Annotated in this window: 93 protein-coding genes, 2 tRNA genes, 2 rRNA genes and 1 riboswitch (2 of these 98 running past the window's edge); of the genes, 18 read left to right on the top strand and 79 right to left on the bottom strand. The window is 29.7% G+C overall.

Translation table 11 applies throughout. The features are described 5' to 3' along the window. From ACULEV_RS01460 to ACULEV_RS01440, 5 genes are all read right to left on the bottom strand, one after another. Positions 1-1210 (bottom strand): 23S ribosomal RNA (locus ACULEV_RS01460) (it extends 1662 nt beyond the left edge of the window). Between the two features lie 115 nt (positions 1211-1325). Then, positions 1326-1399, bottom strand: a tRNA-Ala gene (locus tag ACULEV_RS01455). Between the two features lie 81 nt (positions 1400-1480). Next, positions 1481-1554 (bottom strand) — tRNA-Ile (locus ACULEV_RS01450). 82 nt (positions 1555-1636) lie between these two features. Beyond that, a 16S ribosomal RNA gene (locus tag ACULEV_RS01445) occupies positions 1637-3154 on the bottom strand. The 16S and 23S rRNA genes sit together here with 2 tRNA genes alongside, the layout of an rRNA operon. A gap of 827 nt (positions 3155-3981) precedes the next feature. After that, positions 3982-5214 (bottom strand): ABC transporter permease, encoded by a 1233-nt coding sequence (locus tag ACULEV_RS01440; RefSeq protein ID WP_445458505.1) that lies wholly within the window; start codon positions 5212-5214, stop codon positions 3982-3984. A gap of 7 nt (positions 5215-5221) precedes the next feature. Between ACULEV_RS01440 and ACULEV_RS01435 the strand changes: the two genes are divergently transcribed. Continuing rightward, entirely contained in the window at positions 5222-6448 is a 1227-nt protein-coding gene (locus ACULEV_RS01435; protein ID WP_445456916.1) for an exo-beta-N-acetylmuramidase NamZ family protein, read from the top strand. Positions 6449-6487: 39 nt separating this feature from the next. Here ACULEV_RS01435 and ACULEV_RS01430 read toward each other — a convergent pair whose 3' ends face one another. Continuing rightward, positions 6488-6982 carry a YkgJ family cysteine cluster protein gene (locus ACULEV_RS01430; protein ID WP_445456915.1) on the bottom strand — a complete coding sequence of 165 codons (495 nt, stop codon included), beginning with the start codon at positions 6980-6982 and terminating at the stop codon, positions 6488-6490. A 70-nt stretch (positions 6983-7052) separates the two neighbouring features. Here ACULEV_RS01430 and ACULEV_RS01425 point away from each other — a divergent pair, with 70 nt between their 5' ends. Further along, on the top strand, positions 7053-7757 hold the full coding sequence (locus ACULEV_RS01425; protein ID WP_445456914.1) for a class I SAM-dependent methyltransferase: 705 nt from the start codon (positions 7053-7055) through the stop codon (positions 7755-7757). A gap of 77 nt (positions 7758-7834) precedes the next feature. Here the strand turns inward: ACULEV_RS01425 and ACULEV_RS01420 are convergent, their stop codons facing one another. Then, on the bottom strand, positions 7835-8236 hold the full coding sequence (locus ACULEV_RS01420) for a DUF2059 domain-containing protein (protein WP_445456913.1): 402 nt from the start codon (positions 8234-8236) through the stop codon (positions 7835-7837). A gap of 22 nt (positions 8237-8258) precedes the next feature. Further along, positions 8259-8891 (bottom strand): 7-carboxy-7-deazaguanine synthase QueE, encoded by a 633-nt coding sequence (locus ACULEV_RS01415; protein WP_445456912.1) that lies wholly within the window; start codon positions 8889-8891, stop codon positions 8259-8261. A gap of 148 nt (positions 8892-9039) precedes the next feature. Between ACULEV_RS01415 and ACULEV_RS01410 the strand changes: the two genes are divergently transcribed. From ACULEV_RS01410 to ACULEV_RS01395, 4 genes are all read left to right on the top strand, one after another. Continuing rightward, positions 9040-9717: a hypothetical protein gene (locus ACULEV_RS01410; protein ID WP_445456911.1), complete on the top strand. Its 678-nt coding sequence runs from the start codon at positions 9040-9042 to the stop codon at positions 9715-9717. Between the two features lie 16 nt (positions 9718-9733). Beyond that, entirely contained in the window at positions 9734-10435 is a 702-nt protein-coding gene (locus tag ACULEV_RS01405) for a hypothetical protein (RefSeq protein WP_445456910.1), read from the top strand. A gap of 62 nt (positions 10436-10497) precedes the next feature. Then, positions 10498-12039: a helicase HerA-like domain-containing protein gene (locus tag ACULEV_RS01400; protein ID WP_445456909.1), complete on the top strand. Its 1542-nt coding sequence runs from the start codon at positions 10498-10500 to the stop codon at positions 12037-12039. A 57-nt stretch (positions 12040-12096) separates the two neighbouring features. Next, positions 12097-12465, top strand: coding sequence for a cupin domain-containing protein (locus ACULEV_RS01395; protein ID WP_445456908.1), 369 nt, complete (start codon positions 12097-12099; stop codon positions 12463-12465). 38 nt (positions 12466-12503) lie between these two features. Here the strand turns inward: ACULEV_RS01395 and ACULEV_RS01390 are convergent, their stop codons facing one another. The 19 genes from ACULEV_RS01390 to ACULEV_RS01300 form a co-directional block, all read right to left on the bottom strand. After that, on the bottom strand, positions 12504-13715 hold the full coding sequence (locus ACULEV_RS01390) for a hypothetical protein (RefSeq protein ID WP_445456907.1): 1212 nt from the start codon (positions 13713-13715) through the stop codon (positions 12504-12506). Next, positions 13702-16206, bottom strand: a complete 2505-nt coding sequence (locus ACULEV_RS01385) for a DUF2339 domain-containing protein (protein ID WP_445456906.1) — start codon at positions 16204-16206, stop codon at positions 13702-13704. The genes ACULEV_RS01390 and ACULEV_RS01385 overlap by 14 nt, the downstream gene beginning before the upstream one ends. 54 nt (positions 16207-16260) lie before the next feature. Continuing rightward, complete coding sequence (locus tag ACULEV_RS01380) at positions 16261-17607, bottom strand: FAD-dependent oxidoreductase (RefSeq protein WP_445456905.1); 1347 nt, start codon at positions 17605-17607, stop codon at positions 16261-16263. Positions 17608-17831: 224 nt separating this feature from the next. Then, positions 17832-18914, bottom strand: a complete 1083-nt coding sequence (locus tag ACULEV_RS01375; protein ID WP_445456904.1) for an agmatinase family protein — start codon at positions 18912-18914, stop codon at positions 17832-17834. A gap of 55 nt (positions 18915-18969) precedes the next feature. Further along, positions 18970-19323: a four helix bundle protein gene (locus ACULEV_RS01370; RefSeq protein WP_445456903.1), complete on the bottom strand. Its 354-nt coding sequence runs from the start codon at positions 19321-19323 to the stop codon at positions 18970-18972. Positions 19324-19371: 48 nt separating this feature from the next. Continuing rightward, complete coding sequence (gene kynU, locus ACULEV_RS01365) at positions 19372-20673, bottom strand: kynureninase (protein WP_445456902.1); 1302 nt, start codon at positions 20671-20673, stop codon at positions 19372-19374. A 424-nt stretch (positions 20674-21097) separates the two neighbouring features. Continuing rightward, entirely contained in the window at positions 21098-22147 is a 1050-nt protein-coding gene (gene queA / locus ACULEV_RS01360) for a tRNA preQ1(34) S-adenosylmethionine ribosyltransferase-isomerase QueA (RefSeq protein WP_445456901.1), read from the bottom strand. A 123-nt stretch (positions 22148-22270) separates the two neighbouring features. Next, a complete protein-coding gene (gene aroA / locus ACULEV_RS01355) occupies positions 22271-23503 on the bottom strand; it encodes a 3-phosphoshikimate 1-carboxyvinyltransferase (protein ID WP_445456900.1) in 1233 nt (410 codons plus the stop codon). A gap of 66 nt (positions 23504-23569) precedes the next feature. Beyond that, positions 23570-23896, bottom strand: coding sequence for a nucleotide pyrophosphohydrolase (locus ACULEV_RS01350; protein ID WP_445456899.1), 327 nt, complete (start codon positions 23894-23896; stop codon positions 23570-23572). Continuing rightward, positions 23897-25912, bottom strand: a complete 2016-nt coding sequence (locus tag ACULEV_RS01345; RefSeq protein ID WP_445456898.1) for a DUF3857 domain-containing protein — start codon at positions 25910-25912, stop codon at positions 23897-23899. After that, complete coding sequence (locus ACULEV_RS01340) at positions 25913-27859, bottom strand: DUF3857 domain-containing protein (RefSeq protein WP_445456897.1); 1947 nt, start codon at positions 27857-27859, stop codon at positions 25913-25915. Beyond that, positions 27859-29763, bottom strand: a complete 1905-nt coding sequence (locus ACULEV_RS01335; protein ID WP_445456896.1) for a DUF3857 domain-containing protein — start codon at positions 29761-29763, stop codon at positions 27859-27861. The genes ACULEV_RS01340 and ACULEV_RS01335 overlap by 1 nt, the downstream gene beginning before the upstream one ends. Positions 29764-29768: 5 nt before the next feature. After that, positions 29769-30221, bottom strand: a complete 453-nt coding sequence (dtd, locus tag ACULEV_RS01330) for a D-aminoacyl-tRNA deacylase (RefSeq protein ID WP_445456895.1) — start codon at positions 30219-30221, stop codon at positions 29769-29771. An 8-nt stretch (positions 30222-30229) separates the two neighbouring features. Then, entirely contained in the window at positions 30230-31210 is a 981-nt protein-coding gene (gene rsgA, locus ACULEV_RS01325; RefSeq protein ID WP_445456894.1) for a ribosome small subunit-dependent GTPase A, read from the bottom strand. Between the two features lie 152 nt (positions 31211-31362). Continuing rightward, entirely contained in the window at positions 31363-31884 is a 522-nt protein-coding gene (locus ACULEV_RS01320) for a hypothetical protein (RefSeq protein WP_445456893.1), read from the bottom strand. Positions 31885-31957: 73 nt separating this feature from the next. Then, the gene (locus tag ACULEV_RS01315) at positions 31958-33040 is read right to left on the bottom strand and encodes a chorismate mutase (RefSeq protein ID WP_445456892.1); all 1083 of its coding nucleotides are present in this window, start codon (positions 33038-33040) and stop codon (positions 31958-31960) included. 67 nt (positions 33041-33107) lie between these two features. Then, entirely contained in the window at positions 33108-33962 is an 855-nt protein-coding gene (locus tag ACULEV_RS01310; protein ID WP_445456891.1) for a prephenate dehydrogenase, read from the bottom strand. Further along, complete coding sequence (locus ACULEV_RS01305; RefSeq protein WP_445456890.1) at positions 33962-35104, bottom strand: pyridoxal phosphate-dependent aminotransferase; 1143 nt, start codon at positions 35102-35104, stop codon at positions 33962-33964. The genes ACULEV_RS01310 and ACULEV_RS01305 overlap by 1 nt, the downstream gene beginning before the upstream one ends. After that, positions 35101-35928, bottom strand: a complete 828-nt coding sequence (locus ACULEV_RS01300) for a prephenate dehydratase (protein ID WP_445456889.1) — start codon at positions 35926-35928, stop codon at positions 35101-35103. Before ACULEV_RS01300 ends, ACULEV_RS01305 begins: the two co-directional genes overlap by 4 nt. A gap of 266 nt (positions 35929-36194) precedes the next feature. Between ACULEV_RS01300 and gldA the strand changes: the two genes are divergently transcribed. Then, positions 36195-37097, top strand: a complete 903-nt coding sequence (gldA, locus tag ACULEV_RS01295) for a gliding motility-associated ABC transporter ATP-binding subunit GldA (protein ID WP_445456888.1) — start codon at positions 36195-36197, stop codon at positions 37095-37097. Positions 37098-37281: 184 nt separating this feature from the next. Here gldA and ACULEV_RS01290 read toward each other — a convergent pair whose 3' ends face one another. The 16 genes from ACULEV_RS01290 to cysD form a co-directional block, all read right to left on the bottom strand. Continuing rightward, on the bottom strand, positions 37282-37671 hold the full coding sequence (locus ACULEV_RS01290; RefSeq protein WP_445456887.1) for a hypothetical protein: 390 nt from the start codon (positions 37669-37671) through the stop codon (positions 37282-37284). Positions 37672-37956: 285 nt separating this feature from the next. Beyond that, positions 37957-38913 (bottom strand): methylenetetrahydrofolate reductase [NAD(P)H], encoded by a 957-nt coding sequence (metF, locus tag ACULEV_RS01285; RefSeq protein WP_445456886.1) that lies wholly within the window; start codon positions 38911-38913, stop codon positions 37957-37959. 76 nt (positions 38914-38989) lie between these two features. Further along, complete coding sequence (metH, locus tag ACULEV_RS01280) at positions 38990-41668, bottom strand: methionine synthase (protein ID WP_445456885.1); 2679 nt, start codon at positions 41666-41668, stop codon at positions 38990-38992. Then, a complete protein-coding gene (locus tag ACULEV_RS01275) occupies positions 41668-42657 on the bottom strand; it encodes a homocysteine S-methyltransferase family protein (protein WP_445456884.1) in 990 nt (329 codons plus the stop codon). Before ACULEV_RS01275 ends, metH begins: the two co-directional genes overlap by 1 nt. A gap of 68 nt (positions 42658-42725) precedes the next feature. Further along, positions 42726-42851: riboswitch (SAM riboswitch) on the bottom strand. A gap of 172 nt (positions 42852-43023) precedes the next feature. After that, entirely contained in the window at positions 43024-44121 is a 1098-nt protein-coding gene (locus tag ACULEV_RS01270; protein WP_445456883.1) for an aspartate kinase, read from the bottom strand. Between the two features lie 10 nt (positions 44122-44131). Then, entirely contained in the window at positions 44132-45079 is a 948-nt protein-coding gene (locus ACULEV_RS01265; RefSeq protein ID WP_445456882.1) for an alpha/beta fold hydrolase, read from the bottom strand. A 106-nt stretch (positions 45080-45185) separates the two neighbouring features. Continuing rightward, positions 45186-45644 (bottom strand): OsmC family protein, encoded by a 459-nt coding sequence (locus ACULEV_RS01260; RefSeq protein WP_445456881.1) that lies wholly within the window; start codon positions 45642-45644, stop codon positions 45186-45188. Between the two features lie 2 nt (positions 45645-45646). Continuing rightward, on the bottom strand, positions 45647-46939 hold the full coding sequence (locus ACULEV_RS01255; protein ID WP_445456880.1) for an O-acetylhomoserine aminocarboxypropyltransferase/cysteine synthase family protein: 1293 nt from the start codon (positions 46937-46939) through the stop codon (positions 45647-45649). A gap of 498 nt (positions 46940-47437) precedes the next feature. Continuing rightward, positions 47438-48055 (bottom strand): precorrin-2 dehydrogenase/sirohydrochlorin ferrochelatase family protein, encoded by a 618-nt coding sequence (locus ACULEV_RS01250; protein ID WP_445456879.1) that lies wholly within the window; start codon positions 48053-48055, stop codon positions 47438-47440. Between the two features lie 7 nt (positions 48056-48062). Further along, complete coding sequence (locus ACULEV_RS01245) at positions 48063-49706, bottom strand: NADPH-dependent assimilatory sulfite reductase hemoprotein subunit (RefSeq protein ID WP_445456878.1); 1644 nt, start codon at positions 49704-49706, stop codon at positions 48063-48065. A 94-nt stretch (positions 49707-49800) separates the two neighbouring features. Further along, positions 49801-51495 carry a diflavin oxidoreductase gene (locus ACULEV_RS01240; protein WP_445456877.1) on the bottom strand — a complete coding sequence of 565 codons (1695 nt, stop codon included), beginning with the start codon at positions 51493-51495 and terminating at the stop codon, positions 49801-49803. Further along, the gene (cobA, locus tag ACULEV_RS01235) at positions 51485-52303 is read right to left on the bottom strand and encodes a uroporphyrinogen-III C-methyltransferase (RefSeq protein ID WP_445456876.1); all 819 of its coding nucleotides are present in this window, start codon (positions 52301-52303) and stop codon (positions 51485-51487) included. The genes ACULEV_RS01240 and cobA overlap by 11 nt, the downstream gene beginning before the upstream one ends. 80 nt (positions 52304-52383) lie before the next feature. After that, positions 52384-53295, bottom strand: a complete 912-nt coding sequence (gene cysK, locus ACULEV_RS01230; RefSeq protein ID WP_445456875.1) for a cysteine synthase A — start codon at positions 53293-53295, stop codon at positions 52384-52386. 7 nt (positions 53296-53302) lie between these two features. Continuing rightward, the gene (epsC, locus tag ACULEV_RS01225) at positions 53303-54130 is read right to left on the bottom strand and encodes a serine O-acetyltransferase EpsC (RefSeq protein ID WP_445456874.1); all 828 of its coding nucleotides are present in this window, start codon (positions 54128-54130) and stop codon (positions 53303-53305) included. 11 nt (positions 54131-54141) lie between these two features. Then, complete coding sequence (locus ACULEV_RS01220; protein WP_445456873.1) at positions 54142-55374, bottom strand: sulfate adenylyltransferase subunit 1; 1233 nt, start codon at positions 55372-55374, stop codon at positions 54142-54144. 18 nt (positions 55375-55392) lie between these two features. Further along, a complete protein-coding gene (gene cysD, locus ACULEV_RS01215; protein ID WP_445456872.1) occupies positions 55393-56301 on the bottom strand; it encodes a sulfate adenylyltransferase subunit CysD in 909 nt (302 codons plus the stop codon). A 598-nt stretch (positions 56302-56899) separates the two neighbouring features. On the opposite strand from cysD, the gene metK reads away from it, so the two are divergent. Continuing rightward, positions 56900-58150: a methionine adenosyltransferase gene (gene metK, locus ACULEV_RS01210; RefSeq protein ID WP_445456871.1), complete on the top strand. Its 1251-nt coding sequence runs from the start codon at positions 56900-56902 to the stop codon at positions 58148-58150. Between the two features lie 349 nt (positions 58151-58499). On the opposite strand, the gene ACULEV_RS01205 is transcribed toward metK, so the two are convergent. Both ACULEV_RS01205 and ACULEV_RS01200 read right to left on the bottom strand, forming a co-directional pair. Next, complete coding sequence (locus ACULEV_RS01205; RefSeq protein ID WP_445456870.1) at positions 58500-61217, bottom strand: carboxypeptidase regulatory-like domain-containing protein; 2718 nt, start codon at positions 61215-61217, stop codon at positions 58500-58502. A 198-nt stretch (positions 61218-61415) separates the two neighbouring features. Further along, positions 61416-62321, bottom strand: coding sequence for a GLPGLI family protein (locus tag ACULEV_RS01200; RefSeq protein WP_445456869.1), 906 nt, complete (start codon positions 62319-62321; stop codon positions 61416-61418). A gap of 126 nt (positions 62322-62447) precedes the next feature. Here ACULEV_RS01200 and ACULEV_RS01195 point away from each other — a divergent pair, with 126 nt between their 5' ends. Beyond that, positions 62448-63233: a hypothetical protein gene (locus ACULEV_RS01195; protein WP_445456868.1), complete on the top strand. Its 786-nt coding sequence runs from the start codon at positions 62448-62450 to the stop codon at positions 63231-63233. Beyond that, complete coding sequence (locus tag ACULEV_RS01190) at positions 63233-63847, top strand: deoxynucleoside kinase (protein WP_445456867.1); 615 nt, start codon at positions 63233-63235, stop codon at positions 63845-63847. Before ACULEV_RS01195 ends, ACULEV_RS01190 begins: the two co-directional genes overlap by 1 nt. Before the next feature lie 96 nt (positions 63848-63943). Here the strand turns inward: ACULEV_RS01190 and ACULEV_RS01185 are convergent, their stop codons facing one another. From ACULEV_RS01185 to ACULEV_RS01140, 10 genes are all read right to left on the bottom strand, one after another. Further along, positions 63944-66409, bottom strand: coding sequence for a beta-mannosidase (locus tag ACULEV_RS01185; protein WP_445456866.1), 2466 nt, complete (start codon positions 66407-66409; stop codon positions 63944-63946). Beyond that, positions 66402-67073, bottom strand: coding sequence for a copper homeostasis protein CutC (locus ACULEV_RS01180; RefSeq protein ID WP_445456865.1), 672 nt, complete (start codon positions 67071-67073; stop codon positions 66402-66404). Before ACULEV_RS01180 ends, ACULEV_RS01185 begins: the two co-directional genes overlap by 8 nt. Continuing rightward, positions 67073-68065: an isoaspartyl peptidase/L-asparaginase gene (locus tag ACULEV_RS01175; RefSeq protein WP_445456864.1), complete on the bottom strand. Its 993-nt coding sequence runs from the start codon at positions 68063-68065 to the stop codon at positions 67073-67075. The genes ACULEV_RS01180 and ACULEV_RS01175 overlap by 1 nt, the downstream gene beginning before the upstream one ends. A 1-nt stretch (position 68066) precedes the next feature. After that, a complete protein-coding gene (locus tag ACULEV_RS01170) occupies positions 68067-70325 on the bottom strand; it encodes a beta-N-acetylhexosaminidase (protein ID WP_445456863.1) in 2259 nt (752 codons plus the stop codon). Positions 70326-70480: 155 nt separating this feature from the next. Continuing rightward, entirely contained in the window at positions 70481-73003 is a 2523-nt protein-coding gene (locus tag ACULEV_RS01165) for a sodium-translocating pyrophosphatase (protein ID WP_445456862.1), read from the bottom strand. A 111-nt stretch (positions 73004-73114) separates the two neighbouring features. Next, the gene (locus ACULEV_RS01160) at positions 73115-73645 is read right to left on the bottom strand and encodes an inorganic diphosphatase (RefSeq protein ID WP_445456861.1); all 531 of its coding nucleotides are present in this window, start codon (positions 73643-73645) and stop codon (positions 73115-73117) included. Positions 73646-73754: 109 nt separating this feature from the next. Further along, positions 73755-74360, bottom strand: coding sequence for a DNA-3-methyladenine glycosylase family protein (locus ACULEV_RS01155; protein WP_445456860.1), 606 nt, complete (start codon positions 74358-74360; stop codon positions 73755-73757). Positions 74361-74414: 54 nt separating this feature from the next. Next, positions 74415-76901, bottom strand: a complete 2487-nt coding sequence (locus ACULEV_RS01150; RefSeq protein WP_445458569.1) for a DUF5686 family protein — start codon at positions 76899-76901, stop codon at positions 74415-74417. Between the two features lie 72 nt (positions 76902-76973). Then, complete coding sequence (locus ACULEV_RS01145) at positions 76974-77951, bottom strand: pyruvate dehydrogenase complex E1 component subunit beta (protein ID WP_445456859.1); 978 nt, start codon at positions 77949-77951, stop codon at positions 76974-76976. A gap of 170 nt (positions 77952-78121) precedes the next feature. Further along, on the bottom strand, positions 78122-79117 hold the full coding sequence (locus ACULEV_RS01140) for a PKD domain-containing protein (RefSeq protein WP_445456858.1): 996 nt from the start codon (positions 79115-79117) through the stop codon (positions 78122-78124). Between the two features lie 255 nt (positions 79118-79372). Between ACULEV_RS01140 and ACULEV_RS01135 the strand changes: the two genes are divergently transcribed. Genes ACULEV_RS01135 through ACULEV_RS01100 form a run of 8 tightly spaced genes read left to right on the top strand, consistent with a single transcriptional unit; the run spans position 79373 to position 88209 of the window. Further along, positions 79373-79954 carry a C40 family peptidase gene (locus ACULEV_RS01135; protein WP_445456857.1) on the top strand — a complete coding sequence of 194 codons (582 nt, stop codon included), beginning with the start codon at positions 79373-79375 and terminating at the stop codon, positions 79952-79954. Beyond that, positions 79947-80873 (top strand): hypothetical protein, encoded by a 927-nt coding sequence (locus ACULEV_RS01130; RefSeq protein ID WP_445456856.1) that lies wholly within the window; start codon positions 79947-79949, stop codon positions 80871-80873. Before ACULEV_RS01135 ends, ACULEV_RS01130 begins: the two co-directional genes overlap by 8 nt. Beyond that, positions 80874-81737 (top strand): TssN family type VI secretion system protein, encoded by an 864-nt coding sequence (locus ACULEV_RS01125; RefSeq protein ID WP_445456855.1) that lies wholly within the window; start codon positions 80874-80876, stop codon positions 81735-81737. Between the two features lie 8 nt (positions 81738-81745). Further along, complete coding sequence (locus ACULEV_RS01120) at positions 81746-82927, top strand: hypothetical protein (RefSeq protein WP_445456854.1); 1182 nt, start codon at positions 81746-81748, stop codon at positions 82925-82927. An 11-nt stretch (positions 82928-82938) separates the two neighbouring features. Then, complete coding sequence (gene tssO, locus ACULEV_RS01115) at positions 82939-83451, top strand: type VI secretion system TssO (protein WP_445456853.1); 513 nt, start codon at positions 82939-82941, stop codon at positions 83449-83451. Positions 83452-83475: 24 nt separating this feature from the next. Beyond that, positions 83476-85935 carry an AAA family ATPase gene (locus tag ACULEV_RS01110; RefSeq protein ID WP_445456852.1) on the top strand — a complete coding sequence of 820 codons (2460 nt, stop codon included), beginning with the start codon at positions 83476-83478 and terminating at the stop codon, positions 85933-85935. Beyond that, on the top strand, positions 85916-86347 hold the full coding sequence (locus tag ACULEV_RS01105) for a GPW/gp25 family protein (protein WP_445456851.1): 432 nt from the start codon (positions 85916-85918) through the stop codon (positions 86345-86347). Before ACULEV_RS01110 ends, ACULEV_RS01105 begins: the two co-directional genes overlap by 20 nt. 11 nt (positions 86348-86358) lie before the next feature. Then, positions 86359-88209 carry a hypothetical protein gene (locus tag ACULEV_RS01100; protein ID WP_445456850.1) on the top strand — a complete coding sequence of 617 codons (1851 nt, stop codon included), beginning with the start codon at positions 86359-86361 and terminating at the stop codon, positions 88207-88209. A gap of 73 nt (positions 88210-88282) precedes the next feature. On the opposite strand, the gene ACULEV_RS01095 is transcribed toward ACULEV_RS01100, so the two are convergent. From ACULEV_RS01095 to ACULEV_RS00980, 24 genes are all read right to left on the bottom strand, one after another. Then, positions 88283-89179 (bottom strand): right-handed parallel beta-helix repeat-containing protein, encoded by an 897-nt coding sequence (locus tag ACULEV_RS01095; RefSeq protein WP_445456849.1) that lies wholly within the window; start codon positions 89177-89179, stop codon positions 88283-88285. Between the two features lie 293 nt (positions 89180-89472). After that, a complete protein-coding gene (locus ACULEV_RS01090; protein ID WP_445456848.1) occupies positions 89473-90255 on the bottom strand; it encodes a hypothetical protein in 783 nt (260 codons plus the stop codon). Positions 90256-90578: 323 nt separating this feature from the next. Next, the gene (locus ACULEV_RS01085; RefSeq protein WP_445456847.1) at positions 90579-91325 is read right to left on the bottom strand and encodes a hypothetical protein; all 747 of its coding nucleotides are present in this window, start codon (positions 91323-91325) and stop codon (positions 90579-90581) included. Between the two features lie 219 nt (positions 91326-91544). Beyond that, positions 91545-92588: a hypothetical protein gene (locus tag ACULEV_RS01080; protein ID WP_445456846.1), complete on the bottom strand. Its 1044-nt coding sequence runs from the start codon at positions 92586-92588 to the stop codon at positions 91545-91547. A 4-nt stretch (positions 92589-92592) separates the two neighbouring features. Further along, positions 92593-95199: a hypothetical protein gene (locus ACULEV_RS01075; RefSeq protein WP_445456845.1), complete on the bottom strand. Its 2607-nt coding sequence runs from the start codon at positions 95197-95199 to the stop codon at positions 92593-92595. A 4-nt stretch (positions 95200-95203) separates the two neighbouring features. Then, on the bottom strand, positions 95204-95698 hold the full coding sequence (locus ACULEV_RS01070) for a DUF4280 domain-containing protein (protein ID WP_445456844.1): 495 nt from the start codon (positions 95696-95698) through the stop codon (positions 95204-95206). A gap of 78 nt (positions 95699-95776) precedes the next feature. After that, on the bottom strand, positions 95777-96832 hold the full coding sequence (locus ACULEV_RS01065; protein WP_445456843.1) for a hypothetical protein: 1056 nt from the start codon (positions 96830-96832) through the stop codon (positions 95777-95779). An 18-nt stretch (positions 96833-96850) separates the two neighbouring features. Beyond that, complete coding sequence (locus ACULEV_RS01060) at positions 96851-98200, bottom strand: T6SS phospholipase effector Tle1-like catalytic domain-containing protein (protein ID WP_445456842.1); 1350 nt, start codon at positions 98198-98200, stop codon at positions 96851-96853. A 32-nt stretch (positions 98201-98232) separates the two neighbouring features. Next, positions 98233-99180 carry a DUF2931 family protein gene (locus tag ACULEV_RS01055; protein ID WP_445456841.1) on the bottom strand — a complete coding sequence of 316 codons (948 nt, stop codon included), beginning with the start codon at positions 99178-99180 and terminating at the stop codon, positions 98233-98235. A gap of 64 nt (positions 99181-99244) precedes the next feature. Further along, the gene (locus ACULEV_RS01050; RefSeq protein ID WP_445456840.1) at positions 99245-99418 is read right to left on the bottom strand and encodes a hypothetical protein; all 174 of its coding nucleotides are present in this window, start codon (positions 99416-99418) and stop codon (positions 99245-99247) included. A gap of 2 nt (positions 99419-99420) precedes the next feature. Then, on the bottom strand, positions 99421-101259 hold the full coding sequence (locus ACULEV_RS01045; protein WP_445456839.1) for a type VI secretion system Vgr family protein: 1839 nt from the start codon (positions 101257-101259) through the stop codon (positions 99421-99423). 153 nt (positions 101260-101412) lie between these two features. Beyond that, positions 101413-101742 carry a hypothetical protein gene (locus ACULEV_RS01040; RefSeq protein ID WP_445456838.1) on the bottom strand — a complete coding sequence of 110 codons (330 nt, stop codon included), beginning with the start codon at positions 101740-101742 and terminating at the stop codon, positions 101413-101415. A 5-nt stretch (positions 101743-101747) separates the two neighbouring features. Beyond that, positions 101748-102122: a hypothetical protein gene (locus ACULEV_RS01035; RefSeq protein ID WP_445456837.1), complete on the bottom strand. Its 375-nt coding sequence runs from the start codon at positions 102120-102122 to the stop codon at positions 101748-101750. Beyond that, positions 102122-103264 carry a hypothetical protein gene (locus tag ACULEV_RS01030; protein WP_445456836.1) on the bottom strand — a complete coding sequence of 381 codons (1143 nt, stop codon included), beginning with the start codon at positions 103262-103264 and terminating at the stop codon, positions 102122-102124. Before ACULEV_RS01030 ends, ACULEV_RS01035 begins: the two co-directional genes overlap by 1 nt. Before the next feature lie 125 nt (positions 103265-103389). Further along, a complete protein-coding gene (locus tag ACULEV_RS01025; protein ID WP_445456835.1) occupies positions 103390-104055 on the bottom strand; it encodes a hypothetical protein in 666 nt (221 codons plus the stop codon). A 2-nt stretch (positions 104056-104057) separates the two neighbouring features. Beyond that, entirely contained in the window at positions 104058-107480 is a 3423-nt protein-coding gene (locus tag ACULEV_RS01020) for a peptidoglycan DD-metalloendopeptidase family protein (protein WP_445456834.1), read from the bottom strand. Between the two features lie 10 nt (positions 107481-107490). Beyond that, positions 107491-107985 carry a DUF4280 domain-containing protein gene (locus ACULEV_RS01015; RefSeq protein WP_445456833.1) on the bottom strand — a complete coding sequence of 165 codons (495 nt, stop codon included), beginning with the start codon at positions 107983-107985 and terminating at the stop codon, positions 107491-107493. Between the two features lie 27 nt (positions 107986-108012). Further along, positions 108013-109089 carry a hypothetical protein gene (locus ACULEV_RS01010; protein ID WP_445456832.1) on the bottom strand — a complete coding sequence of 359 codons (1077 nt, stop codon included), beginning with the start codon at positions 109087-109089 and terminating at the stop codon, positions 108013-108015. A gap of 54 nt (positions 109090-109143) precedes the next feature. Then, positions 109144-109746 carry a CHAP domain-containing protein gene (locus ACULEV_RS01005; protein WP_445456831.1) on the bottom strand — a complete coding sequence of 201 codons (603 nt, stop codon included), beginning with the start codon at positions 109744-109746 and terminating at the stop codon, positions 109144-109146. Between the two features lie 421 nt (positions 109747-110167). Beyond that, positions 110168-111502, bottom strand: a complete 1335-nt coding sequence (locus ACULEV_RS01000; protein WP_445456830.1) for a hypothetical protein — start codon at positions 111500-111502, stop codon at positions 110168-110170. Between the two features lie 2 nt (positions 111503-111504). After that, the gene (locus ACULEV_RS00995; protein WP_445456829.1) at positions 111505-113349 is read right to left on the bottom strand and encodes a type VI secretion system Vgr family protein; all 1845 of its coding nucleotides are present in this window, start codon (positions 113347-113349) and stop codon (positions 111505-111507) included. Positions 113350-113370: 21 nt separating this feature from the next. Then, on the bottom strand, positions 113371-114096 hold the full coding sequence (locus ACULEV_RS00990; protein ID WP_445456828.1) for a tetratricopeptide repeat protein: 726 nt from the start codon (positions 114094-114096) through the stop codon (positions 113371-113373). Between the two features lie 28 nt (positions 114097-114124). Then, positions 114125-114703, bottom strand: a complete 579-nt coding sequence (locus ACULEV_RS00985; RefSeq protein ID WP_445456827.1) for a hypothetical protein — start codon at positions 114701-114703, stop codon at positions 114125-114127. Further along, on the bottom strand, positions 114703-115343 hold the 3' portion of the coding sequence (locus ACULEV_RS00980; RefSeq protein ID WP_445456826.1) for a polymorphic toxin type 23 domain-containing protein. 295 nt of this gene lie beyond the right edge of the window; 641 of the gene's 936 nt are visible here — the last part of the coding sequence; the start codon falls outside the window, past its right edge; its stop codon occupies positions 114703-114705. Before ACULEV_RS00980 ends, ACULEV_RS00985 begins: the two co-directional genes overlap by 1 nt.

Below are 115343 nucleotides of genomic sequence, written 5' to 3'. Positions count from 1 at the left end.
CCCCTACCACTCCTTAGAGTCCATAGCTTCGGTAGTATACTTATGCCCGATTATTATCCATGCTCGTCCGCTCGACTAGTGAGCTGTTACGCACTCTTTAAATGAATGGCTGCTTCCAAGCCAACATCCTAGCTGTCTATGCAGACAAACCGCGTTTTTTCAACTTAGTATACATTTGGGGACCTTAGCTGATGGTCTGGGTTCTTTCCCTCTCGGACATGGACCTTAGCACCCATGCCCTCACTGCTGAGCATCATTATATAGCATTCGGAGTTTGTCAGGAATTGGTAGGTGGTGAAACCCCCGCATCCAATCAGTAGCTCTACCTCTATATAACTAATTCAGCGCTGCACCTAAATGCATTTCGGGGAGTACGAGCTATTTCCGAGTTTGATTGGCCTTTCACCCCTACCCACAGGTCATCCCAAGACTTTTCAACGTCAACGGGTTCGGACCTCCACTTTGGGTTAACAAAGCTTCATCCTGCCCATGGGTAGATCACACGGTTTCGCGTCTACCATTACTGACTATAGCGCCCTATTCAGACTCGCTTTCGCTACGGATCCATACCTGAAGTACTTATCCTTGCCAGCAACGGTAACTCGTAGGCTCATTATGCAAAAGGCACGCCGTCACCCCACGAAAGGGCTCCGACCGCTTGTAAGCGTATGGTTTCAGGATCTATTTCACTCCGTTATTCACGGTTCTTTTCACCTTTCCCTCACGGTACTGGTTCACTATCGGTCTCTCAGGAGTATTTAGCCTTAGCGGATGGTCCCGCCAGATTCACACAGGGTTTCACGTGCCCCGCGCTACTCAGGATACTGCTATCTATATCTTCTATTACCTATACGGGACTATCACCCTCTTTGGTTAACCTTTCCAGGTTATTCTAATTCTATCCGCATAGAATATCGCAGTCCTACAACCCCAAAATTGCCGTAACAACTTTGGTTTGGGCTAATCCGCGTTCGCTCGCCACTACTTACGGAATCACTTTTGTTTTCTTCTCCTCCGCCTACTTAGATGTTTCAGTTCAGCGGGTTTGCCCCCTATCGGGTACTATGTCTTCAACATAGTGGGTTGCCCCATTCGGATATCTACGGATCAATTCGTGTGTGCCAATCCCCGTAGCTTTTCGCAGCTTATCACGTCCTTCATCGCCTCTGAGAGCCTAGGCATTCCCCATACGCCCTTATTTTGCTTATTGTACTTTTTTATAAACAATCCACTTGCGTAGACTGCCCAAAATTTGTGCTTTCTATTATATTTTTAATTTTCTTTTCTCAATATGTCAATGAACTTCTTTCGCTTCTAGCGAATCGTGGAGAATATCGGAGTCGAACCGATGACCTCCTGCGTGCAAGGCAGGCGCTCTAGCCAGCTGAGCTAATCCCCCAATTTAAATTCAGAATTATGAATTCAGAATGATGAATTGTGAATCCCAACTTCTAGAATTTCCTTTAAAACTTAAAATAAGTAGTCCCGGGCAGACTCGAACTGCCGACCCCTACATTATCAGTGTAGTACTCTAACCAGCTGAGCTACGAGACTCTGTATTTTTAGCTTCTTTAAATCTTGAACTAACAGCGAGAGTAAAATCAAATATCTTAAAATTATCCTTATCTTTCTCTAGAAAGGAGGTGTTCCAGCCGCACCTTCCGGTACGGCTACCTTGTTACGACTTAGCCCTAGTTACTAGTTTTACCCTAGGCAGCTCCTTACGGTCACCGACTTCAGGCACCCCCAGCTTCCATGGCTTGACGGGCGGTGTGTACAAGGCCCGGGAACGTATTCACCGGATCATGGCTGATATCCGATTACTAGCGATTCCAGCTTCACGGAGTCGAGTTGCAGACTCCGATCCGAACTGAGACCGGTTTTAAAGATTCGCATCCTATCACTAGGTAGCTGCCCTCTGTACCGGCCATTGTAGCACGTGTGTGGCCCAGGACGTAAGGGCCGTGATGATTTGACGTCATCCCCACCTTCCTCGCGGTTTGCACCGGCAGTCTCGTTAGAGTTCCCGACATCACTCGCTGGCAACTAACGACAGGGGTTGCGCTCGTTATAGGACTTAACCTGACACCTCACGGCACGAGCTGACGACAACCATGCAGCACCTTGAAAGACGTCCGAAGAAAAATCTGTTTCCAAATCTGTCGTCTCCCATTTAAGCCCTGGTAAGGTTCCTCGCGTATCATCGAATTAAACCACATGCTCCACCGCTTGTGCGGGCCCCCGTCAATTCCTTTGAGTTTCACACTTGCGTGCGTACTCCCCAGGTGGGATACTTATCACTTTCGCTTAGCCACTCAATCCGAAAATCGAACAGCTAGTATCCATCGTTTACGGCGTGGACTACCAGGGTATCTAATCCTGTTCGCTACCCACGCTTTCGTCCATCAGCGTCAATCGTTTGTTAGTAACCTGCCTTCGCAATTGGTATTCCATGTAATATCTAAGCATTTCACCGCTACACTACATATTCTAGTTACTTCACAAAAATTCAAGCCCTACAGTATCAATGGCAGTTTCCTAGTTGAGCTAGGAGATTTCACCACTGACTTATAAGGCCGCCTACGGACCCTTTAAACCCAATGATTCCGGATAACGCTTGGATCCTCCGTATTACCGCGGCTGCTGGCACGGAGTTAGCCGATCCTTATTCCTACAGTACCGTCAAGTCTCTACACGTAGAGATGTTTCTTCCTGTATAAAAGCAGTTTACAACCCATAGGGCCGTCTTCCTGCACGCGGCATGGCTGGATCAGGCTTGCGCCCATTGTCCAATATTCCTCACTGCTGCCTCCCGTAGGAGTCTGGTCCGTGTCTCAGTACCAGTGTGGGGGATCTCCCTCTCAGGACCCCTACCCATCATTGTCTTGGTAAGCCGTTACCTTACCAACTAACTAATGGGACGCATGCTCATCTTGTACCGTTGGAACTTTAATTATAAAATGATGCCATTTCATAATACCATGAGGTATTAATCCAAATTTCTCTGGGCTATCCCTCTGTACAAGGTAGATTGCATACGCGTTACGCACCCGTGCGCCGGTCTCAAAGTTGCAAGCAACTCCTACCCCTCGACTTGCATGTGTTAGGCCTGCCGCTAGCGTTCATCCTGAGCCAGGATCAAACTCTTCATCGTATATTTTTAATTTTGTACGATAAGCTAACTTTAATTCTATTTGCTTTACTCTCTTAAATTTTACAATCTAAATCCGAAGATTTAAATCGTGCTGTCAATCCAATATGTCTATGAACGTGTCTTCTTATGTTTCGCTTGTTTCTCAAAGCGGGTGCAAAAGTACAACTTCTTTTTTATCTGGCAAGCTTTTTTGAAAAAATTTTTAATCTTTTTTCGCAATCACTAAACCTCAATATATTTTATGAACGTTGCCCTATTTGCGGGTCGCAAAGGTAAATCCTTTATTTGATTCTGACAAACTTTTTTTGAGAAATTTTTTCCCTTTTTTTTATCAGTCGATAACTCTCATTATCGTAATCAATATTTGTATGAACTTCCCTGTTAATGCGGGTGCAAAAGTAATCCTTTTTTTGAATCTGACAAACTTTTTTGAAAAAAAATTTTCTTTTTTTTGTCTTCTCAATAACTCGCGTTATTTATTCAAAATGTAATAAGAACTTTGCTTCATTGCGGGTGCAAAACTAATACCTTTTTGTTACAATCCTAACCTTTTTATAACTATTTTTTAATCTTTTTTTCTTTCAATTGATTTTGAAGAACTTACATTCTTAAAAAAAAGAACATAGAGGAAAAATGAAAGAAAATAGAGAAATCAAACATATACTACATATGAAGGAGTAATCGGTTTACGTCTTCTGAAATAGCTCTCTCCTAATATAGCCCTGATTGGAGTGGCATCCTTTTTATTTTATCCAAAATAAAAAGATAGAACGAAAAGCAGGAATAATAGTCTCTTAAATTATAAATTAAGTGCTGCTTAATATTAACTAATCGAATCGAATCGCTTTAACTGGTGATATCTTTGTAATTATATAAGAAGGAATAAGTAATACAAGTAAACAAATTAATATGGTTCCAATGTTAAGTAACAATATATAACCTATATTTATATCAACTGGTGCTTCGCTAACATAATAGTTTTCTGGATCGAGTTTTATAATTCCAAAATATTTTTGCAACAAGAGAAACGAAATAGCTATTCCATTTCCCCATAACAGTCCTCTTATTATCAAATGAGCTGCATTATATAAAAATATTTTTCTGATATTCCAATTACTTGCACCAACAGCTTTTAGAATACCAATCATTTGTGTACGTTCTAAAATAAGAACTAACAATGCTACAATCATATTAATAGTAGAAACAATAATCATAACTATAAGTATTACTACTATATTAAAATCGAAAAGTTTGAGCCATTCGAAAATACTGTAGTATTTATCTAAAATGGTTATACTATTATATGTAGGAGGAATTTCTTTATATATTTCTTTACCCTTTTGCTCTATTTGAGAAAAATCATTTAAAAAAACCTCAAAAGAACCAACTTCATCGTTATTCCATTTATTAATTTTTTGAATATGCCTTAAATCTCCTAGTATAAAATTAGAATCGAATTCTTGAAATCCTGAATTAAAAATTCCAACTATTTTAAAACTTCTTAAATTATAGCCTTGGTTATCTGCTTTTATAAAATAGGTTCTACAAATATCATTCAGTTTTAAATTTAGTCTTTCTGCAAGATATTTAGAGATTATAACATCATCTGTTAATTTAGAATTCAAATTAGGAATAACACCTTCTATTATATATTCCTTTATATTATCCCAATTATAATCTTCACCTACTCCTTTAAAGATAATCCCTTCTACTGTTTCTTCGGTACGAATCATAGCTCCTTTTGTAGCTACAGCTTGAATATGTTCAATTCCAGAAACTAATGTGAAATTTGGATAAAAACTTTGTTTGGTAGAAATAGGAACTGTGCTAACCTGCGATTGATTATCGTCGTGATTAGAAATAATAACATGACCATTAAAAGCAGAAACTTTTTCTCGAATTTTTTTTTGTAAACCAATACCCGTAGCTATAGAAATAATCATCATTATTACTCCTATTGCAATTGCTATTATTGCAATTTTAATAATTGGCGAAGAAACACTACTTTTATCGTTTTTAGTAGTAACTAGTCTTTTAGCTATAAAATATTCTAAATTCAAATTGTTTATGCTTAGTAAATTGGTGTTCAAAAATACATTTTTATTCTTGGTTTTATTGATTTTTTCTTGCGGAAATTCTGTAAAGAACAGAGAAAAAAAAGAAGAGAACCTAGAAACTACGATTTCATTAAAAAAACCTGCTCCAAAAGAAATTAAAACTGGAGCTGATAATTACGAAACCTACTTGCCTTTATTGATTAATAAAAAAATTGGAATTGTAACAAATCAATCTGGAATATTAAAAGATGGAATGCATGTAGTTGATTTTTTGATTTCAAAACAAATAACTCTTCAAAAAATATTTGCCCCAGAACATGGTTTTAGAGGAACTGCTGATGCAGGTGAAGTAGTTAAAGATGGAAAAGATTTAAAAACTGATTTACCTATAATTTCTTTATATGGTAATAATAAAAAACCAAAATCTGAACAATTAACCGATATTGATGTTTTGGTTTTTGATTTACAAGATGTAGGTTCTCGATTTTACACTTATATATCTTCTTTACATTATATTATGGAAGCTTGTGCTGAAAACAATATTCAACTTATTATTTTAGACAGACCAAATCCAAATGGAAATATTATTGATGGACCGATTTTAGAAGAAGAACACCATAGCTTCGTAGGCATGCACACTATTCCTGTCTTACATGGTATGACTATAGGAGAATATGCAAAAATGATTAATGGGCAGAAATGGTTAAAGAATGGCATTCAATGTAGATTAACTATAATTCCTTGTCAAAATTACAATAGAACACTATTTTATGATTTACCTGTAAAACCTTCTCCTAATTTACCTAATGCACAATCCATTAACTTATATGCGAGTTTATGTTTTTTTGAAGGCACTAATATAAGCGTAGGTCGAGGAACTGAATTGCAATTTCAAATATATGGCTCTCCTTATTTACCAAAAAGCAACTTTAGTTTTACACCTAAACCAAATAACGGAGCAAAAGAACCTTTGTATAATGGAAAACTTTGCTATGGAGAAGATTTAACCCAAATTAAAAAAGTAACACAACTTGAGTTAAAGTGGTTGATAAAAGCTTACAACCAAACCACAGACAAATCGAAGTTCTTTAATTCTTTTTTTACCAAATTAGCTGGAACCAAAAAATTACAAGAACAAATTGAAAAAGGAGTTTCTGAAAACGAAATTAGATCATCTTGGGTAAAAGGATTAAACGAATTTAAGGAAATGAGGAAGAAATATTTAATTTATGAGTAAAAGAAATAGATAAAATATTTTAGTAATCTAAAATTAAGTCTATAAAGGCAATTTCTCTTTCATTTTCTCTACAATGTTATAAGCAGCTGGACAAATAACTACATTCTTTAAAGTTAAATCCGAAATTTGTTGAAACTTTTTCCTATCTGTATGAGGAAATTCTCGACACGCTTTTGGCCTTACATCATAAATGAAACACTTGTTATCATTTTCTAGAAAAGTACATGGTAGACTTTGCAACACATAATCATTATCTTCATCAATCCGCAAATATTGATCTATAAACTGTTGAGGCTTTTGTCTAAAATGTTTTGAAATTCGTTCAATATCAGCCGAAGTAAACAAAGGCCCAGTAGTTTTACAACAATTAGCACATTCTAAGCAATCTGTCTTTTTAAATTCTGCTTCATGCAAATCTTGCATTATATAATCTAAATTTTTAGGCGCCTTCTTTTTTAGCTTATCGAAATACTTTTTGTTTTCGTTATGCTTATCTTTGGCTAGTTTTTCTAGTTCGTTTAATTGAGGTTTCAAGTTTAAAATTTAAAGTTGAATCACAAAGGTAAGCAACTTGAAACTTCGAATCAGAAATTTTAATTAAAAAATGAAAGACCTTTTCGGAAAAGCAATATTGGATTACCTAACAAATAATTCTCCTGAAGACCTTATTACAGAAACTTCAATTAGTGAAGCTGACGAAATGAGTGTTTCCTATTTGTTTCGTGATTTTAAAGATATGCCAAAATTGGAACAAAAAGCATTACAAATTATCAAAGGGAAGGTTTTAGATATTGGTTGTGGTGCTGGAAGTCATGCCTTGTATTTACAAAAAAAGGGATTTGACGTTACTGGAATTGATATTTCAGCTAATGCGATTGAAGCCTGTAGATTGAGAGGCTTGCAACATGCAATGGTTCAGAATATTTTAGATTTTAAGACTTCTGAAAAATATGATACGATTCTTTTATTAATGAATGGAACTGGAATTTTTGGAACTTTAGCAAATATTTCAACTCATTTAAAAAAACTAAAATCACTCTTAACAGAAAAAGGGCAAATCTTAATTGATTCTTCTGACATTATTTATATGTTTGACCAAGATGAAGATGGTGCATATGAAATACCTGCGACAGGTTATTATGGAGAATTAACATTTACTATTCAATATAAAGGTGAAACAGAAGATTTTTTTCCTTGGTTGTATTTAGATTATAATACTTTGCAAAATGCTTGCTTTGCTAATGAACTGAAATGTGAATTGATAAAAGAAGGCAACCATTTTGATTATTTAGCCAAGTTAACATTATAAATTTGAATGAAAAAATTCCAAAACTCAATTACAGTTCAATTGAATTTTGGAATTTAATTAAAAATAACAATAAATAATTATTGCATATATTTCATCATTAAGCCTTGTAGTTCTGTACCCCATTCTTGAGCAGCAGTCATATTTTTCTTAGTCAACTCACTTGCTTTTTCAGTTATTTTTTTTCCTACTGGAGACTCATAGAATTTAAGCATTTGTTTAACTTCGTCATGAGTATAAGTTTCCATGTAAACTTTTGCCATTTTATCATATAATGACGGTAATGATGCATCAAACTCTTTAGAAAAATCAGCTCTTTTTTCTTCAGAAATACTTCCCATTACTTGCTCTTTGGCTAATTCCATTTGTGCTCCAGAACCAGAAGCTTTAAGAACTTTTAAAACATCAGCCTTAAAAGCGTCTTGAGCCATTCCAAATTGTGATACTAAGATTATAACTACAGTTAAAATTAATTTTTTCATTTTTTGTTTTTTAAGTTATTATTTAAGGAATATTCAAATATTTATGTGTCTGCAAGGAAATCCTCCATTTAGGGTTATTCATTACATAATCTACAATAAGTGGAGTCATTTCTTCTTTTTTACTCCATTCTGGTTGTAAAAACAAAACCGCTCTTGAGTTTACTTTTGATGCTTGTTCTTCTGCAAATTGGAAATCATGCTTATTATAAATGATTACTTTTAATTCATTTGCTATATCATAAGCTCCTTGGACTGGCAATTTCATTTTTTTTGGTGATAAACAAAACCAATCCCAATCACCTGTTACAGGATATGCTCCAGAAGTTTCAATATGTACATTTAATCCTTCCGCTTTTAAACGAGAGGTTATTAAAGACATGTCCCATGTTAAAGGTTCTCCTCCTGTTATTACAACTGTTTCAGAGTATTTTTTTGCATTAGCAACAATAATATCTGTACTTGTTGGAGGATGCAAATCTGCATTCCAACTTTCTTTGACATCACACCAATGACAACCAACATCGCAACCACCTATTCTTATAAAATAAGCAGCTTTTCCAGTATGGTATCCTTCACCTTGAATTGTATAAAATTCTTCCATTAAAGGCAACATTTCACCTTTATCAACTGCTAATTGGATTTCTTTTTCTAACATTATAATTAAAATAGTCTGCAAAGGTAAGGAAAAACAATTCAAATCTTTCTTTTTTTAAACACTTCACAATCAACTCATTTTAACATTTTTATTAATTGCCATATCAATGAAAATATTTACATTTGCACCGCTATTTAACCATATTATTATGAGATCTCTTTATGTGCTTTTGCTAATAAGCTATGCTTGTTTTGGCCAAGTAGGTATTGGTACCAATACTCCCAATTCTTCATCATTATTAGAAATATCAAGTACTGACAAAACTTTTGTCCCTCCAAGAATGACAAATGCACAAATGTTAGCCATTCCAAATCCATTAATTTCATCAATCGTTTATAACACCACTTTTAACTCCTTATATATTTATAATTCATTCGGGTGGAAAAACATGTTAGAAACTGATAACTCAAATCTAATTTGTAAAAAAAGTGGAGGTTCACTTACCGTTTCCAATAATACCTATTACAATTTTCCATTGGATAACTCACATGTGCAAGCACAAAATATTTCCACCTATGAAATTATATCAAATGGAAAAATCAGAATAAAAGAAAATGGCATTTATATGGTAGGTGCTCAATTATCTGTCAACAATATGCCTAGCGGCACAAAGTCTTATTCTATTGCCGTTTTTAAAAATGGTACTTTAATTGGTTTACTAAATAAAAACGAAACTGCACAATCTTCAACTGATTATTGGGGTACAAGTGGAATAATGACTTTTAGTTTTTCAATTAATGATGAAATTGACATAAAATATCTAATTAACAATAATACTTCCTTAAGTCTAGTTTTTGTGGCTTTTAGCTTTGTTAAAATAAATTAAAAAAAAAATAAAAAAAATGTTGAAAAAAACTGCTATTTTACTACTAACCATTCATTCTTTTTTAACAAGTGCCCAAGTAGGTATAGGAACAACTGCTCCTAGTCCTTCTTCGATATTAGAATTAAACAGCACAAAGCAAACATTTGTGCCTCCTAGAATGACAAATGTTCAAATGTTAGCTATACCAAATCCACTTGTTGGATCTGTAGTTTATAACCTTTCAGATGATGCATTGTACATGAGAACTAATTTAGGATGGGAAAACATTTCAAGAACTTCTAATCCTACCATCTCAATAAACAAAAACTTTCCTGGAGTGGATACAGTTATTTCTACTGCAGACAACTCATATACTAATTTTCCATTAAATAATAGTGATGTAATTTCAATAACTAGTTCTGTTTTTACCATTATTGGAAATGGACAAATACAGATTAATGAAGCAGGTACTTTCATGATAAATGCTGCCTTTTCAGTTGAAAATATTCCTAGTGGTAATCGGAAATTTGTAGTAGGTATTTATAAAAATGGCACTTTAATTGGCTACCCAACTAGAGGAACTATAGTTTTAAGCACAACTGATACTTGGGGTTCGTCAGGAACATTAGTAGAAAATTTTACTGCTGGTGATGTAGTTACTTTTCGATATGTTTTAAACAATGGTGGAACACCTTTAGACGCATTAAATTTCAATATTGGTATGACTAAATTGAAATAACAAATTAAAGTCGCTTCCTAAAACTTATTTTTATTATTTTTGAGATTGAAAATTAAATAAAAATGAGCAAAACAGAAGAATTCAATAAACATATAACAGAAGGCTATGCTTGTAAAGGAGATTTTATAACACTTGGTGGTGCTATCTTAGATGGTGTACCTGTTGCAAATACACATGTAAACATTCCTTTAAAAACTTTAAACCGTCATGGATTAATTGCTGGTGCGACTGGAACTGGAAAAACCAAAACCATTCAAATTTTATCAGAGCAACTATCTAACAAAGGTATTCCTGTTTTAATGATGGATATAAAAGGAGATTTTTCTGGAATTGCAGTTCCTGGAGAAGAAAAACCTTTTATTTCTGAGCGTCATGCAAAAATCACTTTACCTTATGAAACAAAAGGATTTCCGGTTGAATTAATGACTATTTCAGAACAAAATGGAGTTCGTTTAAGAGCAACTGTATCTGAATTTGGTCCTGTTTTATTTTCTCGAATTTTAGATTTAAACGATACCCAATCTGGAATTGTTGCAGTAATTTTTAAATATTGTGATGATCATAAAATTCCTCTTTTAGATTTAAAAGACTTTAAAAAAGCACTTCAATACTCTACTGAAGAAGGCAAAGAAGAATTTGAAAAAGAATATGGGCGAATTTCTACTTCTTCTACGGGTTCTATTTTAAGAAAAATAATCGAACTTGAACAACAAGGAGCAGAATTGTTTTTTGGTGAAAAATCATTTGAAGTAGAAGATTTAATGCGAATTGATGAAAATGGAAATGGTTATATAAATATCATGCGTCTAACAGATATTCAAGATAGACCCAAACTTTTTTCTACTTTTATGTTGAGTTTACTTGCTGAAATTTACAATACTATGCCTGAACAAGGTGATGTAGGACGACCAGAATTAATTATATTTATTGATGAAGCTCATTTAATTTTTGACCAAGCTAGTAAAACATTACAAGATCAAATTGAAACAATAGTAAAATTAATTCGCTCCAAAGGAATTGGTGTTTATTTTATTACTCAAAACCCAATGGATGTTCCTAGTAGTGTTTTAGCACAATTAGGTTTAAAAATCCAGCATGCTTTACGAGCTTTTACTGCTAATGACAGAAAAGCAATTAAAGAAACATCACAAAATTATCCTATTTCTGAATATTATAAAACAGATGAAGTTTTAACTTCTTTAGGAATTGGAGAAGCTTTTGTTACTGCTTTAAATGAAAAAGGGATTCCAACTCCATTAGCAGCAACTATGTTACGTGCTCCAATGAGTAGAATGGATGTTTTAACCGAAGTTGAAATTGATAACTCTATTTCAAAATCGAAATTAGCAAAAAAATACAATGAAATTATTGACCGAGAAAGCGCTTACGAAATTTTAAGTAAAAAAATGGAAGAAGCTCAGGAATTAGCTGCAAAAGAAGAAGCTGAAAAACAGGTTGAAAAAGAAGCTAAGAAAACTACTTCTTCAAGAAGTAGAGGTTCGTCAACTTCAGATACTGTAACCAAAGGAGTTGTTAAAGTTTTAACTAGTGCTACTTTCATTAGAGGAGCTATGGGTGTTTTGATGAAAATGTTTAAGAAATAAAAAGGCAAAAATCAAATTCAATCTAAAAAAGATTACTTCATTACTCCATATATAATTATGAAAAAATACTTCGTACAAAAAGCACCGTTTGTAGTTCCAACTACAGATGGAAAATTAATTGAAGAACATCATGGTCTGGTTGCTACCAATAACAAAGACATTTCTATTGCACATATGACTGCACCTTCTGGTTGGAGTGAGCCTTTTCAAACTCCCGAATTTGAAGAATACACTTATATTATTTCTGGCAAAAAGCAATTTATTATTGAAGGAGAAACAGTTATTTTAGAAGCTGGTCAATCCATAAAAATTGAAGCCAATACTAGAGTACAATATTCTAATCCTTTTGAATTTCCTTGTGACTATATTTCTATTTGCAAACCTGCTTTTGATTTTGAGAAAGTACATCGTGAGGAGGAAAAATAATCAGTTGAAAGTATTCTATTTTGAAATTAATTTTTGAATTACTCATTCTTCATATCCTTCAACAATCCAAAAGCAAAGTAAGCGACAATTCCTCCTCCAAGAATAATACAAATCCACATAAATAAAGAGGTTTGCCAAAATGACTTTGCAGTAGAATTTTTCTCTTTATTTTCTACTTTATGGAAATTTACGATATTAACTTTTGGTAAATTATCTATTGAACTTGAGATAAAATTAGCCAAATCATAAGAAGGTTTTGAATAAGTAGAATCGATTACTACTTCATAATTTTCATTGGCTTTCAATTTTGAAATAATTGTAAGTGGTTTTTGAAACAATTGAATGTTTGAAATATCTAAAGGTTGGTTATCTTGATTGTCTATTTCAATTGTAAATTCTTTTTCTTGCAAAGAATTGAAATAAATAGTTTTTTCGTTTTTCGAATTCAAATCAAAATAAGCCACAACTTCGTCATAAGATTCTACTCTTTTCTTAACTTTTCTTTCCCTTTTTGTAATTATTCTTGCTTCACGAGCATAAAATTCAGTTGAAATAGTAAATGTAATTGCATCAATTTGATGTTTATTATCAGCAGATAAAACAATTTTAGTTTGCTTCTTTTCTTTATTTTGAATTATTTTATATTGGAAATTCGAAATTTCTACCAATTTTTCTGGCAGAAACTGATTTTCATAGATACCAATTGCTTGCACATTTATAGGTAATGATTTCTTATCATTAAAATCGATTCGTAAATACTTGTAATTATTAGCAGGAAAATAGATGGTCTTTTCTAAAGCTGTTCCGTTTTGGGCAATCAAATCAGATAAAGTTTCATTAGCAATTAATCCAAACCATTCAATAGTGTCATTACTTCCGCTTATTGAATAACTTTTTGTTAAAGCTGTATTGCCAATATTTAAATTGACTTGATTAATTTTCTTTCCTGTTTCATTCTGAATTACAATAGAAGTAATTGAATCTTTAATACTGTTCTTCGAAATAATCTTAAACGAATTATATCGTGTTGATTCTTCTTTAAAAGCGTTAATTACATAAGGTACTTCCGTTTTATTCGCATCAAAAATTCTTAAAAAATCTAGATTTTCATTTGCTGCAGCTCGTACTTCTGGTGAAAGTTGCACTTGGTGTAAACCACCATGTTGCACATTAGCAATCTTACCTTTGTAATTTTGGGCAAACCCAAAAAAAGAAATTAATACTATAAATAAACTACTAAGCTTCTTCATCTGAATTTGGTTTTGAGGAATCATCAACTACTAATTTTTTAATTTTTTGATACACAAATGATATAATTAGAACCAAAACACCTAATAAAATAAAAGCTATTATTTTTCCAGTTTCGGAAACGTTTTTAATATCATATATAAATAATTTCAAGATTGTTAATCCTAATAAAGAAAGCGCTATAATTCGTAAATTTTTCCATTGTTTTTTTATTCCAATGATTAGGAATACAAAAGAAAATAATCCCCAAAGAATAGGATAACCAATTTTTATAATTTGTCTTTTGATTGCGTCTACTTTTTCTCTTACATAATATTCTTTTTCATAAACCAAACTATATTCTGATAAGTCTTTTTTAGACAATTCTGCATTTATTTTCTTCATATTAATAGCATCAGTTGAGAAATTCAAACTATGCACCATAATTTCATTGCTTAAAATATAAACTGTAGCAAAAACAAATAACCAAGGCATTATTTTACTATTCAAAACTGCAATTTTAGGCTCTGATTTTGCCAATTTAAATAATTGAAATCCAAAATAAATCAAGCAACCTAAAATGATATAATGAAAATAAAATGCATATTTAGTACTAGTATTTAAAGCAAAATTTTGAATGATTTCGTCATTTGGTAAACTATAGAAGTTAACTATATATGAGAAAATAGAAATTACACATACAATTAATAAAACCTTTCTAAAAAATATATTTTTAAATTGGTTAGCCAAAAACAGTAAAATCGCAACAAAAGCAAAATGATAAGTGACTGGAAATGAAAATGAAGATGCAGGATTAAGTAAAAATTGTTGAGATTGATAATTTACTTCCAAAAAACCTGTCAAATAAGTTATCATAATGGCAATTACTAGAAGTGTATTTTTGTAAAAAGAAATGGTAAACAAAACAATTTTTGTCTCTTCTTTTTCTTTTTTAAGCAGCCAATGTGTTACAAACAAAGACAAACTTACTACAAAACCAGAAATAAATAACGAATTTAAAACAACAGACAAAGGTTCAACTGGATAATCGTATTTCAACCAATCCATAGCTAAACTGATGATTGTTAACACCTGAACTATAAAAGCACCTGATTTGAAATGTCTAATTTTAGATTTTTGGGATAACCAAAATAACAATACTGCTTCTACAGCCCAGAAAATAGTAATTTGATTGCCTTCAAACTGAATTGGTATCGTCAGCGTAACAAATGTTAGTGCCAAACCGATTAATAGATAAATTGCGTTTTTATCCAATCCGAATTTTCTATATAAAATTATCGCATAAACCACATTGTAAATTGCTAATAATAGAGTAAACAATCCTTTGAAATCAATTCCCCAATTGTGAATAATTCCCATTCCTATTCCAAAGAAGAAAAAAGTATTGGTTACCAAAATAAAATATTCAATTAAAGAAAAAACTCCTTTGTTTTTAATATTATTTAGTACCACAGTAATACTAAAAATAAAATAGTAAAGAGTGGCAAAAGCTAATGCTCCAGCATGTGGTAATTTATTATCAAATAATTCTCTGATATACCATGACAAGAATAACAAACTAGTGAATACAAAAGCCAAAATAGTGACAACTTTCCACTTCTTAAAATAGGCTATAGCTAAAATTCCAATATTTAAAATAGCAATATAAGTAAACAATACTACATAATTGCCTGAACCAGTACTTACCATAAAAGGAACAGCAAAACCACCTATGAGCGATAAAACTGCCAATTCTTGTCGGTTATAAGATACCGAAACCAATGTACTGAATGCAGTAATTACGACCATTATGATAAAAGCAACCGTTTGACTAAACAAATGGTATTCATGAAAAGCAATAGAAATAGTAAAATAGAAAATACTAATTGCTCCAGCTACTAAAACGGAACTAAATGCAGCATAATTTTTCTTGAGTTTATGAGCAATTCCCATAACTAATGCACCACAAAGAATTCCAATTCCTACACGAGCTGGTTCATTAATCCATTCTTTGTCGATGGCAAATTTTACAAAGAAACTAATTCCTAAAACAAGAATTAGAATACCTATTTTATTAATCAGGTTTTCACCAATGAATTTTTCTAAATCAGGATTATTTTCTTTAAAGGTTTCAAACCAAGATTTTTTAGGAACATAAACTGTTTTTGGAGAAATTGGTTTTCCTTCAATTTTTGCAACTACTTCTATTGGTTTCTCAGAAATAGGTTTATCGGCAATTGATTTTATAATTTCGGGTTCAATTTTTTCAGGAACAATTGGTATTGGTTTTTCCTCAACGATTGGTTGAATAGGTTTTTGTTCAATTATAGGTTTTTCAACTTTTTCAATAGGTTGTTCTTTCTCTATAGTTTTGGATGCCAATTCTTTTCTTAAAATATTTATCTTTTCATGTAAACTATTGAGTGAATCTTGGGTTAGTTTGTTACGAGACTTTATACTTAAAAAGTTAACAAATAAGACAATCAAAACAAGTATCAATAAAGCTTCAGCCATAATAATTGGATTAGTATTATACCAAATGTAATCTTTATTATGATAGTGAAAAAATTATTTTTCTTCTAGCAATTTTAAAATACGATGCTCAACAGGTTCTGTTTCCCAAATTTGTTCGATATTTTCAATAGCTAATATTTCTTTCATAATAGCATCTTGTTTATCTCCAACTGCTAATGCTTCTGCATAAGGTTGGTGACTAAAAGTAACTCTACTATATAAAGGAATCCATTTTTCAGGATATTTTTCAGAAAACCATTTTTCAATTTTCTTTTGAAGCAAAAAATCAGCATCAGCCGTTTTCGTACTCATTTCCATAAAATTTCTGTATGATAATTCGGCAATAGCATCTGCATTTGGTTTGCGTGAATTTTCATATTCTGTAAATATGGTTTGCCAGTCGTCTCCATATTTTGTCATTAACTCATTCAAAATAGAAATATCTTCAAAACCAGCATTCATGCCATGACCATAAAAAGGAACAATTGCATGACAAGCATCACCGATTAATGCAACGGTATCATTATATGTCCAAGGAAAACATTTCATGGTAACCAAATAACTTTTTGGATTTTTAAAGAAGTCTTCTACTAAATTAGGAATTACTTCTGTAGTTGAAGAAAAATGTTTAGCAAAAAAAGCAACTAACTTCTCTTTAGAATCTAATTGTTCAAAAGAATTTTCACCTTTAAAAGGCATAAATAATGTACAAGTAAAACTTCCGTCTAAATTAGGCAAAGCTATTAACATAAAATTACCTCTTGGCCAAATATGTAATGAACTATTATCTAACTTATGAGTTCCATCTGGATTTGCAGGAATATTTAATTCTTTGTAGCCAATTTCTAAAAATTCTTGAGAATAATTAAACATACTTTGTCTTTGCATCCTATGTCTAACACGAGAAAAAGCACCATCAGAACCAAAAATAATGTCATATTTACGTTCTTCCCACACACCATGTTCCTCTTCTCCTATCTTTAAAATAGCTTCACTTAATGAAACATCCCAAACTTTATGCTCAAAGAAAAATTGAACACCTTCATTTTCGGCTAAATCAATCATTTTTCTATTTAAAACACCTCTTGAAAGTGAATAAATAGATTCTCCATCTTTACCATATTTTTGATAATTGAGTGATTGATCCATCATATGAATAGCACGCTTGTCCATTGGCAACCCAATTTTTCGTATTTCTTCATCAATACCAATGTCTTTTAAGGCTTTCCAACCTCTATTTGACATTGCTAAATTAATACTCCTACCTGAAAATTGGATTTTTCTAATATCTGGACTTCTATCGTAAACATGAACATTATGTCCTGCTCTTTTTAAATATATGGCTAAAAGTGAACCGACTAAACCAGCACCTACTACAGCAATTTCTTTGGGATTCTGCATTATTAATTTTTCTTCCTACAAAAATAAGTAATAAATATATGGTAGCTTACTCAAAATGATATTTTTTACAAAAACGAGTAATTTAGTTTCTTTAGTTCTTTTAATGCAAAAAATAAATCGTTAATAACTAAAGGATGTAATATTTTAGGTACTCTAAATATTTAATACAAATAAGGCTATCCAATATTTTTTGGACAGCCTCTTTATTCTAAAAATGTATTCTTTTATTTCTTAAACTCAATCTTCTTTCCTACTTCCATTTTTTGTGATTTGGCAAAAACTCCGCACATTTGAAATAACATTCTTGCTCCTACATTTCCATCCCAATCATTTTCTCCTGGTGCCACTTCTACTAAATCGAAACCAATTATTTCTTTGCCTGATTCTACTAATCTATTTAACAAATAAACTGCTTGCTCATAAGAAAACCCTCCTGGAACTGGTGTTCCTGTATTTGGACAATATAGGGCATTCATTCCATCTATATCAAAAGAAATACAAACTTTTCTTGGTAATGAATTGATAATAGTATCACATAAATGTTGCCAAGTATTTCCTTCGAACAATTGTTTTTTCAAATCTAAATCGGTGTGAACCAACACTCTTCCATTTTCTTTGTTTATAACATCAACTTCTTGTTCGCAAAAATCACGAATACCAACTTGAACAATTTTTGAAATTTGTGGCAACTGCAACGCATTATACATTATAGAAGCATGCGAATAGGTAAAACCTTCATAAGCAATACGTAAATCCATATGAGCATCTAAATGTAAAATACCAAAGCTCTCATATTGCGAAGCTAATGCTTCATAATATCCTAAAGGTGTAGAATGATCTCCTCCTAAAAGAACCACTTTTTTCCCTTTTGCCATCCAATATTGAACACGTTCTTTTACCTCTGTATGTAATTCACGACAAACTTTATTTATTTTATCTAAATCTGTTTGCAAAGCTGGGAAAGTAGCTATTTCTTCTCCATTTTCTAAAGCTTCAATGATAGGTTGTGCTAGTCCTTTATATTTTTCAGAATTCTTAGCCCAATGCACTGGAGCTTCATCTAAATAGATACCTAATTTCCATAACTCTGGAAAATCTTGATGTAATAAATCTATTTGAAAAGAAGCATCTAAAATAGCTGCTGGTCCTTCTGAAGCTCCTGCTCCATAACTAACAGTAACTTCCCAAGGCACAGGAATTACAATAATTTCACTTTGCTCTGCAGTAAATGGTAACCCAAAAATGGTCGCATCTGCTAATCCTGGTTGACTAGGATCAAATTTTTCTATGATTTGTTGTTTGGTCATTTATTGATTTTTCGATTATTTGATTATTGGAACCCAACTAGAGTTCGAAAGAAGGTTATTCTTTTAATGTTGATTTAAATTTTGAAGTCATTTGTATAATTTTATTCAATTCAGTTAATATTACAATTGAAATTTCTTTATTAATAAAATCTAAATCAGTAGCAATTAAAATTTGCGTTTCGATTTCATAACGTGAACCGATGGCAATTTCAAGAAATCTAGAAAAATCTTTATTAGATTTTCTAGAGCAACCCTCTGAAATATTTGAAGGCACAGAAACTGAAGCACGTCTTAACTGGCTTACCAAACCAAATTTTTCAGATTCTGGAAAATTGAACGTTTGTGCATAGATTGAAACACAAAACTTTCTACTTAATTTCCAAATCTCTAAATCTTTGTATCTGTGCATATTTCAATTATGTAAATGTTTGAAACTTCTAATTATCTATTAATATAACTATCTAATTATCCCTCTTTTTAATATTTGTCCAAATTCATACATATCTTCGAAAGAAGAATATAATGGAACTGGTGCTAAACGAATTACATTTGGCTCTCTCCAATCGGTTATAACGCCATTTTTCATGAGATAATCAAATAATGCTTTTCCTTGTCCATGTAAGTACACTGATAATTGACAAGCTCTTTCTTCCAAAACTCCAGAATTGTTTGAAGGAGTAATAATTTCAAATTCTGTTCCTTCAATTTCAGCATCAATTTCATGAAGAATATATTCTAAATAACTAGTAATTAAATTACGCTTTTTAATTAGCTTTTGCATTCCAATTTCTGCAAACATGTGAACTGATGCTAAATATGGAGCTAGAGCTAAAATAGGTAAATTACTTATTTGCCAGCCATCTGCACTTCTTGTTGGGTCAAAATTAGGCTCCATTAAAAAACGTCTTTCCTTATTGTGTCCCCACCAACCTGCAAAACGGGATAATGTTTCATCATTGTGATGTTTTTCATGCACAAAATAACCAGAAATATTTCCTGGACCAGAATTCATGTATTTATAACTACACCAAGCTGCAAAATCAACATTCCATTCGTTTAATTTCAGTTCAATATTTCCAGCAGCATGTGCTAAATCCCAACCTACATAAGCTCCTACTTTCTGACCAGCTGATGTTATAGTCTTTATGTCAAAAACTTGTCCTGTGTAATAATTTACGCCTCCTATAAGTACTAAAGCTAATTCATTACCAACTTCTTCAATTTTTGAAAGTACATCTTCTAATCTTATATTATGCTCTCCTTCTCTACGTTTAATTTCTACAATAGCTTCTTTTGGGTTAAACCCAATGTTTTTTGAATGAAAATCTACTTGAGACTGAAACATGTATTGATCAGAAGGAAATGCTTTTTCCTCACAAATGATTTTGAATTTCTTTGCAGAAGGTCGATAGAAAGAAACCATTAGTAAGTGAAGATTTACTGTTAATGTATTCATTACACCAACTTCTATAGGCTTTGCACCTACAATTTCACTTAAAGGTTGACAAAAACGTTCGTGATAATCCCACCAAGGTTTATCGGCATAAAAATGACCTTCCACTGCTAAATTAGCCCAATCTTGCATTACTTCATCTACATATTTTCTTGAAGCTTTTGATTGAAGTCCTAAGGAATTTCCTGTAAAATAAATTACATCTTTTCCATTTACTTTAGGAAAAATAAATTCATCTCTATATTTAGCTAATTCGTCTTGACGGTCTAATTCTTGAGCAAATTCTCTTGTATTTTGAAAATTCATTGTTTTTTATTTGACTGTAAAAGTATTGAAAAGTTTAAAGGTTTAAAAGTATAAAGGTTTAAAAGTTTATATGCTTGTCACCCAAATTCATTCGTAGTAAATAAAACTTGACTAATGGTAAAGATAATTTAATTATAAATAAGCTTAATTAAAGTAACTGTCCAGAAAACTTTGTAAAGGTTAGATGATCTTAAGTTTAATAGGTTTGACGACTTTTAAAGGAGTTGTCATATCTTAGAATTTTATGGCAACCTAAATAACCCTGATCGCAGTGGCATCTTTTTTAAACCTCAAAAGGTTTAAAAAATATAACGGAGAGCAGGTACATGGAGAGCAAGATAAAACCAAACCATTCGTTCCAAAAAAAAATCTCAATTCGATTAAAACGGAATTGAGATTTTTAATTTCTTACTATAATAAAACTTTAGATGATTAACATCGCATCACCATAAGAATAGAATTTATATTTTTGTTCGATTGCTTCAGCATAAGCTTTTTTCATTAAATCATGACCACAAAAAGCTGAAACCATCATTAGTAATGTTGATTTTGGGGTATGAAAGTTTGTAATCATACAATTTGCAATACTAAAATCATAAGGAGGATAAATAAATTTATTAGTCCAACCCACAAAAGGATTTAATGTTCTTTGAGAAGAAACTGAACTTTCCATAGCTCTCATTGAAGTTGTTCCAACGCAGCAAACTCTTTTCTTTTTAATTTTTGCTGTGTTAACAATATCACAAGCTTCTTGGCTAATAATCATTTCTTCAGAATCCATTTTGTGTTTTGATAAATCTTCAACTTCAACTGGATTAAAAGTACCTAAACCTACATGTAATGTTACTTCAGCAAAATCAATACCTTTAATCTCTAAACGTTTTAATAAATGCTTAGAAAAGTGAAGCCCAGCAGTAGGTGCAGCTACAGCTCCTTCTTCTTTTGCATATATAGTTTGGTAACGTTCCGCATCTTCAGGTGTTACTTCTCTGTTAATATATTTAGGTATTGGTGTTTCACCTAATTCCACTAATTTTTCTCTAAATTCTTCGTAAGAACCATCATATAAGAAACGTAATGTTCTTCCACGTGAAGTAGTATTATCGATAACTTCTGCCACTAATGAATCGTCATCTCCAAAATACAATTTGTTTCCAATACGAATTTTACGAGCTGGATCTACTAAAACATCCCATAAACGTTGTTCTGCATTTAATTCTCTTAATAAGAAAACTTCGATACGTGCTCCTGTTTTTTCTTTATTACCATATAAACGAGCTGGAAATACTTTTGTATTGTTTAATACCATTACATCACCATCATCGAAATAATCGATAACATCTTTAAACATTTTATGCTCGATAGTTCCTGTTTTTCTATTTACAACCATTAAACGAGATTCGTCTCTGTTTTCTGCTGGAAATTCGGCTAGTAATTCTTCTGGTAGATTAAAACTAAAATGAGATAATTTCATATATAAGTATTAAGTATTAAGATTTTAGCAGTAAGACATAGCTTCCACTAAAAACGGTTGCAAATATACGATTGTGAAATAGGCGTTGTCAAGTAAAAAGCAGTTTATTTTTAAAAAACTTTTTTACTTAATTTCTTCAATTTCAAAACCAATTGCTTTTAAATCTTTCCAAAACGTGGGAAAAGATTTTGAAACTACTTCAGCTTCATTAATAGTTATTGAAACTTTCAAAGCTAACGGTGCAAATGCCATTGCCATTCTATGATCTTGATAAGTTGCAATGCTTATATTTTCTTTAATTTGATTAGATTTTTCTAAAATAAGGCTATCATTTGTAACTGAAATTGAAGCTCCTAATTTTATAAGTTCTGTTTTTAATGCTTCAAGTCTGTCTGTTTCCTTGATTTTCAACGTATGCAAACCTGTTAAATTGCACCCAATTCCCAAACCAAAACAAGCAACTGCAATAGTTTGAGCAATATCTGGACAATTATTAAGTTCGAAGTTTAATGTTTCGAGCTTAAAATCATTTTTTTTAGAAAGAGTGATTGAATTATTATCATTAAAAGTGGTTTCAACTCCAAAGTCTTTAAAAATAGTAACTAAAGCAGAATCTCCTTGTAAACTATTTTGTTTATAACTGGAGAGTGTGATTTGTGTACCTGTTTCTGACAAAGCAATTATAGAATAAAAATAAGAAGCTGACGACCAATCTGATTCAATTGTTAATTGAGTTTCTTGAACAAATTCTGTATGGCAAACAATAATTTTATTATTCTCAAAAGAAGTCTCAATACCAAGGTCATTTAGCAAAGCTAAGGTCATTTTTATATATGGAATTGATGTGATTTCTCCTTCTAAAGTGAGTTCTAAACCATTTTCGAGTTTTGGAGCGATTAAAAGTAATGCTGATATATATTGACTACTTACATTTGCTTTTAAAGTTATCTTGTTTTTAGAGATTTTTTTTCCTATAATCTTAATAGGTGGAAAACCTTCATTTTCTTCATAAGAAATTTCGATTCCTAATTGTTGTAATGCTTCAACTAAAATTTTAATTGGACGTTCTTTCATACGAGAAGAACCCGTCAAAACTGTTTCTTTGTTTTCTTGAACCGAAAAATAAGCTGTTAAAAATCGCATTGCAGTTCCTGCATGATGTATATCAATCAAACTAGATTTTGAATCTAAAGCCATTTGCATAGCATCTGAATCATCTGATTTTGAAGTATTTTCTAATCTAATATTTGGATATAAAGCTTGTAATAACAACAAACGATTGGTTTCAGATTTAGAACCTGTAACTGGAATACTTAATCTATTTTCAATTTTTGACTTATGAAGAGCTAAATTCATTATTTTGTAATACTTTTAAATCCTTATTAATAAAAAAACAAGTGCAGATAATTAAATTGGTTCAATCTATTTTAATTTTTCGTTGTTATGATGACGATCATGATCTCTTTTTGTTTTTAAATCCATTTTTTTATCAAAAGCTGCTTGTAAATCTACACCTGTTTGATTAGCTAAGCATAGTACTACAAAAACTACATCTGCTAATTCCTCTCCTAAGTCTTTATTTTTATCACTTTCTTTTTCTGATTGTTCTCCATAACGACGAGCAATAATACGAGCGACTTCACCTACTTCTTCAGTAAGTTGAGCCATGTTTGTTAACTCATTAAAATAACGAACTCCATGCTCTTTTATCCAATTATCAACTTCTTGTTGGGCGTTTTTAATGTTCATTTATTCTTTCTTTTTAAGTATTATTTTCTCTCCTTGTTTTTCAATCATCATTTTAAAGAAATTTTTTAATGCTCCATAATCTTTAGACGGAATGATAGAAGAATTTATTTCAAATGATACAGCTAATTGCAATGTGTTATCTTTATGAGAAATTTTATAATTGAAGTTTCCATAATTATTCTCCATCATTAAATTTGCTGCTTCTGGCACAAATTCAACTTCATATTCACTTGGGATTTTTATAGTAAAAATATAAGAATCTTTAAATGGAAAATTAAAATCAATTGGATATTTCCTATCTTCTGTATCAAATGGAGTCTCTTTTAATTGATAAAACAAAATGGGTGAAAAATAAATTTTGTTTCCAATGAATTCAACACACTTTTTATCTGTAAAACTGAATGTTTCAATGATTTTTTTATATAAATCGTTAGAATTTTCAATTTTATAATCCGTTATATTAGGTCCTGATAAAGTGTTTTCCAATATTTCTAAATAATTTTCTTTATCAATATTAAGATATTCTTCTCTAAATTCTAGTGCATAATAGTCTGAAATTTGTTTTCTAACTTTACCAGTAATTTCTCCTTGTTTATCTATTTCGCATAACATAACAATATTTGAAATAGACTTTGCTTTAGGCATTAAATTAACAATGGTAGACGATCCATTTTTTCTAATAATTCTGCCAAACCAATTTAAATCTCTCACTGGTAAAATGTCTGGTAAAGATAATTTACTGGTTCCGTCTAATAAAACCAAGTTATCTTTTAGCTCTACACCACAAATCACATAATTAAAAGCAGTTCTATTAGGAAAAACAGGAATTCCATTTGATCTTGTGCTTAATAAAATTGGATTCGCTTCAATACCTGCATATCTTAACATTGAAGTTAACATCAAATTAATTTCTGCTACGTTACCTACCTTATCTTTAAATGCCTTTTTAACTCCAATATCACATGAATAACCGTATATTTTATTCCAATTCATTATTGATTTCACATATTCAAAAATTAAAACAATCTTTTCATTTTGATCAACAACTCCTTTTAATAAAATATCTATTTCACTTTTAAAATAATCTGTTTTCAAAAGTTCATTTCCAAAATCTTCATCTTTCATAATCGCATTCACTACAGATTCCCAATCAGTGGAATAGTTTTCTATAGCTTGATTTGGCATGCTAACAGATGAAAGTTCATGATGTAAAGCTGAAATATAATTTTCTATATTATTTATATATTTTTCTTCTTTCATTGCCACAACATTTGTTAAAGAATAAGAGGTGACAAACTCTTTATATTCTACTTCATAACTCTCTCTATCAAAAGAAAAACCGCCTGGTGAATTTTTTTGGTTAGTATATCTTCCAGAAAAGACTTTAGTTTTAGTATCAGTCTCTACTAAAGGATTTAAATTTCCTTTAAATTGATTATTATAAGTAAAATATTCAGGAATAAAAGTTTGAAAAAAAGAATATTTAACTGGAATTTTGTACTGAAAGTTCCAAGTAGGAAAAATTGAATAATTTGGTGATTTAATAGTATATTTAAATTCAATTATTGAGCCTTCTTTTATATTTGGCATTGTAATTTTCTTTAATGACCAAAACTTATTATAATTCTCATCAAATTCTCCATCACTTTTTAATTTAGTCTTAATAATTTTACCATTCTCTAAATTATAAGTAACAGCTTTAGAAAAAGATACTCTTTGTTCATCTTTCCCAACAATATAATAAGGTATAGACTTAGTTGCCCATTCAAATCCTTCTTTTGAATATATCTTTATTTTTGTTTCCACCTCAGTCATGATATAAAATCCAGAATTTGTATCAAATTGAAAATATGTTTTCCCTTTTTCAAATAATACAGCGGCTTCTGCATTTGGATCATTTGGATACTTTTCTTCTTTCAACTCATCCATAGTAACTTCACCTAACTCATGTTTCTGTGCAAATGTTGAATTTGTAAAAAAAACTATTAGAAATATTTTATAAACTATAGATTTCATTTATTCTTTCTTTTTAAGTATTATTCTATCTGTTTGTTTCTCAACTATCAGTTTAAAAAAACCTTTTAAAGCAGGATAGGCTTCAGAAGAAATATAAAAACTATTTATATCAAAATTAACAATCAATTGTATATTATTATTAGCTGCAGAAACCATATACTTAAAAGTAGCATAATTATTTTCCATAGCTATATTAGCAATCTCAGGTAAATATTCTACTTCATAACCTTCTGGAATTTTTATAGAAATATTATATGCGTCTTTAAATGGAAATGAAAAATCTACAGGATATTTTCTTTGTTCTAATTTAAATGGATTTTCTTCTAATGTAAAAAACAGTAATGGTTTTACATATATTTTATTACCAATTACTTCCACATCATTTTCATGAACAAAAGAATAAGATTCAATTACAGGTTTACTTAAATCTTTTATATTCTCTACTTTATACTCTTCTACACTTAGTCCTTGGTGTTTATTTTCTAGTTTTTCTAAATAATTATCCTCAGAAATTCCTAAATAATTTTCTCTATGCACGAAAGAATTATAATCTGTCAAGACTCTTCTAAGTTTTCCTTCTACTTTTCCATCTTCTTTTATTTCACCTAAAATAATTACATTATCTTTTGAAGTTGGAACTTTCAAAAGATCAATCTCATTAGAGCTTCCTCTTTCTCTTATAATTCTTCCTGTCCAGTTTACTGCTCTTAAAGGCATTAAACCTACAACAGCATTTTTACTAGTTGCATCTAACAAAATCACATTATCTTTAACTTCTATACCAGCAACTACATAGTTATATGCAGTTCTATTTGGGAACATTGCTATACCATTTCTTCTAGTACTAAGCAAAACAGGATTTGCTTCTACTCCAGCATATCTCAACATAGCAGTAAGCATTAAATTGATCTCTGCAACATTACCAGTTTTTTCTTTGTATGCCTTTTTTACTCCAATATCTGTAATAACACCATAAGAATCATTCCATGTCATTCTGTTCTTCACAAAATTAAAAATTGCATTAATTTTTTCATTACTAGAAGTTAATCCTTCTAAAATAGCCTTCAAATCATCTTCAAAGTAAGATTTGCTATTTAATTCATTTCCAAAACCTTCATGATCATAAATGTTTTTCACTACATCATCCCAAGTTACTGCAAAGCTTTTAGGAGATTGATTTGGATAACTAATTGAAGCTAATTCATATTTTAAAATAGAAGTATAATTATCTATATTTGTAATATAACCTTCTTCTTTAAGAGACGGTACATTCTCAATTGAATAATTGTATTTTAACTCCTTAAAATTTCTAGTAGATATAGTTGATTCTTTTAAATTTATCTTTTCATAGCCAAAAATAACACTCCTATACTTGAAATATTCTGGTATATAAACATTATATTCCACATAGTTCATAGGAATATCGTCTTGGAAATACCAATCATTTAAACTTGTTATATAAGGAGAGTTTAAAGTATAAGAATATTCAATAATTGAACCTTCTTTGACTTGAGGCATTGTTATTTTTTTTACTTTAAGGTCTTTATTTATTTCTTCTTTAAATTCCCCATCTGATTTTAATTTAGTTTTTTCTACTTTACCATCAACGAGATTATAAGTTACTGCATTTTTAAAATTTAGAGTTTCATTTCTAAACCCACCGACATAATAAGGCATTGACTTATTAGCATAATTAAAACCTTCTTTTTTATAGATTTTAATTTTATACTTAACTTCCGTTATTACAGTCCAATTACCATCATTATTTAAATTAAATTCTGTTTTTCCTGTTTTAAAAAGAATTGCAGCTGATGCCGAAGAATCAATTGGGTGACGTGCTTCTTTAAGTTCGTCAATTGTTACTTCACCTAACTCGTATTTTTGTGCAAATAAATTTTGACTGAACAAAATTATTAAAGCAATTACGCACACACCTTTTAAATTCATTATATCTTCTTTGTTGTTAATACTATTTTTAAATTGTCATTTTTAGCTATCAGCTCTCTAAACTTTCTATATTGTTCGTATTGTTCTTTAGAATAGTTCCCACTTTTTATTGTCAACATTCTACTGTAAATCAGTTTTCCATTCTCTAATTTTTGAACATTTATTTTATAATTTCCAAACTTAGTATCTAATTCAACTCTTTCAGGTAAGAATTCAATCTCGTAATTATCTGGCAATTCAATTTCAATTTCATCTTCATCATAATATCCTCTTTTAATTTCAAAATCGTTTTTTCGATTCCTATATTTATCTGGGATATTCTCATTTTTATTAAAAAGATTGATTGGAAAATAAATTGAATTTCCTGCTTTATTACTATAATTAGTAGCTGTAAAGGCAAAATCTTCTGCAAATTCAATTGTATCTCTATTGTCTTTAATTACTAAATTTTTAATTTGCAAATTACTTATCCAACTAAATCTGTTTTTATAATGTTTATGTAAGTCTTTCTTATCACTTATCCTCAATAAAAAAGCTTTATTATCATACTGAATTCCTCCTGATTTAATTTGTGCCTTAGCACTTAAATTACCTTCTTCATCAATTGAATAATGACCAGAAGTTTTTTGATAACTATCAGTAGCTTTGAATCCATTTGTCTTAACAATAACACCTCCTTCAGGTTTTATCATTAATGCATATCTATCATCTGTAAAATCTCCTCCAAAAGCAAAAGGGTTCGTTTGGCTTGTACATTCTAAAAAATAATTCTTATCATTATACGGTAATGTTAGTATTACATGATTACCTTGGTAAGAAACAAAATCTTTATCTAAGTCTTTTTTATTTGAATCACCATAAATAATAGTATAATATGATTTCACACCTACATTGTCCAGTAAAACTCTTGTGTAATTTGACAATGCTTTACAATCTCCATAACCCAGTCGATCTACATCTTTTGCTAACATAGGTTTCCAACCTCCAATTCCTAATTGAATACTTACATATCTTGTTTTATCTTGAACGTATTTATATATAATTTTTGCTTTTTCAATTGGATTTTTTGCATTCTTTGTCAGTTCAGTAATCTTTTTAATAGTCTCTTGATTTAAAGTTGTATCAGTATTAATTAACTCATCATAGTAAACTTTACCAAACTCTTCCCATGAATTACCAACACCTTCCACTCCTTCTAATGAAAATTTCTCAAGACCAAAGATTACGTTAGGCACAGTTTTTTTAAAAGTTGGAGCATAATCTTCTGGTTTTTGAGCCATTAGATTTTCAACTGAAAAAATAAGTAAATTATTTTCTTCTTTTTTAATTATATTAAAGTTTTCAAAATTTTGTTCTTTATATTTGAAACCTAAACCTGAAGGATATTTAATAGTAAATTCTGATTTTTCAATGCTTTCATAATAATCATCTATAGGATACCAAGATGGCAAAAAAGCAGTATTTATACTTTCCGTTTCACTTTCATATACAATAGTAAATGGATATTGTGTAGGTGTATAATCTAAATATAAGACTCTATTGTCAGATAAAATGGAAAATCCATCAGCAACACTATGGTCTATGAAATCTTTTCTTCGTATCTTTTTTAATTCTTTACCAAATGAATCATAAATAGTGGCTTCAATTGAATTTATTTTATCCGATTTACTATAATATTCTCTTGCTTCAATATTTTTTAATCCGTATTCGTTTAATACAGTAATTGCTTTCTTGGTAGTAACTTTATATGATTTTTGAGATTGAATTATAACCTCTATTTTTTGAAATCTAACTACACTATTTGCTTTTTCTTTTAATTCTTCAGAAATCAAAAGAGAACTTAAATCTTTTTGCGAAAACACATTTAAAGTTATAAGTAATAAAAACAATATTTTTATTTTCATATTTTCTACTCTTTATTCTTTGTATCAATAATTATTGTAACTGGTCCATCGTTAACCAAAGATACTTTCATATTGGCTCCAAATTGACCTGTCTGTATTTTTTTTCCTAATTCTAATTCCATTTGTTGTACAAAACTTTCATACAAAGGAATTGCTATATCTGGCTTTGCGGCTTTAATATAACTTGGTCTATTCCCTTTTTTGGTTGCTGCATGTAGGGTAAACTGACTTACCACTATAATTTCTCCATTACTTTCTTTAACAGAAAAATTCATAATTTTATTCTCGTCGGGAAAAATTCTAAGATTTATAATTTTTGAAGCAAGCCAATGAATGTCTTCTTGATTATCATCGGGTTCGATTCCAACTAATACTAAAAGTCCGTTTAGAATGTTAGCAACATTTTCATTTTCTATTATAACAGAAGCCTCAGAAACTCTTTGAATAACTACTCTCATTAAATTAATTATGATTTTCTTGTTTCATCACTTGCTTTTCTATCTTCTGCATAATCATCTGCTCTATAGTGCTCGTCATCACCTTCTAAGATTTGCAAATAGCTTTTGTATCTTGACCAGGAAATCTCATCATTTTCTAGCGCATTTTTAACTGCACAGTGTGGTTCTTCTTTATGCAAACAATTATTAAATTTACATTGCTCTTTTAATGCAAAAAATTCTGGAAAGTAGTCTCCTATTTCTTGTCTTTCCATGTCTACAACTCCAAAACCTCTTATTCCAGGAGTATCAATAATTTGAGCACCAAATGACAAATCAAACATTTCTGCAAATGTAGTGGTGTGCTGTCCTTGTGAATGTGACTCTGATATTTGCTTCGTTTTTAAATTAAGTGAAGGCTCAATTGCATTAACTAATGTAGATTTCCCTACTCCTGAATGACCAGAAAACATTGAAACTTTATTTAACATTATTTCTTTTAATTCTTCAACTCCTTTATTCTCTTTTGCAGATACACGCAAACATTTATATCCAATATTTTCATAAGTATATTGTAGAAACAATTGTTCATCTAAAGCAACCTCATCAAAAGTATCAATCTTATTAAAAACCAAAATTGCTTCAATTCCATAAGCTTCTGCGGTAACTAAAAAACGATCGATAAAACTAGTTGTAGTTGGTGGATTATTTATTGTTACTAATAAAAAGACAATATCTATATTAGAAGCAATGATGTGGGTTTGTTTAGAAAGATTTACTGATTTTCTTACAATGTAATTTTTCCTATCATGAATTGCTGTAATTACTCCAGTAGTCTCGTCAGTAGTGTTTTCAATATCATAATCTACAATATCACCCACAGCAATTGGATTAGTGCTTTTAATTCCTTTTATGCGAAATTTACCCTTTATACGGCAATCTAGAAAGCCACCTTCATTTGTCTTAATGGTGTACCAACTACCTGTGGATTTATAAACGATTCCTGTCATTTTAAAGTTAGAAATTAGAAGTTAAAAGTCAGAAATTATTTCACGCTATTACTTCCAAAGTTGATTGTTACAAATATAGTGTTTATTAGTAAAAAATTAGCATAAAAAAAGCTACTTAAAAGCAGCTTTTTATAGAGTATTAATACAATTTCTTAATATTTATATGCTACCCCTTTTTTGATAGCTTGAGAACCACCTAAACTATTTGAACTAGCACCAACTGTAGTTTTATCAGCAGTTAACAAGATAAAAGCACAACCTTGAGCTGCAGCATCCATTTTTAATTTTTTTTCAGCTTTTTTATCACCTGTATTTCCTGTTTGGAAGTTAATTAATCCTGTTTTACCTCTTACTTCACCAGCTTTCTTTAATCCTGCTATATAACCTTTATCTTCAAGTATAACTACTTTTTCCCAATCTTTCTCACTATTAATAACAATCTTTTCAGTTACTTCTTCTTCACGTCCACTTGAACCATAAACAATTCTTTCTATTGCGTATTTTCCAATTGTGTTTTCTGCTTCTTCTCCTTCATAAACAAAAACGATTGTATATTCCTCCACTTTTTTTACTTTCCCTTCCACAACTTCTCCACTGTGTTTGTAAATCTTGTCAGACTGAGCATTTGACATAAAGCTAACTAAAAGTACAGCTAATAAAATAATTTTCTTCATTTTTTTTAAATTTAAATTAATATTTATTTTTTTGCAATAATACAATTATTATGCCAAAAAATATTCTTTAACTTTAATTATTCACCACTTTCTCTTGATGACTTATACTCTCTTGATGAATCGCTTTGAACATGTGCATTACAAAGTCATTGCTCAAACCTTTTTCTTCTCCTTCTAGAATCATTTTGCCTAGGATTTCATTCCAGCGTTTATTCTGAAGAATAGCTACGTTTTTTTCTTTTTTAAGTTCTCCAATTTTATCAGCTACTTTCATTCTATTGCCTAAAATTTCAAGCAATTTTCCATCAAATTCATCGATTTGCGCTCTCAGTTTAGCCATTTTTTGATTAAATTCACTTTCATCATCTGTAACTTTTCTGACTCTTAAATCTGTAAAAATTTGTTTTAAAGTTGTTGGTGTTACTTGCTGTGCAGCATCACTCCATGCGTTATCAGGATCAATATGCGTTTCAATAATTAACCCGTCATAATTTAAATCTAATGCTTGTTGAGACACTTCTTGAATCATGTCTCTTCTTCCTGTAATATGAGATGGATCACAAATTAATGGCAAATCTGGAAATTTATTTTGCAAGTCAATAGCTATTTGCCATTCTGGATTATTTCTATATTTTGTTTTATCATAAGTCGAAAAACCTCTGTGAATAACACCTAATTTTCTAATATTAGCATTATACAAACGCTCTAATCCACCAATCCATAAAGATAAATCTGGATTTACTGGATTTTTCAACAATACTATTTTATCGGTTCCTTCTAATGCATCTGCAACTTCTTGAACTGCAAACGGGTTTACAGTAGTTCTAGCTCCAATCCATAAAATATCTATATCATGTTCCAAAGCCAATTTCACGTGAGCTGCAGTAGCTACTTCCGTCGCCATTAAAAGGCCTGTTTCTGCTTTTGCTTTTTGTAACCATTTCAATCCAATTGCTCCCACCCCTTCAAAACCTCCTGGTCTTGTTCTTGGTTTCCAAATTCCTGCTCTAAAAATTGATACATCAGAATTTTTTAATTCGTGAGCAATTTGCAATACTTGATCTTCCGTTTCTGCGCTACATGGACCTGCTATAACTAAAGGGTGTTCTAATTTAAAGTCATCTAACCATGTTCTTAGTTCTTTCTTATTTTCCATCTTTTCTAATTGTAAATTGTATTAAAGTACATTGCATTTTGTCAATTTTACAATGTTCATTATACAGTTATTTTAATATTTGTTTTATTCTATTTGTTTCATCTAATGTTTTAAATACTTCATCAAATTTATCTTGCTCTAATAGTTCTTTAAAAGCATTCAAATTATTTATATATTCAGACAGTGATTTTACTACTTGTTCTTTGTTTTGCCTAAAAATTGGTGTCCACATTGCAGGTGAACTTTTTGCTAATCTAACTGTACTCTCAAATCCGCTACCAGCCATATCAAAAATATCTCTTTCATTTTTTTCTTCTTCAATAACTGTCTTTCCTAACATAAAAGAACTGATATGGGACAAATGCGACATATATGCTATGTGTTTATCATGTGATATTGGATCCATATATCGAATACGCATTCCTATTTCTTTAAATAACTGCAAGGCTTTCTCTTGAAATATAAACGCAGTTTTCTCTACTTCACAAATAATATTAGTACGTTCTAAAAATAAATCTCTCAATGCTGCTTCTGGACCAGAGAACTCAGTTCCTGCAATTGGATGAGCTGCAATAAAATTTCTTCTATTAGTATGATTTTTGATAGCTTCACAAATATGATTTTTAGTAGATCCAACATCAAAAACTATAGTGTTACTATTAATTTTATCTAAAACATCAACCAAAATACCTACTGTCTTATCAACTGGAACAGCAATTATTACCCAATCTGCATTATTTAATTCATCAATTGAACCTTTTACGTCTATTACTCCAAGTTCTAGTGCCTTCTCAACATGTTTTTCTTCTTTATCAATTCCATAAACAATTGCATTTGCTCTTTTAACTTTTATATCTAATGCTAATGAACCACCTATTAAACCTAGTCCAATTACTACAAATTTCTCTTTTATTCCCTCCATCAGAATCGGCTTAAAGCTTCTTTAATTTTCTCTTCTTTTACACATAATGAAAATCGCACATAACCTTCACCTTGAGAACCAAAAATTGTTCCAGGTGTTATAAAAATACTTTTTTCATATAACAGATTATTAATAAATGTTTCCGACAGAATTCCATTTGATAACTTAGCCCAAACAAACATTCCTACTTGATTTTTATTTACTTGCACTTGTAATTTGTCACATAATAAAAAAATTAACTCTCTTCGTTTTTCATAAACCTCATTCAAACCTATAAACCAATCATCTCCTAGTTTTAAAGCTTCAATAGCTCCTTTTTGAATACCAAAAAACATTCCGCTATCCATATTACTTTTTACCTTAAGTACTGACTCTATGTTTTTTGTACTTCCTATTACCATTCCTACTCTCCAACCTGCCATATTATAGGTTTTACTTAACGAATTCAATTCAATTGCAATATCTTTTGCTCCTTCTATTTGAAGTATAGACAAAGGATTTGAGTTTAAAATCGAGCTATATGGATTATCATTTACAATAAGGATATGATGTTTCTTGCCAAAAGCTATTAACTTTTCAAACAATTCTAAACTCGCTTGAGCTCCAGTTGGCATATGAGGATAACAAACCCACATTAGTTTTACATTAGATAAATCTTGTTTCTCAAGTGATTCAAAATCTGGATACCAATTATCAGATTCTTCCAAATCATATAAAATTGTCTTTGCTCCAACTAAATTTGAAACGGATTGATACGTGGGATAGCCTGGATTTGGAACTAAAACTGAATCACCTTCGTTCAAAAAAGCCATAGCTATATGCATTATTCCTTCTTTTGAACCCATTAGTGGCAAAATTTCTGTAGCAAAATCAACTGTAACATTAAAATTAGATTTGTAATACTCACAAAACCCTTTTCTTAAATCTGGCAAACCTTGATAACTTTGATACATATGGGCTGTTGGTTCAATAAGTGATTCTTGAATTGCTTCAATAACTGATTTATGTGGTGCTAAATCTGGGCTACCTATTCCCATATTAATTACAGGTTTACCATCAAAAATTAATTGATTAACCTCTTTTAATTTTTTTGAAAAGTAGTACTCTTCAACTGTATTTAATCTATTGGCTGTTGCTATCATTGTTTTCCTTGTTTGTATTCCCCTAATACTTTAAAATGAGTTGTCATAATTTCTAATAGTTTTTTTGCTTTTTCATAATGTTTATACTTTTCAAAAACTACATCAATAAAAAAGGCATATTGAAAAGGAGTTTCTATAACTGGTAATGATTGAATTTTAGTTAGATTTAACTTACAATTATTCATTACATTTAATACAGTTGCTAGACTTCCCGGAGTATCATCTAACTCAAATTTTAAAGAGGCTTTATTTATTTCATCTTTTGGAATTTCTTTATTTTTTGTTTTTACAATTACAAATCGTGTCTTATTACTTTTTATGGTATGAATTCCTACAGCCAAAATATCTAAATTATACAATTGAGCTGCAATTGGAGCCGCAACAGCCGCAATACCTTTTAATCTATTCATTTGTATTCGTTGAGCAGTTTCAGCAGTATCAATACTTTCAACTAATTTGATATGTGGGTATTTACTAAAAAAAACTTCACATTGCAATAAAGCAATAGGATGTGAATGCACTTCTTTAATATCTTCAATTTTTTGACCTTTTAAAGCCATTAAATTCATGTGAATATCTAAGTAATGTTCTCCTATTATATGCAAATTATTCTTGTCTATTAGAGCATAATTAGGCAGGATTGAACCTGCAATAGAATTTTCAATTGCCATAACAGCTTTATCTGATTTTGTCTGTAGCAGACTCTTAACAACATTATTAAATGAATCGCATTCATTCAGAATAATTGTATCTCCAAAATACTGATTAGCAACTTGGTGATGAAATGATCCTTTAATTCCCTGTATTGCAATTTTTAAATTCATAACTGTTTTAAACAAAAAAAATCCCGATTTTCATCGGGATTGTGTTGTATATTTTTAATTTATTTTAAATTAACTAATAGCATAACAATCCCTTATCTCTCTCCAGAAATAATAAAAAGAATTGTTAAAATAAAATGTAGTTACTGCTAACATTATTTGCTATGTTTTGAAGTGGCTAATATATAAAAAAAAACTTTCCAAAATACTTTTTCAAAAAAAATAATTTTAATCTAAAAAACTTTACTTTTGCTAAAACTTACATTCTTATGTCTATTGAGGTTCTAAATATCTCCAAGAATTATGGAGAACAAAAAGCACTTGACCAAATTTCTTTTTCTATAAAAAAAGGAGAAATTGTAGGTTTTCTAGGTCCAAATGGTGCAGGAAAATCAACTTTAATGAAAATTTTAACCACTTATATTTCATCTGATGAAGGAGAAGCAAAAGTGAATAATTTTGATATTAATTTAGAATCTAAATCTGTCCAAAAATCTATAGGTTATTTACCCGAACACAATCCATTATATCTTGATTTATATGTAAGAGAATATTTATCTTTTAATGCAGATGTATATAAAGTAGCCAAAACAAGAATAGAAGAAGTTATACAATTAACTGGATTAACTCCTGAAAGCAATAAAAAAATAGGTCAACTATCTAAAGGTTACAGACAACGTGTAGGTTTGGCTTGTGCATTATTACATAACCCAGAAGTATTAATTTTAGATGAACCCACAACTGGTTTGGATCCTAACCAATTAGTTGAAATAAGAGAGTTAATTAAAAACATTGGCAAAGATAAAACCGTGTTTTTATCTACTCATATCATGCAAGAAGTAGAAGCGATTTGTGACAGGGTAATCATAATTAATAAGGGAAAAATTGTTGAGGACAAAAATCTAAAAACATTAGTTAAAGAACAGACAAATCAAATTATTACTATTGAATTTGACAAAATTATTTCAAAAGAAGACTTTAATCAATTTAATAATTTAATTTCAATAGATCATATAAATGATACAGTCCTAGAATTAACATTTGAATCTAAAACTGATATGAGACCCATTCTTTTTGATTTTGCTCAAGAAAAAGGTTTGAAAATTTTACAATTAAATTTAAAGAATAGAAATTTAGAACAAATTTTTAGAGAGAAGACTTCAAAAAAATAATTTTATTTGAATTATAATCGATTTATACAATAGTTCTGACAATTTGAAAAAACGACTAATTAGTGCTTTTTCATTCTATCAAAACAAAACTCATTAAAAAAGTAAAAAACTGATTTTAAATAAAATAAAAAATTGGTTGCAACCACTAATTCAAAGTTACAACCAATTTTAAAATTTTTACGATTTAATTTAAAGAGGCAATATACTTATCTTGAAGAGCATCTAAATCGTCATAAACAATTGCTAAAGCATATTTTGACAACTCACTGTCTAAAGTTTCATTATAAATGAAATCTTCATCAGAAAAACCGTAATTAGTAATTGCTATCTTTATATAGTTAACGGCAGCAATTCTATCGTTTAATTTAAAATAGCAATTCGCTACTTCTACATATACATTTTTCAAATTTTTATTTTCAGTTTTACTTAAATACTCTTTGTAAACCTTAATTGCTTCAGAATAGTTTTCATTAGAACTTAATTCTTTAGCTTTATTTAAAAGTGGATCATTTGAATTAGCAAAATTAAATTGAAATGCTAATGAGAGAAATAAGATTAGTAAAACTTTTTTCATAATATCTTGTCCTTTATTATATTATAAAAGTATAACATAGATTTATATCTACCAAATACTTATTATGAAAATTTCGTAAAAAACAATCAAAAAATTGTATTTTGAAATAATTTTTTAACAATTTTACAGGTTTTTATTTATAATAAATGTATTTTTTTAAATAATAATTTAATACCATAAAGAGAAATAATGAAAAAATGTAAGGAATTCGCAAAAATGAAAAAAAAGTGTATTTTATCTAACAAAACTTACTTTTAATCGATAAAATACGCTTTTTATATAGTTTTAAAAAATTTCAGAAGCAATAGCTTTTATATTTTCTGCTTTTCCCATTGAATAATAATGTAATACAGGAATTCCTGAAGCAATAAGTTCTTTACTTTGCTGTAAACACCATTCTATTCCAACCTGTTTTACTGCATCATTATCTTTAGCCTTTACCACAGACATAATTAAATCATCTGGTAAATCAACCTTAAATCGATGTGGAATTAAATTTAGTTGTTTCTTAGTTGCAATTGGTTTTAAACCCGGAATTATAGGAATAGTAATTCCTGCTTTTCTACATTTTTCTACAAAATCGAAAAATTTTTTATTGTCAAAAAACATTTGTGTTATGATATAATCTGCACCATTTTTAATTTTTTGTTTTAAAAAATGCATATCACTATCAATGCTTGGCGCTTCCATGTGCTTTTCAGGATATCCAGCAACTCCAATACAAAAATTGGTGCAAGAAGAATTCTGTAAATCTTCATCAAGGTAAATTCCATTATTTAAATTTGAAATTTGTTTTACTAAATCGGAAGCATATTCATTTCCTTCTTTTTCAGGTTTAAAATAAGTCTCATTTTTCAATGCATCACCACGAAGTGCTACCACATTATCTATACCAAGAAAATCTAAGTCAATAAGTAAATTTTCGGTATCTTCTTTTGTAAAACCACCACATAAAATATGAGGAATCGCATCTACCTCATACTTATTTTGAATTCCAGCACAAATCCCAACCGTTCCAGGTCGTTTCTTTACAATTTTCTTTTGCAATAAACCACTTGGTAATTCTTTAAATTCATATTCCTCACGATGATAAGTTACATCTATAAATGGAGGATTAAATTCCATTAAAGGATCGATGCTATCAAAAATAGATTGAATATTTTGTCCTTTTAAAGGTGGCAATATTTCGAAAGAAAACAAAGGCTTTCCGTTTGCGTTTTTAATATGTTGGGTTACTTTCATAATTTATGTCTTAAAATCTTAAAGTCGAAAGTCGAAAGTCCATTATGACTTTATGACATTTGACTTTATGACTAATTTAATCTGCTATATTTGGTGCGAGCCATTTTGTGGCAACTTCTGTTGAAATTCCTCTTCTTTTGGCATAATCAATCACTTGATCTTCTTTTATTTTTCCTAATCCGAAATATTTACTAGCTGGATTAGCAAAATAATATCCTGAAACTGAAGAAGCTGGCCACATTGCCATACTTTCAGTTAAGATAACGCCTATTTCTTCTTCGACATTTAATACTTTCCAAATGGTTGGTTTTTCCAAATGATCTGGGCAAGCTGGATAACCTGGTGCAGGACGAATACCTTTATATTCTTCTTTTATCAGTTCTTGATTATTTAAATTTTCATCAGAAGCATATCCCCAAATTTCTTTTCGAACTTTTAAATGTAAATATTCAGCAAAAGCTTCTGCTAATCTATCAGCTAATGCTTTTACCATAATAGCATTATAATCATCTAACAATTTTTCATATTCAACTGCCTTTTCATCTACTCCAAATCCTGTTGTTACACAAAAACAACCTATATAATCTTGAATTCCTAAATCTTTTGGTGCGATAAAATCTGATAAAGCAATATTAGGAGCACCAGTAGTTTTTTGGGATTGTTGTCTTAAAGTTAGAAAAGTTGTTGGTTGGTGGTTGTTAATTGTTAATTCTATATCATCATCGTTTATAGAATTTGCAGGAAAAATTCCAATAATTCCTTTTGCTGTAAACCATTTTTCAGAAACAATTTGCTTTAGCATTTTTTGAGCATCACTAAACAAATTAGTTGCTTGTTCACCAACTACATCATCTGATAAAATGACTGGATATTTTCCAAACAATTGCCAAGACTGAAAAAAAGGTGTCCAATCTATAAAAGGAGTTAATTCAGCTAATTCAACTTTAATTTTCTTGGCACCAATAAAATTAGGTTTTGAAGGTTTAAAATTTTCCCAATCTAATTGTAATTTATTTTTACGTGCTTGTTCAATTGTTAGATAATTTTTATCACGACTTCTACTCAAATATCCTTCACGAAGATTATCATACTCTTCGCGAATTGCTCTTACATAATTATCTTTGGTTTCTTTTTGCAATAAGTTGCTTGCTACAGTGACTGCTCTTGAAGCATCATTAACATGAACTACAGTTTCCTTATATTCTGGAGCAATTTTCACAGCAGTATGTGCGCGAGAAGTTGTAGCACCACCAATCATAATTGGAATCTTGATGTTTAGTTTATCCATTTCTTTGGCTAAATACACCATTTCGTCTAATGATGGTGTGATTAACCCACTTAAACCTATTATATCTACATTTTCTCGAATAGCTGCTTCTATAATTTTTTCAGGTGGAACCATAACTCCTAAATCTATAATTTCGAAATTATTACATCCTAAAACAACGGCTACAATATTTTTTCCGATATCATGCACATCTCCTTTTACTGTTGCCATCAACACTTTTCCTGCACTTGATGAATTCCCTGTCTTTTCTGCTTCTATATAAGGTAAAAGGTATGCAACTGCTTTTTTCATCACACGTGCAGATTTTACCACTTGAGGTAAAAACATTTTTCCGCTTCCAAATAAATCTCCTACAACATTCATTCCTGCCATTAAATTGACTTCGATAACTTCTATAGCTCTTGTTGCATTCGCTCTAGCTTCTTCAACATCAATTTCAATGAATTCATCAATTCCTTTTACTAACGAATGCGTTAATCGTTCTTGAACTAAACCATTTCTCCATTCTGCAATTGCTTTTTCATTGGTTTTAAAATCACCTTTGAAAGTTTCTGCTAAATCTAAAAGTCGTTCTGTGGCATCTTCTCTTCTATTTAAAAGAACATCTTCAACATGTTCTAATAAAACGGGATCAATTTCATCATAAATCTCTAACATTTCTGGATTTACGATTCCCATAGTCATTCCATTTTGAATAGCATGATATAAAAATGCAGAATGCATTGCTTCACGTACTTTATCGTTTCCTCTAAATGAAAAAGAAACATTACTTACACCTCCGGAAACACCCGCATAAGGCAAATTTTCACGAATCCATTTTGTGGCTCTAAAAAAATCTAATGCGTTTAATTTATGTTCTTCCATTCCAGTGGCTACTGGAAAAATATTGGGGTCAAAAATGATATCTTCAGCTGGAAATCCAACTTTATCAACTAAAATATCATAACTTCTTTTACAAATTTCAATACGTCTTTCATAAGTATCTGCCTGACCTTCTTCATCAAATGCCATTACAATGACTGCTGCACCATATTTTTTAATCAATTTAGCATGATGAACAAAAGCATTCTCTCCTTCTTTTAAAGAAATAGAATTAACAATACCTTTACCTTGAACTACTTTTAATCCAGCTTCAATAATTTCCCATTTTGAACTATCTATCATTACAGGAACACGGGCAATATCTGGTTCGGCAGCAATTAGATTTAGAAATTTTGTCATCGCATACACTCCGTCCAACATTCCTTCATCCATATTAATATCGATGATTTGCGCACCTCCTTCTACTTGATTACGAGCAATATCCAAGGCTTCTTCATACTTTTCTTCTTTAATTAAACGAAGAAATTTACGAGAACCAGTTACATTAGTACGTTCTCCAACGTTTACAAAATTGGATTCTGGAGTTATAATTAATGGTTCTAGACCTGATAATTTTAAGTATTTTTTACACTCACCTTCTTTCATTATACTTCAACTTCTGTTTTTCTAGGTTTAAATTCTTGGGCAATATCAGCTATTAATTTTATATGTTCTGGGGTTGTTCCACAACAACCTCCTATTATATTTACTAAATTATCTTGCAAATATTCTCTAATTAATGCTTGCATTTCTTCTGGTGTTTGATCATACTGCCCAAAAGCATTTGGCAAACCCGCATTTGGATGTGCTGATATATTTAATTGAGTATTATGTGCTAATCGCTTTAAATAAGGTTTAAGTTGATCTGCACCTAAAGCGCAATTAAAACCTATACTCAACAAAGGAATATGCGAAATAGAAATTAGGAAAGCTTCAACCGTTTGACCAGATAATGTTCTACCCGATGCATCTGTAATTGTTCCAGAAACCATTATTGGAATATCTATATTTCGCTCTTCTTTGACTTCTTCTATCGCAAAAAGTGCTGCTTTTGCATTTAATGTATCAAAAATGGTTTCAACTAAAAGTACATCACAACCGCCATCAATTAAAGCTTCTACTTGTTGTTTATAAGCAATTCTTAAATCATCAAATGTAACTGCACGATAACCAGGATCATTTACATCTGGTGACATACTTGCAGTTCTGTTTGTTGGTCCTATTGAACCAGCTACAAATCTTGGCTTATCAGTAAATTCATCGGCAACTTCACGAGCAATTTTTGCAGATTCATAATTTAATTCGTAAACCAAATCTTCTAAATGATAATCAGCCATACCAATAGTTGTTCCCGAAAATGTATTTGTCTCAACAATATCAGCTCCAGCTTGAAAATACAATCGATGTACTTCTTTAACAGCTTCTGGCTGCGTTATAGAAAGCAAATCATTATTTCCTTTTAAAGGATGTGGAAAATCTTTAAAACGTTCACCACGAAAATCTTCTTCTGAAAAATTATTACGTTGCAACATAGTTCCCATTGCACCATCGAGAACTAATATTCTTTTTTGAATTTCTTCTTGAATTTTTGACATATCTCTTTTAACCTGTTATTGGTTTTAAAATATTTTCTGTTATGTTATCTAGAAAGAAGGAGTTTCTTGAGTTATCTTTTTCAAAATATTGAATAATTTCAATAAAATGAATAGAATGTAGCACCTTTCTTGGCAAGAACAAGAGGTTGCTAAGCTTTCATAGAGTCTAATCTCTCCAGCTTTCGTGATAACAAACAGTATTTTTATGAACCCTGCAAATGTATGAATGTTTTTATGAAACAGAAATATTTTCCGAATTATATTTATTACTAATTATATTTTAGATTTTAAAACCATATTCTTCTTTATTTTTAGTTTATTACAAATAAAAATAACTATTTTTCTTATTTTTTTTCCAAGATTTCTCTAAATGACCAAACGTTGTTTTTTTGACTTTATGTGTTTAGCTATTTTAATAATATCCGATAAAACGCCTCTTGCAGTAACTTTTTTTCCAGCACCAGCGCCTTGAATAACAATAGGAATATCACCATACGATTCGGTAAAAATTTCTATCAAATTATCAGCTCCTTTTAATTGACCTAAAGCAGAATTCTCTGAAACAGAAACCAATTTTACTTCTAATTTATTATTTACAGCGTCTAATTCTCCAATGTATCGTAAAACGCTATTTGCTGGTTGGGTTATTTTAGCAATTTCATATTCTTTATCAAATAATTCTTTGCTTATGGAATAATTTCGTTTCGACAAAGCATCGATTTTTTCAGTAGTTAAAGAAGTTATTTTCACATCTTTAAATTCATTTTTCAAATCTAGTTCTCTAGACAAAATCAACAATTTTCTAGCCACATCACTTCCTGATAAATCTTCTCTAGAATCAGGCTCGGTTAAACCTAATTTTTCAGCATCGACAAGAATTTTTGAAAAAGTAGTATTTTCATTACCAAATCGATTAAAAATATAGCTTATTGTTCCAGAAAAGACACCTCTAATTTTGGTGATTTTTTCACCAGCATGATTCAAATCTTGAATTGTATTTATCACTGGCAAACCAGCACCAACATTAGTTTCATATAAAAATTGTTTGTCATTTTGTTCCAATACTCTTCTTAATTCTTTATAAAAATCGAGATGTAATGTATTTGCTTTTTTGTTTGCTGCAACTATGTCGAAATTATTTTGAATAAATGATATATAGTTTTTAACAATCTCATCATTTGCAGTAACATCAATGGCTATAACATTTTCCAATTGATATTGGTAAACATAATTAAAAATATCTTCTACTGTATAACTTTGGCTTAAAGCCTGAAATTCATCTAGCCAATTTAACAACAAAGGTTTATTTGTAAAAAGAGCTTTTTTAGAATTCGTTATAACTGGAATTCTTAAATCCACTTGAAATTTTTCTTTAAAAAAAGCCTGTTTTTCTATGATTTGATTAATCAATGTGCTTCCTACATTTCCAATTCCGAAAACGATGATATTTATTGTAGTACTCATTTAATTCAATTTAAAAAATTTGTTTTAATATTTCATTTAACTGTTGGTATTCCATTAAAAAAGCATCGTGACCGTGAATGGAATTAATAATGTAATGTTTGAAGTTTTTGTTGTTTTTCTGCATAGATTCATATTCTACCAAATCGTTTTGGAACAACAAATCAGAATTAATATTGATGGCATGAATTTCTAATTTTGCATTGTCCAAGAACTGATTGAGATTAAAGCCATTTTTAACAATATTTATAGTTCCCAGTAAATAGTTCATTTGTTTATAAGCATTTAAAGAAAATCTATCGGTAAGCAAAATTCCATGATAGGATAACCAATCGTTTACTGTATAAATATTTCCTTCTTTGGCATTTTTAAAGCGTTGATTAATAGATTCAGGAGTTCTATACAAGAGCATTGCATGTTTACGAGCTACTGAAACTGGATTTTGACTTTGATTTAAAATATCATCTTGAATGCCTACATTTGCAATTACCCAATCACTAGCAAAATAATGTGTTGCAATAGGTACTAGCTTTTGAATTCTACTAGGGTACAAAACTGCCATTTCCCAAGAAATTCCACCTCCTAAACTACCTCCTATTATTGCATAAAGTGATTTAATCTTGATTTTTTCTAATCCTAACCAAAACAGTTTAGCAATATCTAATGTTGAAACTTCTTTATAATCTAATGACAATTCATTTCTGATTTCAAAATCATTTCCTGGAATATTAAAGGCAACTACAGTATATTTATTTAAATCTATTATATGACCATAGTCAATTACATTTTTCCACCAACCTTTTTCTCCAGACACGTTTGAATTTCCTGTTAATGCATGATTTACTAAAACAATTGGTGCATCACCAACAGGCTGTCCAAAAACCTGATAAAACAATTGAATATGATTTTTTCGCTTTTCATTTTCTAGAACAAAATCTACAATATCTATTTTTTTTAACATGCTATCTTTTACTGATTTATTGACTGTAACAAACTATAAAAAGAGCCTTTGACTTACATAAGCCAAAGACTTCTTTTAAACAACAAACCTAACCGTCAATTTAATTTTAAACTAAACTCACCGTATCATGAACACTTACTAAATCTACTTCAATAGGTGTCGTATTTACTAAATTATCATAAACTGGACATCGACTTTCAACAATCTCTAACCAATTTTCAAGTTGTTTTTTACTAATTTCTGCATCCAATTTTATAATTACTTTTAATTTATTAAAACCAGCCCTTGCATCAGTTTCTCTTCCATAAAATTTATCTACGTTTATATCTCCAGACACATCAACTTGCAAAGATTTATAATCGATTTTTAATTCTTTTGCTACAAGTGAACCAACTGCATTTACACATCCTGCATAACCAGCCAACAAATATTCTATAGGACTAGGTGCATCTAAATCTGGATGATTTTTATTTTTACTGATTCTTATATCGTGATTTTCAGTTTTAATCAAAAACTGTTCGTCTTTTTTTGCTCTACCATATATGGTTACTGTTTTTGTACTCATAATTATACTTTTAATCCGTTTTTAACTGTTACGAATGCCTCTTTTAAGTCTGCTTTTAAATCTTCGATATCTTCTAAACCGACTGACAAGCGAATTAAATCCTGAGAAACACCTGTTGAAGCTTGCTCTTTTTTGGAAAGCTGTTGGTGAGTTGTACTAGCTGGATGAATGATTAATGATTTTGTATCTCCAATATTTGCTAAGAGTGAGAATAATTTTGTTTGGTCTACTACTTTTTTTGCTACTTCAAAACCGCCTTTTAAACCAAAAGTTACGATACCACTTTTACCATTTGGCAAATATTTATCGGCTAAATCTTTGTAAGCTGAAGAATCTAATCCAGGGTAATTCACCCATTCTACTTCTTCTTGTGTTTGTAACCATTCTGCTAAAGCAAGTGCGTTTTCAGAATGTTTTTTAATCCTAATTTCCAAAGTTTCTAATCCTTGGATAGTTTGAAAGGCATTAAACGGACTTAAAGCCGCGCCAAAATCACGCAATCCTTCAATTCTTACTTTTGCAATAAAAGAAGCTGCACCAAGGACCTCATAATATTTCAATCCGTGATAACCAGCTGATGGTTCTGTGAATTCAGGAAACTTACCATTACTCCAATCAAAGTTTCCTGCATCGATAATTACACCTCCAAGTGAAGTTCCATTACCAGTAATATATTTAGTTAAAGAATGAATTACAATATCTGCTCCATGTTCAATTGGGTTTAATAAATAAGGAGTTGCTACTGTATTATCTACAATAAAAGGAACTTTGTAATCGTGTGCTTCTTTAGCTATCGCTTTTAAATCTAACACATCTAATTTTGGGTTACCTAAACTCTCAGCGAAAAAAGCTCTTGTGTTTTCTTGAACAGCCTTTTTAAAGTTTTCAGGATTTGAAGGATCAACAAAAGTAGTAGTGATTCCTAATCTTGGTAAAGTAACACTCAACAAATTGTAAGTTCCACCATATAAACTACTAGAAGCAACAATATGATCACCTGCTTTTAGTAAGACTAACAAAGCCGTTGAAATAGCTGCTGTTCCTGAAGCCGTTACCACTGCACCAATTCCTCCTTCTAAAGTAGCTAATCGTTGTTCAAGAACATCATTTGTTGGGTTGTTTAATCTTGTATAAATATAACCTGCTTCAGACAGATTGAATAAGTTTGCTGCGTGATCTGAATTATTGAAAACATAAGATGTTGTTTGGTAAATAGGAACTGCTCTTGTTCCACCATTTTTAGTAACATCATGACCTGCATGTAAAGCATTAGTTGCGAATTTTTGAGTACTCATAATTTTTTGATTTAATTGTTTTTTTTATTTTATTATTTGAAATTCATTAAAAAACCCTTTTGAAACTATTTCCAAAAGGGTTCAATTTTTAAACATAACTAAAGTTTAACTATTATCTTTTGGACATATTAAGGAGGTGCGCACATGCACATCATCATTATAAAACACATTTTATCTATTTTTTCCATTTTTATATTTTTAAAACAATTTGACATAAAAAAACCTCTGCTTTTCACAGAGGTTGTATTGAAAATTTATTTTAAATTATGCAATAGTTCACCTCTGTGGAATTTTCCACATCATATAACACATATTGCAAATAATTGTTCTCATTTTTTCTTTTTTATTACGTAGCAAATTTAGAATAAAATTCTATATATAAAAATTAAATAGTGTTGTTTTCTAAATTTTATTATTTTAATATACTATAATAGATTTTAATTCTAAATTAAATCAATTGAACCATAAAATAATTTACAACTTAAATCATTTATAGTTTTATCCAAAAAGGCATTTTAATTTATTCCAATAACCTAACCTCTTTTTGTTCTTAAAAGTTTCTGTTATTTTATTTAAATCATTCAATTTTTGTTGAAAATTCCCTTTATGATTAGCTCTAAATTGATTTAACACATCTAAACTTTTTTCTATATCATCAGGAATTACTTCTGTGAAATATTCTCTCATTCGCTTTGCTAAAACGGGAGATTTACCATTAGTTGAAATAGCAATTTTAAGACTTCCTTTATTTACAATTGAACCTAAATAAAAGTCACATAAAGCAGGTTGGTCTGCAGCATTTACCTTAATTCCTTTAGCTTTAGCTAAATTTCTTACTTCTAAATTAACTTCTGAACTATCAGTGCCAATAATAACAAAATCTTTATCTTCTAAATCGATTTCTTGAAAAGGTCTTTCAAATGCATCAATATTAGAATAAGATCCTATAATTCCTTTTAATTTTGGAATAATAATCGTCCCTACAATTGTAATTCGAATAGCAGGATTTTGTTTTAATAAAGTTTCTGTCTTTTCCAAACCTACATTTCCAGCACCTACAATTAAAAAGTGTGCTGTTTCGGTTTTAAGAAATACTGGAAATAAGGTATTACTCATATTTTCATTAATTTAAAATAGTTCGAAAAGCAAAATCTCCAAAAGTTTCATTTTGCAGTTTTCCTTTCACGTATTTATCCAATAAAACATCTACTTCTTCTAAAATTTGAATTTCCGATTGTTTTTCTTTGTACAAAACATTTAAACGTTCTCCAAATCGATCTCCACCCAACATGAAATTATATTGTTCAGGTCCAGTTCCAATGAAACCTAGCTCTGCTACATAAGGACGACCACAACCATTAGGACAACCTGTCATTCTAATTGAAATTTCTTCATTACTTAAATTATACTTTTCTAAAAGAGGCTCAATTTTCGTTACTAAAACTGGTAAATATCGTTGCGCTTCGGCTAAAGCTAAAGGACAAGTAGGCAAAGCCACACAAGCCATTGAACTTTTTCGTAAAGCACTTACCGCAACATCAATATTATATTGTTTTTGAAGGATTTCAATTTTGGTTTTATCTAAATCATTCACCTCACCAATAATTAGATTTTGGTTGCCTGAAAAAATAAAATTGGACACTTTTAATTTTGCTACTTCATGTAAAAATTCCTTTTGATTAGGTTTAATTACACCATGTTCTACAAAAAGTGTGTAAAACCATTTCCCTTCTTGATTTTGCTCCCAGCCATAACGATCATTTCTTTCTGTAAATTGAAATGGTCTTGCTGGCTCTAATGCAAATCCGATTCGCTTTTCTAATTCTATTTTAAAACCTTCCACCGTTAATCTATCAACTGTATATTTTAATCTTGATAATTTTCTATCAGAACGGTTACCAAAATCTCTTTGGACTGTTAATACTTCATAAATCGTTTTTAGGGTTTTCTCTTCTGTATCTGTAAAACCAATTATATTTCCTAACCTTGGATAAGTATTTTCATTACCATGTGTTGTTCCAAGTCCTCCACCAATTGCTATATTAAATCCTTTTAATTCATTATCTTCAATAATTGCAATCAAGCCTAAATCATTGGTGAACAAATCCACATCATTACTAGGAGGAATTGCAATTGCAATTTTAAATTTTCTTGGTAAATAACAGTCTTCATATAATGGATCTGCTTCAGCCGAACGTTCATAAATTTTTTCTCCATCTATAAAAATTTCATAATATGATTGTGTTTTTGGTAACAATAATTTTGAGATTTTATCTGCATAATCATGAATTTGTTTATGTAAAGGAGACAATTGTGGATGCGCTGACACAATTACATTTCGATTCACATCTCCACAAGCTGCTATTGAATCTAATTTTGCTACATTAAATGATTGTATTGTTGGTCGTAACTGATGTTTTAACAAACCATGTAACTGTAACGTTTGGCGTGTAGTTATTTTTAATGTTCCAGTTCCATATTGCTCTGAAATATCATGTGTTGCTAACCATTGATCTGCTGTAATTTGTCCTCCTGGAATTCGCAACCGAATCATAAACGAATAAAGTTTGTCTAATTTCTTTGCTGCTCTTTCTGCTCGTCTATCTCTATCGTCTTGCACATACATACCATGAAACTTTACCAAAGTCTCATCATCTGGACGCACATTTCCAGTGTGGTTATCTAAATCTATACTTTCTTTTAACGTACCTCTAAGTCCGTCGCTTTTTGTTTTAATATATTCTACTGATGATAATTTATCGCTCATTTTGTTTTTTTTTAGTAATTAGTGATTAGTCCTTAGTGATTAGCCTCTACTGAATTGCTTATTTAAAAGCTTATTACTAAGAACTATTCACTTTTTAATACACGTCTTTTTGATATTTTCCTGATGTTTCTAAATCTTCTAGTATTTGTTTTGCATCTGCTGTAGAAATGTTTCTTTCTTGAGATAAAACTTCTATAATTGTGTTTTCAACATCATTACTCATTGGATTTTTTTGTCCACAGATATATAAACTTGCTCCATTTTCTAGCCATTTATTGAACTCGTTAGCTTTTTCACGAATACGATCTTGTACATAAATTTTCTTTTCTTGGTCACGAGAAAAAGCAGTGTCTAATTTAGTCAGCACTCCTGTTGCAATCCATTCTTGAATTTCGGTCTGATAATAAAAGTCTAATACAAAATGTTGTTCTCCAAAGAATAGCCAATTTCTACCTTCAGCTCCAGTTGCATCTCTATGTGATATAAAACTTCTAAAAGGAGCAATTCCTGTTCCTGGACCAATCATAATAACATCAGTTTCTTCATTTGGTAATCTGAAATTTTGATTTTTATGAATGTAAAATTCTATAGCTTCATTTTCTGAATAATCGGCTAAAAACTGAGAAGCCAAACCAGTTTTAATCTTTCCGTTTACTTTGAATTTGTTCAAATTTACCGTTAAATGTACTTCCCCATCATGTGCTTCAACCGAAGAAGCAATTGAATATAGACGTGGAGCAATTGGCAATAAAATTTCGAGTAAATCTTCAATTTGAAACGTTTCAGGTTTTGAATACAATTGGAACACATCAATCAAATCTGCTTTCTCAAAAGTAATTTCAACTTTCAATAATTTTCCTAATTGCTCTAATGAACGCTTACTTAATCCTTTTATATTTAGCTCTAACAACCAATTTTCAATAGTATTTTTTTGTTTTTTTAATACTATCTCCTTTTTCCCATCTATTTTAAAATAATCAATAACAAATTGAATATCAGATAATTTATTTTTTGGCACAATCCCTAAAGCATCACCAGGTTCGTAAATTATTTCATCCTCAGAAACAATTTCTATATGATAGGTTTCTTTATTTGAACCTTTATCATTTAAAATAATTTTATTACTAATTTTCCCAGTGTAATTCTTTTTATGTTCTAAAGAGGTTTTTATCGTTTCAACCACTACAGACTTTTCTTGATTTTTGAATACTGCTTGTAAAGCTTGTTCCCAATTAAGAACTTCTGGTGCAAAATCGACATCAGCTTTTACTAATGGTAATAATCGTTTTGCCCCTTTTTCAAATAAAACCTCATCTAACAAAACTCCTGCATGACAAAAAAGTGGATAAGAAGTATCTCCTAAACCAAAAACAGCATAAGAAACGTGCTTTAAATCCAGATTAGTAGTCTTTAAATATTCATAAAACTGAACTGCATTTTGCGGAAACTCACCTTCGCCTTGTGTACTCATGATAAACAAGATTAATGTTTCTTTCTCTAATTTTACTTTATCAAATTGAAACACGTCAACTGCTTTAGCTTGAATTTTATTTTTTTTAAATGTCGTTAACAACTGCGATGCAATTTTTTTAGAGTTACCTGTTTCTGTTCCATAAATAATTAATGGTTTAACTGCTATATTTTCAGAAATTGGATTTGAAGGAGTTTGAATCCCAATTTTATTTCCATCTAAATAACCTGCCAAATACCCTTTAGTCCAGATTATTTCTTCATTTGAAGCATTTTGCACTAATTGTTGCAATAAATTTAATTTAGTATCAGATAGCATTTTGAAAAAGTATTTTATGATTATCGAAATAAGATTCTGTTTTATTCTTTTCAGAGAACCAAACAAATTTTTGATGAAGATTTACCACATTTCCTATGATTAATAATGTAGGCACATATTCAAACTCTGGTAATACTTTGGTTTTTAATTCTTTAAATTTATAAACAATTGTTTTTTGATTGGGAGTTGTTGCTTGTTGTACGACAGCAATTCCTTTATTTTTATCAATCCCATTTTCTAACAAGTAACTTGTCAAAGTATTTAATCGTTGTCCACTCATATAAAAAACAAGCGTATCTTCAGTTCTTGCCCAATCTTTCCATTGATTCTCAGTTACATTTTTCAAATCATATAGAGTAAGAAAACGAACACCTCTTGAATATTCTCTTGCTGTCAAAGGAATTCCAGTATAAGCAGCCGCTCCAAAAGCAGCAGAAATACCTGGTATAATTTCATATAAAATTCCATTTTCAATCAAGACATTCAATTCATCTAAAACATTGGAAAATAAAGAAACATCACCTCCTTTTAATCTTAGAACAAGCTTTCCCATTAAAGCAAACTCTAGCATTAATTCATTAATATCCTTTTGAGGTGTATGAATTCCTTTTGAGCATTGCTTACCTACATAAATAACCTCAGCATCTTTTCGAGCATATTCCTCTACTAAAACTGGAGACACTAATCGGTCAGTTAAAACAACATCTGCTATTTTAAGATATTTTAGTGCTTTTAAACTAATTAAATCGGGATCACCTGGACCAGCACCAGCCAGAATTACCTTCCCTTTGTTTGAAATTTGTATCATATTTGATTTAGAAAAAAACATAGAAACCCTAACCCTAGTCTAAAACTGAGTAAAAATCCTATACTAATTATTGATTTTTTTTAGAACAAACCTTCTACCGAAAGATATCGTTCCCCTGTATCATAGTTAAAGGTGAGAACAACTGCATCATCGGGTAAAGTTTTTATTTTTTTTGCAACAGCAGCCAACGAAGCTCCTGTTGAAATGCCTACAAAAATTCCTTCTTGTAATGCGCTTTTTCTAGCATATTCAAATGCATCTTCTTTTGAAACTGATATTACTTCATCAATAAGACTGGAATGATAATTTTCAGGAATAAAACCAGCTCCAATTCCTTGTAAAGGATGTGGTCCAGGAGCACCTCCACTTAAAACAGATGACAGTTCAGGTTCCACAGCTACCACTTTTAAATTTGGAAATTTTTTCTTTACAATTTCAGCAACTCCTGAAATATGACCTCCAGTTCCTACACCTGTAATGATATAATCTAAGCCATCAGGAAAATCTTCTATGATTTCAAGAGCAGTTGTTTTCTTATGTGCTTCAACATTTGAAGGATTTTCAAATTGCGAAGGAGACCAAGCATTTGGAATTTCTTTCACTAATTCGGAAGCTTTTTCAATAGCTCCCTTCATTCCTTTTTCTTTTGGTGTTAATTCAAATTCTGCTCCATAAATTTCCATTAATTTTCTTCGTTCTACACTCATCGATTCTGGCATGACTAAAATTACTCTATATCCTTTTACAGCAGCTACCAAAGCCAAACCAATACCTGTATTTCCTGATGTAGGTTCAACAATAACACTATTTTTATTCAACAATCCTTTTGCTTCAGCATCTTCAATCATTCCTAATGCAATACGATCTTTTATACTTCCTCCTGGATTTGCTTTCTCAAGTTTTATCCAGATATTTTTGGCCAAGCCATACATTCGATTAATTCTTATTACTGGTGTTTTTCCAATAGTTTGTAATATATTTTCTGTTTTCATAAGTTTTTTATATACTAAAATTAATAGGCTCTGGAAATTTATTTTTTGATTTTACAATAATCTCACTTTTATGATAGACTAACGTCTGTGCTTGAATAGATTCGGTAATCCAAACATTTCCTCCTATCACAGAACCTTTGCCAATGACGGTTTTTCCTCCTAAAATAGTAGCATTAGCATATATAATTACATTATCTTCAATTGTAGGATGTCTTTTTTCTTCCGCTTTATCTTTACTTACACTCAATGCACCAAGAGTTACACCTTGATAAATTTTTACATCATTACCGATATTTGTCGTTTCACCAATTACAATTCCTGTTCCATGATCGATAAAAAAACGCTTTCCTATAGTAGCACCTGGATGAATATCAATTCCTGTTTTCCCATGTGCATATTCTGAAATTACTCTTGGTAAAACTGCAACTCCTTTATTCCAAATAGCATTTGCAATTCGGTAAACGACAATAGCAAAAAAACCGGGATAAGCTAATAAAACCTCATCTTTTGATTTTGCAGCAGGATCAAATTCAAGAATAGTATTCAAGTCATCTAACAAATCTTGATGAATCTCTATTAAATCATTAAAAAATGAGTTTGCTAGTACTGTTTTATTCTGAGTACCTACTTGTGATAAAAACAACTGTAAATCAAGACTTAAAGCTTCTTCCTTTTGTTGAAATAATTCAACATCTGAACATTCACCTTGTTTACAAAATAGCCATGCAAATAAATCTTCTACCCAATTTTCAATTTTCTTTTTGGTTATAGAAACTGTTTTTTCTGAACCATTCTTTTGAAACAAAACATCGCTTATGGAAGTTAACTGACTCATATAAATTCTTTTTATAAAAACATTAAAGCACCTACTGTATTATAACTAGTCTCATCAATTAGAATGGCATTTCCAGATTTTGGATTATGAGTAAATGCATCAAAAAATAGAGGTTGGTTAGTTTTTAATTTTATTTGCGCTATATCATTTAGCTTAATTTCATCTGCTGGAACAAATTCCCAATCATTCACATTCCATTTTTGATTAATAGATTGAATTTTTACTCTAACAGTTTTAAAACGATGTTGTAATAAATATGTCTTATCCAATTGCATAGCGCTATCATCTAACCAAGAAATCCAAGTAGAAATTTCATTTGAAATTGTTGGTAACTCCTCTTTTTTCACAATTGTATCACCTCTACTAACATCTATATTATTTGAGAAATGCAACACCACATTTTCCCCAGCAATTACTTTTTCAACTGTTATATTATTTTTCTCAATTTTAGAAATTGTTGTTTCCATATTGGCTGGTAAAACCAAAATTGTATCTCCTACTTTATAGCTTCCACTCAAAACCAATCCAGCATAACCTCTATAATCATGGTATTTTTCATCTTTTGGTCGAATAACCCATTGCACCTGAAAACGAGAAGCTAAATTTATGGTGGAAACAACTTCAATTTCTTCTAAGGTTTCTAAGAGTGATTGTCCCTGATACCAAGATGTTCTTTGTGATTTTAAAACTACATTATCACCAGCCAAAGCACTTATTGGAATATAGATTATCTCTGAATAATTTAATTCCGATTTTATTCTTTCAAAATCAACTCTAATTTGATTAAAAATTTCTTCTGAATAGTTTACCAAATCTATTTTGTTAATGGCCAAAATTACTTTTTGAATTCCCATTAAAGAACCAATGCTCGCATGACGTTTGGTTTGTTCTGTAATTCCTTTCCTTGCATCTACTAAAATAATAATCAGATCAGAATTTGAAGCTCCCGTAATCATGTTTCTTGTATATTGTTCGTGACCTGGAGCATCTGCAATTATAAATTTTCTTTTTTTAGTTGAAAAATACTTATACGCTACATCAATTGTAATACCTTGCTCTCTTTCTGCTCTTAATCCGTCAGTAATTAAAGATAAATCAATATCTATTCCTTCTTGTTTGGTTTGTTTTTGTAAAATTCCCAATTGGTCTGTGTGAATAGAATCAGAATCATACAATAATCGACCTATTAAAGTACTCTTACCGTCATCTACATTTCCTGCTGTTATAAATCGTAATGTGTTCATTTTTTTTAGTTATCAAGTTTAAAAATAGCCTTGTTTTTTTCTGTCTTCCATCGCAGCTTCTGACAATTGATCATCAAGCCTTGTTTGTCCCCTTTCACTTATTCTTGTTTGAATAATATCATCTATAATGTGCTGAATAGTTTCTGCATTAGAAGATACCGCAGCTGTACAAGTCATATCTCCAACAGTTCTGTAACGGACTTTTTCAGTTACAACCACATCACCATTAAGTGGTTGTATAAACTGTGAAGTAGCAACTAATCGATCTTGGTGAACTATACATTCTCTCTCGTGAGCGAAATATAAACTTGGCAATTCTATATTATACTTTTGAATATAATTCCAAACATCTAATTCTGTCCAATTGCTAATAGGAAAAACACGTACATTATTTCCTCTTTGAACTTTACCATTTAAGATATTCCATAATTCTGGTCGCTGTAATTTTGGATTCCATTGTCCAAAATCATCTCTTACCGAAAAAATACGCTCTTTAGCTCTAGCCTTTTCCTCATCTCTTCTTGCTCCTCCAATACAAGCATCAAAACCATTTTCTTGAATAGCATCTAAAAGAGCGTATGTTTGTAAGGCATTTCTCGAAGGGAAACGACCTGTTGTTTCTTTAAGATTATACTTCACAATACTCTCTTCTACAGAAGCAACAATCAATTTTTCTCCAATAGCATTTACTAAATAATCTCTAAAGGCTAATGCTTCTGGAAAATTGTGACCTGTATCGATATGCACTAAAGGAAAAGGAAGTTTACTAGGTCGAAATGCTTTCAATGCCAAATGCACTAAAACAATAGAATCTTTTCCTCCTGAAAACAAAAGTGCAGGGTTTTCAAACTGTGCGGCAGTTTCCCGAAGTATATAAATTGCTTCGCTTTCTAATTGTTCTAAATAATCATTATTATTGTTTATCATTTGTAAATCTTATTTCTATTTATTTTTTCACTTTAAAATTTTAACCAAAAAAAAACCTCTGCGATTTGCAGAGGTTCAATTAGCTTTTATATTTAAAATATTAATTTTTAAGCAATAGAGTTTCTCTGCGGAATTTCCACATCATACAACACATATTGCAAACCATTAATTTCATTTCTTTATTTATTGAGATATTTGAGAAGCAAAACTAGATAAATTTTCTAAATAAAAAAATTAATTAGTTGTTTTTTCTGTTTTTTACTAATTAAAAACAAAATATTAGATTTATAATCTATAATAAACTTAGTTCTATTTAAAAAAAACTATCATATGATATCTATGCCATTTTTAAAAAAAGTGTTAATTAATTTTAAAAATAAAAAGTTTCTCTTTTATATTCAATTTGATTTCATAAATTTGCCACCAATAATATAAGAGGAAAAATTTGAACTGATTGCAACCTCTATTTTGAATACTGAATTTAAAGTTTAGATTTTAAAAAAAGTTTCTCAATAAAAAAATGCTAAAGCAGTAAACTCTACTCCTTTAGTCTTTTATTTCTGCAATTCAAATTCCTCGCTTAATCAAAAAAAAGAATATGGCATATTTATTTACGTCAGAATCTGTGAGTGAAGGACACCCAGACAAAGTAGCTGACCAAATTAGTGACGCATTAATTGATAACTTTTTAGCATTTGATCCAGAATCGAAAGTAGCTTGTGAAACCCTAGTAACAACTGGACAAGTAATTTTAGCTGGTGAAGTAAAATCTAACACTTATTTAGATGTTCAACATATTGCAAGAGAAGTAATTCGTAAAATAGGTTATACCAAAAGCGAATATATGTTTGAAGCAGATTCTTGTGGAGTACTTTCTGCGATACATGAACAATCTGCTGATATTAACCAAGGTGTTGACAGAGCTACTAAAGAAGAACAAGGAGCTGGTGATCAAGGTATGATGTTTGGTTATGCAACTAATGAGACAGAAGAATATATGCCTCTAGCCTTGAAACTTTCTCATGAAATTCTTCAAGTTTTAGCTGACTTAAGAAGAGAAAACAAAGAAATCACTTACTTACGTCCTGATGCTAAATCTCAGGTAACTTTAGAATATAGCAATGACAATAAGCCTGTTCGTATAGATGCTATTGTAGTGTCAACACAGCATGACGATTTTGCTGATGAACCTGTAATGTTAGCAAAAATCAAAAAGGATATCATTGAAATTTTAATCCCAAGGGTTATTGCTAAAAATCCTCAATATGCACATTTGTTTAATGATGCTATTAAATATCATATCAATCCAACTGGAAAATTTGTTATAGGTGGACCACACGGAGATACTGGTTTAACAGGTAGAAAAATTATTGTTGATACTTATGGTGGAAAAGGAGCACATGGTGGTGGTGCTTTTTCTGGAAAAGACCCTAGTAAAGTAGATCGTTCTGCCGCTTATGCTACAAGACATATTGCTAAAAATTTAGTAGCAGCTGGTGTAGCCGAAGAAATTTTAGTACAAGTTTCTTATGCTATTGGTGTAGCCGAACCAACTAACATTTATGTAAATACTTATGGAACAAGTAAATTATCGCTAACTGATGGTGAAATCGCTAAAAAAGTAGCTGAAATTTTTGATATGCGTCCATATTTTATTGAGCAACGTTTAAAACTAAGAAATCCTATTTATAGTGAAACAGCTGCTTACGGACACATGGGTAGAAAACCTGAAACTGTAACTAAAACTTTTTCTGCACCTGGTGGAAATGAAAAAACAATAACAGTTGAATTGTTTACATGGGAAAAATTAGACTTTGTTGATAAAATTAAAAGTGTTTTCGGATTGTAAAAACAACACTTACTCCTAATGCGATTTTAGATTCTGAAATAAATTCAGAATGACATAAAAGGCCTGATTCTTATCTTGAATCAGGCTTTTTTTATGCTTGAGCTACAACATATATTATATCTTGAGATTATGAAAGTTTGCTTTTAGTAATTACAGTAGATTTGACAACTTTTGAAAAGTTGTCAAATCTTATGGTGTTTAGAAATTCATAACATGATTTATAGCCCCGATAGGAACGGCATCCTTTTCTTTTTTCCTAAAAAAGAAAAGATAGAGTGGATAGCGGGACAGATTTCTACTAAATGATTTAGTGTGTGCTCCTAAAAAATAAAAACAAGCATAAAAATGATTACAAATTATATTTCAAACTCAAAATAAGGTATCTTGGTTGAATAAAATAGCTTGAAAAATTACTAATTCCTCCTATTTGATTAAAGCTATTATTATTTAAAGACTTAGTATCTAATATATTTGTTCCAGAAAGTTTGTATTCCCACTTACTATCTTTTTTCTGATAAATTAAACTTGCGCTTAAAAAATCATATTCATTATCCACTGATTTCGATTTATTTCTATTGTGATTAAATGTGTAATCGGAAACAAAAGAAAATGCATCTAAGAAATAATATTCTAATCCTATTGTTGGACTATCAGTATAAAAAATATCTGTAAAGTTATCGTTTATGGTATAAGTATAACCCAAAGACAAATTAGGAATGGTTTTATAATTTGTAGAAAACTTTACATTATAATTTTGAGTAAATGATTCTGTTGACTGAATTTCAGTTGGATTATTATCTGGATTACTATCAGCATCTGGAAAAACTCTAATGTTATTAAATTTACTCCAATTCATACTTAAACCAGCTGAAGCTTTGTAATATCTTGCAAATGAACGCCCATAATTAAATGCTCCAGAAATAGATTCATCTGCAAAATTTGACGGTAAATTTACTGATGAAGATGTTTGAAAAACAGTATTTAATAAAGCTCTACTTTTAATTGCATCAATTTGTTTCGTATAATTTAAGTAGCCAAAAATATTTTCGAAATTAAACATATTGTACTTAAAATATCTAATGCTGTGATTCTGCGATAATGAGTTTTCTAAATCTCGATTACCACTAAACAAACTATTATAGTTTGAAAATATATAACCTTCTGCTAACTTAGTAATATCTGTGAAATTATTCTGCAGTGAGAAATTATACGTTACTGTTTCTGATTTTTTTATTTGATATAATGCATAAACATCTGGTAAAAAACGATTGAAATTCATTGTATTTGAAGAACCTAATTGAGTATCTTTAGTACTATAATTATGAACACTAAAACCAGGATTAAATGTAAATTTTCCAGTTATAAATTTATAATGTAAACCTACAAAAGCATCATTAAACGCATAATTCACATTATTTTTTGTTTCATCAATTAGATTACTATTAATAGTTTGATTATCTAAAATTTGAAAAATTGTTGAATTAAAATTCTGATAAGAATAAGTGTTTCCAATTGTTACATTAATATTACTTTTTGGAGTAATCATATAATAATAATCTCCTTTTATATCCAGTTTATTTGTCTTAACAAATCTATCTTGATTGATATTATATAATGATTGTGCTTGAAAATCGATTATTGGAAAAGGATTATTTGCTAAAATTGCATTATAAAATGGGTCTTCTTCTTGATACAAATGTTGGGCTTCAAAAGCAAAAACACTTTTATCATTAAGAGTATAATAATAATTGAAATTCTGATTCAACGAAATAGGGTTTTGTTTTTTAGATGTGTAAATATCACCTAAGACATTAGAAATTGACGATTGGCTTTCCTTTTGATTAGAAAACTTCAGTAAAGCATCATAGTCTACATGTAATTTATCAGAAGGTACATAACTTGAACTTAGCTTCAATAAAGTTTGCATTGTTGTTTGATTAGACAAATCTTCTGTAGTTTCATCTTGTAAATCACCGTCATTTGGTCTATCTGTAATAGATACATTTCTAGTATTTGTTTTATTTCCTAGAACAATTCCAAATCCGCTAAAAGTTAAGGCTTTTGAAGGATTATAACTAAAATTTGCTGCTCCAAACTTAGTATCAATATTTGCTGCCTGGTTATTATTTAAATTGCCAATTCCTAAATCATTTGAAGAAATATTAAAATTAGAACCACCTTTTCGCATCATATTTCTAAAGCCACCTGTAAATTTAAAATAATCACGAGTCGTTAATGGCAACTCACCAATATTATTAAAATTACTAATAACATTAATACTTATTTTAGGATTATAATAGAATAATTTTGGATTAATTAAATAACGACTTTCTTCATGACCTACTCCTATTCCTGCAGTCATATCTCCAAACCAAAAGTTCTTTTTACCTTCTTTTAATTTAATATTAATAGCGACATTTTCTTCATTATTTTCTAATCCTCTTAAATTAGAAACTTCATTATAATTTCTTAAAACTTGAATTTTATCTAAAGCATTCGCTGGTATATTTTTGGTAGCAATTTTGGTATCACCATCAAAAAAATCTTTCCCTTCTACCATTATTTTTTGAACCGATTTTCCCTCAACAGTAATTTGTCCTTCTGAATCGACTTCCACTCCTGGTAATTTTTTCAATACATCTTCTAATTTGCGTTCAGTCCCATTTGTAAAGGAATCTGAATTATAAATAATAGTGTCACCAGAAATTGAAACTGGCATTTCGTAAACCACTTCTACATCATTTAATTGAACTCCTTGTGACATTTTAATGTCAAAATTCATGTTTTCAGCAGTAGTTTTTATGTTTTTTTCAAAAGTTTGAAAACCAATGTAACTCGATTTGATTTGATAAGTAGTGTTAGCTTTTAAATTCAAAGCAAACTTCCCTTTTTCATTCGTAATTGCATAAGCATCCATAGTTTTGGTTTCGCTATTAATAGCCATTACGTTGGCCATTTCTAAACCAAGTCCAGTACTATCTTTTACAATTCCTTCCAAACGGATGTTTTGTGAAAGACTTGAAGAAACAATTGAAAACAAAACAGCAAGAAGTATATATTTTTTCATTTAATTTTATAGTTACAAAAAGCTTAACTAAGTTTGATTTTATTTTTATTACACATTTTTCTTAGTAAAGGCTTTTATTTTTTTATAAAAACAAGATTGGATTTGTTGACTTATTTATCATTAATTCAGATAATTTAAGTTCTTCAAAATAGTCAAATTCAAATACTATAATTTGAAATATATGTTTTTCAGACATCATTAAAACCCTCTTCCTCTACCGTTTCCCCCTCTTTGACCACCATAAATTTCTCTCATCTCTTCCATTTTCTTCTTCACGATTTCGTCATATTCTTTCTGTGTAACCTGTTTCCCTTTGGTTGGTGCTTTAATTTCTACTTTTTCTTTAGAATTTAATACAATTTTAGAACATAATAATATTGTAGTTCCGTCATTTACTTCTAGAATTAAACCAGGTAAACCCCAATACTTATCAGGACCTTGATTAATAGGAATTTCAGGACAATACCATGCTGTTATAGTCTTTTCTTTTATTTGTTCTATATCATCATTTAAAAAATTAGTTTTCTTATTAGTATTTATAGAATCTTTCTTTTTTTCTTCTTTTACTTTATCATCATCATTTTTATTACCTCTCATTCTAAAATTCCTAAAATCTGTAGCATCTGTTTGTACAACAGCAGTAGCTTTAAAACAAGTATAATCTCCTATTTTTTTTGATTCAGAGCTCATTTGCCATTTATAACTTGGCAAACTGTCTTTTACCAAAAATTCTTTTCCAAATACTTCCTTATCAACAGCATAAATTTTGTCTTTTACATCTTTATACTGTGTGCCACCACCACCCATCATAGACATCATCATTCTACCTCTTCCTCCATCTTGACCTGGAGCATCTAATTTTTCTTCTTCTTTATAGATAGAAGCCGATTTGTTAAAATTTAGAACAAATGTTTTTTCAAACATTTTTCTCATTCTCTCTTCAATGTTTTTTTGCATTTCAGGAGTAATTTCTCTATTACCACCAAAATTCTTCATTATTTCTGCAGTACTTGTTTTAGACTCATACACTGCTGTGCCTTGAAAATCCTGGGCATAGAAACTTATAGAAGTTAAAAACAATAAAACTATAGCTATTTTTTTCATTTTTATTTGTTATTGATTACTTATATAGACTCAAAATCTGCTTTTTGTTACATTAAAATAGCATAATATAAAGTTAAAATATTATCTTTAGAATCAATTTAATGTAAAAGGTTTAATCTTCTTTGAATGAAATTTAAATTTACCATTTGGATTTTGAGTCTAACTTTATCCATTTTCTCCCAAGAAAAAATAAACACTACACTTATAGATTCTATAACTCTTGAAAACAAAATCGTTTATGAGATTAATGAACAGGGTATTTATTACAGTATCAATAATGAGTTTTATAAGAAAACCAAAGACAAAGAATTTAATTACACCAATATAACTTTAGGAAATTTAACATCTGTTGATCTATATAATCCTTTACAAACTGTTTTGTTTTATAAGGACTTCAACACTATTATTCTTCTAGATAGTCAATTGAATGAAACTCATAGAATTGATGGAAATAAACTTGAGACCATTGTCAATTTTAATCACATTGGACTAGCAATACAAAATCAAATTTGGTTTTATGACACTTTAAGTCAGAAAATAGGTTTATATAATTTTAACACAGATTCTTTTAAGTTTATTTCAACACCTTTAACTAGCAAAATAATTCAACATGCTACCGATTACAATTATTTTTATTGGATAGATGAAGATAACATTAGCTATACGATTTCCATTTTTGGAAAAATAAAGACTTTAGGAAAATTACCTTCTTATGAATTAATTCAAATACTGACTGAAGAAAATTATATTATTAAAAAGGGGGAACAACTTTATTTATTTAAAAAGAAAGAAGACAAAATGTATGAAATAAATATTTCTAAAAAATCATTTGATAAATTCTATTATAAAAATGGAATTTTATCTATTTTTACCCCAAATAAAGTTATTAACTATAAAATACTTTTACCCTAATGCATATAGCAGTTGCAGGAAATATCGGAGCAGGAAAAACAACATTAACAAAATTATTAGCCAAACATTTTAAATGGGAAGCTCATTTTGAAGACGTAGTTGACAATCCTTACTTAGATGATTTTTATCATCAAATGGAACGTTGGAGTTTTAATTTACAAATTTACTTTTTAAATAGTCGCTTTAGACAGGTTTTACAAATTAGAGAATCAGGAAAAACGACTATTCAAGATAGAACAATTTATGAAGATGCTCATATTTTTGCACCAAACCTTCATACCATGGGTTTAATGACGAATAGAGATTATAATAATTATAAATCTTTATTTGATTTAATGGAGGGTTTAGTTGGTTCACCTGATTTGTTAATCTATCTAAGAAGTTCAATTCCTAATTTAGTAAGCCAAATTCACAAAAGAGGAAGAGACTATGAGAATACCATTTCAATTGAATATTTAAGTCGTCTTAATGAAAGATATGAAGCGTGGATTGAAACCTACGATAAAGGGAAACTAGTTATTATAGATGTTGATAATATTAATTTTGTTGATGATCCTGAAGATTTAGGAAATATCATTAACAAAATAGATGCTGAAATTAATGGATTATTCTAATTATTTTTAACAATATTTTTTAATGCCACTTTTGTGGCATTTTTTTAGCTGAAAATGAAAATATAGTTAACAAACTATACTGGCTGGAAAATAGGTTTAATCTAAAGTATCAAATAATGTTTTTATCTTTATATTTTCCGTTGGTTTTGAGAGTGTAATTATATATACTTGATTGGGCAACATATCAAAAAAATTATTACTAAAATGGGTATTTTCCATAGATGACAAATACACATTTTTAGCCAAAACATTGGACGTAACTTCAATAGTAAATTTGTCTATTTTCTTTATTGTAATCGTAGGTCTCTGTAAAATTAACTCTTTGGGTTTAACCCAATAAAAAATAGTATTTGCCTTTATATTTTCCGAAATAAACTCAATAAACAACAAAGATTTTTTTAAGTTCTTTTTATTTATTTCTCTCTTAGAAAAAGAAAAATACACTTTACTTGAATTGGCTTCCACTTTTTCATCTACTATTTTTTCAGACAATATTTTCCCATTAAAATCGATATTTTTTATTACCAATTTCCCTGAAATATTTTCTAAATTATCGTTAATTACATAAATTTTATACTTGTCTCTATCTTCTTCAACTGAAAGAATAAGGTTTTCATAACTGTTTTTTACTTGATAGTGAAAGGCTTTCCAATTTCCTAAATAATCTACCGAACTCCATGAAGTAACTGGCCAACAATCGTTTAATTGCCAATATAATGTTCCCATACAATTGGGTTTTGCTCTTCTGTGTGCTTCAATAGCCGTTTTCATTCCTTTAGCTTGAAGTAATTGGGATACATATATATAATTTTCAAAAGATTTTGGAATTTTATAGTCACGTTTCATATATTCCTCGATTGTTTCATAACCAACAGGATGTTTTTGGTGATGTTTTACCGTTTTGGATTTTAGATTCAACTCCTTTTCACTTGCAAAAATCTTAAATGTTTCCCTATTAGGCATACCTTGAAAACCATACTCGCTCATAAATCGTCCTACCTTTTCTTCATAAACTTCAAAAGGTTCCTTTCCCCACCAAACTCCCCAATAATGAGAATCTCCTTGTTGCATACTTTCTTTTCTTCCCCAACCAATTGATGGCGAAGATGGCCAATATATATTCTTCTTTTTAGAAAGCAAACTATCCAATGTTTTTGGAATTAATTGATGGAATAATTTCTCATAATTGTTCCAAATTGTAGTTGAATCTGCCACTGAGTAATTGTATTGTTTTTGCCAACCCCAATTTTTCCATGCTTCATCAATCTCATTATTGCCACACCAAATGGCTAATGACGGATGATTTTGTAGTTGGTTAACATTATCTATTATCTCTTGTTTTACATTTTCTAAAAACATCTTATCTACTGGATACATAGCACAAGCAAACATAAAATCTTGCCAAACTAAAATTCCATTTTTATCACATTCATCATAAAAAGTATCATTTGCATAAACTCCTCCACCCCAAACACGAAGCATATTCATATTAGCATTAACCGCATCTTTTATTCTAGCTTTATAAATAGAATCGGAAACTCTTGGCAAAAAACTATCATCAGGAATATAATTAGCTCCCTTCATAAAAACTGGAATTCCATTAAGCTTAAAATAAAAACTAGTTCCAATTTTATCTTTTTCTTGAATTAATTCAATAATTCGCAACCCTATGTTAATATTTTTTGTGTCAATTTTTGTATTAACATCCATTACATTAATTGAAAATGGATATAGATGAGCTTCCCCCATGCCATTACACCACCAAAATTTTGGGTTTTTAATCTCATATTTCATTAAAACTTCATTCTTCCCTTTCTTCAAATTAAACACTTGAATAGAATCGTTTATTTCTAATGAAATATTTTTTGCTTTAGAAGTTTCAATTTGAGTTACAAATTCTAAAATTGCCTTGTTTTTGTTAAGCTCAAGTTGATTATACTTTATATTTATAATTTTTAGTTCTTGCCAAAAATTAAGTTTCACCCCTTTCCAAATTCCTGCTGTTACAAATCTTGGACCCCAATCCCAACCATATTGATATTGTGCTTTTCTAGTGAAGACTTTTTCGTCTCCTGGCAAAATATAATTTAATTTTTTAGCTTCCTTTTTCCCTTCAACTACAGCCGATTTAAAAATAATTTCTAATACATTTTCTCCTTCAACCAAATAATTTTTCACAGGAATTTCCCATTTTCGAAACATATTATTGGCTTCAAGGATTTGGTAACCATTTAAAAAAACTAAAGCATAAGTATCTAATCCATTAAATTGTAAGTCGATATTTTCATAATTAATTTCAGCGTTTGAAATTGTAAAGGAAGTTTTATAGTTCCAATTTTCATTTTCTATCCATTGCAAATCTTTTTCATTTGTACCAAAAAATGGATTCTCAATTATTTGATTCTGTAACAAATCCGTGTGAACAGTTCCTGGTACTTTTGCAGGCAACCAATTTTCTTTGCTTTCTTGTTTAAATTTCCAATCTTCTTTATCTAAACTACGTTGTTTATTTTGACTCCAAAGAATCATTGGTAAAAAAAATATTAAAAGAAGTTTATGCATTCAGAATTGCTTTTAATTTTTGAATTTCGATTGGATTCGCGATTTCAGTAGCATCTATAATAGCTGAAGAATGAAAGAAAGAAGCTTTTGTTTTATGTAGTATTTCAGTTAAATTGGATGAACGTAATCCTCCACCAGACATTATATTTATTCTGTTATTTGCTTTTTGAACTAATACTTCCAATTGATTGATTCCATCATTAACATTACTTGCATTCCCTGAAGTTAGAATAGTTTGAAAACCACATTCTATTATTTCTTCTAAAGTCATCAAAGGGTGTAAAACCTCATCAAAAGCTCTATGAAAAGTACACGGAAAGGGGTTAGCTAATTCTACTAATTCTTTATTTTGAGTTTTATTAACCGTATTGTCTTCACTTAAAATTCCGAAAACAAATCCTTCTACATTTAACTTTTTAATCTCAATAATGTCATTTTTCATAATTTCAAACTCAACCTCAGAATAGACGAAGTTTCCTCCTCTTGGACGAATCATAACATATAATTCAATGTCTAATTTATTTCTTGCTTGTTTAATCAGTTCTATTGGTGGTGTTGTTCCTCCAAGATTCATTTGAACGCAAAGTTCAACTCTATCTGCACCATTTTCTTGAGCAATTAAAGCTGAATCTAAATTAAAACAAGCGATTTCTAATTTTGGCATTATTTCAAAAAATAATCAGAATCTATTAATTTATTTCCTAAATTATCATTAACGGCAAAATTAAATCCACTTTGAATACAATACGCACCATATTCTCCTTTTTTATTTAAAGCAATAAAACCTACTTGAATATCTTTAAGATTTTTATTTCTGTTTTTAGTCAGTTTTACAATACGAGCAACTGCTTCTTCACAAGCTTTTTGAGGAGATTTTCCTTGTCTCATTAATTCCACTACCAAATGACAACCTACAATTCTTATAACCTCTTCACCATGACCTGTTGCGGTTGCTGCTCCAATTTCGTTATCAACATACAAACCTGCACCTATAATAGGTGAATCTCCTACTCTTCCATGCATTTTAAAAGCCATTCCGCTAGTAGTGCAAGCACCTGAAAGATTTCCATGACTATCTAAAGCTATCATTCCTATAGTATCATGATTTTCAATATTTGCAATAGGTTTGTACTCGCTAGATTTTAGCCATTCTTTCCATTCCTTTTCAGAATCTTCAACTAATAAATTTTCTTTTTCAAAACCTTCTGACAAGGCAAATTGCAATGCTCCATCTCCAACCAACATTACATGTGGTGTTCTTTCCATTACTGCTCGTGCTACCGAAACAGGATGCTTTATATGTTCTAAAGCTGCAACTGAACCTATATTAGAAAATTCATCCATAATACAGGAATCTAGTGTTACTTTTCCATCTCTATCTGGTCTTCCACCAAATCCAACACTTCTTTCATTTGGATCACCCTCTGGAATTTTCACACCTGCTTCTACTGCATCTAATGCTCTTCCTTTATTTTTAAGAATTTCCCAAGCTGCTCCATTTGCTTGTACACCAAAATTCCAAGTTGAAATTACTATGGGTTTATTTACTTTGTTATTTTCAACAATTATTTCTTCCTCATTCGACTTAAATGAATTTAAAGCTAAACCTACAGATGCAACTGCAGTAGTTTTTAAAAAATCTCTTCTATTTCCCATATTAGTTTACAAGTATTTCATCAATAAAAAGCCAAGCTCCATTTCCTTCTCCAGGATTTCCTTTTGGAATTATACCAAAATTTTCTGCGGTTACTTTTACAAATTTTGCTTCTACTTTATTGAACTGTATATTTATTATTCCTTTTAAATTTTCTATTTCATGAGCCAAAACCCTTTCTTGGATTTCAAAATTTTTTCCATCTATAGAAGTTTCAATTATTATTTCTTTAGGCAAATAAATCCAACTAATTTTACCATCAAAAACATTAAATTGAACTTTTGAGATTGTTTCTATTTTATTAAAGTTTATTGTTGCTACTACATTGTTTCCACTAAATCCTAACCAATCCTTTCCAAATTTTTGAATATCTCCAAAAACACCATTAATTAATGTAAAAGGATTTCCATTTGAAAAATTTTTACTTGGGGAAAATTCTAATTTGATTGATTTTGCAGTAGATTTTGAAATTAAGAAATCTTGGTCAACTCCGTTTCCTTTTTCAATTCCATTTTCAAAATAGGAAGCTCTTATTTTTTGATTTTTAGTTATCGGAATTGCAACTGTGTATTTTTCTGAATTCAAATTAGGCACAGAATTATCAGTTGTATAACGAATATTAGCATTGTTTTTTGATTTTAAATCGTAAAATAAAATTCCATTTTCTTCTTTAATAATCGCTTTAATATCATATATGGCTTCACTATAGTTTATTCCTTTTTTCTCTAAAACAGGCAAATGATGAATTAATCGACTTTCAAAATCTTCATATTTATCTGAATTTGAAGTTCCCCAAAGCACTTCAGACAAAGCCATCATTCTTGTCATCATCATATATTCCACATGTTTTGCTGTATCAATATATTCTGTCCATACATTCGCTTGAGCACCTAAGATATATTTAGCTTCTTCACTTGTTAATTCATTTGGGATAGGATTGTAAGAATATACTTTTTCAACTGTTGTATAACCACCAATTGCTATGGGTTCGTTACTCGGATCTGCTTGATAATGATCAAAATAACAATGCGAATCGGGTGTCATTACTACATAATGTTTTTCTTTAGCAGCGGCAATTCCTCCTTCTGTTCCTCGCCAACTCATTACAGCTGCATTTGGAGCTAAACCACCTTCAAAAATTTCATCCCAACCTATAATTTTTCTGCCTTTTGAATTCATAAATTTTTCAATTCTTTGAATAAAATAGCTTTGCAATTCGTGTTCGTCTTTTAATCCTTTTTCTTTAATTAAATTTTGACAATGTTCACAAGATTTCCATCTTGTTTTTGGGCATTCATCTCCACCAATATGAATATATTCTGACGGAAACAATTCCATAACTTCAGTTAAAACATCTTGCAAAAAGGCAAAGGTTTCCTCTTTTGGACAGAAAACATCATCTAAAACCCCCCATACTTTTGCTACTTCAAAAGGACCATTCGTACAAGCAAATCGAGGATAGGATGCTAATGCAGCCATTGCGTGTCCTGGCATTTCTATTTCTGGTATAACTGTAATATGACGTTCTTTCGCATAAGCAACGACTTCTTTAATTTGATCTTGCGTGTAAAAACCACCATATTTTATAGTATCAAATTTTTGATCTCTATAATGACCAACCATTGAGCCATTCCTCCAAGCACCTGTTTGGGTTAGTTTTGGATATTTTTTAATTTCAATTCGCCAACCTTGATCATCTGTTAAATGCCAATGAAAAGTATTTAATTTATAGGCAGCCAAATAATCAATATATTTTTTAACAAATTCAACAGGAAAAAAATGACGCGCTACATCGAGATGCATTCCTCTCCATTGAAACTTTGGTTCATCGAATATGGAAATAGCATTCAATGTAACTTTTGAAGATTTTTCATAAGGAATCATTTGTAATAAAGATTGTACTCCATAAAAAACTCCTTGATTGTAAGGTGCATAAATTACTATCTCTTTTTCTGAAACAGTGAGATTGTATCTTTCTTCATTCCAATAAGGGTCAATTGGACTTATAACTTTTAAAACTATTCTTGAAGAAGAATTAGCATGAGAAATTTTTAAATCTAAACCAGTTTGAATTTTTATTTGTTCTTGAAGATATTTTGCTTCAAAAGAATTTTTATCAGCTTGAATTGTGGTTTTTCTATCTAGTATAAATGTTCCTTTTTTAGTGGTCACATTTAGTGGTTTTGGGATTATACTATATTGATTTTGTGCCATACAAAAACTAGACAACACTAATAAAACAAAAAGATTTAAAAATCGCATAAAACTATTTTATAGTATAAATTTATTAAAAGATATGCTATAAATAAAAATTCTTAGAATTTTATTTATAATTAAAGTTTCTATACTAATACTAAATTGAAAATCTCTTTCAAATTACTTCAAAAGAGATTTTTACATTTAATAAGCTGAAAAGATTATTTTTCTAAAGCGTCAATTGCTGTATTAACTTCAACCTCAGTTCCTTCAAATAATTTTTCAGTAATTGTTTCTTTACCATCAACAATTTCAGTTATTGAAACAATAGCTTTTACTGTTCCATCTTCATTTTTCGTTTTTTCAACTTTTATCTCTCTAGTCACTTCTGCATGGTTGTGATTATGACCTTCATGATCTAAACTGTGAATTACTTCTCCTCCTTGCAACATTTTACAATTCGGATTCCTACATCCTTTTTCAATACATTCTTTTTCACTCATAGAGTTACATTCAACAACAGTTCCGTGCTTATGACAGCAAGAACCTAAAGCCATCTCTGAAGTTGCTGAATGACCTCCTAAAATAGGCGCAATTACTAGACCGATTAAACAAGTTAATTTAATTAAGATATTCATTGATGGTCCGGAAGTGTCTTTAAAAGGATCACCAACAGTATCACCAGTTACAGCAGCCTTGTGAGCATCTGAACCTTTATAAGTCATTTCTCCATTAATTTCAACACCTGCTTCAAATGATTTTTTTGCATTATCCCAAGCACCACCAGCATTATTTTGAAACACAGCCCAAAGCACACCAGAAACAGTAACTCCAGCCATATAGCCTCCTAGCATTTCAGCTATTAATTGGTTATTATGTGGATAAACTAGTTTTCCTAATAATACAATTGCAATTGGGAAACCAATAGTTAAAATTCCTGGCAACATCATTTCTCTTAAAGCTGCTTTTGTCGAAATCTCAACACATTTTCCGTATTCTGGCTTTCCAGTTCCTTCCATAATACCTGGAATTTCTTTGAACTGACGACGTACTTCGTACACCATATCCATTGCTGCTTTACCAACAGAATTCATTGCTAAAGCTGAAAAAACTACAGGAATCATTCCACCTACAAATAGCATTGCTAATACAGGAGCTTTAAAAATATTAATCCCATCAATTCCTGTAAAAGTAACATAGGCTGCAAATAAAGCTAATGAAGTTAAAGCTGCAGAAGCAATAGCAAAACCTTTTCCTGTTGCTGCAGTTGTATTTCCAACTGAATCTAAAATATCTGTTCTTGTACGAACTTCTTTAGGTAATTCGCTCATTTCAGCAATACCACCAGCATTATCCGAAATTGGTCCGAATGCATCAATTGCTAATTGCATAGCCGTTGTAGCCATCATTGCAGAAGCTGCTAAAGCTACACCATAGAAGCCCGCTAAGGCATAAGAAGCCCAAATTGCACCAGCAAATAATAATACTGTTGGAAAAGTAGAAATCATTCCTGTTGCTAAACCTGCAATAACATTTGTACCAGCACCAGTTGACGATTTTTGTACAATTGCCAAAACTGGTTTTGTACCTAAACCTGTATAATATTCTGTAACAGAAGAAATAATTCCACCGACTGCTAAACCAACAATAGTAGCATAAAATACTCTCATTGATGAAATATCTTTTAAACCTTCTCCAAAGAAGTTCATTTTCATTGTTTCAGGTAGCATATACTCTACTAAAAAGTAACAAGAAATTAGCGTTAAAATAATAGAAACCCAGTTCCCAATATTTAATGCTTTTTGAACTTGTGCTTCTTTTGCATCATCACTAGAAATTTTAACTAACATTGTACCAATGATAGAAAATAAAATTCCGAAACCAGCAATTGCCATTGGTAAAAGAATTGGTCCAATCCCACCGAAAGCATCAGAAAGACTTCCTCCCATATCTTTGATGACATAATTACCAAGAACCATAGCCGCTAAAACAGTTGCTACATAAGATCCGAATAAATCTGCGCCCATTCCTGCAACATCACCTACATTATCTCCTACATTGTCTGCAATCGTTGCTGGATTACGAGGATCATCTTCTGGAATACCCGCTTCCACTTTACCAACTAAGTCAGCACCTACATCTGCCGCTTTTGTATAAATACCACCACCTACACGTGCAAATAATGCTATAGATTCCGCACCAAGAGAAAAACCAGCTAATGTTTCAAGTACAAGTGTCATATCATCAGTTGAAGTCCATTGGCCCCCCATGAAATATCTAAAAAAGATAATAAAAAAAGCGGTTAATCCTAAAACTGCTAATCCAGCTACACCAAGTCCCATTACAGTTCCGCCTCCAAAAGACACTTTTAAGGCTTTTGGCAAACTTGTACGAGCAGCTTGAGTTGTTCTAACATTTGTTTTTGTCGCGATTTTCATACCCATATTACCTGCTAATGCAGAAAATATAGCACCAATAATAAATGCAACAATTATTAAATAACTAGTTGTATCTACAAAATAAGCAACTCCAGCTAAAACAATACTTGCTCCAATAACGAAGAAAGTTAATAATTTGTATTCTGCTTTTAAGAAAGCCAGTGCTCCCTCATATATATAATCGGAAATTTCTTTCATTTTTCCATCTCCTGCATCCTGTTTTAAAACCCAGGCTCTTTTATAAAACATAAAAGCTAAACCTAATAATGCCATAATTATAGGCACATAAATCATTATTGAATCCATAAAGTTTTTTTGGTTGTTTTAGTTAAACATAATTTGTCGTCCTTAACAAAAATAAACAAAAAAGGCAATATTACTAATGAATATTGCCTTTTTTACATTATTTATCTTAATTTATTTAATACTAAATAATCCTTCTGGTCTATTTGGTATTTCATTAAATCTTTGAGTACATTTTACAAAAATTTCTTTTGCTTCTCTAACATCTCCCCAACCTTCAACATCTACTTTTTTATTTTCTAAATCTTTGTATACTTGAAAGAAATGTTCTATTTCTTTTAATAAGTGAGTATTCATATCACTTAAATCATTTAGTTTGTTCCAAATTGGATCAGAAACAGGAACACATATTACTTTTTCATCTGGCCCTTTGTCATCTGCCATATGAAAGACACCAATAGGTTTTACTTCCATAACACAACCAGGAAATGTTGGCTCTGTTACCAAAACTAATACATCTAGTGGATCACCATCTAATGCTAAAGTTTCTGGAATAAAACCATAATCTGCTGGATACATCATAGAAGAAAATAACATTCTATCGTATCTGATTTTTTTTAAATCAAAATCGTACTCATATTTATTTCTACTTCCTTTTGGAATTTCTATCAATACATCAAATGTAGTAACTTTATCTGCTGTCATTTTTTTATTTTTTAAAGCGGGTGCAAATGTAATGATTCTAGATTTTTTTAAAGAATGAATTATTAATTTATTTTAATCAAAAAGCTAAAAATCATCTATATTTAGCAATTTAGTAAATAAGTGGTTCTCTATTCCTTTTTTTTAAATAATAATGCCAAAAAAAATAGGTCGCCAATGAAGAATAAGGCTTCCAGTTTTCTGAAAGTTCAATCATCTCTTCTTTTGAAGAAACTGGATATAATTCCTTCAAAGTGTTTTGCAATGCAATGTCTCCAATAGGAAAAACATCCTCTTTTTGAAGACAAAACATCATATACACTTCTGCCGTCCAATTACCAATACCTTTTATGGCAGTTAATTCCGTTTTTATTTGATTTTCTGTTTTTTTTGCAAGTGTCTCTAAAAGTAATTCTTTATTCAAAATAGCTTTTGAAAGTTCTTTCAAATACACTATTTTTTGTTTAGAAATAGAATTACTTCTTAAATCTTCATCAGATGCTTGTAAAATACTTTTCGGATTTACATTACCTAAAAAACTTTCCAACTTTAAATAACAAGCTTTTGCAGAAGCTAAAGAAACTTGTTGTTCCATAATTAATTTACATAAAGATTCGAATCCTTGAGGTCTTGATGAAATTATAGGTTCTCCATACAAATCTATTATTTGCTGAAACACAATATCTTTTTGAAGTAAATAAGGAATATTATTTTTCAAAACCTATATGATTAAATTGATTACATCTCTAGACAGAAAATTATACAACTTGGTTTAAAAATAGAATCCAAATGAAGCTTTTACAGTAAATTTATTAGCATCTGGAATACTTAAATAGCTACCTCTCCAAGCAAAATCAATTCTTAAAACCTTGAAAATATTACCTATCCCTGCATTATATTCCCAATATATATCTTCTGGAGCTCTGTAAATTAATCCAGAAGCATTAATCAAACGATTCTCATCTGAAACTGTTCCATAAACTCCTTTTATGCCTACTATTTCTCTCCAATTTAATTTTCTAAGCAAAGGAACTCTAGAAAATAATCTACCATTAAAATGATGCTCAAAATGTAAAGACGCATATTCATCAGCTACAAAATCATAATAATCTAATAAATTGTAAGTATTATCAATAATAAAATAAGACTGATTTCCTGGAATAACTCCCATTAACCCTAAAGGTATTTGTCCAAAGGTTTTGCCTAACTCAAGTGTTGTAAACAGTCTTCCAAAACCACCAACTAAAACGGGCTGACGATAATAAAATTGTAATTTTTGGTAATCAAAATCGCTATTCATTACCCCTTTAAGACCTTGGCTATAGCTCAAAAAAATTCTTGCATAGTTATTATCAACCAATAATCGTTCTACTCCATAACCAACAGTTCTTCTTTTTGGAGTAAACTCGGTAACAAAATTTATTTCTGATTGTTTAACTTCGCTATTTGTAGTTGTTCTAGAAGCATCTGTAAAATAATTCAAACTAAATTCATTAGATGCCGACTCCAAAGTTCTATAAGAAAAATTGGTTTGAAAAGTAAGATTTTTTACAGGCTCTATTTCAAAGCCCAAAGTGGTTAAATTTACAGATGTCAATTTATTATTTGTACCACTAGAAAACAAAGAAGAAGAAGCAAAACTTCTACCTAATACATCATTTGATGTAGTTAAACTAACCCCAATTTGTTCAACATCTCTTCTATTTCCTGCAGAAAGAATAATTCGCTTCTTTTTATCTACCATCCATTTTCCAGAAATCCCATATTTGAATTTATCATCTTTAAATCCGTAAGCAAGATAACCTTGTAGTCTCCATTTATCATTACTACCGAAATAAGTTCTCCCTCCTACTCGAAGTCTTTGCCCTTCCACATCATTATAACCAAAAGTTGAAAAAATAGGACCAAAATCCATTTTCCATTTTGGTATTTCAATATATCCACTCCCAAGTATCGAAGCCAAATTGTATATTCGTTTAAACCTTGGTATTTCTTTTAAAGTATCAAGCATTTTATAAATTCCTGCTTCATTTTCATTAAGTTTTTCAAAACGATTTCCTTCCCAATATTCTTTAGAACGACTAAAAACCTCATCATCAAAGTAATTAACCTCTTCTTTATAAAATTTATCGTCTTTCTTTATGTCAAATTTATGGTTCCTTGCTAATGTAGTTCGCTTTCCATAAACTCCTTTAGACTCCTCTTTTTTAGAAAAACTGAAATCTGACATCATATAATCTCTCTTTAATAAAAAGACAGAATCGTTTAAAACATCATACTCTTGTTCAATGTAAATTTCTTTAACCCAGTTTATATTAGCACTTTTACTAGCTTCTAAATTTATTTTTTTTATTGCAAATGTAGAATCGTTTACCCAAAAATCTCCTTTAAAAGTTAATTCATTTTTTCTTCTTGGATAATATACAATATTGTAACACCATTTGTTATCAATAAACATACTATCGTTTAAAACGTAATTATAAACATTAATTCCTGTTCGAGATAATGGACTTACAAAATCTTTATCAAAAAACTTTAAATAATTATCATAAATATCATAATCAGCATACAAGTCTTTGATAAAAGTGTTTACTCCATCACCAGAACTAAATCCAGAATTTTTATTTGCTTCAATTATCTCTTTAAACTTTTTTGATTCATTATCTCCATATACTTTACTTAATGTCTCATTAATAAAAATAGGCAAAAATGTTTTTCCTGAAATATTTGAAGTATCAATTTGCTTAAACACAAATTCCATTCCTTTAAACATTTTACTACTCATAAAAGCAGAGTCAATTGTATTTAAATCAAATTCGACTTTTTCATATTTATCATATTCATACTGTTTAAACATCTTAAGACCATTTTTCCTTCTTCTTTCCCAAATTTTTCTAAGAATATCTAGAGCAGGATTATCTTTTTTTGAAGTTTTACCAGAATAAACAACTATCTCTTTAAGCTGAGTTCCTTCTTTTAAAACAATTCTTAAATTAGCATTTAATCCAGATTTTAAAGGGATTTCTTTTTTCTCAAAACCTATAAAAGACACTTCTAAAAAAGAATAATTTTCTTTAGATTCAAAATAAAAATTACCATTTTCATCAGTAATAACTCCTTCTCTTGAATTTTTAAAAATCACATTTGCAAAAGGAATTGGTTCATCAAATTCATCTACAACTTTTCCTCCTACTTTGGTTTGGGCAACACCCACAAAAGAGAAGAAAATAAACAGGAAAAATATTTTTTTTATGTGCATATTTTTTAATTCAAAAAAAGAAAAAACTCCACCAATTCCTTGATGAAGTTTCAAATATAGTAAGTTTTTTATTTACTTGTAAGTAACTTTCTTAACTGCTTTGACAACATCATCAGCGTTTGGCAACCATTCTTTTAATAAAGCTGGTGAATAAGGTGCTGGAGTATCTGCTGTTGTTATTCTTTGTATAGGCGCGTCTAAATAATCAAATGCTTTTTCTTGAACCATATATGTTATTTCTGAAGCTACACTAGCAAAAGGCCAAGCCTCTTCCAAAACAACTAATCTATTTGTTTTTTTAACCGAATTAAGAATTGTCTCATAATCCAAAGGTCTTACTGTTCTTAAATCAATAACCTCACAAGAAATACCTTCTTTAGCTAACTCATCAGCTGCTATGAAAGCTTCTTTTAAAATTTTACCAAAAGAAACAATAGTTACATCAGTACCTTCTCTTTTAACATCTGCGACACCTAATGGTAATGTATATTCTCCTTCTGGAACTTCTCCTTTATCACCATACATTTGTTCAGACTCCATAAAAATAACAGGGTCATTATCTCGTATTGCCGATTTCAGAAGACCTTTCGCATCATATACATTTGATGGAACTACAACTTTTAAACCTGGACAATTTGCATACCAACTTTCAAACGCTTGAGAGTGTGTAGCAGCTAACTGACCTGCAGAAGCAGTTGGACCTCTAAAAACAATTGGAATATTAAATTGTCCTCCAGACATTTGTCTCATCTTAGCCGCATTGTTAATAATTTGATCAATACCAACTAAGGAGAAATTAAAAGTCATAAACTCAACTATAGGACGATTTCCATTCATAGCAGAACCTACAGCAATACCAGCAAAACCTAACTCGGCAATAGGAGCATCAATAACTCTTTTAGGTCCAAACTCATCAAGCATTCCTTTTGAGGCTTTGTATGCACCATTATATTCAGCTACTTCTTCACCTATTAAATAAATAGACTCATCGTGACGCATTTCTTCGCTCATAGCCTCACAAATAGCTTCTCTAAATTGAATTGTCTTCATTGTATATTTGTTAAATTTGAAAATGTAATGCTAAAAAAACAACACACATTTCTATATATTTTAATTTATTGCATGGCAAAAATAGGAAAAAATTAAATTATTATATGATGATAATTTAATTATTAAAATTTTAATATTAACGATAACCTTTTCGTAAACTACAAATTCAACTAAAAAATGGATTTATATTTTTTATCAATTAAAATAATAACAATACAATCGTCTTTAACTTTTTGAATTGATATATTCTTTAATTTAATTTTTTCCTTTTTAACTTGGTAATAAAACTCCTTCAATGAAGTTGTTTTTTGATCTTTAAATACTACTGTTGGTAAATTATATTTACAGAAATATTTCAAGAAATCTTCGTAAGAAATTTTGTTATTAGTAACTAATTCAAACACATCTTCGATTCTATTTGCATCTGCACCACCTATTTCTGGGCCTTTTTGAACCTTAACAACATTTTCTTCTTCTGGTGGAGCATCTGGTACATTTTGAAAAGGGTTAATTGGTATTACATTTCTTTTTCTATCTGATTTAACAACTTGCTCATCTTTTTTAGGCATTACAAATATAATTTTTGTAGCTACATGTGTGTAGTCATTATTTACTACTAAAGAAATCATTTTTCTTCCAGGACTTGTAAAAGTATAACTACATTTTTTATCAAAAGAATCTACTTTATTATTTAGGTTTTCACCAAATCTCCATTCCCAAGATTGAGCTGAATCTGTTTCATCCTCAAAAACAATTTCTTCGCCTTCCATCACATAATCTGGAACATTAATTTTAGGAATAAGCGACTGATCTATTGATGTCTTTCTAGGCAAAATTGTAATAACACGCTGAACAGTACATTTATTATTAATTACTAATTTTACTAAATACTCTCCTTCTTTATCAAAAGAATGAGCCACTTTTGAACGAAATGCAATTTGAGAATCATCTCCAAAATACCATCTCCAAGAATGTGCATTTTTAGAATCATCAGAAAAAATTATAAATTCACCAACCATGAAAGAAGGGGCATCAATTTTAAACTCTTTAGCATTACATTCTACCTCATTATTTAATTTGTAAGCTACAATAACAAATGAAAGTAATACAACAGCCAAAAATACCATTGGTACTTTTGCATCAAAATATTTTTTAAATGGTTTCAAAATAAACATACTGCTATTAAATTACTTTTAAAACGAAGTCACTTTCGAATTATGAAAATATAAATTTTACCAAAAATAGGAATTTTCTTTTATTAAAGTGCATCCCCTTAAATTGAATTTACCATACATAATATCATTTTTTTTGTTTAATAAAAGATTATTATTTCCAGAACATATTTCTATCGAAACACTTGCTTTTTTTAATAAAAACCCATACTATTGTAGTTAGTTTAAACTAGAAACAAATAACAAAAAATGAAATTTATAGCTTTACTTTTTTTTTCATGTTTATTAATTAATTGTAAAACAAAAAAAAGCACAACTACTTATTATAATGAAAATGTTTATGAAGAAAAAGCCAACTATGTAGTTTATGACCCTTTACCTGAAGAAGACAGAATATATTTTTCAAAAAAATTAGAAGTCGATAAAGATGAGATTATTAACGGAAAACTATATAAATTCATCAAGGAATGGGAAGGAACAAAATATGTATATGGTGGAGAAACTAAACAAGGTATAGATTGTTCTGCTTTAATGCAACATTTATATAGAGAAGTATATAATTGTACTTTACCTCGAACAGCAGAGCAAATGGGTTTAGATAAACGTTTTCATTTATTTAAATTAACAAAAAACCTTAAAGAAGGTGATTTAGTTTTCTTTAGAATAACAGATGAAAAAATCATAAGTCACGTTGGCATTTATTTAAAAAACAATAAATTTTTTAATGCTAATTTAGCTGGAGGAGCTTCTATATCAGATTTAAAAAGCGATTATTGGAGGAAATTCTATGTAGTATCTGGTAGATTGAAAAACGGCAAAGAAAATGAGTAAGAAAAAAACTTTCATAGAAAATCAAAGAAATTTAACTCCATTTGATTTAAGAACCGAATTATTATTAGATTCATTATTACAAAATAAAATTGATGATTTTAACATTGTCATAAAGCCTAATGGTCTGTTCTATAGAAAGTTTAGTAAAGATAAAATGTCTATTAATCGTGATTCAATCGATACAGATATTCTTAATATAGAGATTAGTAGAGATGGTTTTTATGACATTCTTCCTGAAAGCATTTCACATAATTATAGAAATTCAGACAGCTTTTCTAATCCAGTAGAGGAATTTAAAACAAGAAAAAAAGAAGAAAAAGAAGCTCGAAATTTCTTTAACCCAATCGAGAATGAGCTTTTTAGATTTAAATATGCTATAGAAAAAAATGAATCTTCTTTCTTCTCAAATTTAAATGCAAATGGAATTGTAGACATTATTAAAACCATACTTGTCTTTGAAGAAAACATTCCAGATAAGTTAGTAGTAAAAATGTTTTATGCTTTATTACAATTAAAAGACAATTCAAATCAAAATATAGACGAAATAGTTTCTATTTTAGAGCAAATTATTAATGAAAAAGTTACTTATAAAACTAGCTACATCAAGCTGGAAAATGTTAATGACAATGTAGACGAATCTAATGATTTAATAATGGGTATAAATACAACTTTAGAAAGTTCAGAACGAATTTTTCTAAAGAAATACAACTTCATTATAGGACCATTAAAAAAATCCGAAGAATTAAGTAAATACTTTCAAAATCAATTGATGGAATCTTTTTTAAATAACTTTTTTAATTTATTTTTACCCTTTCATGTTCAATACTCTTTTGAAGTTACTTTAAACAAAAAAGATCAAGCATTTTCAATGGACGAAAAACAATACAAATCAAGATTAGGAATATCAACCATATTATAAATGAAAAAGTATTTAAACTATCTCAATTTTGGTCAGGAAATAATATATTTATTATTATTAATTGCTATTGCAATAGTAATCAATGTTCTTATTGGTAGTAAAATACCAAAATTCAGACAACAACGGAAAAAATTCTATCTATACATATTCATTCAAGTGGTCGTTTTCATTATTTTCTCTTGTATCCTTTACAATTTAAAAGACACTAGTTTAAATCAGAGATTAATTTCTTTCCAGATATATCTCGCTGTTGCTGGAGTTATTCATCTTAAAACTTTTCATGACTATTTTAAAAAATTTGAAGCTAAAAATTTTATTAGTGAAATTGCTATTATTTTCTCTGCCTCCTTATTTTTAGCCGCATTTATGTATGTAATTACTAAATATTTCTCTGACGGAGAATTTTCTCTTTACTTACTGACTAGTCTTTTTTTCTTTATTTTACCAACACTTTGCTACAAATTATTTGAATACTCGATTTCAATACCTGTAAAACTTCATAAAAGATGGTTTTATCCACTAAATGATAAATATCCCTCTCCAAAAGTTTCAGAAATGAAAAATATTATCATACTAAATTTAGTATTTCAAAAAAAAGCAACTGACACTCAAATTATAAATTTCAAAGTAAAAGCTCCTAGAGCAATAGACTTTGGAAGACTTTTTTATTATTTCATAAACGATTATAACGAGAAAAATCCAAATAGTCAAATTCATTTTGTGGACGAAAAAAATCAACCATACGGATGGTATTTTTACTCTAAACCAAAATGGTTCAGTTCCTCTGAATATATAGACCCAGAACAAGCAATAGACACAAACAATATAAAAGATGGTTCAACCATTATTTGTCAACGTATATAATTAAAATTATGGCAGAAAACATAAAACATTTTCCAGTAAACTGGATAGATGGAATGAAAATTAATAAAAAACATTTCATTGAATTTCAAGACAATGTAGAAGATTCAATTAGAGATGCAAGAAATTTAGAAGTTAACGAATTAAATTACGGTCTTCTTTCAACTCATTTAAGCAGACCATTTCAATATGCAATTTCTATTGATGCTCATAATGAACTTAGTGTTAATATAAAAACACTAAAAGCCATAACTCCTGCAGGTGGCAGAATTGAAATCACTGATTTTACAGGAGAGTTTTCAGAAAAAATAGAATTAAAAGACTTTGATTTAAAAGAAAACAATTATTATCTTTTATTAAACGTCGATCCTTATACAAGAGTTCCTTCAGGCGAACAAAACATGGAAGAAGTTCCTCCTCGTTTTCCTCATGCTCTTCCAAAATACAGTTTAAGTACCGTTTTAGAAAGTGAAGTGAATCATAATAACATTGGAGCTTTACAATTTCCAATTGCAAAATTTAAAACATCTTCTGAAGGTTATGAAATTATAACAAATTACATTCCTCCGAGTTTAACTCTAAATAGTCATCCAAGTCTTATCAGTTTATTTGAAACTTATGACTTATTTTTTAAACAACTGGAGTTTTATGCTATTCAAATTAACCGAAAAATAAAGTTCAGAAATAATAACGAAGATGAAAATATCATCGCTAATATGGTTTTTGATGTTTGTGATAAAGCCTTACGTTTTGCTGAACTTCATATTACAAAAAACAAATGGGTTAATTATAATTTAAAGCCTATAACGCTTTTAGACAACGTTATTAGCTTAAGTCGATCTGTAAAAAACAGTTTTGATTATTTTTCTGGAGACGGAAAAGAAATGCTTTTCAACTATTTTTCTGAGTGGACTGATATTAATAGCGGAGATTATGAACGTTTATTTACTGATACTATAAACGTAAAATTCAAAGCGTATGATATTGAACCTGTTGTAGAACAAGTAAAAGATTTTATGACAAAAATTGATGACCTTTTCTCAATCTTAAACCAATTAGACTACATAGGTAAAAAACGAGATGCAGGAATATTTGTTAATGAAAACATCTTGAAAAACGATCGTAAATCAAGTGGGTTATTTGGCAATGATGATAATGATATAGATTCTTCACCAACATTTTTAGCTGACTAAAATTATTAATTATGGATATTTTAAATAAAAAAGAACGTCTTAATGCATTCCTGTTATTTTTATTAATGTTTTTCATAACAACAGGAGTTCTCATAACTGCTATATTTTTTAACTTTAAGTTGCCTCTAAAAGAAAACGAAGTTTTAAAAAATGAAAATGATAAAATGAATTCTCAATTTAACTTTAATAAAGAATTCACTTTAAAAATGGAAGAAATTGGAAAACTAGTAGATTCACTTGACAAAGCACCGTTAAGTTTTCAATTTATTGAACAATCAATAGGTTATGAACTTAAAGAACTAAGTGAGAGTATTCCAAAAGATTCTACAATTAATCCTGCTTTATACCAAAACATAATTATTACAACTAAAGAATTTGTAAATACTAAAAAAAGACTTTTGTTAACTAAAGATTCTGAAAAAGAAATTGAGAATTTAAAAAGAGAAAATGAGAGTTTAAAAGAAGACAACAAATCGTTAGAAAGAAATTTACAAGCACTTAGTGTAGGTTCAAGGTTTAATTAAGAATTAAGATAACTATAAAAAACAATGTCTGCAGAAATAACAACACAAATCATTCATATAGCAAAACAATATGCAAAAGAAAATTTAAATGCTAAATATTACGCAGCACATTTATTAAAAGCAATTTTAAATCAGCAGTTCGATTTTTTAAAAGAATTAGATGCAAAAGGTATTGATGTTTTCTATCTTGACGAATGGGCCGATATTAGAATAAGTGAATATCCAAAGTCATCAAAACCCTCTGACTCTCCTGAAGCAGATGAAAGTGCTACAATAGTTTTAGAAGAGGCTGAAAGTATTGAAAAAAAGAATGAAATAGGAATTTTCCCTGCTATTTTAAGTGCAGCAATTACTTCTGGAGTTGGTTTTTCACATGACCAATTAAAATCGTTACCACTTACAGCATCAACAATTATTGAAATGTATCAATCTGGAACAAGCATTAAAACTCCTGAGATACAATTTTCAAATGCAACAAATTCAAATTCGAGTTCAAATGCTGTATCAAAATATTGCATAGATCGTTTAAAATCTATTTCTAAAAATGAAGAACATGCCATTATAGGGAGAGATGAGGAATTAAAAACGATTACAGAAATCTTAAATAGAAAATTAAAACCACATGTAATCATCACCGGAGAGCCTGGTGTAGGAAAGTCAGCTTTAATAGAAGGCTTTTGCAAAAAAATAGCCACTAAAAATATTTTAAATGCATTTGACAATGCAGCAGTATTTGAAATAAATATTGGAGCCTTATTTGCTGGAGCATCTTATAAAGGAGAAGTAGAAGATCGACTTCAGAAAATATTTAATGAATTAAAAACATTAGAAAAGCCTATATTATTTATAGATGACATTCATGAACTATTTGACTCCAACCAAGGTTCTGGAATTGCAAGCATCATTAAATCGGAATTATCAAAAGGGATAATTACTTTTATAGGAGCTACAACACCCGAAAAGTTCAGAAAAACATTAGCCAAAGATGATGCTTTATCTAGACGTTTTGAAACATTAGAAATTAAAGAACCTAACCAAGATTTAGCTTTTAGAATGATTTCTAGCATTATAGAATCATATCAGAAGCATCATGATTTTAATATATCAGACGAAAGTCAGAAAGAAGCTATTAGATTAGCTAAACGTTATTTAAAAGAAAAATCGTTACCTGATTCTGCCTTAGATTTAATAGACAGAACCATGTCATCTTTAAAAGTAGCCAAAGAAACCATCAAAAAAGAATTACCTGATTTAAAAATTCAAACACAAGATTTACTCGCTATTGAAGAAATCCTTGAAAAAGAAGAGAAAACAATTTGGTTATTTTCAGACATTCTACAAAAAACAGGTAAATTATTAAATGAGAATGACCAAAGTAACACTGATTTTCATGCTTTAGAAAACCAAGAAGCAAAGATTACTTATCTTAACGAATTACTTTTAAACTTAGAAAAACTAGAAAATGAAGAAAATGAAGTCTTAGCTTCACACTTATCGATAGTAGTTTCCGAAATTACAGGAATTCCAGCTGGTAAAGTGAAATCAGATGAAAGAGAACGTTTATTAGATATTGAAAATACATTAAAAAAGCGTGTTATTGGTCAAGACCATGCAGTAAAAGTGGTTTCAGACGCAATCATGGAGTCGCGTTCAGGATTGACAAAACCAGGTCAACCCATAGGCTCTTTTTTCTTTTTAGGACCAACAGGAACTGGTAAAACCGAATTAGCAAAATCATTAGCCGATTTTTTATTTGGAGATGAGAATGCTATTATTCGCTTAGACATGTCTGAATTTAAAGAAGAACATTCTGCTGCTTTACTATATGGTGCTCCTCCAGGATATGTTGGATACGAAGAAGGTGGTTTATTGGTAAATAAAATAAGACAAAAGCCATATTCTTTAGTCTTATTTGATGAAATTGAAAAAGCACACAAATCGGTTTTTGATGTTTTTCTGCAAATTTTAGATGAAGGAAAATTACATGATCGTTTAGGTAAAGAAGGAGATTTTTCAAATTCAGTAGTCTTATTCACATCGAATATTGGTTCCGATTATATTGTAAAATCATTTGAAAAAGATGTTGTTCCTAAATCCAATGATTTAATTCAATTGATGACTGGTCATTTTAGACCAGAATTCTTAGGTCGTTTAACCGAAATCATTCCATTTGCTCCAATTAATGTAAAAAGTGTTTCTAGAATTTTTGATATTCATCTTAAAAAAGAATTATTGCAATTACTAGAAAAACTAGAAATTACATTAGAGATTAGCGAAAAAGACAAAGAAAAAATTGCTTTACAAGGATTTAGTCCAGAATATGGTGCTAGACCTATTAAAGGATCGATACGAAACAAACTGAAAAGACCTTTATCTCGAATGATTATAGCGAATGAGATTATAAAAGGAGATACAGTTAAAGTTACATTAGATAAAAACGAAGAACTAAAATTCACTGTAACTAATGAAAGATCTATATTATAAAATTCCATTCGATTATAAGAAACTAAGCACAGGAAATGATGCTACAAAAGTTACTATAGAAGAATCTTTGGCTCAATTTATGTCGGTAATTATCTCTACCATTTTTGGAGAATATAAATATGATGATGAATTTGGCACTGTTATTTGGGATACTGATTTTAATTTATTGGCTAACCCAAATAAACTAAAAGACATGATTAGAGAATCTGTCCACGAGAAAGTAAATAAATATGAAAAGCGTTTAAAAGTTACAGAAGTAACACTAGGCGTAAATGAAAATACATTAAGTTACGAATCGAATATTAGGGTTAAAAAGAGATTAGACATTGTTGTATATGGTGTGATTAAAAAAACGAATCAGCCTTATTACTTTAAAAGTTCATATTATTTAGCTCCATTTTCGTTTAAATAAAAATCAACTCGATGAATCAATTATCAAAAGATCAAATAAAAGATAGAATGTTGAAACGCGCTGCTAAAAAGTGGGGCTACAATGATGTTGAATTAGAAAATGTATTTGATCCTATAGTAAATCTTCTTTTTGATGTTTGTGCCAAAGAATTGGAAAAAATATCAAATGAAATTTTTTCGAGTAGAAGAAGAATGACGGAACGTCTAGTAGACATTTTAACACCTACTGCATCGGCAAAAGCTACTCCTTCAAGAGGTATTTTGAGAGCCTATCCAGTAGAAGATGAAACTACATTACACAATCATCATCAATTTTTCATCCAGAAAAAACAACCAAATCCTTATAATCCCATTGAGAATATTGTAAAAAACTTTCACTTTGGGCCAACTATCCCTGTAAAACTAAACCGAAACAGATTAAGTTATGTGGTTTTACCTAATGGTATTCAGGAAATTGTTAAAAATCAATTTAGAGAAATAGTTTCTGAAAAAGACTACTTAAAAAAAACACCACACGGAACGATTTGGTTAGGTTTAAAACATGAAGGAAAAGGTACTATAAAAGATTTAATGTTTTATTTCTATTTAAGAAATGTACACGAAAGAACAAAATTTTATCACTTTTTACCTAGAGCAAAATGGTTTTTAAATGATTTACCATTAACTATTAAACAAGGTTACAACAATGATGAAAATGATAAAAAAGCTTATGATTTAAAGCAACACGATATTTATCATATCCAAAAAATTGAAGAGCACACCAATGACTTTTATGAGAAAAATTTCATAACAGTTAAAGATATTATCCAAATCAATAATTCCGATTTTGTTTTTCCAAGTGAATTTGAAAAGTTATTTCCTGAAAAAGAACTAGAAAAATTAAAACAAGAAAAAGATATACTTTGGATTAAAATTCAATTTCCTAATGTAATAGGCCCTGATATATTATCAACTATCTTTTGTTCCAATAATTGTTTTCCTGTGATAAACAAAAAACTGAATGAAACACAAGGAAACATTAAAGAACTACTAGATATTTATCCATTAAAACTGAACAATGATTACTTTTTAGAATTACTTTCTGTTTTAAATGATAGAAATAAAGAATTTGATGTTATTACCAATAATGTAGAACCAGAAGATGAGAATTATGCCTACCTACGATTTGGTGGTGTAGCTCGTTTTGATGAAAGAAATGCTGCTGAAGAAATTAATTATTTAATAGACTTAATTAGAGATGAAGCTGCTGCTTTTTCTAGATTAGGACAAGATTTTACTGATAATAATTTGAAAGAAATTAATCAAATTATTGCTCGTTTTAAAAGTAAGATGGCACAAATAGGAATGCAAAACCTCAACAATCCTTATTTAATTTTAAATACTGAAAAATCGAAAGAAAAAGGTATTTTGTTTATTAAATACTGGACAACTAATGGTGAAGAAGCTAACAAAATAAGTACTTTTAGCAAATTTAATGTTTTTAAAGGAGCTGATTTTGATAAAGATAGCATCATGCTTTTATCTAGTACACTAGGTGGGCGAGATGAGTTAACCAATTCTGAAAAAATATACGCATACAGAGAAAACTTAATCTCTAACCAGAGGGTTGTAACGAGACAAGATATCATTATTTTATGCAAAAATCATTTTGGTGAGGCTGTAGAACATATTGAAGTTAAAAATGGCATTCAAACTGGTTTTGATGACAATATAGGTTATACACCAACTATCGATATTTATCTAACTCAAAAAGAAAAAGACTATTATACTGATGAAGAATGGAGTTTCTTAAGTGAAGATTTAAAATTATTGATTGAAAAAAGAGCTTTAAATATTGTTCCTTTTCGCATTATATATTCATAAAAAACATAACTATATTTTACAAAAGAGCCATTATATTTCGCAATATAATGGCTCTTACTAATTTTATTTACTTCTAGTATATTCTTGCAAATAAACCTTTGATATTTCCAGATCCTCCACTGCCAGTAATGGTAATATGACCTGTATTCCCATTTCCATCATAACCCCAAGCTTTATTGTTTTTAGCTGTGTCATTTGTTACTGTGTGTGGAACATGCTGTCCAGCACTTCCTAATTTAAAACCATTACCATCTCCGTTTGAACCATAACCGTTATTAGTCGCTGTGCAATTTTTAATGGTTACAGTATAAGGTTGACCATAAAGATCCCAACCGTCGTCTGAATTATGATGAGCTGTGCAGCCATCAAACACATTATTTCTTCCAGCTGATAGCTTACATGCATAGCCATCTGCATTTTCTCCCCCATTTTGAGCATCATAATTATCATTTGAATAACACTGATAAATGTAATTATCATGACCTCCGTTATAGATTTGCAATCCAGAATCTCCATTATAAGAAGTCGTTACTTTATATACAAAATTATGACCTCCATTCTGTAATACCAATCCACAATCAGGAGCATTTTTAATTGTCATATTTGTAATATTCCAATAGCTTCCATTAACTTTTACACCCCAACTTCCAGAAGGCTGACCCGAGCAATTCAAAATTCCACCCGTAATATTAATTTTTGAGCTTGAAGTCCCACTTCTAGCAAATTCTAGCGTTCTAGTTAGATTAATTGTCCCGCTAATTGTAATAACATCACCTGGATTAGCTGAAGACACTGCGGATCTTAAAGCTGATTCAGTATTTACTGAAATAGATCTAGCTGTAGCTGAAAATTTTTCATTTTTAACCTCATTTAGAGAGGAATTCGATTCTGTTGCTGGAAGTTCACTTTTCTCACATGCAGTAAATACAAAAATGGAACACACCATAAGTAGTTTAATCAATTTTTTCATAATAAAAATGTTTTTGTTTGTTTGTTACTAATAATCACTATGATTATTTATCTTAAAAATCAGAATTCATCCTCCTACTTTTTAATAAAAAATGACCTTCTAATTTAATTTATTGCTAGTTTTTATACCATTTTTTTTATATTTCTATCTAAAGTAGAAATAAAAACAATAACAAACAAAATTATTCGTAATCGATTACGAAAATTTAACAAAATACTATAATTAGTATATTATAATTATTTTTTAAAATAAAAATGGAAACTGTTTTTTTTAATTATTTTTTTTGCAAATAATTAATTTTTCAATGTAATAGTAATATTTTCAGTATAACGAATTTCTTCTTTAATTAGAAACTGAAAATAGGCCGATTTTTTCTTTATTTTCTTTTCAACGTTATCAAAATGAGATTCAGTATGTAGTTTTACAGTTTGTTCGTCCCATTTTACGTCTCTTCTGATTTTTGATTTTAAAGTTTCAATAATGTTATTCGATAATCTTTGGTAAGAATCGAAAGAAATAATAATTTCCTTAGCACCAGGATTTAATACGGTTGTTCGCCCAAGACATGGAATTAAGCCTATAGCTTTTATATTCCAATTTAAAATTGTGCCAATATCTGGTAGGTTAACATTATCTATAGGTGGATTAAAGAAAAACAAATTCCAGTAAGGTTCTTTAAATTTATTAGCAGTAAATGCTTCTTTATCTTTAATAAGATTATAATAGTAATCTTTAATTTCTTTAGCTTTTTCAAAATTATCAAACTTATCGATTAATTTATCCGCTTTTTCATTCCATTCTAATAACCAACTTTCATGATCTTCAATTTCCATGAAATGACCTTTATAATCGGTTTTTATCTTTATAGGATAATTGAGCATTTCTAGTTCTTCTATTACCTTTAAAAAAGCATTTTCCTGAACTGGTAAAGTATTTATTTTTTCCTTATTAATAATATAAATACGTTCGTCTTCTGTTTTATTATATAATGAAAAATCAATATTGAATCTTGTTTTAATTTCTTTTTGGAAGCCATTCATTAGAATGTTCGTTTCTTCTATAATTTCAAAAACCATAAATTTATTTTAATTCATTATTATTTTCAGGAAATAGCAAAAAACTTAACTTCTCAAATATAGGGAATTATATATCTTCCTCAAATTTAAATTTTAAAAAAAAGAGTTAATTTGTGGGAAAATAAACTCATTTTAACTTACTTCTAAAAAATGAAAAGCATACATAAAACAAGAAAATTGAAAAGATGAAGAAAAAAGAGCTAGGAACAGTTATAAAATAAAATTCAGAAAAATCATATTTATTGTGTTAATACAATTCAAATTATAATATCAAATTATTATCTAAAATTAATTCACTGTGAAATATTTGCTTTGATAATTTTTTATGATTTTTTATTCATCTTAAATATTACAGATATTAAAACTGATAATAAAACTAAAAAAGAAATTATGCAAATAACAAATACCCAAAGCGGCATATTGGAGTGACCAGTTAAGTAATTATAAATAGGTAAAATAAAAGCTATTGTAAATAAGAATAAACATATTTTAATTCCAATAAAAAAACCTTTTATAAATTGTTGTTTATAACTATCCATAGAGTAACCAAAAGCATATTTTATTATTCCAATTGTTAAAAACCCGAAAACAACTGCAAATGCGAAACCTGCTATCAACAAAAGGAAAGTGGTCAAACTGTGCTCTAAAACGAAACTTTCACCTACATTATGTGAAATTGTAATGGTTTTACCGATTTTTGGAATATCTCCACTATGTGTACTTGATTCTAGTTGTACTTTTTGATTATTTTCATCTAGAAACTCAATGATTGGTATATATAAAATTGATGTTTTTATTCTATTATCATCATTTTTGTCATTATATTCTTTTTCATAGGATTTATAATCAATTATTTTTCCGTCATAGCTTGTTCCCACCATATAAACATTTAAAGATTGTAGTGTTGTATAGGATGTGCTCAAAAAAATAGAAATCACACTAAAAATTAGCAGGAAGTTGTAGCCATAAGCAAGGCAACCAGTATCTTTGACTCTTTTTACTATTTTTATTGTTAGAAAAATAGTAACTAAAACAACTGCAATAGCAACATAACCAAAAGGGGTTATCATAATAAATACATTTTAATTACCTAACAACAATAGGTTTTGAAAAATCAAAACCTATTAATATAAAAAGAAATTATATCTTCTTCAAACTTAAATTGTAAAAAGTTTTACTTACGAGAAGTTAAAATTCATTCTAACTTATTTTTAAAAAATGAAAAACACATATAAAACAAAGAAATTGAAAAGATGATAAAAAAAGAATAATAATACATTTTTTTTATATTATTCTATCATATATAAACCATCTTCTAAGTTTTTGCCTTTTGGAAGGTATAGATAAATACTCAATGAATAATATGATTCAACAGTTTCATTATCTAAATATTCAAAGAAAAACACTCCTAATCCTCTATAAGGATATTCTAACGATTTTTGTTTAAGAGCTATAATTTTTCCATCACCATAAAAATTTGATTTATAATCATTTATTTCTTTAAATTTTTTATTTTTTATTTTTAAAAAAGTTAAATACTCATCCCAAAGATTTGTATTTTCAGTTTCACTTTTATAATATACCTGAGAAATAATTGACTCTAAACCAAAATTCGATTTTGCTAAAGCATCTGCATCTTGATTTTTATAAATTTTCTGATAAACATTATGAAATTCTAATGCTTTTTTTTCTAACAATTCTTGATCTAATTTGGTCAAATCTTGTCCTTTTGTCCAACCTTCTAGTTCATAAGGCACTTCTGCCTCAAATTCAAAAGTGTATTCATAATATGGTTTTCCAGAAGCTATAAAATTCCCATTTTCATCATTAAGGCTTTTATGTTGCATAACTACCACTTCGTCTTTTAGTTTTTTCTCTCCTTTGTTATCCATTTGGATAATCTTGATATTAACACTTGTTAAATCTGTTAAAGTAGTAACAGTATCATAATCGTCTCCATAGCTTTCTTTCATTAAATCACCTGTAGGATATAAACGATAGGTCAATTTTTGTTTACCGCTTTTTAATATCCCTCTATTTATTCTAATAGGTGTCGCTACATTTGACAATTCATAGTCCTCATGTATTGGTAAATCATTTACCAATACTTCTATGACGCAATTAGATTTGCCCAAACGCATATAATATATAGGCTCTTTAGGATAATGTTTTACATTTTTAGTTAATTTTGAAACGAAATTTTGATTGTTGATATCTGGATTCTGCATGATGTTTATTTTTTCTAATGTATCTTCTAATGTTACTTTTTCTTTGTTTTCTTGTTTACAAGCGATTAAACCTAATAAACTAAATAGTATAATAAAGTGTTTCATAATATTAAAAATGTTCTTTAAATGATTCTTTGCTAAACAAAGGTATTTTTTTTCCTTTTAACACATAAGGTTCCATTAAAATAAAAGATTTATCAACAGTCTTAGATTGATTTTTTTTCATCTGCCCTTTTACCGAAATATCAACATTAGCTTGTCCTTTCACGCTTCCAGCTATTCCTGAGAAAAGTACTTGGTCTATATAGTAGGCTTCTTTGTTATCAATACTATAAATTCTTTCATAAAATAAGCTGCCGTGTATTTCTGCCTTCCCCTCTCCTTTTGCTTCTATACCTGCTTTTGGCACATATCCTTCTATAAATTTTGGTGCATAATTAAATATCCATTCGGTAGTAATACTAATATCCGATTTTAATTCACATTCGGCTATTGCATCAATTCCTTTTTTTCGTCCAAATGTAGCTTTAGGACCTTTTGAAGTATAATTTTCTAATAATTCTTTCAAAGTAACAGCGTTTTGCGCTAAATTAAAAGACACTTCGTAATGGGCTTGATATTCTCCTTTTACTGTTAATTTAAAGCTAAGTTCTTGTCCTAATGCTTTTCCTATATCTGTGATTTTATCTTCTATTTTATCTTCTGCATAATCTAAAGCGGTTCTAGCATCTCTCAATTCTAAAGGGTTGTTACTTATCTTCTCGGGTGTTTTATCTCCTGAGGCCCATTTGCTAATTTTCTTTAACATTTTTATATTACCCACTAAAGAAACCGTTTGTCTTGCAAGGTCAAAAACTTTTGTAATCCCTATTTTACTGGCTACAAAAGATCCTAAGGTATGTTCCTTTTCATATTGTATTCCAAATAATGGTAAGGCTTGTACTTTTTCTTTTATGATATAATATATGGTACCGTCTATTTCTTCAAAACACTGAGAGCGTTCCATTATTATTTTTGGAGTAATAAATGATAAATCTTTATTTTCCATTTTATCGGTTAACGTATTAGAATACTTTCTCGTAGTCGTTACCACTTTACCAACTTTTGTAGCCATTCCTTTACCTCTGGTTAAGTAGAGAATAACGGCTTCAATTATTAAACTTAATACAACATAAACAACAATAACTGTTTTTGCTATCCAAGGGTATTTTGCTGTGTAATCGAGTATTTGTGGGTTTTTATTATTTGCATCAAAACTGTGGTAGGCATGTATTCCAAAAGCAAAATAATTCGCTAAGTTTTTTAAATAATCTAATCCTATATCAATTATCCACTTATTCATAAAATCAGGTAATTGATAGAAAAGCTTTATGTTTGAATTTATTAACTCTTTTCTTACATATTCAATTTCTTTGTCTAGACCTCGTTGTAGTGTAATACTATTAATATCCTTGAAATATTTTTTTGGTGGATTATCAAAAGTAAAGTGAACTGCCCAAGCTACATCTGGAAATAATTTGATATTTAAAGTATGCCTGTAAGCACATGTTTGCAAAGGGACAATAGCTTTTAAAGCAGGTACTGGCAATAAGTATTCTTGAGCAAATTTTAAATAATCATTTTTATAAGAGTAGTTATAATTTGAATCAAATGAAAATGAGTTTTCTTTTTCAGATACTTTACTAAAACCGTTTTTTTGCAATTGTGTAATATCAAAGATTTTATCTTTGTGATAATCACATCTTGGTTTTTTATTGTCTGTTATTGTTATAGTAACAATATCACCCTTATTCTCACCTACAAGATATAAAAGATTGATTAAAGGTTGGTTTTTTATTCCTTTTTTTAAATTTTCTTCATCAAAAAGAACTGTTTTATTATCTTTAAATGATATGTATTTACAAGCATCATACCTCAAAAAATTCATTGTAGTTTCACCTACTTTTAGAGGAGTATTATTTGTAGGAGTTTCAGTTTTTTTGGTTACTTGCTCTTTTTTAAGCCTTAAAAAACGAGCATGTATATCATCTTTCCCATCAGTAACATAATTTCCAAATGCATCTTTTACTTTTACATAAAACCCTTCAAGATTAGATTTTGCATAAACAAACCAATTTGCAGTATTCCCAATTTTTAAATTTACTTCTCCATCAATTACATCAACACTTGTATAAGTAAAAATTAGTTTATCATCTTTTGAACCTCCACCCTCCTGAATGACTTGGTATACCTCAATCGTTAAATTTTTAGAGCCATTTAATCCTTCTGTAGTTAGATTTAAATAGACTAATTGTCCGTATTTGAATTGTTGTTTACGTACATCTTCCCCATCTACAGAAGTACTCCATTTGCTAGAAACAATTTTAGGGGTACATTTCCCTATAATCCAAAGCCCTGTATTATTATTTCTATCAATATTCCCAGACAAACTTGCTTCTAAATAATAGGTATAAGAGCCACATAAAGCATTTGGAATATTTAACGTAAATTCTTCTTTAACGCTTTTTTGAATACTTCTTATTTCTTTTCGTTCTTTATCTTGTAAAATCCAAGTAACGCTTTTCTTTTTTTCTTCTTCTGTTGTTTCGTCAAACCATTTATCTACAATAAAACCTATATCATTTTTTGGTAATACTGCTAAAGTAACATTTGGTTTTGATTTCGATTTATCAACATTGCCTTTTCCTGACCATCTTATTTTTGCAACTCCTTTCATAATGTTAATTAGCTATTAGATTAGGGTTTTCGGGCTTTTTTTCATCCATCTTCTTAATATCAACCATAGGGTTTAATTGACTTTGGACATCTTCATTTGCATTTTGTGCATTTTGTGAAGATCCTTCCGATTTTTGACCATGTTTAGTAATGGAAATACAATCCGGGCCACCTATAGGACAAGTAGCTTTGCTATCTTCTAATAGAATTTTACCTTGGTTAGATAACACTACCTTCTCATAAAAGCCACTCCATTTTGTAATGACTGCTTTGCAGGGTAAATAATCACTACTTGTAGGTTGTAGCTTGCATTTCCCAAAGGTGTTTTTTTCTAAGGTTTGACCAATTTCTTTATCGGTGGCAATAAGTTTTTTTGATGCATCTTTATCATTTGCATAATCTTTTGTTTGTGAAAGTACCTTCAATTTATCTATTTTAGGCTCTACACTAAACTTGCACTTGCATTCAGCTCCTTGCACCACAATATGCTTTTCGCTCATGTTTATTTGTTTGTTTTTGTAACATTAAATATACAAAATTACTTTTTTAAATATTTATAATTTTGTGCTAACAAATGGTTATAAAAGGGATACAACTACTTGAATCTCTTTTTCAACCGCTAATTCTATTGAACATTCTAAAAATAAAGATTCAATCAAATTTGTATTTCCATTTAAAAAATATAAGGAACGATACTTTCCTTTTGCCATATCTTGATTAGGGTATAATATACCATAATATGGAATATCCATTTCATTTTCCAAATCTGCTTTTGATCTTTCTTCTTTTAGTTTGCCTTTTTGTTCAATTCTAATTGAATTATTTACATCTAAATATTCTTCAATTTTTTGTTCTATGTCATACGAAACCGATTTACAATTTGGTAAAATAGGAAACGTTGTAGTAGTTTGAAATTTAAACTTATGTGAATAATACACATAAATAGTATTGAAATAACTATTTAAAAACCAATCTTTTTTTAAACTATCTAATAAATAAGCTTCATTTTCAAGTGTTTTTTCATTTAGCAGTAAGTATTTTTCAACCCATTCTCCTTCATATTCATCTAATACTTTTGCTTTTACCTTTTTCCAACGTTTATTAATTTCTTTATAATTATTAATTTCTATCCATTTCCCTTCGTTTGTAACAACAACTTCTAAAGGGTATAAAACCTCACTTGTTTTAACGGCAAGTTCATCTGCGATCGTATTCACTTCTTCATCATTAATAAATGTTTTAGATATTCTATCAATTTCAAAGATATGATTATCGCCTATTGTTTTCCCTTTATAAACTATACTTACCTCAAACTTTAATGTATTCTCTTCATTACCTGATTTTATAGTGTACATAACACCATAATTCATCTTATTTTGAGTTGGTTTTAATAATAACTTATAAGCATCATCAAAAGGCACTTTGGGAATAAGAGACAATTCTTTTTCATTGTACTCAGGATAAATATATAATTCTTTTAATCCTATTGGAAATGTTACTCCTATATAATTATCTGAATCACAAAAAATATTATGAAAATTTTTAACTTCGTGTGTTGTTTTATTTAATTTTTCTGAAATACTTTGTAATGTATCTCCTTTTTTTATTTTATATTTTTTATATTTTGGTTTCAATTCTATTTTGAATTAATTTTAGTAATAGATTCTTTTTCTATTATTATTTGGATCCATTCCAATACCTTCTCTACGAGCAGACCAATGCAGATATTGATTTCTTAAATTTAGTAAATCAACTTTTTCTTGAGGAGTAAGAGAATCATCTAATAAATATTGCTTACCGCTTCCAAACACATAGCTCCTTAATTTTTCTTTTACTCTTTTAAGCAATTCACTTTCTGATATATCATAGAAACTTTCAAGTTTATCATTGTTGATATTTACCTCTTTACTCTTACTACTTTCACCCATAAAATGTAATGGAATGTAACTGTAGGTTTTCTTTAAATCTCTGGTTCCTTTAAGTGCCCAATATAAATTACCACCTGTTATTTCAAGTTGTTCTCTTTTATACCAACCTTCCTCAATCAAACGATCAATTAAAGGATTTAAATTGTTTCTTGAACCCCAAGAAGTTTCAATTTCTTCAATTATTTCTTCTCCGTCATTATAACTTCCTCCAATATCAGAATGTACTCCTGGAAATGATTTTTGAACACCAACATGCGTCTTTGTTAATGAAAAATTTTCTCTATGTTCATTTTCAGCAACATAATGAACAACTGTACTTGCAGAACCAATATTATTAAGGCCTAATTCATCTACATCATCAAAATCTGGAGAAATTGAGAAACTCTTAGAATATGACGAAACAGTATCATAAATCCCTAAAAAACGAACTCGTACAACATCCACTTCAATTCCAGCTTCTTCTAATTTGAGTCCTAAATGTCCTCTTCTAGGAAAATCATCCCTATTTGTTACCTCTCCATCATCATTTAATTTTTGAACAGATCCACCACCACGTGAACCTACTATTCTTTTTCTTGCCTTATATTTTGCTTTACTTATTTCATGTACAAAATTTCTAGCAGCAGCAGCACCTCTACTAAAACCATAAACATCAAAAGTCAAGGTATTTATTTTTAGAGCATTTACTTTATTCTTCTCTTTTTCTACCTTTTCTACAATTTTCTCACAACCTTTTTTCACTTTTCCTCTAATTCCAGTAGCTCCTGTTCCAAAAGCAAACCCCATAGTGGAATCTTCTTCTTTATCATCTGTTCCTATTCCTTCAATATAAATCTTATTAGGATCATCTAAAAACTCCCATAATCTAGCTACATTTGACCAATCATTATAATAACTTGTATCTTGCTTTTTACTAGTTCCATTCTTTTTAAAATCTTCTGAATTATTTTTTCTTTCTTCTGTATTATTCTTATTATTAAGTGTTCCATCAAAAAAAATTCCGATTTTTAAGCTAATAGCCTCTTTAGATGGTTCTGGAGGTGAATAGTCACTAAAACTTACATTTATAGACATATCTTTTACTTTAATTATTTGTATCAAAAAAACTATTCAATTGTTTTTTTGAATTTTTTTATTTCAATCTCTTTAGAATTATTTTTTAAAACAATAACAACTGTGCTTGGTTCAATAATCTTTATAATCAAATCTATTTGAACATCTCTCCCTAATTCTTCATATGCTTTATAAAGCTCTTCCTCATTAAATTCTTCAATCCATGCGCCTCTCCTTTTTTGATTTTTATCTATCCAATGAAAATAACATTTTTTAAAGACTGCATTTTCAGTATAGTCTAATGAAGCTAAGTTTTCTTTAATTGTATTATTTATTTCACCATTATAGAAATGAAACATTAAATTATTTAATTTAGAATCTTGAGGCAATACGATTGATGGTTTCCATAAATATCTTTTTCTATAATTTTCATACACATCCATTTTTGGGTAATCTTTTTGCTTAATTCTTTCGAAAGTATTGTGTTTTTCGTTTAATTCAGATAAAACTACATCATTATATTTCTTTGAAAAAATAGGCTTACTTCGATCTGAAATATTTTCTATATTAACGAATACTTCTTGTGCTTTAAAATGTGCTACTTCAATTTGATTACCCGCACCAGACAACCAAACAACAACTAATCCATTTGGAGCTAACCCAACGACAAATGCCGTGTATGTCATTTTTTTGCTTGTAAAGCCATCTATAAATCCTTTTTCAAAAAGTTTTGTTATCTCTTCTTTTGGTAAAGCCCATTTCCCTTCGAAATTTTTTTGATTTACAAATGAATGCCAAGCAATTGCTAAACTATCTGGGATATTTTTTAAATCTGGTCCCATAACAACAGTACCTCCTTCTTCTCCCCAACCATAATTGATATCCCCAAAACCGCTTAAAGATTGTGAGTAATCTTTTGCTATTATTTCTCCTTTATAAACTTGTACTGGGTATTCTTGTGGTGCAGATAATGTAGCTGACCAATCAAATTTTTGTTCCATTTTAATGTTTTGACATGAAATAGTTACCACATTAGCAACTATAATAAATATTAAGCTAAAAAAATTATTCTTTATTTCCATCAGACACAATTTTCTTATTTGAAGCTAAATTCAAATTACCTTTTGTAGCTTCTACATTAAATTTAGTGGTAATTTTTTCTAATTTACCTCCAACACTCAAATTATAATCTGATTTTATAGTAATAATCATGTTTTTTGCTTTTTTATGAATACCCATGATTAAAATAATTTAGATTTTTCAGCACTATTGAACTCTACAGTCTTTCCACTTTGTAAAGTCATGTTTTCTTTTTCACTAAAAATAGATACTTCTGAAGCAATCTCATTTGAAATATCTGCTTGACGAACAAAATCTTTATCTATGATTTCCGAACGTTTATCTGAAGATTCTTTAATATCTCCTGTAGCACTTTGAATAATATCTGTACCTGCAACAGTTGTAATATTTTCATTTGCAGAATTATCAATATTTTCACCAGCACTGACAGAAATATTTTTCCCAGCAGAAATGCTGATATTTTCACCGGCTGCTATACTGAAGTTTTTTGGTGCATTTACACTAATATTTCCTTTTCCATCCATCATCCATGTATTCCCACTTGGATCTTCTATATAAACGCTTCCTTGATCGTCATTCATAATAATTTTTGTACCACTGCGTGTTTGTATTACCTTTTGATCATTCCCAGAAGTAGCATAACCAGAACTTTCATTTCCATTATACATGGCTCCTAATACAAATGGTTTCTCGGCATTGCCTGCCTCAAAACCAACTAATACTTCTTCTCCTATTTCTGGAATAAAATACATCCCTTTTCCTCCTCCTGAATGAGGATTGGTCATTCGAATCCAAGGGGTGTTTCCTTCTTGCCATGAAAACTTTACTTGTATTCTTCCTAATCCTAATGGATCATTATTATCGGTAACTACTGCTGGTTGTGTATCGGCTACTGGATGATGGTGCACATTGCCATAAGGTGGTGCTAAAACACTATCGGGAACTGCTTGAAAACTATTATGATAGGTTCCTGATTCTTCACAAACATGTGTAATATCGGTAATGATATAACTTCCAAAATTTTGCTCTTGTAAACCATCTAGTAGATTTCCTGTCATGGAAAAAGCTGGCTCTTGAATAGATATAACATCTCCTATTCGCAATCCTGTTTCGTCTGTATCTCCTTTGGCTGTAACTAAATCGGCTGCTCTAGATTGTAACTGGGTCGTTACCCTATCTATTAAATGGGTTCGTGAACTTCCTTCTTCTATAGCATGTGTATACAACATAGTTGAAGTGTCTGGAAAAAGCTTCTTTGAACTCTCATACATTACTTTCGAATATCCTTCTGGTTGGTAATTTACTTCGGTTGTATTAGCTTTTTGGGTTTCTGCATTACTTGGATCATATCCTAAATATTCTAAACCTAGTGGCTTGGCACGCATCTCAATATTAAAAGTATGCAGATTTCTTCCATATTCTAATGTGAAATTATTAGGATTGGGTGAACCAAAAATTAATTCTTCTCCGTTATAATAAAACCATTGCCCTTTCTTTTGTGCTAGTCTGCAAATAAATCCGAAATCGCTCTCTCTATATTGAACAGTATAAGGTAATGCTGCATCATTTTGAACCTTAATTGAGGGTTGTAGTTCTTTTTGAGAATAACTACTGGTGATTTTTTTTACTATATCTGATAATGATTCTTCTGAAAATGATTGTGTTTTGGGAGTGCCTTCCATTACAATAGTCGGGCTGTATCCATTTATAATAATGCCTCCTGCTGCTCCAGAGGTACGAATCATTTGGGCTTCTGTAATAATACCATTAAACAGTAATGGTGAAGTAGTGGATAAACTGGTAGGTTTTATCTCTATTTTTATCGGTTGACCTATATAACTTTGTGCCTTATCTATTGCCTGACCTATAAACTCTTTTGGCAAGGGTTGCAACAAGGAAAAAGTATGATGGGTGTGTACTTTTTGCTGAATAACTAACTTGGAAAACCGCGTAAGTGTCTCTCCTGCAATATTTATGCTAATCTTTGTACTTATTGCCATGATCTATTTGTTTGTTTGCTGTTTGTATAATCTTAGTACGTAAATGTAATAAAATTTGACCTTATTTCTTTGATTTTTAATACTATTTTGGACAAAAAAGCAACTATAAAGTATACTGTTTTGTATTTAAATTAACTTTTACACATTCAATTTCTAAACTACACTTAAAGATTTTATAGAAATAACTTCTTCATATTCAAAACATTTTCCCAATTTAATTTTACATTTCATGTTTGATTCAATCATATTTAAAGTGTGCTCTTCATAATTGACAGTTGTTAAAAATTTATTTTCAATTTCTTTTTCATTCACTTTAAACTTCAATCTATTTATCTCTACTATATCATAATCTTTTTTTTTGAAAACTAAATCATATAATACTTTTGTCCTATTAACAACTTCAGTAGTTTTAATTGTAATTTCATTTATAACTTCAAAATAATTAGAACCTAAAACAGTAATTCCATTTTTTAAAACTGACATATAAACTATTCTCTTTTCAACTTTTGATTTAAAACTATGTTGTTGTATACTATTTTTAAGTCAACATTTGCTCCTCCATGTAAACTACTATAATAAATAATAGTATCCTTATATGTTTTTTTTGAAATGGTTAAATTATAAATTATTGGAGGTGCTTCACCACCAACCATAACAAACTCTTTAAATATTTTTCTTTTGAAATTAAAATATCCTTTCTCATTTGTTAAAACACATTCATTATTAAGACATACTTTTACTTCTTTTAAGGGTTGGTTATTAGAATTGCAAATATTCCCTTGCACTAATGGAGATTTTAATCTTGTAACACATGATGAAGCAAAAAATGAAACTAACAAATAAAGAAATATTTTCCTCATCATTATCTAACTTTAATTATAGAACACCATATTAAACCCAATACATCTTTTTCTGTTGCCAATGTTCTATCATAATCATAATAACCATCACTATAATATTCCATTAAATTATTCTCTCCTGTTATAGGTAACGGATTTATTTTTTGTTTTTGTGTTAATAAGGTAGAACTTCCTTCATGAGCATACGAGTACTCTTCTCCTCCAAATGTCTTTATTATCTCATGTCCTATCTCATGAGCAGATGTTAATTTGAAATATCTTTCTTCATTCCTTTGTTGTGAATTATAAACTACTCTTTCAGGAATAAAAATATTAGCAAAAAAGGATAAGACTCCTGTAATACTGCCTGGATTACAAGATCTTTTCCAATCAGTTGTAGAATTATAGATTAGACTTATGTCGTCCATCGCATTTTCTTTTACATTAATTGGATTAACAGTAACTAGATATTCTTTTCCATTAATAATTACAAAATCTGTAGCAGGTACTAAGGCACTTCTTGTTTTATTTCTACTCCAATATGTTTTTAACCCTTCTAAAGTCATTATTTCTAAATCAGAGAAACTATATTTTGGAATATCATTCCCAATACAACCTCCATCTTTAAGATTAACTCTTAATGTAACGTCTATTTTATTGAAATTATTATCGATTTTAACATCAACCCACTTTGCTTTTTGATATTTTGACTTAAAAATATCTTTAGCAATGACCTTTTTCCCAATTACCTCAACTGTTAATTCTCCGTCTACAAAAATAGAGCTATCATATATTTTTGAATTAGAAAATCCATCCCATTCAATTATAATATTTTGTTCAGAATTTATAGTTTTTATTATTTTTTTTGAAAAAACTATTCTTCCATTATGTTTGATACAAAATAGAAAATTTTTTACATTTCCTTTTTTCACCTTAATCTCAAAGGCAATAATTTTTTTTTCAATTTTTCCTTTACTATCAGTTATTCCTAATGGTAAAAAAGTTCCTTTGATGATTTTAATCTCAATTTCAGCTTGATTTTCTATTTCATTTAATTTTGGTTTACCAAAACTAACGCCCGTTTCAGTAATTATAGTTTCCATACTATGGATAATATCTTCCTTAGCATAGAAATTATAATCTCCACCTATTTTTGTCTTAGTCATACTCCTTATTTTTATTTATCAGAAATATATTTATCTGTAAAAGTTATTTCTGTTTTTAATTGATTAGAACTACTAATCTGTTTTGTAATAATTTCAGCTATTCCAAACTCGTCATAGTATATCTATTAAAAAATCAATTTTTTTTCAAGATAAATATTTTCATTATCATTTTTCAAATCTGAAGGCATAATAGAATATTTGGCAATTTTACTCTTTCTGAATTTAAAAATTAATGTATCATTCTTCAAAAGAATACTTAAAAAGTCTTTCATATCAGTAATTTCAGAATTTGCTCTAGGCTCTTTTATTAAGAATTGCTCAACTAAATCATTATTATTTATTACAACTACATAATACCAATCAGTACCAATATCAGCAGTAGCCTCAATAATAATTATTTCAACATTTTTTTTCTCATTGGATTTATAAGAATAGATTATATAGCCAGGACCTTCATAATTAGTGTCAGATAAATCAATATCAGTAATAATAAAATCCTTTTTAGTAAGCATAAAACTTGAAGAAGTTTTAATAGTTAGTCTAGTATCAGAATTTACGAAAGCGTTCTCATTAGTGTTTTCTTTAAAAACTTCGACAATAGAAAAAGGAATTTCTTTTCCAATAGAAATACTATCATCTTTTAAAACAATAGGAGTTTTGATTTGAGAATCTATTTTAGTTTCAGATTCCTTTTCCTTTAAAGAAAAGTTACTATTTTCTTTACAACTAAAAAATGTTAAATTAAAGAGTAAAAAAAAATTTAAAAAAATGATATTGGTATATTTTTTCATATTTATGATCTTGAATTTTTTACTTCCTCCTGTTTTTGTTGATTTATAGCTGTTAATCTGACAAAATATGCAGGATTGTATCTATTTGTTAAACCAGTTCCATTACTAGTTGCATTCATAGCAACTTCAAAATGTAAGTGAGGATTAGGAACTCCACTTGCGTTTCCTGTATCTCCTGAATAGCATATAACTTCTCCAGCCTTAACTTCTCCACTTGTTTTAATTGCTGAATTAAGGTGGGCATATCTTAAATAGAATTTTTCTGCGTTAATATCAAAACCTGTTCCGCTTTCGACCTCTTCTGTAAACTCAAGACTATATTCTCTTTTTGCATTTCTTAAATCTTCTCCATTCACTTCCAAAACAAGCACATTTCCATAACCATTGTTACCTTCATTCATATAGCTTACAATTGTACCATCTAAGCAAGCTCTACATTCCGTATCTACATCTGCAAAAATATCTAGACCTTGATGATTTTTTGGTACAGACACACCATTTACAATTTTCGTTCTTACAGGTCCAAATGCACCATTTTGTTCTTTATGTACTCCGTTAGAATTATAATACGTTCTTTGAGGGTTATCAATTGGATCAATCCAATCAGAACTTCCAGCATTAGTGGGAGTACAAGAATTTACTTTAAAAACATTAATAGCTTTATCATAATAAGATTTTGCATCACTCCAACCTGCTAAGCCAGGATTAACAAGTCTCCTTATCTTTTTAATATTTTCATTATTAGAAATTTTTAAAGTATCAGCAGTTTCCCAAATTTTATGTTTTTCCCAATATGCTATTGCTGATAGAACTGCATATTTTGCTTCTTTCACCTTATCAGGATTAGCTTCCAAATTAATATATTCACTAGGAAAAAATTCATTTAAATATTCAGAAGCACTTTTGTAATTTCCTTTACCTGTTAATTGCTTTAATCCTCTTCCCCTGAAAAGGTATCCATCACCGCTAGCTTCATTTCCGTTTCCATTACCAAAACCATTTTCAGCTGCATACATATAATTGAGTAATTTTTCTTGAGGGTTTTCATTGCAATAAGATTCTAATAGTCCCATATTATTTAGTGTAGCAGCTCTATTTCCAAAAATATCAAGACATCTAGATTTCGAATATCTATATTTATCTGTTTCTACCATCCAATCTGGATTGATGCCTAAAGTTTCAGCTCCCACTTGAGCTAAAAAATGAGCTTTCCTTAAACATGTATTGATATGTATTTCTCTCCCTGATTCAAATATATATTTATTTAGATTATCAACAATTTCTTGTCTGAAAGCGCTATGACTTGTATACACTCCAAATAATTCTTCTATTTGTTCTATAGTTATTTTCTCCCTACATCTTGGACATTTTTTACCTATCACAAAATAAGCTCCTTCTTCTTTCAAGAATTCTTTATGATGCTCTCTTTTATCACCGCTACATAAAACATCTAACCAAAGCATTTCAATTCCTTTTTTATAAGTAGGGAAAGTTATAGTATCTCCTTTATTATAGGTTTTTACTTCTAATACAGTTTCAACATCCTCTTTATAAGCTGTTTTTCCATCTTCAATCTTTGGGTTTCCTAATTTACCTCCTTTTGCATTATCTATTATAATTCCTGCTATTCTAGTTTTATTTTCAGCTGTTATTATTGTACCATTGTCATTGCCAAAAGTATACGTGTAGTTTCCATCTTCTTTCCCTTTAGTAATTTTTTCTTTCCATTTTTCTAAATCTTCATCCGATTTAGGACGCAAATGAATAGGCACTTTTGCAATACCATTTGTAACAGTAGCTGTAAATTGTGTTTTCTCAGTTCCTTGTACTTCCTCTGAAGTAGTGGTTGCCTCCATTTGCTGTTCAGTAATCTCTAGAACAGGTAACATGGCATCAGCAGTTCCTTTAATAATTCCGTCTTTTTCTTTTATTTTTATAGTTACTGTTTTACCATTTAAACTTCCTGTCTCAGCCACTAAATAGACTTTTTCTTCTAATGGTGCTGAATTAATACGAATAAATTTAGGTCCTAATTTAAAGGTTTTAAAAGCAACTGTTTTATTGCTTTCAGTATCTGTACCGTATTCTTCTGCTGTTAATGCTTCAACTATAGCATCTTTTGTAGTATATTTTTTTTCTAACTTTAATTTGTCAGTTACTTTGCTCAAAATTATATCTGCAATGGCTTCTTTTTCTGCAAGAGTAGAAGTCTTATTATTTGCTTTTGTTCCTCCAAAAGTATATTCATCCGTTCCTGCTTCTTCATTAGTTTTTTCAACATATTCTTTTTTAGCAAAATAGGCAGCTAAGAGGCTTTCCTCATCATTAATTACAGTCTCCGTCCTATTATCTGCAATTTCTACTTTAAACGCACTAATATCTACATCAATAGTTTCGCTTAAAATATGTGATTCTGTTTCTACAACCTCAACATCAGCAAATAGTTCTTGGTAATTACCTTCTGACCAATAGCCTCCTCCAGCATTTTGAGGAATTCTGTCTAAAAAAATATCTATTCTATAAGCATCTGATTTTATTACAAAGTTTTTGTCTACTAATAAATCATTTGACAGATAATCTTCTTCTTTCACTTTTAGACGAATGGTTTTACCTACAAGACCTGTAGAATTAACTGTAACAAGCAATTTTTTAGCTCCGTTTCTAGTTAATTGGACATTATTTACCTTTCCTGTTGCTTGTGGTTGCTTGCCATTTATAACTTGGGTTGTTTCTTCTCTTCTTAGTTGACTATTTTGTGGATTGGCTACATTAATATTATTACTGGCATCCTTTAACGAACCTAAATAATATGCTGCAACGTAAAATTCATGAGTACTGCCTTCACTATTATTGCCTCTTGCCAAATAAGCATTTGCTATTCTTTGAAAATTGGGTTCTAGCAAAAACTGGGTGGTTGCTACTCCTTGACTTCCTACTCGTACAGTTTGAGTCTTTAAAAGGTTTTTGTTATTTATAGAATTGTGTCCGCTTCCTGCTGCATCATCTTCATATAAGGATAATTCTAAATAGTCATTTTGCATTCCAGAGGTTTGTACTACAACATCTAATGTGTCTCCATAACTTAAAGTATCACTTTTGCCAGTTGCTCTAATAGTTGTAATTTTTTTTTCAGTTGCTGAAGTTACAGTTACTTGTAAACCAGTACTTAATTCGGGTTCGTAAACATAAGCAACAATAAGGTAAGATTTACCAACTGCAGGTTCCTGAAAGCGAAATACACCTTCTGTTTTTTCTAGTATTTTTTCTGGTTGGGCACCTCCCAAATAATAAACTGCCCACTTCACCTGACTTGCATTTCTCTCTTGGATAGGTGTATCTGAATACCACTCTGCTACAGAATAAGTTTCCCATACATTAACCGCTATCTCCGTTTTACCAATTATTCTTTTTACGCCTCTTTTCATGTTGCCATATTTATTCTACTTCAACACCTGCTTCTTGATCTTGTTCTTGATTAAAATTACTCATATCGGCAACAGGATTAATAGCGTTGGCTGCCGCTTCATCTACTTTTTTCGCATCTTGTTTACTTGCTGCTCCTTTTTGACCATGTTTATCAACAGTAATACAATCTGGTCCACCAACAGGACAGGTTGCTTTGCTGTCTACAGTTAAAATTTGACCTTTGTTTGAAAGTGTCACGTTTTTATAAAAATCATTCCATTGTGTTATGGTTACCTTACATGGTAAATAATCACTACTAGTAGGTTGTAATTTGCATTTTCCAAAAGTATTTTTCTCTAATGTTTGCCCTATTTCTTTTGTAGTAGCAATCAGTTTTTCTGTACCATCTGCATCATTAGCATAATGTTTTTCATGCGATAAAACTTTAACTTTATCAGTCTTTGGCTCTACACTAAATTTACATTTAACAGTTGCTCCTTGTACAATTATATGTTTATCGCTCATACTATTCTATATTATGCTATTTATTAGCTAATTTAACGAATTATTTAATATTTTTTTTTCGTTTATTAAACTTATTGAAACAGTAATGCTTTCATAATGATCTAGTTGCAAATCGCATTTAAGACAAGCATCTTCTATGATGTGTGTTTTTGCATTTAAAATATATTTTCCTTCCAAAACACCTTTAATTACTCGATTTGAATTATTTTCAATAAAAAAAGGTTCATCTAACTTTGATTCATAATCTAATTGCGTTCTTTTATCATTTGATTGTCCAATAATTTCAATTTTAATTTTACCCTGCTTGGTTAAAAATGGATCAATTTTTTGCTTTATTAAATAATCAACATTTCTCATTTTTGGTAGTATTGGAAAACTATACTGCCTTTCATAGAAAAAACTAGAAGTGTAATTATCATATAATTGATTAAAATAAGTTTTTAAAAACAAATCTTTAAATAGAAATGCTTCCAATTTTTTTTCATTTAAAATATTCTTTTCAAAATGAGAAACATAGTTTTCTATAATTTTTCCTTCGTATTCTTCAAAAATAGAAGGTTTTAACTGTTTCCAGTTTTTAAGAATTTGATTATAATTATTTATCTTTAAAATTTGTCCTTCATTAGACACTATTACTTGAAGCGGATAAAAAACTTTTTCTAATCTTTCTAATAAATTGTATAAAATGCTATCTAATTTTTTATCCTTTTCTCTTTTATATTTATTAATTTCAATTATAAAATTACCATTACTTTTTTTAATAAACTTTATTCCTGCTTGAAACTTTAATATGTAATTAGTGCCTTTAGTAATAATATGATTTTCGACTTGATATATTAGTTGTTCTTTAAATGGTTTTATATTTAAATAGGAATCATAGTCAAAGGCAACTTTTGGAAAATGCTCTAATTCCTTTATGCTCACAGTAATTGGGACATATAATTCTTTAAAATTTTCTGGAAATGCTACTCCTATTAAATTACTGTCATCGGCAAATATATTATGGAATTGTGCAACTTCTTGAGGCGTTTTTTTTAATTCGTTTGAGATACTCTTTAAAGTATCCGTTTTTTTTAACTTGTATATATTGTATTTAGTATTCATTTAAAAAAATTAAATATCAAATAATTTGAACTTATTATTTTAAGTAAGAATAAATTAATTAGTGTTAGTACTTTTTAAATGCAAAGTTCCAAGAACTCTATCGTTTTTTATTGTCCAGAATCCATCTTTTTGATTTATCTCAAGTAGTTCTCTACTTTTAGAAAATGGTCCTGGGTTTTGTTGAATAATTTCAATATTTGTCTCACTTACATTAGATATTATTGCAACGTGTCCATAGGGATTAAAAATATTTTTATTAAAAATTAGTATGTCATTAATTTCAGGTTTTTGCTTACTTGGATTTTGATGTTGGACTAAATTTCTTTTTGTATTAATTGCACCATCAGGAATATTTTTGTCGAAAAAATCTTTAGCATTGCCATAAGAATCGGGCATTTTATGATTGTAAAATTCATAATAATACCTTTTAACAAACTCTACACATTGATAATTTATTCCAATATTATAACCATCTTTAGTAACATTTCTGCCACTTGTGTGATCAATCCCTCCATTGTAATATACTCTAACTCCATTAAATTCATCAATTACTTCACCTATATGATGTTTTGTATTGATATTTATTTTTTTTACTATTCTCTGTATTAAATAAATAACTGCTAAACCAATAATAATTATAGTAATTATTTTTTTCATTATCTTATTTTAAAATAATGAAACTTTAGGTACAAGTAAAATAAAATTCCAAAAATCAATAGATATAAAATTGATTGTTGTCCAACCGAATAAAATATTTCCAAATTCGTATAAGTACTCCAAGAGGAAACTCTAGCATTAAAAATAGTTATATTACTTAAAAACAATAGGATAACAAATACAATTTCTAAAAGCAATGCATTGGCTTTCTTCAATATTTTTGTAATTATATATAGGATAAAAAATAAAATAGAATTAATCAATCCTATGGAAAAAATTTCATTAATTAAAGAACAGTCAATGCAAACTGATGACTTATAATTAGAATAATTATAGCTGTATACATACAATTCTGTAATTGATAACACATACACTACAATAACAAATAATATATAATTATAGATACTTCTTTTCATCTTTCTTATTTACTTGGTGTCTTTCCTTTTTCAAATTTATAAATATCTCTTGGAAGCAATCCACCAGGGCTGTTACCTACTGTTGGTTTCTTATAAGCACCATCAGGATTCCAAAGTGCTTCGTCCCAACCAACATTTGTAGCTCTATACCAGTCTATTGGATTGACAGGACTACTAACTTCTTCGTCTTCAATAGTTATATATTTGTCTTTGTAAACTGTATCTCCATTATCTAGCCAAGTCGAAGTATAATTACTTCTTCTTAAAAATGCATAAACAATTGCGTCTAAGTGATTGCTTAATTCTTGAGCTAGACTTTCCTGAGGTTTTACTGATGTTACCCAATCGCTACCATATTGATAGCCATCTCTACTAGCAAAAATACTTGAATCGGAATTTCCAGTTCGACAGGCATAAGAGTAGATTGTAGCTTTTTCTATAAAAGATTCTACTTTAAGTTTACTAACATCTGATTTTTGAAATCTTTGAGTACTACTATTATTTCCATCTAATCCAAAATCCAAAATACTTGGAAGTCCATGGGAGAATATTTTTATAGTTCCAATTTTAACATTTTCTCTATTTACGCTCCCATCACCATTATTAATATAATCTATTAGTTCACTAACGGAATTAATCTTCTTAAAATAAAGTTTACTATTGTGAGCTTTTCCATCTTTTGAAATAGTTGAAAGCTCTTCAGCATTAAAACCATCAGTAAAAATTAGAATCGTAACTTTTATTTTGTTTATATAATTTTCTCGTACTTCTCTAACAGCTTGAGCTGGAAACATCATTTTGTTACCATAAGTTTGTGAGTGCTGTTCTGTACCAACAATTAATAAAACTTCTTCTAACAAGACTTGAGTTATTACACTAACTTCATCAACGGGTTTATTGAAATGAGCATAGACTGTTGCTTTTTCACATTCTGTATTTATAGAAATGGCAATTATTATTTTACCATCAATCAATTTATTATTAGATGAAGTATTTAGCAGCGTCTTTATTTTACCCTTATCGTTTTTTGTACTCCACTTTAGTGCTCTTACTTCCGATTCGCTTGGATTTCTAGAAGGAGTAGCTTTATAAGTATAAAAAACTTCTTTTTTAACTATTTTAACTATTTTTCCATCTTTATCAAAAGGCCCTTCTATTTTAGCTATGGACAGTTCTTCTTGCGGTTCATATTTCTCAGGTTCGTCAAAAAAGACACCACTCCTAGAAGTAATATTGATTTTCTTACCAGCATTTATAACAATATTCCCTTCGGCATAATATATTTCATTACCTCCCGTTTTTTCTGTTATTGTTCCTTTTACAAACCTTGTACGAGTCATTATTAAAATAGATTAGATTTTTCTGTACTATTCAATTTTACTTCTTTTTGAGAATGTTTAGCCACTTCTCCTTCGCTAGATTGAATTATTTCACCTTTACTATTAGTTACTCTGTCTTTTTCTGTGCTCGATTCCAAATTTCCGGCAACTATTTCCATTAAATTACCAACTACATTCAATAGGCTACTTCCACCTACAAATGTATTTTGCATCATTCCAATACTAGTTGATTTGTCAACTCCTACACTTTCTATCATGTTTATTCCTGCTGAAGTACTTATATTTTGACCTGCAGACATATTAATATTTGCTCCAGCATTCATAGTAATATCATTAGGTGCATTTACACTAATATTTCCTTTTCCATCCATCATCCATGTATTCCCACTTGGATCTTCTATATAAACGCTTCCTTGATCGTCATTCATAATAATTTTTGTACCACTGCGTGTTTGTATTACCTTTTGATCATTCCCAGAAGTAGCATAACCAGAACTTTCATTTCCATTATACATGGCTCCTAATACAAATGGTTTCTCGGCATTGCCTGCCTCAAAACCAACTAATACTTCTTCTCCTATTTCTGGAATAAAATACATCCCTTTTCCTCCTCCTGAATGAGGATTGGTCATTCGAATCCAAGGGGTGTTTCCTTCTTGCCATGAAAACTTTACTTGTATTCTTCCTAATCCTAATGGATCATTATTATCGGTAACTACTGCTGGTTGTGTATCGGCTACTGGATGATGGTGCACATTGCCATAAGGTGGTGCTAAAACACTATCGGGAACTGCTTGAAAACTATTATGATAGGTTCCTGATTCTTCACAAACATGTGTAATATCGGTAATGATATAACTTCCAAAATTTTGCTCTTGTAAACCATCTAGTAGATTTCCTGTCATGGAAAAAGCTGGCTCTTGAATAGATATAACATCTCCTATTCGCAATCCTGTTTCGTCTGTATCTCCTTTGGCTGTAACTAAATCGGCTGCTCTAGATTGTAACTGGGTCGTTACCCTATCTATTAAATGGGTTCGTGAACTTCCTTCTTCTATAGCATGTGTATACAACATAGTTGAAGTGTCTGGAAAAAGCTTCTTTGAACTCTCATACATTACTTTCGAATATCCTTCTGGTTGGTAATTTACTTCGGTTGTATTAGCTTTTTGGGTTTCTGCATTACTTGGATCATATCCTAAATATTCTAAACCTAGTGGCTTGGCACGCATCTCAATATTAAAAGTATGCAGATTTCTTCCATATTCTAATGTGAAATTATTAGGATTGGGTGAACCAAAAATTAATTCTTCTCCGTTATAATAAAACCATTGCCCTTTCTTTTGTGCTAGTCTGCAAATAAATCCGAAATCGCTCTCTCTATATTGAACAGTATAAGGTAATGCTGCATCATTTTGAACCTTAATTGAGGGTTGTAGTTCTTTTTGAGAATAACTACTGGTGATTTTTTTTACTATATCTGATAATGATTCTTCTGAAAATGATTGTGTTTTGGGAGTGCCTTCCATTACAATAGTCGGGCTGTATCCATTTATAATAATGCCTCCTGCTGCTCCAGAGGTACGAATCATTTGGGCTTCTGTAATAATACCATTAAACAGTAATGGTGAAGTAGTGGATAAACTGGTAGGTTTTATCTCTATTTTTATCGGTTGACCTATATAACTTTGTGCCTTATCTATTGCCTGACCTATAAACTCTTTTGGCAAGGGTTGCAACAAGGAAAAAGTATGATGGGTGTGTACTTTTTGCTGAATAACTAACTTGGAAAACCGCGTAAGTGTCTCTCCTGCAATATTTATGCTAATCTTTGTACTTATTGCCATGATATAATTCTTTTCATGATTTTAATTAAATTCATTAGAAATCATATTTAGTTTTTCTTTTGCTGGACGATAATCTGGTTGAATTTGTAAGGCTCTTTTATAATCCAAAATTGCCTTTTTCTCATCATTCATTTTTGAATACAAATCACCTCTATTCGTATAAATTTGAGCACTTTCTGGCTTACAATTAATCGCTTTATTAAACATTAAAAGAGCTTCATCTTGCTTTTTTAAATACAATAATAAAGAGGCTTTTAAATTATAAGCAATACTCCAATTTTCTTCAATTATTACTAGTTGATTAACAACTCCTAGGGCTTCCTCCAATCTATTCTCTTCAGATAAAATTCCCGCTTTATTAATATAAAACCATTTGTTTTTAGGATTTAACTGTATTGCATCATCATAAGAATTAATTGCTAATTCTAAGTTATTAAGCTTATAATACATTTTAGCCTTAAAATTTTTTACATCTGCATTATTAGGTAAAATGTTATCCAATTCTTGGGATAATTCTAACGCATTAGCATAATCTTTTTCTCTAATTGATTGAGCAATTTTAGCATTAATGGTTTTTGCTTCAGCAGGAAAATTTTCAATTCTTGATTTTAGAGCATTATTTTCGGCTAATAATTCTTGCTTATAGGCATTGTCTAAATCATTTGAATTTTGTGACTGACAAAATGATTTTTGAAAACTAATAAAAAAAAAGGATACTAAAATTATATTTGAAAAAAGGATTTTCATCTTAAAAGAGATTAATTCAATTCTATATTTACCAATTCGGCAAAATTGAATCTAAATTTTCTACTGGTACAAATACGTATGTTTCTTTATAAGTTTGTAAAAAATACTTATCTTCAAACTTCCCGTCCCCTTGTAAAGAATTTGGCTTTACAATTATTAATTTATCATTTTCGACATAACCATAACTATAATTAAATCTTCTTAGTGCTGAGTTAGCATTTTCTATGATGATTTTATTTGCTTTTAGTTGATAGTATCCTTGAAATAATGTGCCAATATTTTTATTCTTTTTACTTCGATTGTAGTTATCTATAATTATTTTTCTATAATCAGGTACAGAATCAGTATTGGACATCATTATCATATTAGATTGTCCAGTTTTATGAAATATATAGAGAGATTCTTTTTCCTTTTCTATATTAATCTTGTTATCTACACTAGACCAAATACTTTCCAATACATATACTCCATTTGTTTTTAATAATGACTCTTCGCTTAACTCGAAATTTTCATTATAAAAGGAATAATCACTTTTAGTATAAAATTTTTGGCTACAAGAATCAAATGCAAATACAAGGATTATATATGCAATCAAATCCCTTTTCATTAGAATTCATTTATATTTGGACTATATTGAAACTCCCAATAATTTGGACGATTAGAAGGGATAAGATGAAAGTTTATAATTCTATGAATAATATCTTGACTATACATATTACTTTTCCCCAAACTATTTAATCCATAAGTTCCTTCAGGTGTTTTTAATCTAAAAGAAGTTCTGCCTTGGTTTAAGTCAAATGAGTGAGCTTGTGGTGACCAAACTGCTCCATCTCTATTTAAATTCAAAAACGTTTGATCTACTTGAGATGCTGTAGATGGAGTATAATTTGCAACTCTATTTCTCAATCTATCCAACTTAGAATTATTTTGATTATTACTTAGAAAATCTTCTAAATTTTTATCAGCATTGTATCTGTCTAAATTATTTTCAGAATCGGTATCCGCAGTAAAGACATCGCTAGCAATTACAAATTGATAATCACTATTTTTTGCCCCAAATGTTAAATTACCACCACCTGTCCACCAACGGTCGTAACCATCACTAATTCCTATTTTTTTAAACCCTCCAAAATCATTATAAGTTTGAAAACTAAAATCACTTGCTCTTACTTGAACGAAACCAACATGTTGATTTCTACCATTATTATTTAGAATAAAATTAGTTCCTATTGTTGCCGAATACTTAT

The organism is Flavobacterium sp. HNIBRBA15423, assembly GCF_052655965.1.
This window is presented reverse-complemented; position numbering and strand designations above follow the sequence as displayed.

Bases quoted from the DNA above. Each gene is read 5' to 3' on its own strand.
- ACULEV_RS01060 (WP_445456842.1), bottom strand. From the start codon at position 98,200: ATGTCTATAAATGTAAGTTTTAGTGACTATTCACCTCCAGAACCATCT.
- ACULEV_RS01315 (WP_445456892.1), bottom strand. From the start codon at position 33,040: ATGGAAAATAAGAAAGAACTAAGAACATGGTTAGATGACTTTAAATTA.
- ACULEV_RS01000 (WP_445456830.1), bottom strand. From the start codon at position 111,502: ATGACTCGTACAAGGTTTGTAAAAGGAACAATAACAGAAAAAACGGGA.
- ACULEV_RS01030 (WP_445456836.1), bottom strand. From the start codon at position 103,264: ATGACTAAGACAAAAATAGGTGGAGATTATAATTTCTATGCTAAGGAA.
- ACULEV_RS01055 (WP_445456841.1), bottom strand. From the start codon at position 99,180: ATGGAACAAAAATTTGATTGGTCAGCTACATTATCTGCACCACAAGAA.
- ACULEV_RS01035 (WP_445456837.1), bottom strand. From the start codon at position 102,122: ATGATGAGGAAAATATTTCTTTATTTGTTAGTTTCATTTTTTGCTTCA.
- ACULEV_RS01135 (WP_445456857.1), top strand. From the start codon at position 79,373: ATGAAATTTATAGCTTTACTTTTTTTTTCATGTTTATTAATTAATTGT.
- ACULEV_RS01020 (WP_445456834.1), bottom strand. From the start codon at position 107,480: ATGAAAAGAGGCGTAAAAAGAATAATTGGTAAAACGGAGATAGCGGTT.
- ACULEV_RS01185 (WP_445456866.1), bottom strand. From the start codon at position 66,409: ATGCATAAACTTCTTTTAATATTTTTTTTACCAATGATTCTTTGGAGT.
- ACULEV_RS01205 (WP_445456870.1), bottom strand. From the start codon at position 61,217: ATGAAAAAATATATACTTCTTGCTGTTTTGTTTTCAATTGTTTCTTCA.
- ACULEV_RS01090 (WP_445456848.1), bottom strand. From the start codon at position 90,255: ATGGTTTTTGAAATTATAGAAGAAACGAACATTCTAATGAATGGCTTC.
- ACULEV_RS01175 (WP_445456864.1), bottom strand. From the start codon at position 68,065: ATGGGAAATAGAAGAGATTTTTTAAAAACTACTGCAGTTGCATCTGTA.
- ACULEV_RS01045 (WP_445456839.1), bottom strand. From the start codon at position 101,259: ATGGCAATAAGTACAAAGATTAGCATAAATATTGCAGGAGAGACACTT.
- ACULEV_RS01415 (WP_445456912.1), bottom strand. From the start codon at position 8,891: ATGTTAGAAAAAGAAATCCAATTAGCAGTTGATAAAGGTGAAATGTTG.
- ACULEV_RS01350 (WP_445456899.1), bottom strand. From the start codon at position 23,896: ATGAACATTAAAAACGCCCAACAAGAAGTTGATAATTGGATAAAAGAG.
- rsgA (WP_445456894.1), bottom strand. From the start codon at position 31,210: ATGACAGGAATCGTTTATAAATCCACAGGTAGTTGGTACACCATTAAG.
- ACULEV_RS01100 (WP_445456850.1), top strand. From the start codon at position 86,359: ATGAATCAATTATCAAAAGATCAAATAAAAGATAGAATGTTGAAACGC.
- ACULEV_RS01190 (WP_445456867.1), top strand. From the start codon at position 63,233: ATGCATATAGCAGTTGCAGGAAATATCGGAGCAGGAAAAACAACATTA.
- ACULEV_RS01275 (WP_445456884.1), bottom strand. From the start codon at position 42,657: ATGTCAAAAATTCAAGAAGAAATTCAAAAAAGAATATTAGTTCTCGAT.
- ACULEV_RS01385 (WP_445456906.1), bottom strand. From the start codon at position 16,206: ATGGCTGAAGCTTTATTGATACTTGTTTTGATTGTCTTATTTGTTAAC.
- ACULEV_RS01410 (WP_445456911.1), top strand. From the start codon at position 9,040: ATGAGATCTCTTTATGTGCTTTTGCTAATAAGCTATGCTTGTTTTGGC.
- ACULEV_RS01180 (WP_445456865.1), bottom strand. From the start codon at position 67,073: ATGCCAAAATTAGAAATCGCTTGTTTTAATTTAGATTCAGCTTTAATT.
- dtd (WP_445456895.1), bottom strand. From the start codon at position 30,221: ATGAGAGTAGTTATTCAAAGAGTTTCTGAGGCTTCTGTTATAATAGAA.
- ACULEV_RS01245 (WP_445456878.1), bottom strand. From the start codon at position 49,706: ATGAGCGATAAATTATCATCAGTAGAATATATTAAAACAAAAAGCGAC.
- ACULEV_RS01435 (WP_445456916.1), top strand. From the start codon at position 5,222: ATGCTTAGTAAATTGGTGTTCAAAAATACATTTTTATTCTTGGTTTTA.
- ACULEV_RS01005 (WP_445456831.1), bottom strand. From the start codon at position 109,746: ATGAAAAAAATAATTACTATAATTATTATTGGTTTAGCAGTTATTTAT.
- ACULEV_RS01420 (WP_445456913.1), bottom strand. From the start codon at position 8,236: ATGAAAAAATTAATTTTAACTGTAGTTATAATCTTAGTATCACAATTT.
- ACULEV_RS01070 (WP_445456844.1), bottom strand. From the start codon at position 95,698: ATGAGCGAAAAGCATATTGTGGTGCAAGGAGCTGAATGCAAGTGCAAG.
- ACULEV_RS01405 (WP_445456910.1), top strand. From the start codon at position 9,734: ATGTTGAAAAAAACTGCTATTTTACTACTAACCATTCATTCTTTTTTA.
- ACULEV_RS01110 (WP_445456852.1), top strand. From the start codon at position 83,476: ATGTCTGCAGAAATAACAACACAAATCATTCATATAGCAAAACAATAT.
- ACULEV_RS01380 (WP_445456905.1), bottom strand. From the start codon at position 17,607: ATGCAGAATCCCAAAGAAATTGCTGTAGTAGGTGCTGGTTTAGTCGGT.
- ACULEV_RS01265 (WP_445456882.1), bottom strand. From the start codon at position 45,079: ATGTTAAAAAAAATAGATATTGTAGATTTTGTTCTAGAAAATGAAAAG.
- cysK (WP_445456875.1), bottom strand. From the start codon at position 53,295: ATGAAAACAGAAAATATATTACAAACTATTGGAAAAACACCAGTAATA.
- ACULEV_RS01165 (WP_445456862.1), bottom strand. From the start codon at position 73,003: ATGGATTCAATAATGATTTATGTGCCTATAATTATGGCATTATTAGGT.
- gldA (WP_445456888.1), top strand. From the start codon at position 36,195: ATGTCTATTGAGGTTCTAAATATCTCCAAGAATTATGGAGAACAAAAA.
- ACULEV_RS01040 (WP_445456838.1), bottom strand. From the start codon at position 101,742: ATGTCAGTTTTAAAAAATGGAATTACTGTTTTAGGTTCTAATTATTTT.
- ACULEV_RS01080 (WP_445456846.1), bottom strand. From the start codon at position 92,588: ATGAAACACTTTATTATACTATTTAGTTTATTAGGTTTAATCGCTTGT.
- ACULEV_RS01340 (WP_445456897.1), bottom strand. From the start codon at position 27,859: ATGAATTTAAAAGGTGTGTGCGTAATTGCTTTAATAATTTTGTTCAGT.
- ACULEV_RS01240 (WP_445456877.1), bottom strand. From the start codon at position 51,495: ATGCTATCTGATACTAAATTAAATTTATTGCAACAATTAGTGCAAAAT.
- ACULEV_RS01320 (WP_445456893.1), bottom strand. From the start codon at position 31,884: ATGAAGAAAATTATTTTATTAGCTGTACTTTTAGTTAGCTTTATGTCA.
- ACULEV_RS00990 (WP_445456828.1), bottom strand. From the start codon at position 114,096: ATGAAAATCCTTTTTTCAAATATAATTTTAGTATCCTTTTTTTTTATT.
- cobA (WP_445456876.1), bottom strand. From the start codon at position 52,303: ATGATACAAATTTCAAACAAAGGGAAGGTAATTCTGGCTGGTGCTGGT.
- aroA (WP_445456900.1), bottom strand. From the start codon at position 23,503: ATGAATTTAGCTCTTCATAAGTCAAAAATTGAAAATAGATTAAGTATT.
- ACULEV_RS01260 (WP_445456881.1), bottom strand. From the start codon at position 45,644: ATGAGTACAAAAACAGTAACCATATATGGTAGAGCAAAAAAAGACGAA.
- ACULEV_RS01375 (WP_445456904.1), bottom strand. From the start codon at position 18,914: ATGACCAAACAACAAATCATAGAAAAATTTGATCCTAGTCAACCAGGA.
- ACULEV_RS01310 (WP_445456891.1), bottom strand. From the start codon at position 33,962: ATGGAGGGAATAAAAGAGAAATTTGTAGTAATTGGACTAGGTTTAATA.
- ACULEV_RS01085 (WP_445456847.1), bottom strand. From the start codon at position 91,325: ATGATAACCCCTTTTGGTTATGTTGCTATTGCAGTTGTTTTAGTTACT.
- ACULEV_RS01255 (WP_445456880.1), bottom strand. From the start codon at position 46,939: ATGAGTACTCAAAAATTCGCAACTAATGCTTTACATGCAGGTCATGAT.
- epsC (WP_445456874.1), bottom strand. From the start codon at position 54,130: ATGAGTCAGTTAACTTCCATAAGCGATGTTTTGTTTCAAAAGAATGGT.
- queA (WP_445456901.1), bottom strand. From the start codon at position 22,147: ATGAAATTATCTCATTTTAGTTTTAATCTACCAGAAGAATTACTAGCC.
- ACULEV_RS01425 (WP_445456914.1), top strand. From the start codon at position 7,053: ATGAAAGACCTTTTCGGAAAAGCAATATTGGATTACCTAACAAATAAT.
- ACULEV_RS01200 (WP_445456869.1), bottom strand. From the start codon at position 62,321: ATGAAAAAAATAGCTATAGTTTTATTGTTTTTAACTTCTATAAGTTTC.
- ACULEV_RS01335 (WP_445456896.1), bottom strand. From the start codon at position 29,763: ATGAAAATAAAAATATTGTTTTTATTACTTATAACTTTAAATGTGTTT.
- kynU (WP_445456902.1), bottom strand. From the start codon at position 20,673: ATGAATTTTCAAAATACAAGAGAATTTGCTCAAGAATTAGACCGTCAA.
- ACULEV_RS01220 (WP_445456873.1), bottom strand. From the start codon at position 55,374: ATGAACACATTACGATTTATAACAGCAGGAAATGTAGATGACGGTAAG.
- ACULEV_RS01390 (WP_445456907.1), bottom strand. From the start codon at position 13,715: ATGAAGAAGCTTAGTAGTTTATTTATAGTATTAATTTCTTTTTTTGGG.
- ACULEV_RS01395 (WP_445456908.1), top strand. From the start codon at position 12,097: ATGAAAAAATACTTCGTACAAAAAGCACCGTTTGTAGTTCCAACTACA.
- ACULEV_RS00995 (WP_445456829.1), bottom strand. From the start codon at position 113,349: ATGGCAATAAGTACAAAGATTAGCATAAATATTGCAGGAGAGACACTT.
- ACULEV_RS01130 (WP_445456856.1), top strand. From the start codon at position 79,947: ATGAGTAAGAAAAAAACTTTCATAGAAAATCAAAGAAATTTAACTCCA.
- ACULEV_RS01015 (WP_445456833.1), bottom strand. From the start codon at position 107,985: ATGAGCGATAAACATATAATTGTACAAGGAGCAACTGTTAAATGTAAA.
- metF (WP_445456886.1), bottom strand. From the start codon at position 38,913: ATGAAAGTAACCCAACATATTAAAAACGCAAACGGAAAGCCTTTGTTT.
- ACULEV_RS01345 (WP_445456898.1), bottom strand. From the start codon at position 25,912: ATGAAATCTATAGTTTATAAAATATTTCTAATAGTTTTTTTTACAAAT.
- ACULEV_RS01400 (WP_445456909.1), top strand. From the start codon at position 10,498: ATGAGCAAAACAGAAGAATTCAATAAACATATAACAGAAGGCTATGCT.
- ACULEV_RS01050 (WP_445456840.1), bottom strand. From the start codon at position 99,418: ATGGGTATTCATAAAAAAGCAAAAAACATGATTATTACTATAAAATCA.
- ACULEV_RS01105 (WP_445456851.1), top strand. From the start codon at position 85,916: ATGAAAGATCTATATTATAAAATTCCATTCGATTATAAGAAACTAAGC.
- ACULEV_RS01195 (WP_445456868.1), top strand. From the start codon at position 62,448: ATGAAATTTAAATTTACCATTTGGATTTTGAGTCTAACTTTATCCATT.
- ACULEV_RS01160 (WP_445456861.1), bottom strand. From the start codon at position 73,645: ATGACAGCAGATAAAGTTACTACATTTGATGTATTGATAGAAATTCCA.
- ACULEV_RS01305 (WP_445456890.1), bottom strand. From the start codon at position 35,104: ATGATAGCAACAGCCAATAGATTAAATACAGTTGAAGAGTACTACTTT.
- ACULEV_RS01075 (WP_445456845.1), bottom strand. From the start codon at position 95,199: ATGAAAGGAGTTGCAAAAATAAGATGGTCAGGAAAAGGCAATGTTGAT.
- ACULEV_RS01370 (WP_445456903.1), bottom strand. From the start codon at position 19,323: ATGCACAGATACAAAGATTTAGAGATTTGGAAATTAAGTAGAAAGTTT.
- ACULEV_RS01125 (WP_445456855.1), top strand. From the start codon at position 80,874: ATGAAAAAGTATTTAAACTATCTCAATTTTGGTCAGGAAATAATATAT.
- ACULEV_RS01270 (WP_445456883.1), bottom strand. From the start codon at position 44,121: ATGAGTACTACAATAAATATCATCGTTTTCGGAATTGGAAATGTAGGA.
- ACULEV_RS00985 (WP_445456827.1), bottom strand. From the start codon at position 114,703: ATGAAAAGGGATTTGATTGCATATATAATCCTTGTATTTGCATTTGAT.
- ACULEV_RS01170 (WP_445456863.1), bottom strand. From the start codon at position 70,325: ATGCGATTTTTAAATCTTTTTGTTTTATTAGTGTTGTCTAGTTTTTGT.
- ACULEV_RS01300 (WP_445456889.1), bottom strand. From the start codon at position 35,928: ATGAATTTAAAAATTGCAATACAGGGAATTAAAGGATCATTTCATCAC.
- ACULEV_RS01145 (WP_445456859.1), bottom strand. From the start codon at position 77,951: ATGAAGACAATTCAATTTAGAGAAGCTATTTGTGAGGCTATGAGCGAA.
- ACULEV_RS01290 (WP_445456887.1), bottom strand. From the start codon at position 37,671: ATGAAAAAAGTTTTACTAATCTTATTTCTCTCATTAGCATTTCAATTT.
- cysD (WP_445456872.1), bottom strand. From the start codon at position 56,301: ATGATAAACAATAATAATGATTATTTAGAACAATTAGAAAGCGAAGCA.
- ACULEV_RS01250 (WP_445456879.1), bottom strand. From the start codon at position 48,055: ATGAGTAATACCTTATTTCCAGTATTTCTTAAAACCGAAACAGCACAC.
- metK (WP_445456871.1), top strand. From the start codon at position 56,900: ATGGCATATTTATTTACGTCAGAATCTGTGAGTGAAGGACACCCAGAC.
- ACULEV_RS01025 (WP_445456835.1), bottom strand. From the start codon at position 104,055: ATGAAAAAATATACCAATATCATTTTTTTAAATTTTTTTTTACTCTTT.
- ACULEV_RS01095 (WP_445456849.1), bottom strand. From the start codon at position 89,179: ATGAAAAAATTGATTAAACTACTTATGGTGTGTTCCATTTTTGTATTT.
- ACULEV_RS01010 (WP_445456832.1), bottom strand. From the start codon at position 109,089: ATGAATACTAAATACAATATATACAAGTTAAAAAAAACGGATACTTTA.
- tssO (WP_445456853.1), top strand. From the start codon at position 82,939: ATGGATATTTTAAATAAAAAAGAACGTCTTAATGCATTCCTGTTATTT.
- ACULEV_RS01150 (WP_445458569.1), bottom strand. From the start codon at position 76,901: ATGCACATAAAAAAAATATTTTTCCTGTTTATTTTCTTCTCTTTTGTG.
- metH (WP_445456885.1), bottom strand. From the start codon at position 41,668: ATGAAAGAAGGTGAGTGTAAAAAATACTTAAAATTATCAGGTCTAGAA.
- ACULEV_RS01120 (WP_445456854.1), top strand. From the start codon at position 81,746: ATGGCAGAAAACATAAAACATTTTCCAGTAAACTGGATAGATGGAATG.